Origin of the sequence: Frisingicoccus caecimuris (assembly GCF_004340975.1) — a bacterium.
GTDB classification, from domain to species: domain Bacteria; phylum Bacillota; class Clostridia; order Lachnospirales; family Lachnospiraceae; genus Frisingicoccus; species Frisingicoccus caecimuris.
On the sequence record NZ_SLXA01000006.1, the window covers coordinates 1 to 115,343 of the forward strand.

At 44.5% G+C, this 115,343-nt stretch carries 102 protein-coding genes and 2 riboswitches (1 of these 104 running past the window's edge); of the genes, 22 read left to right on the forward strand and 80 right to left on the reverse strand.

Features of this window, described 5'->3' with window-relative positions; translation table 11 throughout:
• Positions 1–126: 126 nt before the first annotated feature.
• The 25 genes from EV212_RS07325 to EV212_RS07445 form a co-directional block, all read right to left on the reverse strand.
• Positions 127–1,434 (reverse strand): GntP family permease, encoded by a 1,308-nt coding sequence (locus EV212_RS07325; RefSeq protein ID WP_132091111.1) that lies wholly within the window; start codon positions 1,432–1,434, stop codon positions 127–129.
• 29 nt (positions 1,435–1,463) lie between these two features.
• On the reverse strand, positions 1,464–3,038 hold the full coding sequence (locus EV212_RS07330; RefSeq protein WP_132091114.1) for an acyl CoA:acetate/3-ketoacid CoA transferase: 1,575 nt from the start codon (positions 3,036–3,038) through the stop codon (positions 1,464–1,466).
• Positions 3,039–3,182: 144 nt separating this feature from the next.
• Positions 3,183–4,175 carry an electron transfer flavoprotein subunit alpha/FixB family protein gene (locus tag EV212_RS07335; RefSeq protein WP_132091117.1) on the reverse strand — a complete coding sequence of 331 codons (993 nt, stop codon included), beginning with the start codon at positions 4,173–4,175 and terminating at the stop codon, positions 3,183–3,185.
• Between the two features lie 19 nt (positions 4,176–4,194).
• Positions 4,195–4,992 carry an electron transfer flavoprotein subunit beta/FixA family protein gene (locus EV212_RS07340; RefSeq protein ID WP_132091120.1) on the reverse strand — a complete coding sequence of 266 codons (798 nt, stop codon included), beginning with the start codon at positions 4,990–4,992 and terminating at the stop codon, positions 4,195–4,197.
• A 24-nt stretch (positions 4,993–5,016) separates the two neighbouring features.
• Positions 5,017–6,156 (reverse strand): acyl-CoA dehydrogenase, encoded by a 1,140-nt coding sequence (locus tag EV212_RS07345; protein WP_132091123.1) that lies wholly within the window; start codon positions 6,154–6,156, stop codon positions 5,017–5,019.
• Positions 6,157–6,587: 431 nt separating this feature from the next.
• On the reverse strand, positions 6,588–7,148 hold the full coding sequence (locus tag EV212_RS07350; protein ID WP_132091126.1) for a hypothetical protein: 561 nt from the start codon (positions 7,146–7,148) through the stop codon (positions 6,588–6,590).
• Between the two features lie 59 nt (positions 7,149–7,207).
• Complete coding sequence (locus EV212_RS07355) at positions 7,208–8,269, reverse strand: ABC transporter substrate-binding protein (RefSeq protein WP_243115501.1); 1,062 nt, start codon at positions 8,267–8,269, stop codon at positions 7,208–7,210.
• Positions 8,266–9,009, reverse strand: a complete 744-nt coding sequence (locus tag EV212_RS07360) for an ABC transporter permease (RefSeq protein WP_132091132.1) — start codon at positions 9,007–9,009, stop codon at positions 8,266–8,268. The genes EV212_RS07355 and EV212_RS07360 overlap by 4 nt, the downstream gene beginning before the upstream one ends.
• 1 nt (position 9,010) lies before the next feature.
• Positions 9,011–9,760 carry an ABC transporter ATP-binding protein gene (locus tag EV212_RS07365; RefSeq protein ID WP_132091135.1) on the reverse strand — a complete coding sequence of 250 codons (750 nt, stop codon included), beginning with the start codon at positions 9,758–9,760 and terminating at the stop codon, positions 9,011–9,013.
• 3 nt (positions 9,761–9,763) lie between these two features.
• Entirely contained in the window at positions 9,764–10,426 is a 663-nt protein-coding gene (tenA, locus tag EV212_RS07370; RefSeq protein WP_132091138.1) for a thiaminase II, read from the reverse strand.
• Between the two features lie 57 nt (positions 10,427–10,483).
• Positions 10,484–10,581, reverse strand: a riboswitch (TPP riboswitch).
• A gap of 9 nt (positions 10,582–10,590) precedes the next feature.
• Positions 10,591–11,565, reverse strand: coding sequence for a glycosyltransferase family 2 protein (locus tag EV212_RS07375; RefSeq protein ID WP_132091141.1), 975 nt, complete (start codon positions 11,563–11,565; stop codon positions 10,591–10,593).
• A gap of 16 nt (positions 11,566–11,581) precedes the next feature.
• A complete protein-coding gene (moaC, locus tag EV212_RS07380; protein WP_279221987.1) occupies positions 11,582–12,052 on the reverse strand; it encodes a cyclic pyranopterin monophosphate synthase MoaC in 471 nt (156 codons plus the stop codon).
• Between the two features lie 197 nt (positions 12,053–12,249).
• Positions 12,250–13,203 (reverse strand): electron transfer flavoprotein subunit alpha/FixB family protein, encoded by a 954-nt coding sequence (locus EV212_RS07385; protein WP_132091147.1) that lies wholly within the window; start codon positions 13,201–13,203, stop codon positions 12,250–12,252.
• Between the two features lie 12 nt (positions 13,204–13,215).
• Entirely contained in the window at positions 13,216–13,986 is a 771-nt protein-coding gene (locus EV212_RS07390) for an electron transfer flavoprotein subunit beta/FixA family protein (protein WP_132091150.1), read from the reverse strand.
• Positions 13,987–14,122: 136 nt separating this feature from the next.
• Entirely contained in the window at positions 14,123–15,265 is a 1,143-nt protein-coding gene (locus EV212_RS07395) for an acyl-CoA dehydrogenase (RefSeq protein ID WP_132091153.1), read from the reverse strand.
• Positions 15,266–15,335: 70 nt separating this feature from the next.
• On the reverse strand, positions 15,336–16,778 hold the full coding sequence (locus tag EV212_RS07400; RefSeq protein WP_132091156.1) for an FAD-binding oxidoreductase: 1,443 nt from the start codon (positions 16,776–16,778) through the stop codon (positions 15,336–15,338).
• Between the two features lie 289 nt (positions 16,779–17,067).
• Complete coding sequence (locus EV212_RS07405; RefSeq protein ID WP_165873327.1) at positions 17,068–17,751, reverse strand: FadR/GntR family transcriptional regulator; 684 nt, start codon at positions 17,749–17,751, stop codon at positions 17,068–17,070.
• Between the two features lie 8 nt (positions 17,752–17,759).
• Positions 17,760–19,193 (reverse strand): proline--tRNA ligase, encoded by a 1,434-nt coding sequence (proS, locus tag EV212_RS07410; protein WP_132091465.1) that lies wholly within the window; start codon positions 19,191–19,193, stop codon positions 17,760–17,762.
• A gap of 14 nt (positions 19,194–19,207) precedes the next feature.
• Positions 19,208–19,939 (reverse strand): RluA family pseudouridine synthase, encoded by a 732-nt coding sequence (locus tag EV212_RS07415; protein WP_243115503.1) that lies wholly within the window; start codon positions 19,937–19,939, stop codon positions 19,208–19,210.
• Entirely contained in the window at positions 19,936–20,625 is a 690-nt protein-coding gene (locus EV212_RS07420; RefSeq protein ID WP_132091162.1) for a response regulator transcription factor, read from the reverse strand. The genes EV212_RS07415 and EV212_RS07420 overlap by 4 nt, the downstream gene beginning before the upstream one ends.
• A complete protein-coding gene (locus EV212_RS07425; RefSeq protein WP_132091165.1) occupies positions 20,618–22,096 on the reverse strand; it encodes a sensor histidine kinase in 1,479 nt (492 codons plus the stop codon). The genes EV212_RS07420 and EV212_RS07425 overlap by 8 nt, the downstream gene beginning before the upstream one ends.
• Before the next feature lie 29 nt (positions 22,097–22,125).
• Complete coding sequence (gene metK, locus EV212_RS07430; protein ID WP_132091168.1) at positions 22,126–23,313, reverse strand: methionine adenosyltransferase; 1,188 nt, start codon at positions 23,311–23,313, stop codon at positions 22,126–22,128.
• Positions 23,314–23,410: 97 nt separating this feature from the next.
• Positions 23,411–23,509: riboswitch (SAM riboswitch) on the reverse strand.
• 29 nt (positions 23,510–23,538) lie between these two features.
• Positions 23,539–24,831 carry a UDP-N-acetylglucosamine 1-carboxyvinyltransferase gene (locus EV212_RS07435; RefSeq protein ID WP_132091171.1) on the reverse strand — a complete coding sequence of 431 codons (1,293 nt, stop codon included), beginning with the start codon at positions 24,829–24,831 and terminating at the stop codon, positions 23,539–23,541.
• 131 nt (positions 24,832–24,962) lie between these two features.
• Positions 24,963–27,557: a YfhO family protein gene (locus EV212_RS07440; RefSeq protein WP_132091174.1), complete on the reverse strand. Its 2,595-nt coding sequence runs from the start codon at positions 27,555–27,557 to the stop codon at positions 24,963–24,965.
• A 1-nt stretch (position 27,558) separates the two neighbouring features.
• Positions 27,559–28,071 carry a shikimate kinase gene (locus tag EV212_RS07445; protein WP_132091177.1) on the reverse strand — a complete coding sequence of 171 codons (513 nt, stop codon included), beginning with the start codon at positions 28,069–28,071 and terminating at the stop codon, positions 27,559–27,561.
• Between the two features lie 160 nt (positions 28,072–28,231).
• On the opposite strand from EV212_RS07445, the gene EV212_RS07450 reads away from it, so the two are divergent.
• Complete coding sequence (locus tag EV212_RS07450; protein WP_132091180.1) at positions 28,232–29,419, forward strand: DNA polymerase Y family protein; 1,188 nt, start codon at positions 28,232–28,234, stop codon at positions 29,417–29,419.
• Between the two features lie 63 nt (positions 29,420–29,482).
• Here EV212_RS07450 and EV212_RS07455 read toward each other — a convergent pair whose 3' ends face one another.
• The 6 genes from EV212_RS07455 to EV212_RS07480 form a co-directional block, all read right to left on the reverse strand.
• Positions 29,483–30,067: a flavin reductase family protein gene (locus EV212_RS07455; RefSeq protein WP_132091183.1), complete on the reverse strand. Its 585-nt coding sequence runs from the start codon at positions 30,065–30,067 to the stop codon at positions 29,483–29,485.
• A gap of 5 nt (positions 30,068–30,072) precedes the next feature.
• Positions 30,073–31,719: a putative manganese-dependent inorganic diphosphatase gene (locus EV212_RS07460; RefSeq protein WP_132091186.1), complete on the reverse strand. Its 1,647-nt coding sequence runs from the start codon at positions 31,717–31,719 to the stop codon at positions 30,073–30,075.
• Positions 31,720–31,734: 15 nt separating this feature from the next.
• A complete protein-coding gene (locus EV212_RS07465; protein ID WP_132091189.1) occupies positions 31,735–33,456 on the reverse strand; it encodes a putative manganese-dependent inorganic diphosphatase in 1,722 nt (573 codons plus the stop codon).
• 120 nt (positions 33,457–33,576) lie between these two features.
• Complete coding sequence (locus tag EV212_RS07470; RefSeq protein WP_132091193.1) at positions 33,577–34,926, reverse strand: glucose-6-phosphate isomerase; 1,350 nt, start codon at positions 34,924–34,926, stop codon at positions 33,577–33,579.
• An 84-nt stretch (positions 34,927–35,010) separates the two neighbouring features.
• Positions 35,011–35,733 (reverse strand): hypothetical protein, encoded by a 723-nt coding sequence (locus EV212_RS07475; RefSeq protein ID WP_132091196.1) that lies wholly within the window; start codon positions 35,731–35,733, stop codon positions 35,011–35,013.
• A gap of 86 nt (positions 35,734–35,819) precedes the next feature.
• Positions 35,820–36,518, reverse strand: a complete 699-nt coding sequence (locus tag EV212_RS07480) for a 5'-methylthioadenosine/adenosylhomocysteine nucleosidase (RefSeq protein ID WP_132091199.1) — start codon at positions 36,516–36,518, stop codon at positions 35,820–35,822.
• Positions 36,519–36,693: 175 nt separating this feature from the next.
• Here EV212_RS07480 and EV212_RS07485 point away from each other — a divergent pair, with 175 nt between their 5' ends.
• Positions 36,694–36,954 carry a TIGR03905 family TSCPD domain-containing protein gene (locus tag EV212_RS07485; protein WP_132091202.1) on the forward strand — a complete coding sequence of 87 codons (261 nt, stop codon included), beginning with the start codon at positions 36,694–36,696 and terminating at the stop codon, positions 36,952–36,954.
• 4 nt (positions 36,955–36,958) lie between these two features.
• Positions 36,959–38,044 (forward strand): undecaprenyldiphospho-muramoylpentapeptide beta-N-acetylglucosaminyltransferase, encoded by a 1,086-nt coding sequence (locus tag EV212_RS07490; protein ID WP_132091205.1) that lies wholly within the window; start codon positions 36,959–36,961, stop codon positions 38,042–38,044.
• 131 nt (positions 38,045–38,175) lie between these two features.
• On the opposite strand, the gene EV212_RS07495 is transcribed toward EV212_RS07490, so the two are convergent.
• Complete coding sequence (locus tag EV212_RS07495) at positions 38,176–38,850, reverse strand: sensor histidine kinase (protein ID WP_165873328.1); 675 nt, start codon at positions 38,848–38,850, stop codon at positions 38,176–38,178.
• Positions 38,851–39,050: 200 nt separating this feature from the next.
• On the opposite strand from EV212_RS07495, the gene EV212_RS07500 reads away from it, so the two are divergent.
• Both EV212_RS07500 and EV212_RS07505 read left to right on the forward strand, forming a co-directional pair.
• Positions 39,051–39,470: an HIT family protein gene (locus EV212_RS07500; RefSeq protein ID WP_132091211.1), complete on the forward strand. Its 420-nt coding sequence runs from the start codon at positions 39,051–39,053 to the stop codon at positions 39,468–39,470.
• Positions 39,471–39,489: 19 nt separating this feature from the next.
• Complete coding sequence (locus tag EV212_RS07505; RefSeq protein ID WP_132091214.1) at positions 39,490–40,746, forward strand: iron-containing alcohol dehydrogenase; 1,257 nt, start codon at positions 39,490–39,492, stop codon at positions 40,744–40,746.
• On the opposite strand, the gene EV212_RS07510 is transcribed toward EV212_RS07505, so the two are convergent.
• The 20 genes from EV212_RS07510 to EV212_RS07605 all read right to left on the reverse strand — a co-directional run bounded on the left by EV212_RS07510 (position 40,743) and on the right by EV212_RS07605 (position 65,258).
• Positions 40,743–41,834, reverse strand: coding sequence for a DUF6382 domain-containing protein (locus tag EV212_RS07510; protein WP_165873329.1), 1,092 nt, complete (start codon positions 41,832–41,834; stop codon positions 40,743–40,745). The two genes, EV212_RS07505 and EV212_RS07510, sit on opposite strands and share 4 nt — an antisense overlap.
• Positions 41,824–42,303, reverse strand: a complete 480-nt coding sequence (locus EV212_RS07515; protein WP_132091220.1) for a hypothetical protein — start codon at positions 42,301–42,303, stop codon at positions 41,824–41,826. The genes EV212_RS07510 and EV212_RS07515 overlap by 11 nt, the downstream gene beginning before the upstream one ends.
• Positions 42,300–42,719 carry an A24 family peptidase gene (locus tag EV212_RS07520; RefSeq protein ID WP_132091223.1) on the reverse strand — a complete coding sequence of 140 codons (420 nt, stop codon included), beginning with the start codon at positions 42,717–42,719 and terminating at the stop codon, positions 42,300–42,302. Before EV212_RS07520 ends, EV212_RS07515 begins: the two co-directional genes overlap by 4 nt.
• Before the next feature lie 2 nt (positions 42,720–42,721).
• Positions 42,722–43,537 (reverse strand): TadE/TadG family type IV pilus assembly protein, encoded by an 816-nt coding sequence (locus EV212_RS07525; protein WP_132091226.1) that lies wholly within the window; start codon positions 43,535–43,537, stop codon positions 42,722–42,724.
• Positions 43,538–43,620: 83 nt separating this feature from the next.
• Entirely contained in the window at positions 43,621–45,117 is a 1,497-nt protein-coding gene (locus tag EV212_RS07530; RefSeq protein ID WP_132091229.1) for a DUF5702 domain-containing protein, read from the reverse strand.
• The gene (locus EV212_RS07535) at positions 45,114–45,281 is read right to left on the reverse strand and encodes a Flp1 family type IVb pilin (protein WP_132091232.1); all 168 of its coding nucleotides are present in this window, start codon (positions 45,279–45,281) and stop codon (positions 45,114–45,116) included. Before EV212_RS07535 ends, EV212_RS07530 begins: the two co-directional genes overlap by 4 nt.
• 10 nt (positions 45,282–45,291) lie before the next feature.
• A complete protein-coding gene (locus EV212_RS07540) occupies positions 45,292–46,506 on the reverse strand; it encodes a hypothetical protein (protein ID WP_132091235.1) in 1,215 nt (404 codons plus the stop codon).
• Positions 46,507–46,511: 5 nt separating this feature from the next.
• Positions 46,512–47,261 (reverse strand): type II secretion system F family protein, encoded by a 750-nt coding sequence (locus EV212_RS07545; RefSeq protein ID WP_132091238.1) that lies wholly within the window; start codon positions 47,259–47,261, stop codon positions 46,512–46,514.
• Positions 47,258–48,547, reverse strand: a complete 1,290-nt coding sequence (locus EV212_RS07550; RefSeq protein WP_132091242.1) for a CpaF family protein — start codon at positions 48,545–48,547, stop codon at positions 47,258–47,260. The genes EV212_RS07545 and EV212_RS07550 overlap by 4 nt, the downstream gene beginning before the upstream one ends.
• A gap of 11 nt (positions 48,548–48,558) precedes the next feature.
• Positions 48,559–49,428, reverse strand: a complete 870-nt coding sequence (locus EV212_RS07555) for a hypothetical protein (RefSeq protein WP_132091245.1) — start codon at positions 49,426–49,428, stop codon at positions 48,559–48,561.
• A gap of 242 nt (positions 49,429–49,670) precedes the next feature.
• Entirely contained in the window at positions 49,671–49,964 is a 294-nt protein-coding gene (locus EV212_RS07560; RefSeq protein WP_132091248.1) for a pro-sigmaK processing inhibitor BofA family protein, read from the reverse strand.
• Positions 49,965–50,030: 66 nt separating this feature from the next.
• Positions 50,031–52,067 (reverse strand): 1,4-alpha-glucan branching protein GlgB, encoded by a 2,037-nt coding sequence (glgB, locus tag EV212_RS07565; RefSeq protein WP_132091252.1) that lies wholly within the window; start codon positions 52,065–52,067, stop codon positions 50,031–50,033.
• Between the two features lie 9 nt (positions 52,068–52,076).
• On the reverse strand, positions 52,077–53,423 hold the full coding sequence (locus EV212_RS07570) for an alpha-amylase family glycosyl hydrolase (protein ID WP_132091255.1): 1,347 nt from the start codon (positions 53,421–53,423) through the stop codon (positions 52,077–52,079).
• Positions 53,423–55,594, reverse strand: a complete 2,172-nt coding sequence (locus EV212_RS07575) for a tetratricopeptide repeat protein (RefSeq protein WP_132091257.1) — start codon at positions 55,592–55,594, stop codon at positions 53,423–53,425. The genes EV212_RS07570 and EV212_RS07575 overlap by 1 nt, the downstream gene beginning before the upstream one ends.
• Before the next feature lie 838 nt (positions 55,595–56,432).
• Complete coding sequence (locus EV212_RS07580) at positions 56,433–60,821, reverse strand: coiled-coil domain-containing protein (protein ID WP_132091260.1); 4,389 nt, start codon at positions 60,819–60,821, stop codon at positions 56,433–56,435.
• The gene (locus tag EV212_RS07585; RefSeq protein ID WP_132091263.1) at positions 60,808–61,527 is read right to left on the reverse strand and encodes a DUF6063 family protein; all 720 of its coding nucleotides are present in this window, start codon (positions 61,525–61,527) and stop codon (positions 60,808–60,810) included. Before EV212_RS07585 ends, EV212_RS07580 begins: the two co-directional genes overlap by 14 nt.
• Positions 61,527–63,050, reverse strand: a complete 1,524-nt coding sequence (locus tag EV212_RS07590) for a hypothetical protein (protein WP_132091266.1) — start codon at positions 63,048–63,050, stop codon at positions 61,527–61,529. Before EV212_RS07590 ends, EV212_RS07585 begins: the two co-directional genes overlap by 1 nt.
• A 15-nt stretch (positions 63,051–63,065) precedes the next feature.
• Positions 63,066–63,602 (reverse strand): hypothetical protein, encoded by a 537-nt coding sequence (locus EV212_RS07595; RefSeq protein ID WP_132091269.1) that lies wholly within the window; start codon positions 63,600–63,602, stop codon positions 63,066–63,068.
• A 21-nt stretch (positions 63,603–63,623) separates the two neighbouring features.
• The gene (locus EV212_RS07600; RefSeq protein ID WP_132091272.1) at positions 63,624–64,694 is read right to left on the reverse strand and encodes a PTS transporter subunit IIC; all 1,071 of its coding nucleotides are present in this window, start codon (positions 64,692–64,694) and stop codon (positions 63,624–63,626) included.
• Positions 64,695–64,709: 15 nt separating this feature from the next.
• Positions 64,710–65,258, reverse strand: coding sequence for a transcription repressor NadR (locus EV212_RS07605; RefSeq protein ID WP_243115504.1), 549 nt, complete (start codon positions 65,256–65,258; stop codon positions 64,710–64,712).
• Between the two features lie 126 nt (positions 65,259–65,384).
• Between EV212_RS07605 and EV212_RS07610 the strand changes: the two genes are divergently transcribed.
• The 3 genes from EV212_RS07610 (at position 65,385) to EV212_RS07620 (ending at position 67,385) form a co-directional block, all read left to right on the forward strand.
• Positions 65,385–65,654: a hypothetical protein gene (locus tag EV212_RS07610; protein WP_132091275.1), complete on the forward strand. Its 270-nt coding sequence runs from the start codon at positions 65,385–65,387 to the stop codon at positions 65,652–65,654.
• Between the two features lie 6 nt (positions 65,655–65,660).
• The gene (locus EV212_RS07615; RefSeq protein ID WP_132091278.1) at positions 65,661–66,581 is read left to right on the forward strand and encodes a calcium/sodium antiporter; all 921 of its coding nucleotides are present in this window, start codon (positions 65,661–65,663) and stop codon (positions 66,579–66,581) included.
• A gap of 96 nt (positions 66,582–66,677) precedes the next feature.
• On the forward strand, positions 66,678–67,385 hold the full coding sequence (locus tag EV212_RS07620; protein WP_132091281.1) for a polysaccharide deacetylase family protein: 708 nt from the start codon (positions 66,678–66,680) through the stop codon (positions 67,383–67,385).
• A 3-nt stretch (positions 67,386–67,388) separates the two neighbouring features.
• On the opposite strand, the gene EV212_RS07625 is transcribed toward EV212_RS07620, so the two are convergent.
• The 11 genes from EV212_RS07625 to EV212_RS07675 form a co-directional block, all read right to left on the reverse strand.
• Entirely contained in the window at positions 67,389–68,828 is a 1,440-nt protein-coding gene (locus EV212_RS07625; protein ID WP_132091284.1) for a TrkH family potassium uptake protein, read from the reverse strand.
• Positions 68,829–68,831: 3 nt separating this feature from the next.
• On the reverse strand, positions 68,832–70,211 hold the full coding sequence (gene trkA, locus EV212_RS07630; RefSeq protein WP_132091287.1) for a Trk system potassium transporter TrkA: 1,380 nt from the start codon (positions 70,209–70,211) through the stop codon (positions 68,832–68,834).
• Positions 70,212–70,241: 30 nt separating this feature from the next.
• Positions 70,242–71,072, reverse strand: coding sequence for a purine-nucleoside phosphorylase (locus EV212_RS07635; protein ID WP_132091290.1), 831 nt, complete (start codon positions 71,070–71,072; stop codon positions 70,242–70,244).
• Between the two features lie 78 nt (positions 71,073–71,150).
• Positions 71,151–72,443, reverse strand: a complete 1,293-nt coding sequence (locus tag EV212_RS07640; RefSeq protein WP_132091293.1) for a homoserine dehydrogenase — start codon at positions 72,441–72,443, stop codon at positions 71,151–71,153.
• A 106-nt stretch (positions 72,444–72,549) separates the two neighbouring features.
• The gene (locus EV212_RS07645) at positions 72,550–73,230 is read right to left on the reverse strand and encodes a DUF554 domain-containing protein (protein ID WP_132091296.1); all 681 of its coding nucleotides are present in this window, start codon (positions 73,228–73,230) and stop codon (positions 72,550–72,552) included.
• 182 nt (positions 73,231–73,412) lie between these two features.
• The gene (locus EV212_RS07650) at positions 73,413–74,582 is read right to left on the reverse strand and encodes a peptidylprolyl isomerase (RefSeq protein ID WP_132091299.1); all 1,170 of its coding nucleotides are present in this window, start codon (positions 74,580–74,582) and stop codon (positions 73,413–73,415) included.
• 50 nt (positions 74,583–74,632) lie between these two features.
• Complete coding sequence (gene mfd, locus EV212_RS07655; RefSeq protein WP_132091302.1) at positions 74,633–78,157, reverse strand: transcription-repair coupling factor; 3,525 nt, start codon at positions 78,155–78,157, stop codon at positions 74,633–74,635.
• Positions 78,154–78,732 (reverse strand): aminoacyl-tRNA hydrolase, encoded by a 579-nt coding sequence (gene pth / locus EV212_RS07660; protein ID WP_132091305.1) that lies wholly within the window; start codon positions 78,730–78,732, stop codon positions 78,154–78,156. Before pth ends, mfd begins: the two co-directional genes overlap by 4 nt.
• A 139-nt stretch (positions 78,733–78,871) precedes the next feature.
• Positions 78,872–79,150 (reverse strand): septation regulator SpoVG, encoded by a 279-nt coding sequence (gene spoVG / locus EV212_RS07665; RefSeq protein ID WP_132091308.1) that lies wholly within the window; start codon positions 79,148–79,150, stop codon positions 78,872–78,874.
• Between the two features lie 27 nt (positions 79,151–79,177).
• Positions 79,178–80,302, reverse strand: coding sequence for a glucose-1-phosphate adenylyltransferase subunit GlgD (gene glgD, locus EV212_RS07670; RefSeq protein ID WP_132091311.1), 1,125 nt, complete (start codon positions 80,300–80,302; stop codon positions 79,178–79,180).
• Positions 80,302–81,573: a glucose-1-phosphate adenylyltransferase gene (locus EV212_RS07675; RefSeq protein WP_132091314.1), complete on the reverse strand. Its 1,272-nt coding sequence runs from the start codon at positions 81,571–81,573 to the stop codon at positions 80,302–80,304. The genes glgD and EV212_RS07675 overlap by 1 nt, the downstream gene beginning before the upstream one ends.
• A gap of 279 nt (positions 81,574–81,852) precedes the next feature.
• Between EV212_RS07675 and murC the strand changes: the two genes are divergently transcribed.
• The 4 genes from murC (at position 81,853) to EV212_RS07695 (ending at position 87,065) form a co-directional block, all read left to right on the forward strand.
• Positions 81,853–83,229 carry a UDP-N-acetylmuramate--L-alanine ligase gene (gene murC / locus EV212_RS07680; RefSeq protein WP_132091317.1) on the forward strand — a complete coding sequence of 459 codons (1,377 nt, stop codon included), beginning with the start codon at positions 81,853–81,855 and terminating at the stop codon, positions 83,227–83,229.
• A 378-nt stretch (positions 83,230–83,607) separates the two neighbouring features.
• Positions 83,608–84,714 carry a DnaD domain protein gene (locus EV212_RS07685; protein WP_132091320.1) on the forward strand — a complete coding sequence of 369 codons (1,107 nt, stop codon included), beginning with the start codon at positions 83,608–83,610 and terminating at the stop codon, positions 84,712–84,714.
• A 23-nt stretch (positions 84,715–84,737) separates the two neighbouring features.
• A complete protein-coding gene (locus EV212_RS07690; protein WP_243115505.1) occupies positions 84,738–85,745 on the forward strand; it encodes an ATP-binding protein in 1,008 nt (335 codons plus the stop codon).
• Between the two features lie 138 nt (positions 85,746–85,883).
• Positions 85,884–87,065: a ribose-phosphate pyrophosphokinase gene (locus tag EV212_RS07695; protein ID WP_132091326.1), complete on the forward strand. Its 1,182-nt coding sequence runs from the start codon at positions 85,884–85,886 to the stop codon at positions 87,063–87,065.
• 269 nt (positions 87,066–87,334) lie between these two features.
• On the opposite strand, the gene EV212_RS07700 is transcribed toward EV212_RS07695, so the two are convergent.
• Complete coding sequence (locus tag EV212_RS07700; RefSeq protein WP_132091329.1) at positions 87,335–87,565, reverse strand: hypothetical protein; 231 nt, start codon at positions 87,563–87,565, stop codon at positions 87,335–87,337.
• Positions 87,566–87,569: 4 nt separating this feature from the next.
• Positions 87,570–88,205, reverse strand: coding sequence for a GntR family transcriptional regulator (locus EV212_RS07705; protein ID WP_165873330.1), 636 nt, complete (start codon positions 88,203–88,205; stop codon positions 87,570–87,572).
• A 310-nt stretch (positions 88,206–88,515) separates the two neighbouring features.
• Here EV212_RS07705 and EV212_RS07710 point away from each other — a divergent pair, with 310 nt between their 5' ends.
• Positions 88,516–89,334, forward strand: a complete 819-nt coding sequence (locus tag EV212_RS07710; RefSeq protein ID WP_132091335.1) for a creatininase family protein — start codon at positions 88,516–88,518, stop codon at positions 89,332–89,334.
• Positions 89,331–89,747: a hypothetical protein gene (locus tag EV212_RS07715; protein ID WP_132091338.1), complete on the forward strand. Its 417-nt coding sequence runs from the start codon at positions 89,331–89,333 to the stop codon at positions 89,745–89,747. The genes EV212_RS07710 and EV212_RS07715 overlap by 4 nt, the downstream gene beginning before the upstream one ends.
• A gap of 71 nt (positions 89,748–89,818) precedes the next feature.
• On the opposite strand, the gene EV212_RS07720 is transcribed toward EV212_RS07715, so the two are convergent.
• From EV212_RS07720 to asnS, 4 genes are all read right to left on the reverse strand, one after another.
• A complete protein-coding gene (locus EV212_RS07720; protein ID WP_132091341.1) occupies positions 89,819–91,747 on the reverse strand; it encodes an ATP-binding protein in 1,929 nt (642 codons plus the stop codon).
• A complete protein-coding gene (locus EV212_RS07725) occupies positions 91,744–92,808 on the reverse strand; it encodes a metallophosphoesterase family protein (RefSeq protein WP_165873331.1) in 1,065 nt (354 codons plus the stop codon). Before EV212_RS07725 ends, EV212_RS07720 begins: the two co-directional genes overlap by 4 nt.
• A 29-nt stretch (positions 92,809–92,837) precedes the next feature.
• On the reverse strand, positions 92,838–94,664 hold the full coding sequence (locus EV212_RS07730; protein ID WP_132091348.1) for an LTA synthase family protein: 1,827 nt from the start codon (positions 94,662–94,664) through the stop codon (positions 92,838–92,840).
• A 77-nt stretch (positions 94,665–94,741) separates the two neighbouring features.
• Positions 94,742–96,133 carry an asparagine--tRNA ligase gene (asnS, locus tag EV212_RS07735; protein WP_132091351.1) on the reverse strand — a complete coding sequence of 464 codons (1,392 nt, stop codon included), beginning with the start codon at positions 96,131–96,133 and terminating at the stop codon, positions 94,742–94,744.
• Between the two features lie 163 nt (positions 96,134–96,296).
• Here asnS and EV212_RS07740 point away from each other — a divergent pair, with 163 nt between their 5' ends.
• Positions 96,297–97,412, forward strand: a complete 1,116-nt coding sequence (locus EV212_RS07740; protein ID WP_132091354.1) for an aminopeptidase — start codon at positions 96,297–96,299, stop codon at positions 97,410–97,412.
• 269 nt (positions 97,413–97,681) lie between these two features.
• On the opposite strand, the gene EV212_RS07745 is transcribed toward EV212_RS07740, so the two are convergent.
• The 3 genes from EV212_RS07745 to EV212_RS07755 all read right to left on the reverse strand — a co-directional run bounded on the left by EV212_RS07745 (position 97,682) and on the right by EV212_RS07755 (position 101,867).
• Positions 97,682–100,243 (reverse strand): hypothetical protein, encoded by a 2,562-nt coding sequence (locus EV212_RS07745; RefSeq protein WP_132091357.1) that lies wholly within the window; start codon positions 100,241–100,243, stop codon positions 97,682–97,684.
• The gene (locus EV212_RS07750; RefSeq protein WP_132091360.1) at positions 100,240–101,427 is read right to left on the reverse strand and encodes a class I SAM-dependent methyltransferase; all 1,188 of its coding nucleotides are present in this window, start codon (positions 101,425–101,427) and stop codon (positions 100,240–100,242) included. The genes EV212_RS07745 and EV212_RS07750 overlap by 4 nt, the downstream gene beginning before the upstream one ends.
• 74 nt (positions 101,428–101,501) lie before the next feature.
• On the reverse strand, positions 101,502–101,867 hold the full coding sequence (locus EV212_RS07755; protein WP_132091363.1) for a hypothetical protein: 366 nt from the start codon (positions 101,865–101,867) through the stop codon (positions 101,502–101,504).
• A gap of 114 nt (positions 101,868–101,981) precedes the next feature.
• Here EV212_RS07755 and EV212_RS07760 point away from each other — a divergent pair, with 114 nt between their 5' ends.
• The 4 genes from EV212_RS07760 to EV212_RS07775 all read left to right on the forward strand — a co-directional run bounded on the left by EV212_RS07760 (position 101,982) and on the right by EV212_RS07775 (position 105,445).
• Positions 101,982–102,560, forward strand: coding sequence for a M15 family metallopeptidase (locus EV212_RS07760; RefSeq protein ID WP_165873332.1), 579 nt, complete (start codon positions 101,982–101,984; stop codon positions 102,558–102,560).
• A 51-nt stretch (positions 102,561–102,611) separates the two neighbouring features.
• Entirely contained in the window at positions 102,612–104,171 is a 1,560-nt protein-coding gene (gene malQ / locus EV212_RS07765) for a 4-alpha-glucanotransferase (RefSeq protein ID WP_132091369.1), read from the forward strand.
• Positions 104,168–104,887 (forward strand): lysophospholipid acyltransferase family protein, encoded by a 720-nt coding sequence (locus tag EV212_RS07770; protein WP_132091373.1) that lies wholly within the window; start codon positions 104,168–104,170, stop codon positions 104,885–104,887. The genes malQ and EV212_RS07770 overlap by 4 nt, the downstream gene beginning before the upstream one ends.
• 87 nt (positions 104,888–104,974) lie before the next feature.
• Positions 104,975–105,445, forward strand: a complete 471-nt coding sequence (locus tag EV212_RS07775; RefSeq protein ID WP_243115506.1) for a hypothetical protein — start codon at positions 104,975–104,977, stop codon at positions 105,443–105,445.
• A gap of 43 nt (positions 105,446–105,488) precedes the next feature.
• Here EV212_RS07775 and EV212_RS07780 read toward each other — a convergent pair whose 3' ends face one another.
• Complete coding sequence (locus EV212_RS07780; protein ID WP_132091378.1) at positions 105,489–106,859, reverse strand: CCA tRNA nucleotidyltransferase; 1,371 nt, start codon at positions 106,857–106,859, stop codon at positions 105,489–105,491.
• 172 nt (positions 106,860–107,031) lie between these two features.
• Between EV212_RS07780 and EV212_RS07785 the strand changes: the two genes are divergently transcribed.
• Positions 107,032–107,400 carry a hypothetical protein gene (locus EV212_RS07785; RefSeq protein WP_132091380.1) on the forward strand — a complete coding sequence of 123 codons (369 nt, stop codon included), beginning with the start codon at positions 107,032–107,034 and terminating at the stop codon, positions 107,398–107,400.
• A gap of 81 nt (positions 107,401–107,481) precedes the next feature.
• Here EV212_RS07785 and EV212_RS07790 read toward each other — a convergent pair whose 3' ends face one another.
• Positions 107,482–107,991 carry a metallophosphoesterase gene (locus tag EV212_RS07790; protein WP_132091383.1) on the reverse strand — a complete coding sequence of 170 codons (510 nt, stop codon included), beginning with the start codon at positions 107,989–107,991 and terminating at the stop codon, positions 107,482–107,484.
• A 148-nt stretch (positions 107,992–108,139) separates the two neighbouring features.
• Here EV212_RS07790 and EV212_RS07795 point away from each other — a divergent pair, with 148 nt between their 5' ends.
• A complete protein-coding gene (locus EV212_RS07795; protein ID WP_165873333.1) occupies positions 108,140–108,652 on the forward strand; it encodes a helix-turn-helix domain-containing protein in 513 nt (170 codons plus the stop codon).
• Positions 108,653–108,680: 28 nt separating this feature from the next.
• On the opposite strand, the gene EV212_RS07800 is transcribed toward EV212_RS07795, so the two are convergent.
• The gene (locus EV212_RS07800) at positions 108,681–110,435 is read right to left on the reverse strand and encodes a carbohydrate-binding domain-containing protein (RefSeq protein WP_132091389.1); all 1,755 of its coding nucleotides are present in this window, start codon (positions 110,433–110,435) and stop codon (positions 108,681–108,683) included.
• Between the two features lie 203 nt (positions 110,436–110,638).
• Between EV212_RS07800 and upp the strand changes: the two genes are divergently transcribed.
• Entirely contained in the window at positions 110,639–111,277 is a 639-nt protein-coding gene (gene upp / locus EV212_RS07805) for a uracil phosphoribosyltransferase (RefSeq protein ID WP_334295611.1), read from the forward strand.
• A gap of 156 nt (positions 111,278–111,433) precedes the next feature.
• On the opposite strand, the gene EV212_RS07810 is transcribed toward upp, so the two are convergent.
• From EV212_RS07810 to EV212_RS07830, 5 genes are all read right to left on the reverse strand, one after another.
• Positions 111,434–112,255 carry an alkaline phosphatase family protein gene (locus EV212_RS07810; RefSeq protein WP_132091395.1) on the reverse strand — a complete coding sequence of 274 codons (822 nt, stop codon included), beginning with the start codon at positions 112,253–112,255 and terminating at the stop codon, positions 111,434–111,436.
• A gap of 9 nt (positions 112,256–112,264) precedes the next feature.
• Positions 112,265–113,167, reverse strand: coding sequence for an NAD(P)-dependent oxidoreductase (locus EV212_RS07815; RefSeq protein ID WP_132091398.1), 903 nt, complete (start codon positions 113,165–113,167; stop codon positions 112,265–112,267).
• The gene (locus tag EV212_RS07820; protein WP_132091401.1) at positions 113,167–113,427 is read right to left on the reverse strand and encodes a hypothetical protein; all 261 of its coding nucleotides are present in this window, start codon (positions 113,425–113,427) and stop codon (positions 113,167–113,169) included. Before EV212_RS07820 ends, EV212_RS07815 begins: the two co-directional genes overlap by 1 nt.
• A 60-nt stretch (positions 113,428–113,487) precedes the next feature.
• Positions 113,488–114,291, reverse strand: coding sequence for a coenzyme F420-0:L-glutamate ligase (locus EV212_RS07825; RefSeq protein WP_132091404.1), 804 nt, complete (start codon positions 114,289–114,291; stop codon positions 113,488–113,490).
• Positions 114,292–114,614: 323 nt separating this feature from the next.
• Positions 114,615–115,343, reverse strand: the 3' portion of a protein-coding gene (locus EV212_RS07830; protein WP_132091407.1) for an L-lactate permease. Its footprint extends 954 nt past the window's final position; the window shows 729 of its 1,683 coding nt (coding positions 955–1,683); its start codon lies off the right edge, out of view; it ends in the stop codon at positions 114,615–114,617.

The following is a 115,343-nucleotide window of genomic DNA, read 5'->3' on the forward strand; positions in this document are numbered from 1 at the left end:
CAAATAACGTCTTATTATTCAAGGGATTTTCCTTAAAATGAGCACAAAGAGGCCGCCGCATCTATGATTTATTCAATCATTAATGCGACGGCCCCATAATCATAACTTATTTTAATCAACAACAAATTAGCAAATGCCAAACATAGCAAAAATAATACAAATGATTACTGCAATCGTTGGAATTACACAACAGTTCATACCGATATCGATATAAGAATCTTTATGTGTCAGACCACAAACACTCAACAGAGTGATAACAGCACCGTTGTGTGGCAGTGTATCAAGGCCACCGGATGCAACAGATGCAACTCTGTGCAGAGCCTCTGGGCTTAATTTTGGATCATTGGCTGCCAATTCCATATATTTCGGGCCTAATGCTTCAAGAGCAATACCCATACCACCGGAAGCGGAACCTGTAGCACCTGCAAGTACAGATACAGCAATTGCTTCAGAAATCAGAGGAGTTCCAGGAACACCAAGAAGCATTGTTGTCAATGTTGCGAAACCAGGAACGGCTTTAACAACACCGCCGAAACCGTTGGCAGCAGCTGTGTTACCGATAGACATAAGACCACCGGCCGCACCATCATTGATAGCCTTCGGGAAATCTTTTGCAGCTTTAAGGTTCAATACGATTGCAAGTACAACAGCCAGTAACAGAGAACCTACTAATGGGAATTTCAGTGCGTTCAACGTTACAGGAACAGAAACCAGAGGAATCAAAGAAACAATTGGATTTGGCAGAGAACCATCATCTGAAATAGTTTCAACGTTCGATGGTTCAACAAAGTGTAAACCTTCTTTTTTAAGTTTGTTTTCTCTGCTCTTCATCCACAGAACACCAAGCACTAACATAACTAATGCCGCAATAATACCCATGATCGGAGCAGCCATAGCCGTTGTACCATAGTATTTTGTTGGAATAATGTTCTGGATCTGAGGTGTACCAGGGATAGCTGTCATTGTAAATGTAAAAGCTCCCAGGGAAATAGCTCCAGGAATCAATTTGTTCGGAATATCCGCCTCTCTGTAAAGAGCAACTGCCAGCGGGTAGATAGCAAATACTACTACGAACAAAGAGATACCGCCGTATGTAAGAACGGCACAAGCGATAACTGTTGCTAACATAGCCTGTTTAGCGCCGATCAATTTTGTAAGCCAAAGACCTACAGATTTAGCAGCACCGGAAATCTCCATAACCTTACCGAAAATAGCACCAAGCATGAAAGCCGGGAACCAAGTCTGTAAGAAAGTAGCCATAGCTGCCATATAGTTATCTGTCCACATTGATAACACATTAATTGTAGGATCTTCGAACATACTGAGGAGCGCTACAACTGCTGCACAAACCGGTGCAACCCAAAGAATGGACTGGCCTTTAAATGCTAAGAAAATAAGCAGGGCCAAGCCTAATACAATACCAAATAAACTCATATTATTTTTCCTCCCTCGTTAAGTTACAACTATTTTGCCTTAGCCATAATCTCATCTTTGATACCCATAGGAGCATCAACAAAGATTCTAAGGTCCATAGTTTTCAGGTTCTCAGCAACCAGAGGTTTGAAATCCATCTGATCAAGAACCTGCGTCTGAAGATCGATACCTGGAGCAATTTCAGTAACAGTCAGACCATCCTCCAACAGTTCAATAACTGCACGTTCTGTAACGAACATTACATGCATTTTATTTCTGCGTGCATAATCACCAGAGAATGTAACCTGTTCAACAGAAGAAACGAATTTCTTCTTTTTACCTTCCTGAACAATTACCAGTTTACCATCTTCAACTGCTGTTTTCAGTCCGCCGGCTGTAAATGTTCCGCAGAAAATACAATTCTGTGTATTCTGGGAAATGTTAATGAAGCCGCCGCAGCCTGCAACATTTGTTCCAAATTTACTTACGTTAACGTTACCCTTAGGGTCACACTCTGCAAGACCAAGATATGTAACATCCAGTCCGCCGCCATCGTAGAAGTCAAACTGGCTGACTTCCGGCAGTTCACCCCAGCCGTTAACTCCTGCACCAAAGGAGCCGCCGCCGCTTGGAACACCACCGATCATACCGGACTCGGTCGTCAATGTCAACTGATCTGCAAATCCCTCTTCACCTGCTACTGTAGCAACTTTTTCAGGAATACCAACACCTAAGTTAACAACTGCATTTGGAACAAGTTCCATCGCACATCTTCTACCAATAAATTTCTTGGTACCAAATGGTTCTGGAGCAACAGCGTCCGTAGGAACTTTGTAAGCACCGGATAATGTCGGATTTACAAAGAAATCGGCACACTGTCTGTGAGTTTCTTCCGGATCATCCGGAACAACGATCGCGTCTACAAAAATACCAGGAACTGCTACCTGTCTCGATGGAATCGTATCTGCCTGAACAATGTGTTTTGCCTGAACGATAACTTTACCGCCACATCCTTTAGCAGCCATAGCCGCAGATAAAATATCCAAAGGAAGAATTTCATCTTCAATTGTACAGTTACCATTTGTATCCGCTGTAGTTACACGGATTAATGCAATATTTGCCTTTGGCAGCTTGTAATAAAGCTGGTCTTCGCCTTCAACCTGGATAACTTTGATGATATCTTCGGTTGTACGGCTGTTTAACTTGCCGCCTTCCAAACGAGGGTCTACGAAAGTTTCAAGACCTACATTAGTGATATAGCCTTTACGTCCCTGTCCCATTGCACGGTACATCTCAATAATAACACCCTGAGGCAGGTTGTATGCCTCTACTTTGTTATTAATGATCATATCGATTACCTTTGGAGAGAAACCAAAGTGTCCACCAATCCAACGTTTGATTAATCCTTCTTTTGCCCAGCGTTCCTGCTGGCCGCCTTTTTTGTTACCCTGACCGGCAGCATACATGATCGTCAGGTTGTTTGGAGATCCCGTCGCATCAAAAGAATCTGCAACAGCCTTCATAATGGCATCTGGAGTACCTGCTGTAAGGAAACCACTGGTAATAACCAGATCATTTGGCTGAATCATAGCAACGGCCTGATCCATCGTAACTACTTTACTCATATCAAAAACCTCCCATGCAACTATATATAAGCAATATAATTAGTGACCGGAAAACGCACCACTGAATTCCGGCTATTTATCTTCAACCCCGTTCGGGAGTCCCTAATCTCCCAAACGAGGTCTCAGCCGATATATAATACTATACTATTTCTCTAATTTTTTCAATGCTTCTGTTAATTTAGGAATAATTGCTGTGCAATCGCCAACAATACCTACATCAGCAACTTCAAAAATTGGAGCTGTGTTGTTCTTATTGATTGCAATAATAAGATCAGAATCTTCCATACCTGCTGCATGCTGGATAGCACCAGAGATACCTGCTGCAATGTAAAGATTTGGACGAACTGTTTTACCGGTCTGGCCAACCTGACGGTCTCTGTCAATCCATCCTGCATCAACACATGCTCTGGAAGAAGCGATTTCGCCGCCGAGTTCGTCAGCAAGCTCTTTCAGCATACCAAAGCCTTCCGGACCGCCGATACCACGTCCGCCGGAAACAAGTATCTTAGCTTCTGTAATATCCACAGTCTTCTTTGTATCTTTAACAACTTCACGAATCTTGATATTCATATCAGCTTCGCTGACACCAGCATCAAAGACTTCTACTGTACCGGTCTTAGAGGCATCTTCTTCCAGAGCCTTCATAACACCTGGTCTTACAGTAGCCATCTGAGGACGGAAGTTCGGGCAAACGATCGTTGCCATAATATTGCCGCCGAAAGCCGGACGAGTCATCCAAAGACCTTTTGTCTCTTCATCAATTTCAAGTTTCGTACAGTCAGCTGTCAGACCTGTATGTACTCTTGCAGATACACGAGGAGCAAGGTCACGGCCGATGGCTGTTGCACCATAGATAACAATTTCAGGTTCTTTTGCTTTAATGATTGCATTCATTGCTTTAGCATATGGTTCTGTAGAATATTCTCCAAGAACCGGAGCATCTACAGCGATAACCTGATCTGCACCAAATTTAAATAATTCAGCAGCGGCAGCCTGGATACCATCGCCTAAAACAACAGCAACAACTTCCTGGCCTAAAGCATCTGCCAGTTCTCTAGCTTTACCAATCAGTTCATAAGCAACCTTCTGGATAACTCCATCTCTCTGCTCTGCGAAAACATATACATTCTTACTCATTGTTTCACCTGCTCCCTAATTAAATGATGTATTTTTCTTTCAACTTGTTAACGATAATTTCAACAGCTTCGTCAGCGGAAACTTCCTGATAAAGTGTTCCGGCTGGTTTGACAGGTTTAGTGAAGGACTTCTTAACCTGTGTCGGAGAACCTTTTAAGCCTAAGTTAGAATCATCTACACAGCCCTGAAGGTCATCATAGCCCCATACTTTGACTTCTTTTTCTCTGTATGCGTCGAAAATACCGCCAACGCTCATATAACGAGGTTCGATCTCTTCGCCGAGAGTTGTGATTAACAATGGTGTTTTAGCTTCGATAATGTGATAGCGATCTTCAAAGTTTCTGCGAATAACTACAGTGTCATCGTCTTCAACTTCAACACTTGCTGCATAACTTACATGCGGGATTCCAAGATGTTCAGCAATCTGAGGACCAACCTGTGCGGTATCACCGTCGATAGCCTGACGTCCTGCTACGATCAGATCATAATCAAGTTTTTTGATTGCACCTGCGATCGTGGAAGATGTTGCCCACGTATCAGCGCCGCCGAATTTTCTGTCAGATACAAGTACTGCTTCATCAGCACCCATAGCTAATGCTTCTCTTAAAGCAACGTCTGCCTGTGGAGGTCCCATGGAAACAACTGTAACTGCTGCGCCTGTTTTTTCTTTAATCTGTAATGCAACTTCAAGAGCTGCTTTGTCATCAGGGTTGATAATACTTGGAACGCCATCTCTGATAAGTGTTCCAGTAACCGGATCAAGCTTAACTTCTGTTGTATCCGGAACCTGTTTGATACATACTACGATATTTTTCATGTCCTGATTCTCCTCTCCAAAATACTAGTGTAACATTGCCCCAGAGATAACCATTCTCTGAACTTCAGATGTTCCTTCATAAATTTCAGTGATCTTAGCATCTCTCATCATACGTTCAACCGGGTAGTCTCTCGTATAACCATAACCGCCGAATAACTGAACAGCTTTTGTTGTTACAGCCATAGCTGTTTCTGCTGCAAATAATTTTGCGGTAGCTGCATCAACAGTGTATGGAAGTTTAGCGCCTTTTCTCCAAGCTGCTTTATATACAAGATATTTAGCGGCTTCAGTTTTTGCAAACATGTCTGCCAACTGGAACTGAGTATTCTGGAACTGAGAAATCTTTCTTCCGAACTGTTTTCTTTCTTTCGTATACTTCACAGCTTCATCAATTGCACCTTCTGCAAGGCCTAAAGCCTGTGCTGCGATACCAATACGTCCACCGTCCAAAGTCTTCATAGCCAGAGCAAAGCCTTTTCCTTCTTTACCGAGCATATTTTCCTTCGGAACGATACAGTTTTCAAAAATCAGTTCACATGTGGATGAACCGCGGATACCCATCTTTTTCTCGTGAGGGCCTACGGAGAATCCAGGGAAATCTCTTTCCACGATAAATGCGGAAATACCTTTTGTTCCTTTAGATTTATCAGTCATAGCCATAACGATGAAGATATCTGCTGCTTCAGCGTTCGTGATGAAAATCTTGGAACCATTTAATACATAGTGGTCACCTTCCAGAACAGCTTTTGTCTGCTGCATGGAAGCATCTGTACCAGCACCTGGTTCTGTAAGACCGAATGCACCAATCTTTTCGCCCTTTGCCAGAGGTACCAGGTATTTCTGTTTCTGTTCTTCTGTTCCGTTCTCAAGAATCGGAGTTGCACATAAAGATGTGTGTGCGGACATAATAACGGATGTAGTACCGCAAACCTTAGCCATCTCTTCAACAGCCATGATATATGTAAGGACATCTGCACCCTGTCCGCCATACTCCTTCGGAATCGGAATACCCATCATGCCGTATTTAGCCATTTTTTTTACGGTCTCCCATGGAAATCTTTCTTCCTCGTCCAGCTCCTGAGCTAACGGTTTTACTTCTTTTTCGGCAAAACTTCTGTACAACTGCTGTGCCAGAAGATGCTCTTTCGATAAACCAAACTCCATAAAAATATCCTCCTTAAACTTATAATTTTTTTCAATAGATTAATCCGCAATTTTCGTGCCAACTTTTATTTTTGAAAAAGTCCCCTAAATCCAAGGTTTTTTGTTGTTTTTTTCACAAACGCATTATGCAATTCTGCATTTCAATGCATTTCCGCATAATGCATTTTTGAAATATTTCGCATGCAAATTAAACTTTTTTAAGCAAATACACCATATTTTCTCTGTTAATATAACATATTTAAGAGAATTTGACTACTATTTACGGCTGTTTTCCAAAAACTTCACACTCATTTTATTCAAATTTTGCTATTATCTTAACAAGAATCAATTGCGTTTTTTTGACAAAAAAAATAATTCAAAAAAAAGAAAAGTGGTTCGGGGAAAATTGTTCCCAGAACCACCCTGTGTACGCTCTGACTGATTTATATTTTTTATTTTTTATCATCATCGATTTTTGAAATTTTTACCGGGTACTTACGCATGTATTTACGCAGTGCCTGGGAATTGATCATATAACCCTGGATCTCAAAAAGTTTTTTACCTGAACGGTTATAAAATCGCATCTCTTCACATCTTGGAGATTGAACAATATCAATTCTGCCCACCGCCTTTGCCTGATAAATTTCTGCTTTGCCCTTTAACGGCTGATAGGTGAGGGTGTCTCCTTCCACCGTCAGGCTCCGCTTGAAATAAACATAACAGGTAATAACTGAAACGATCACACAGATGACTGCCAGTACATAAGCTGTAACGACCTGTCCTTCCGTCTTATTTGTAGATGCCAGCCACACAAAAACCGCAGCTGCTGCTACACCAAAAAGCGCAATGACCAGCCAGAAGCCGCTCTCCGTCACTTTAAAGCTGTCCTCTTTTACTGCTGTTGTTTTCCCGGTTCCTTTCATCATATTGATCACCACGATCGCCATAAGCACAGCCAATAACGGAATGGCTGCTGACTGCACGACGGTCAGAACCTGATTCATTACATCCATATTCCATCCTCCTTTGTTTATAAGCTCCAAATCGGAATATGGAATCTCCGGTTGAAACTTTAATTCAGTACATCCGCCATAAGTTCTTCCGGCGTAATGTCATTTTTAAGCAGTCCTTCTTCCTTCAGCCAGTCAATATTCTCCTGCCATACAGAAGCTTCCTGAGCCCCGAATCCGCCTTCTGAAGAAGTCAATACCGGCATAAGTACTTCCATGCTCCGCATTTCCACATCTTTATCCAATGGAAAATTCTCCGCGTTCTGGTTCGCCAGTAAAATGTCCAGAGCAGCTTCAGGATCTGCTTTCATATCTTCAAAGCCTCTGGCTGAAGCTCTCATGAAAGCAGCCAGAGTATCCGCGTCGTTGTTAATCATATCATCACTTGTGACAAAAATCAACTCATAGCTTTTCGGAACACCATATTCCTGTGGATAGAAATAACTGACTTCAAAGCCTTCTTTTTCCATCTGTGGAACTTCATGATTGACCATACATCCAATAGTTGCATCCACCTGTCCGGTTGTCATGGAAGACATCAGATCAAAGCCCACATCCACCAATGTCACCGAATCTGTCGGAACTCCTGCCGTCTCCATCATGGTACGGATCATCGCTTCACTCAACTCTGTACCCGAATATCCGATAGTCTTTCCGGCTAAATCCTCCGGTCCGTTAATATTCTTCTCTTTCAACGACAGAATAATATTCAGATCAGACTGGGTCAATGCACCAATGCATCGAATCGGCACATTCTGGTTCGCACGGGCCATAATGACATCCGGCAGATAATAAATACCCACCTCTGCTTTTCCAGCCGCTGTCAGAGACATGGCATCATTCGTATTTGAAGGAAATTGAACATTTACTTTAATGCCTTCTTCCGCATAATAGCCTTTTTCAATGGCATCATAGATAAATGCATGCACAGCGTTTGGATACCAGTCCAAAACAACATTTACTTCTTTTAATTCGCTGTTTCCTTCTTCAGCAGCCGCCCCGGCTGTCTCCATGCTTTCTGTTCCATCTGCCGTTTTTTTAGTCTCTTTTGTACCATTCTGTCCGCAGGCTGTCATGCTTAAAAGCATTGCTCCGCACAGAATAGTCACAAGTATTTTTTTCATAATTCCTTCCTCCATTTAATTAATATATTTTCAAGCAGGCTGATAATGCCTACCAAAATCATCGCCACAGCAGACAGTAATATAATTGGCGCAAAAACACCGGCACCGTCTAATTGGGTCATCATTCTTCGGCTGAAATATCCCAATCCGCTCTGGGCTCCGAGCCATTCACCAATGGCCGCACCGATAACGCTCAGCGGAATAGCCATCTTTATCGCCGAAAAGAAATGAGGCAGCGCTGTCGGCAATTTTAATTTTATAAATATGTCTTTTGGGGTTGCACCGTAACTGATGAGCAATTCTTCCATCTCTCTTTTTACCGATTTGAATCCATCAAAGACGGTAATTGTAATCGGAAAAAATGTCATGAGAATGGTCACCACAATCTTGCTCCAGATACCATATCCAAACCAGACGACAAATAACGGCGCAATCGCTGTTGTCGGAATCGTCTGGGAGGCAATAACAATTGGATAAAGGGCTTGTTCCACCACCGGGCTTGCATCCATCAATATTGCCAGACCAATGCCCAGGACAATTGAAATTATCAGTCCAATCCCTGTCACCTTCATCGTCGCCGGAAGATGGATGGCAAAAAGTGGTTCTCGCAGTTCCCACAATTTTCTCAAAATTCCTATAGGTGTCGGCAAAATGTATGCTGCATCCATGCGCCCCGCACCTAACTGCCAGAGCAGAAGAAGCGCCGCGAGAAAAAGTATTGAAGGCAAATATCGTTTCATATCACATCACCTGCTTTCGAAGCTGCATCGTCAGCTTAGCTTTCAGCGTTTCCATCTCGGGCCGCCGCAGAAAGTCCCGTTTTCTCGGATAGTTCTCCGGAACCTCAACAATTTCCAGATGAGTGATTGGTGTTTCTGTAATGATATATATTTTTTGGGATAAAAAAATCGCTTCTTCCACATCATGGGTGATAAACAAAATTGTTTTATGAAAATGTTCCCATTGATTCAAAAGCCACTCCTGCATATCCATACGAGTCAAAGCATCCAACGCACTGAAAGGCTCATCCAGAAGCATTAAATCCGCATCTGTTAAAAGTGTCCGCGCAAAGGATATGCGCTGCCGCATACCACCCGATAAATCTTTTGGATACTTATTCCGATAATCCTCCAGTCCGACTTCTTTCAGTACTTCGCCGCTGCGGCGCCGCTGCTCCTCTTTATCTATCTTTTGAATTTCCATAGGAAGGCAGAGATTCTTTTCAATGGTCCTCCACGGGAACAACAAGTCCTTTTGAGGCATATATCCGGCATAACTCCGAATTTTATGAATCTCTTGTCCACCCACAAAAATCTCTCCGCTGTCCGGTTCCAGCAAACGGTTGATCAGTCGAAAAATCGTACTTTTACCGCAGCCGCTGGCTCCGATCAAAGACACAAACTCTCCCTGCTCTACCTGAAAGGACAAATCCGTCATCATCGCTTCTTTATCTTCCGGATAACGAAAAGTTACATCTTTAAATGTCAACATTATTTACATCTCCATATTCCATGCCATATCCCAGAACATTCCCTCATAACGGCTGCAATTCACAAATACTTCTTTGAGTTCCTCTACACGCCGACGGCTGATGCCATCACCGAGTGTATTGACAAGATAAAGTATCTCATCATTCATATCGTTATATTCTTTGGATGTATAGCCTTTCACCCATTCCCCGTAAAATGGATGGTTCACTGCTTCCGGATATTTTTCCGCCAATTTATGACCAATTTCCGCATAACTCCATGCACAGGACAGAATGGCCACAAGGATATCCAGTTCGTCCCCCCGGAATCCCACTTCCAGCATATAACTTGTGTAGGAAGCGTTTGCAAGGCTTTTGGATGCCCGTGCCACTTCTTCATCCGTGATTCCCAGACGTTCCATATAGCCGGAATGAATGTCCATCTCTCCACCCAGCGTATCTTCTACAAAATATGAAAAACGACGAATCATGGAAGGCTCCGTGGATTTTACGACCCCAAGGGCAAACACTTTTGCGTAATCGTATAAATACAGATAATCCTGAAGCATATAAAACCGGAATTTTTCAATCGGCAGACTGCCGTCTCCGATACCTCTCACAAAGGGATGTTCATGATACCCTTTCCAAATATCCTTTACGCTTTCATATAACTCATCTGTTAATGTCATTTTTCCTTACCTCCGTTTTCTATAAACAAAAAAGAACCTTCCAACGGAAAGCTCTCTTAATTCTGTTCTCTGCTTCCCTACGTCGGTATTACCCGCATCAAGTTCAAAGGGTCAAGTCGGTGACTTTCTCAGCTTTCGCTCCCCTAGCATGATTATTTATTTCATTATTCGATTTCTTTTTCATTATAGCACGAATCTTCTGTTTGTAAAGTTCTATTTTTAATTCCCGCCGTTCTCGAAATAATGTAACGCGGACGGCCTTTGACCTCTTCATAAATCTTCGAAATATAATAGCCGATAATCCCGAGGCTCATCATGACAAGGCTTCCAATAATGAGAAGAAGCAAAATGACCGTTGTGAAGCCTTCCAATGCATGACCGCCAAAATATCTTACCAGCGATTCTACAGCCATGATCACGGCAAAAATAAACATGAACACGCCGGCCACTGTGACCATTTGCAATGGAACCGAAGAAAAGGCCGCAATATTCGTAACCGCATATTTTACAAGGGACCAGGTAGACCATTTGGATTCCCCGGCCTCTCTCGGTTGAACATCAAATTTTACCGTTGTCGTTTTAAAACCAATCCAGGATGACAATGCTCTGAAAAAAGCATTGCGCTCCGGCATATCCAACAAAGCAGCCACCGCCCGTTTATCCAACAGTTTGAAATCTGAGGCTCTGGACATATCGATTCCGGTTGCTTTTGTCATAATTTTATAAAAAAGTCCGGCACTTGCCTTATGTCCCAGGCTTTCCCTTCCTCTCGAATGTTTTATGCCTTCAACAACCTCATAGCCTTCTTCCCACCGGCGGTACATTTCAATGACTGTTTCCGGCGGATGCTGCAGATCGCAATCCATAACCACGGAACATTCTCCCCCGGCTTCAGCCAACCCCGCAAAGATTGCGGCTTCCTTTCCAAAATTTCTGGAAAAATGAATTCCCCGGATGAATTTATATCTTTTGGCCATTTCCTCAATTTTAGACCAGGTCCGATCTTTAGACCCATCATCTACAAAAATCAATTCGAACTTTATCTTTTCATCTTTCAACAATTGTCCCAATCGTTCTCCGGCCCGTTCCACCATCATTTCTTCATTGTATGCCGGTAAAACTACTGATAATAATGCCATGCCCACCCCTTCTTTCTCAAGTCTTTCTAACAAAATGTCCGGAACGGCCACCATCCTTTTCCAGTAAACATATATTTTCAATATACATTGCCCTGTCAATTCCTTTGCACATATCATAAATTGTCAATGCCGCAGCGCTGACCCCATTCAGAGCTTCCATCTCCACGCCGGTCTTTCCCGTCGTCTTCACCGTCATCCGGATTTCTATACCATCCTCGACGATTTTAAAATCCGCATCGGCTCCGGTCAACAAAATCGGATGGCACATCGGTATGGTTTCAAAGGTCCGTTTTGCCGCCATGATTGCCGACACCTGAGCCACCCCCAGTACGTCCCCTTTTTTTATCTCCTGATTTTGAATCTTCATCAGAGTCTCTTTTTTCATGCAAATCTTTCCAAACCCCACGGCAATCCTCTTGGTATCATCTTTTTCAGAGACATCCACCATCCGAGCCCGCCCCTGTTCATTTATATGTGTTAACTCCATAATCTACTCTCCAGACAATTTTTTAAATGTTGCATTTCCTGTAAAATCTATTATAATCTATTAGCCAGAACATGTAAAAGGAGTTTTTTATGAATTTATTTATAGATCCGGCTGTCAACGGTATTGGCATCATTTTAAAAAGGCCCTAACGGAAAATCCATCAGGGCCTTTTATTCATTCAATTATTTAATTTCTAATTAAGCCTGCATTTTCTTAACTTCTTCGATCATGATCTTCAAAGCATCAACACAGTTTCCAACGATACCAATGTTGGAAATTTCGAAAATCGGAGCATCCTCGTCTTTATTGATGGCTACGATATAATCGGAACCTGTGATACCGGAAATATGCTGTGCAGCACCGGAAATACCACATGCAATGTATAACTTAGGAGCAACAATCTTACCAGACTGTCCAACCTGATGCGCACGGGAAACCCATCCTTCTTCGATAACAGGACGTGTAGCACCTACAACACCGCCAAGAAGACTTGCAAGTTCTTTAACTAATTCATAGTTTTCAGCACTTCCAACACCTCGGCCACCGGCAACGATGATTTCAGCTTCTTCAAGGTTAACGCTTTCAGAAATTTCCTGAACGCTGTTTACGATCTTTGCTCTGAGATCAGCAATTTCTACTGTCTCAGCTGTGATCGTACCTTCTTTTGCTGTGTCTGGTTCTTCAGCTTTCTTGAATGCACCACCACGGATAATTGCTACAACCGTACCTTCTACAGTAACATCAGAGTAGATTGTTCCGCCGTAAAGAGGAGCTGTAAGGACGATCTTTCCGTCAGCTTCTTTCATTCCGATAACATCTGTTACACAACCAGCTTTTAATTTAGCAGCAACTCTTGCACCTAAATCTTTACCGTTTGGTGTAGCACCAACAAATAACATTTCCGGAGCGTATTTTTTAACTAATTCAACAACAATTGCAGCATATGCTTCTGTATTGTATTCAGCAGCATCTACTGTGATTGCGTCATCTGCACCATACGCAATTGCTGTAGCTGCAGCATCTGCAGCACCAATAACAACAGCAGTAACTTTTTCAGCAACTTCTTTAGCAGCTGTAAGCATTTCAAGGCCTACATTGACTGGCTTGCTTTCTGCTGTTTCAACATATACCATTACATTTTTGCAACCCATGACATTTCCTCCTTATAATACTTTAGCGTCTCTCATCATTCCAAGAGCCATAGCCATGGACTCTTCGAGTGTTTCTTCGTTAATCTTAACACCAGCAGCTTTCTTTGGAGGTTCTGCATTTGCAACAACCGTAACAGCAGGTGCAACAACGTCGCCAATTTCTAATTCACCAATCGGAATCTTTCTGGCAGCCATTTTGCTCTTAATAGTAGGATATCTTGGTTCGTATTCTGGTTTTGTTACTGTTACTACACAAGGCATAGCAACTTCAATAATATTATATCCTTCCTCTGTTTCCTGTTTTGCGCTAATGCCTGCATCGATTTTTTCAATATCAACCAGGTTTGTAACTACAGGTACATCTAAATCTTCTGCCAACATTGTACCAACCTGTCCGGATGCACAGTCAGTAGATTCTTTACCGCAGAAAATAATGTCAAATTTAACGCCTTCAGCTTCTTCAATCTTAGCTACAGCTTTAGCCAGAGCATCTGCTGTGCTGATTGTATCTGTAGCGTCAGCTTTAACAACATAACCTTTGCTTGCACCAACTGCAAGACATGTTTTGATTGCATCTTTAGCTTTATCTGGTCCAACAGAAACAACAGTGATCGTACTGTCACCAATAGCTTCTTTAAGACGTGTAGCCATTTCGAGAGCATATGTATCAAATGCGTTTACGATAGGCGTAGCAATGTCAAGATCAGGTGCGTTAGTTGCTGGATTCATTTTGATATTCACAGAATCGTCTGGCACCTGTTTAATACAAACTAATATTTCCATTTTGTTGTACGCTCCTTCTTTTCCTAATAACACAACTGGTGTGTAGATTTTCTGCACACCAGTCGTATGTAAACTTTTAATTATTCCGCAGCGAATTAAATCTCACAGGGAAATCCAGGATCAGATTATGTTAAACTTATTTGTTTCCCATCCATCCGGAGATTACCATACGCTGAACTTCACTTGTTCCTTCGTAGATTTCTGTGATCTTAGCATCACGCATATGACGTTCGAACGGATAATCACGAGAATATCCATATCCACCAGCAAGCTGTACGCAACGACGTGTTACATCAGATGCTGTTTCAGCACATACTAATTTAGCCATAGCTGCTAAGTGGCTGTATGGTTCGCCATCCTGTTTAGCCTGAGCTGCACGGTAGAGAAGCAGACGAGCTGCATCTACTTTAGCCTGCATATCAGCTAACTGGAACTGTGTATTCTGGAATTTCCAGATTGGTTTTCCAAACTGTACACGTTCTTTAACATATGCTAATGCATCATTGATAGCGCCCTGAGCAATACCTACAGCCTGAGCTGCAACGCCAACACGGCCGCCGTCAAGTGTTGTCATAGCGATCTTGAAGCCTTTTCCAAGTTCACCTAACAGGTTTTCCTTTGGAATCTTGCAATCGTTGAAGATTAATTCACTTGTGGAAGAACCGCGGATACCCATTTTCTTTTCATGTCCGCTAACTTCGAATCCAGGTGTTCCTTTTTCAACGATAAATGCGGAGATACCTTTTGTTCCTTTTTCTTTGTCTGTCATAGCAAAGAATACAAAGATATCTGCATACTGTGCATTTGTGATGAAAATCTTGGAACCATTGATTAACCAGTGGTCACCTTTATCAGCAGCTACAGTTTTCTGCATAGCAGCATCTGTTCCTGCACTTGGCTCTGTAAGAGCGAATGCACCTAATTTTTCACCGGAGCAAAGTGGTGCAAGGAATTTCTGTTTCTGCTCTTCTGTACCATACTGGAAAATCGGCCATGCACAGAGAGATTCGGAAGCCATCATCATAATAGATGTTGTTGCACAGTACTCAGCTAATTTTTCAGCTACACCAATGTATGTAAGGTAGCTCATGCCAGCACCGCCGTACTCTTCTGGGAAGTAAACACCCATCATACCCATTTCAGCTAATCCTTCGCGAGCCTCGATTGGGAATCTTTCCTCTTCATCGATTTCCTGTGCTCTAGGACCAACTTCTTTAATTGCATAATCCTCTACCATTGAGATGATTTCCTGTTCTTCTTCACTGAAATGAAATTTCATTTCTAAAGCCCTCCTTATAAAATATAAATAAAAAGTAATGTTGAATGATTTATAAATATTACTTTATAAATTACAGTTTGTAACAAACTTTACCTGGGTTAAGAATCATCTTAGGGTCAAATACTTTCTTAATTCCAAGCATAAGTTCCATATTTCTTTCGCCTTCGGCTTCTGCAAGATATTTCAATTTACCGGAACCGATTGCATGTTCACCGGATACAAGGCCACCAACACGTGTAGCTTCCGGATAAATATCATCAAAGAATGCGTCTGCTTTAGCTTTGAAATCTTCAACGCTGATCTGGTCATCACCGATAACATAGATATGAAGGTTACCATCACCAGCATGTCCGAAGCTTTCTACCTGAAGACCCATCTTTTTGCCAACAGCGTATACATATTCAACATATGGTGCAATCTTATCCAACGGAACAACAACGTCACATTCATCAAGAAGTTCCAGACCGTCTTTCCAGTTTGTTTCAGCTTTGATAGCTTCCAGGAAGGAGCTTCTTGCTGCCCAAACGTCTTTGATCTTAGGCGGTGTATCTGCAACGATAACGTCGATAGCGCCGTTTTCAAGAGCGATCTCAGAAGCCTGTTCCATGATCTCTTCCAGCTCATCCATGTCACGTCCATCAAATGTTACAAGCAGGTAAGCACCAGCTTCTACGCCATCAATGTTCTTTGGATATACAGCTTTACCAACATATTTTTCAGATTTTTCAACGATTGCTCTTTCCATGAATTCCAGTGCCTGTGGATCAAGATTGTTTTTCTTGAATAACGGAACTGTGGAAATACAGGAATCCAGATCTTCGAAAGGCATTACCAGGCTGATAACTTCCTTCGGAGCCGGGATAACTTTTAATGTTAACTCTGTGATGATGCCAAGAGTACCTTCGGAACCGATCATCAGGTTTACAAGAGAATAACCGGAAGATGTTTTAGAAACTGTGCTTCCGAAATGAGCAATATCACCATTTGAAAGAACAACGGTCATAGCGCGTACATAATCTCTTGTGGCGCCATACTTACAAGCTCTCATACCACCGGCATTTGTAGCAACGTTACCACCAACAGCGGCAAATTTTTCACCTGGATCCGGTGGATACATAAGTCCACGGCTTACACAGTCTTCTGCAAGGTCATTTAATAAAACACCTGGCTGGATTTTAACAACAAAGTTGTTTAAATCATATTCAAGGATTTTGTTCATCTTTGTTGTACCGATCACAACGCCTCCGGCAATCGGAACAGCAGCTCCAACAAGGCCAGTACCAGCACCTCTGGCTGTTACTGGAATAGTGTTTTCGTAACAAATCTTAACAACGGCTGCAACTTCTTCTGTTGTCATAGCATCAACAACAGCTTCCGGCATAGCTTTACCGTAGATAGACATCTCGTCATGTGTGAAATCATCATTGATCTCTTCACCTACGTAAACCCGTCCTGGTGCAATCTCTTTAAATTTCTCCACGATTTCTGGAGTCACTTTGCCATATGCACTCACTTTATCATTCCTCCTTAAACCTTTAATAAAGAACCCTTTGCTCTATATATTTTGTATTGCACACTATGTACACAATAACCATTAAAAATACACATAAAGGGGCCATACTGGTCCTACCATTTATATGACCATCATAAAATACACAGACGTATTTGTCAAGTCATTTTTACCGTTTTCCTTTGTATTTTCCATGTATTTTTTATAAGCATTGCACAGTTTTGATTTCGCCCTGCTTAAATTTTGTAGTTTTTTCGCACAAAGAGTTTGTCTTTTTTTTATCAATATTTGCTCAACTATCCAGATAATTATAAATGTAAACAAAATGTCGGTTCAACGCCTCCTGTCCAAGCTGGACATTCTTATCCTTTACAGCTTTAATCAGGTCTCTGTGAGTCTGCATTAAACCTTCCCTGTTCTTCTCATCTTTCAAAATACGCACTCGCATATCTTTGACATATCGGTCCATAACCTGTGTTAATGCTAAAAAATTAACAATAAGATAGTTGTTATGTGAAGCTTCCACCACCAGATAATGAATACGTTTATCATGTTTTGAACGGACATTTTCCTCCTGAGCCGTCTCCAGCATGCTCATATGGTATTCCATTTCTTCAATCTGTTCTTCCGTGGCATGATGAACGGACAGAGATAATGCCTGATATTCCAATGCAAATCGGAATTCGCTGATTTCACGATATGACGTCCCTTCCACAGCAAACATCAATGTCATAACTCGTATTAACGTGTTTTCAAAATTACCGGTGATATAATTCCCCGAACCCTGCTGACAGGACAGTGCACCCATCTGCTCCAGTATACGGATGCCCTCCCGAACAGAAGTCCGGCTCACATTCAATTGCAGCGCCATCTCTCTCTCTGACGGCAGTTTGTCCCCTGTACCGTAGACTCCGTCCAGAATCTGTTTCTGAACGAAGTCCACGACTTTTTCATAGGATTTTTCCAAACAAATCATCCTGTTCTTTAATATGCTTTTCCCCAATATACCATAGATTTTGCAGGTTTTCCGCAGCATACGCACGTATCTGATAAATGTTCCTGTGCGAACGGCATACACCGGGAGGTTGCCCCTGTGACTTCTTTGATCATATTTTCACAGGCTTCATCACCACACCACATAGCTTTGACAAAGCCCGGTTTATGTTCGATCGTATCCTTAAAGGCTTCAAAATCTGTCACCTCATAGGTATGGGCATCTCTGTGCGCTCTGGCTCTCTCCAGCATGTCGGACTGCATTTTATCCAGAGTGGCGCTTACTTTTTCAACCAGTTCACTCAATGCAACGACCTGTTTTTCCCGGGTATCGCGGCGCACAATAACAGCCTGTCCCGCCTCGATATCCTTCGGACCGATTTCGATACGTACAGGAATTCCCCGCATTTCCGCTTCAGAGAATTTCCATCCCGGACTCTTATCCGAATCATCAACTTTTGTCCGGAAGTTGCTCAGAACATCCCGGATTTCATAGGCTTTGTCAAGAACGCCTTCTTTTTTCTGCTGAATCGGAATGATCATAACCTGGGTCGGTGCGATTCTCGGAGGCAATACCAGACCGGAATCATCGCCGTGAACCATGATAATGGCTCCGATCAGACGAGTGGTCATCCCCCAGGATGTCTGATGAACATATTCCAGTTTATTATCTTTATTGGCATACTGAATGCCAAAGGCCTTTGCAAAACCATCACCAAAATTGTGGCTTGTGCCGGACTGGAGGGCCTTTCCGTCATGCATCAGAGCTTCTATCGTATACGTAGCTTCTGCACCGGCAAACTTTTCTTTGTCTGTTTTACGGCCGCGGATGACTGGCATAGCCAGTACTTCCTCACAGAAATCCGCATAGAGATTCAGCATCTGAATGGTTCTCTCTTCTGCTTCTTCTGCCGTTGCGTGTGCTGTGTGGCCTTCCTGCCATAAAAATTCTCTGGAACGCAGGAACGGACGGGTGGTTTTTTCCCACCGTACAACCGAACACCACTGATTATACAGTTTCGGTAAATCTCTGTGAGACTGGATATCCCTTGCATAAAAATCGCAAAACAACGTCTCAGAGGTCGGACGGACGCACAACCGCTCCTGCAGCGGTTCAAGTCCTCCATGGGTCACCCATGCCACCTCCGGTGCGAAACCTTCGACATGGTCTTTTTCTTTTTCCAGAAGGCTCTCCGGAATGAACAACGGCATGTATACATTTTCCACACCGGTTTCTTTAAAACGTCGATCCAATTCCTTCTGAATATTTTCCCAGATCGCATAACCGGCCGGTTTAATGACCATACATCCCTTCACGCTGGCATAATCGACCAGTTCTGCTTTTTTCACCACATCTGTATACCATTGGGCAAAATCTTCTTCCATCGAAGTGATTGCCTCAACTAACTTCTTTTCCTTCGCCATCATTCAATCTCCTTTTATTTTCTTTTTTTATAGTAAGATAAACTTGGCCATTCGTCAATAGTCATCCTGCCCCGTTCCGGCAAGGCTTCAAAGCACATTGTTGCACGACTGACCGGATGTTTAAAACTCAGCCGACAGGAAAAAAGACATAACTCCGTCCTTCCGGAAACTATGCCTTCCTTTTCATTCCATTTTTTCGTCCCCTCACTATTATACTTCATATCACCATAGATACCCGCTCCGGCGTGAGCTGTCTGAACCCGGATCTGATGGTGCCGTCCTGTCTGAAGCTGAACCTCCACAAGGGTCAGGCCCCTGCTCTCCTCCAGTCTTCGATAAAAAAGACTGGCTTTTTTACCGCCTTTCGACACTACTTTGGACATATTGGTCCGTCCGTCTCGCTCCAGATAATCCGTCAATACACCGGACGCTTGCGGAAGTCGGCCTGTCAAGAGGGCCAGATAGTTTTTTTCTGTCTGATGTTCAGAAAACTGACGGCTTAAATCAGCCGCCGCCTTTGGATTTTTTGCATAGACCATCACTCCGCCTACCGGCCGGTCCAGCCGGTGGACCACACCAATGTAGGGGCCCCCTTTACCGCCGCCGGACTGCTTTCCCACCAGATAATTTTTGAGCCAGCTGACTAAATCCATGGAGGAAGATCGTTCTGCCTGAGCAGCCATCCCTGGTGGTTTAATGCAGACGAGTACCTCCGTATCTTCATACAAAATTTTTACTTCTATCATACCTTAAATCTGTACCCAACGCCCCAGATTGTTTCAATATACTGAGGTTTGGATGTGTTAAATTCTATCTTTTCGCGAATCTTTTTAATATGGACCGTCACCGTAGCAATGTCTCCCAATGACTCCATATCCCATATTTTATTGAATAATTCTTCTTTTTTGAAGACATGATTCGGATTTTCCGCAAGGAAAGTGAGAAGGTCAAATTCTTTTGTTGTAAAGGCCTTCTCTTCGCCGTTCACATAAACCCGACGGGCTGTTTTATCAATTTTCAGTCCCCGGATCTCGATGATATCGTTGGTCTTGACCGCACTGCCGATCAGTCGTTCATAACGGGCCAGGTGAGCCTTTACCCGGGCTACCAGCTCACTCGGGCTGAAAGGCTTGGTAATATAATCATCAGCGCCCATGCCAAGGCCCCGGATTTTATCTATATCCTCTTTTTTTGCCGAAACCATCAGCACAGGGATATTCTTCTGTTCCCGGATTCTGCGGCAGATTTCGAAGCCGTCCATCCCCGGCAACATCAAATCCAGAATGATCAGGTCAAACTCGTTTTTTAAGGCTTTATCCAGTCCTGTATCTCCGCTGTGTTCCATATCCACCTCAAAGCCGCTCAGCTCCAGATAATCCTTTTCCAATTCGGCAATACTCACTTCGTCTTCAATAATCAGTATTTTACTCATAGGTTACACACTCCTTGTACTTTCTCAAAACGAAGCTCATTGTTGTCCCTTCGCCTTCCACGCTGTTCGCCCAGATTTTTCCGCCATGCTCTTCAATGATCTTTTTCGCGATCGACAATCCCAGACCACTGCCTCCCTTCGACGAATTTCGTGAAGCATCCGTCCGATAGCAGCGTTCAAAAATATGAGGCAGCTCTTTTTTAGCAATACCTTTTCCATTATCCTGAATTTCAATCTGAACAAACTCCGGCTCGTCCTTAATAAAAATCCCGATATGCCCGCGCCGTCCAGATTCCATATATTTGACCGAATTACCGACAATATTATTAATGACTCGTTTTAACTGTTCCGGATCTGCAATAATAATCGTATCCTCCGGCACATGATTATAATAAGCCAGAGAAATGCCCCGCGATTCCAAATCCAGAGAAATATCATCCACACAGTCTTCAAAATAATCCTTCAGATTCAATTTTGCGAAGCTGTAGTTCATCGAATTACTGTCCAACTTGGAAAAGAGAAAGAGTTCGTCTATCAGTTTATCCATGTCTGTGGCTTTATTATAAATCGTTCGGATGTATTTGTCCATTTTTTCCGGTGTATCAGCAACGCCGTCCCGGATGCCTTCCACATACCCCTTAATCGCTGTAATCGGGGTTTTTAAGTCGTGAGAAATATTACTGAGCAGCTCTTTGTTATCTTTTTCATACTGCATACTCACTTCAATCTGGTCCTTTAATTTAATACGCATTTCTTCGAAAGCAATACACACTTCACCAATTTCATCTTCCGTATCCGTAATGACATTAAAGTCCAGATTTCCGTCTTTAATATTTACCGCCGCCCGTTTCAATTTTTCCAGAGGCTGGACAATGCTCTGATACAGCCATGTAAACGCAATGGCACTGACGAGAAGCAGGATGATCAGCGAGCAGACAGAAACTTTCAAAACGACGCGTTCAACCTGCTTAACAACCATTTCCACCGGAGTGAAAATCTGGATGATTCCCTCACTTCCATCCGGGAACTGAAAGGAAAGCTGCTTTAAATGATAAGGTTCATCTCCCGTAATATAGTTGTCCTTAGCCGCCTCGACAATTATATTTTCAACATCTTCATTGATTTCCTCATCCTGACCGGAATAATAAATCTTCCCATCTTTACGCAAGACCAGAAATGATGAATATTTCTCCAGACGTTTATCCACAGTTTCCAGATATTTGATATCGCTTAGACGCTCCGGCGTGCTTTCTGCCGTTTCAGCCAGTTCTTCCACAACACTGACGGATATATTTCCGAGCATTTCAAATGGATTAAAGAGCATTTCCACGCTCCCTTCTTCCATGTCATATTTTTGCTGCAACGCCCGCAGTTCAATCCGTCCAATGCCCCAGAAGGACACGACAATCAACACAATAGGAATGAGAAAAAACATTCCGTATGTTATTTTCATTCGAGTGGCCAGCCGCATAGAGCATCCCTCCTCTGTCAGTCATTCGTCTATAAGTATTTTTTCAAAATATCTGTTTTGTCTGTTTTCTCCCAAGGAAGGTCCAGATCATTTCGTCCAAAGTGGCCGTAAGCCGCTGTCTGCTTATAGATTGGTCGACGAAGATCCAGCATTTTAATAATTCCTGCCGGACGCAGATCAAAATTCTCACGGATAATATCCACAAGCTTTGTCTCAGAAATCTTACCGGTTCCGTAAGTGTCCACCATGATGGATGTCGGCTGTGCTACACCGATGGCATAGGACAACTGAATTTCACACTTTTCTGCCAAGCCGGCCGCCACGATATTTTTTGCAACGTAACGGGCAGCATAGGCGGCGGAACGGTCTACTTTTGTACAGTCTTTACCAGAAAATGCGCCGCCGCCGTGACGTGCGTATCCGCCATAGGTATCCACAATAATCTTACGGCCGGTCAGGCCACTGTCGCCGTGAGGACCTCCGATCACGAAACGTCCTGTCGGATTAATAAAGAATCGAGTCCGCTCATCGACCATGTCTGGCGGAAGAACAGTATCAAATACGTATTTACGAATATCCGCATGGATCTGTTCCTGGGTCACATCCGGATCATGCTGAGTTGAAAGAACGATCGTATCCAACCGGGCTGGTTTTCCATTTTCATCATATTCCACAGTCACCTGAGTCTTTCCATCCGGTCGAAGGTAAGGCAATGTGCCATCTTTACGCACCTCTGTTAGCCGTCTGGCCAATTTATGAGCCATAGCTATGGCATATGGCATATACTCTTCTGTCTCATTTGTTGCAAATCCAAACATCATGCCCTGATCGCCTGCGCCGATGGCTTCGATTTCATCATCAGACATCAGTTTTTCCTTTGCTTCCAGAGCTTTATCAACACCCATGGCAATATCCGGAGACTGTTTATCCAGGGTCACCATAACCGCACAGGTTTCCGCGTCAAAACCATATTTACCCCTGTTATATCCGATTTCATTCACCGTATCCCGTACAATCTGGGCAATATCCACATTCGCTTTGGAAGTAATTTCTCCCATGACCATTACAAGCCCTGTTGTTGCGCACGTCTCACAAGCCACCCGGCTCATCGGGTCCTGTGCGACCATTGCATCTAAAATAGCATCCGAAACCGCATCACATATCTTATCCGGATGTCCTTCTGTAACAGATTCTGAAGTAAATAAAAGTCTTTCCATGTCTATGTTCTCCTTTCATAAAAACCGTAAAATAAACGAAATCCTTTTGCAAAAAGAAAAGTCCGCAAAAAGCGGACTTGATTCTCAGTATCAAATCCTCTTATTGTTCGAGTGTACTCGCTCCGGCAGGCACCTTCCGTTCATCGGGGTTGCCACAATATCATCGCTCCTTAAGCTCCATTGTTCTGAATAAGAGAGATTGTTTCATTGTTCAGTTTTAGCATTTTAGCCAACTTTTAATTTAAATTTCCGAAGGTCTTTTTCATTATCCACCTTCTCAATGCATGCTCCAAGACTGCGGAGTTTTCCCTCAAAGTCTTCATAACCACGCTGAATATATCCAATAGAATCCACCGTAGAAACGCCATCTGCGGCCAGAGCGGCAATTACCAGAGCGGCGCCTGCACGCAGATCCGGTGCGCTCATATGGGCTCCTTTATACTGTGGAACACCGATGATAATTGCAGTGTTTCCTTCCACCTTAATCTGTGCTCCCATACGGGCCAGCTCATCTACATAACGGAATCGATTTTCGAAAATACTTTCTGTAATAACGCTGGTTCCGTCAGCCAGTGCCAGCGCAATAGCAGCCTGAGGCTGCATATCGGTCGGAAAGCCCGGATAAGGCAGGGTTTTTATATTTGTCGGCTGCAGACGTTTTGACGCAACAACACGCACCGCATCATCCAATTCTTCAATTTCGGCTCCCATCTCCATCAGTTTCGCCGAGATGGATTCCAAATGCTTTGGAATAACGTGTTTTACGGTGATATCTCCCTGAGTTGCCACCGCGGCACACATAAAAGTTCCGGCTTCAATCTGATCCGGTATGATCGTATATTCCGTTCCATGCAGCTTCTGAACGCCCTGAATACGGATAACATCCGTTCCGGCTCCCTTAATATCTGCACCCATAGAATTCAGGAAGTTTGCCACATCCACAATATGCGGCTCCTTTGCTGAATTTTCAAGAATTGTACGACCTTCAGCCATTGCGGCTGCCATCATAATATTAATTGTTGCTCCCACGCTTACCACATCCAGATAGATATGACGCGCCTTCAATTGTTCAGCCTTTGCAATGATCATACTATTATTAATATCTACTCTGGCACCAAGCGCCCGAAATCCCTTAATATGCTGATCGATCGGACGGCTTCCGATATTACATCCGCCCGGCAGCGCCACTTCTGCCTCGTTGTACTTTCCGAGAAGAGCTCCAAGCAAATAGTAAGACGCTCTGATCTTACGTATGAATCCATCATCAATACAATAACTGTGAATATTTTTACCGTTTATCTTCACGGTGTTTCTATTAATACGCACGACATCTGCGCCGATGGATGCTATCGCCTGTAATAAAACATTAATATCACTTACATCCGGCAGATTATCAATAATCACATCTTCGTCACTCATGATCGCAGCTGCAAGAATACCTAAAGCGGCATTCTTCGCTCCTCCGATCGTTACTTCGCCGACCAATGGATTTCCGCCTTTTATAACATATTGTTCCATGGTACACCTCAACAAACTTTCTGCTATAGTCCTAATTATTATAGCATACTCCGGGAATTTGTAAATTGGATTTTATAATTTCGTAAAATTTCCATCCATTTTTTACAAGTTCATTAATGTTTTTATAGCAATTATGCCAGAATATTTTCCATATTCTCACAATGGTTCATATCACTTTTCTCTTTCATATACATCAATATGAACAGAATTCCGGCAACACAGGTTAAGACCAGTCCCGGAATAAAGCCTTCCGGACAGTACTTCATCTCTATTCTATGTTCCCCTTCGGACAGGGAAATGCCGATAAAAGCATCTGCAATTTTTTCCGGTTCAACCCTCTCACCATCCACCGTTATGGTCCATCCTCTGTCGTAAGGAATTGATGTGAACATAACTCCATCCTGCACCGCGGTGATATTTCCGGAAAGTGAAGTCGACGTCACCTTATCCGTCACCCACCGCTGTTCCTTTAATTTATCATAAATCTGATAAAACACATCCATATCATGTTCCGCGGCAATGAGCTTGATGTTCCCCTTATCATAGGTATCGTCCAAATGGAAAATAAGGGTAACCGTTTCACCGGCTTCCACCTGACCCACATAGAAAATATGTCCATCTTCATCAGAATAGGATTTACTTTCCTGAGCCCGCATGACCTCCACCTTCGTGCAATGAGCCGCCTTAAAATACATATATAAATCCTGGCTCTTTTCCGAAGTATAAACATAAGTCACGGTGCCATCCACGCCATCCTCCGCCGTATAGGACCAGTCAGCCCAACTGTCCGTCGTCAGCTCACAACCTTCCGCCGTCCACTCCGGCAATCCGAAGTAACGGTAAGGCCGAAGTTCCTCACCAGTGGACGACATCGTCAGCTGATTCATCACCTCGAAAGGATTGGTCTTTTCATAATCCCACTGAAGGATATTTTCTGAAACCATGAATCCCAGCCCCAGAGCGCAATGATTCTGGTATAGATATCGATTCTCCGCAGTATCAATCCGGTCAAAGGTCCTTATCCTGTCTTTTTCATGGCTGCTGATCAGGTAATCAATATTCAAAAAAGCATCTGTCTCCGGCGTTGCTCCCTGATAACTGTATTTATTCGTCACTGCATAAAAGCCCAGACGTTTTGCCAAATGGTCCACACCCGCATTCGCTGTGGATGAAAACAAAGACATTCCCGGCAAATGATGCCAGGTGACATCATTCCGTCCCCGGCGTTCTTCCAGTTCTGCCCGGTAGAAGTTTTCGCCTTCTCTTTCTTCAATGATCTTTCTCAACTGATTTACAGCCTTCTGATCACTGTAATAATCTTTCCGGTTAACCGTTCCATTCATGCATAGGCCAAATGCACCATAGGCGCAGGCTTCGATCATCATCACTGCCAATAATCCGATTTCCAAAAACAGTTTCTTTTTCACCGGACCACAGATCAGGGTAAACCATACGCCATACAGGACCAACAGGACAATGTTTATGATCCACGTATACATTTCCAGTTCCACACGGCCGCTCCACCAGGAATATCCAAGGAATGCCAACCATCCGGCTGCCGGAAGTATCGCCGCCCACTTTGAACAGTCTTTCCGGTGCCTGTATCCTTCATAGCCCATCATCAAAAGCATAAAAATGTAGATAAATGAAAATCTTCCCGGCAATCCATTCGGAAAATGGAATCCGTGCCAGATGTAGGCCAGGTAATTTGTATTCAGGCTGACGAGCAAAAAGACAGTAACCAGCATCCGGACAATCTTTTCTCTCGTTTCTGTCTTTTTATTAAACAGATACATCGGCACAAGCAGAAGCATGGAAACACCACAGTACAGATTAAAATTACCCTCCAGACAAGTCGGTTCCACCGCTGTAAACTGCTGACAAAGCAGTTCAAAAATATTATGATAAAACTTCAATGTACTCGGAAAACTGCTGGATGCCGATTGACTGGCCATCAGGGCATACACCGTCGGCAGGAGCATGACCGCACCGAAAGCACCGCCAAGCAGTGAATAGCCGGCAAATCCAAGCATCCGGCGAAACTTCTTACCAGCGCCCACTTTCCGCGCACAACTTACCTCCATCAGTACATCCAGGCAGGCAAATATACAAATCATGATAGAAATGTAATAATTCGTAAAAATGCACAATGCTAATGAAGCGCCATACAGCCATCCACGGCCTTCATGAATCAAACGATGAATTCCAAGCATCACCATCGGAAACAAAACAATACAGTCCAGCCACATAATATTCCAGGCATATCCGATCACAAAGCTGCTCAGTGCATAACCGCATCCGAATACGGTGACTGCAAAACCATAGTGATGGAACCGTTTCCGAAGAAAATAAGCAAAACTCACTCCTGTGAGACCGATTTTTATGAAATAGATAAAGGAAAAGCATTCCATCACCATGCTTTTCGGAAAAATCAATAACAAAAGATTCAGTGGGCTCGCCAGATAATAGGCCACAACCGCCCAGAAATTCATACCGAGTCCGCCATTCCAACTGTAAAGCAGGCTGTCCAAATGCCGCCATTTGTACTGAAGCTCGGAAAAAAACGGCACATATTGATGATAGGAATCAATAATTGAAATCCCCCGATCCCCAAAAGGCCACATTCCCTGACAGATAAATGTCGTCACAGCAACTACAAATGGAATGATAAAGGCTAATATATACCAGATGTTTTTATGAAACCAAAATTTTGTCTTACCTCTCATGCTATCGTCTTACGCTGCCCTCCAACATATGTTCAATCGTCTTAACAACTTCCCGGATGCCCTTATCCCGCTCATCCACTGTAATATCCGCATACTTTTCATATAATGGCACCCTCTCATCATATAAATCCTTCAGGGTACTGCCGTTACGTATAGCGACACCCCGTTTCAGAAGATTTCCGAGCCGTTTCTCAAGATCGGCGTAAGGCACCTGAATATACACCACCGTTCCGATGGATTTTAAATGGGCCATTGCTTCTTCCCCATAAATCACACTGCCGCCGGTGGCGATCACTGTGTGATTCGTCTCAATCCGGGAGTTTACCTCATTTTCAACTTTCAGGAAACCATCGATCCCCGATGCATTAATAATTTCAAACAATCGCTTGCCCGTTTCTGCCTGAATCAATAAATCCGAATCTATAAAATCATAGCCAAGAACCTTTGCCAGCACAACGCCAACCGTACTTTTTCCCGCTCCGGGCATTCCAATCAAAATAATATTTTCTGCCATTGCATGTTCTCCTCTTTAATCTGCATTTACCCATTGTACCATTATCTTTGAAGATTCTCAACCATTTTACCATATGCTGCCCCGGGACTTTGTTTTGCCCGCATTGACCTGTGTAACGCCTTCGGCTATAATAGTTTTACGAAAGTAAAGGTGAATTTTCATGAAAACTATATTCTTTCATATTGACGTAAATTCAGCATTTTTAAGCTGGACGGCGATCCGCCTGCTGGCCGAAGGCGAAACTGTGGATATACGGACCATTCCGGCCGCTATCGGCGGTGATATGTCCAAACGCCGCGGTGTCATTCTTGCAAAATCCATTCCGGCAAAAGCATTTGGGATCACTACCGGGGAACCCATCACCGATGCCCTGAAAAAATGTCCGACACTCCGCATTATCCAGCCGGATCATACCTATTATCATGAATGCAGCCATCAAATGCTGAATCTTCTTGAAACCTATTCGCCGGATATCCGTCCTTATAGTATTGATGAATGTTTTATGTCCTATGTGCCTTTTAAAAACGGCGGTGAAACACCGGAGACCGCTGCCAACCACATCCGGGAACACATTCATAATGCGCTTGGTTTTACTGTTAATATCGGCATATCCACCAATAAACTGCTGGCAAAGATGGCCTCGGATTTTAAAAAGCCGGACCTTGTACATACTTTATTTCCGGAAGAAATTCCTCAGAAGATGTGGCCGCTGCCTGTCCGTGACCTTTTCATGGTCGGCCGCTCCTCCGCCCGGACACTGGAGCTTCTCGGTATTAAAACCATCGGCGACCTGGCTCATACCGATCCGTCCATTCTGACTTCCCACCTGAAGACCCACGGTCAGACCATCTGGGAATACGCCAACGGACTCGAATACACGCCCATCGACACACGACGCCATATCGCCAAAGGTATCGGGAATTCCACCACTCTGTCTTCCGACGTCATTGAGACCGCCGCTGCCAGAAAAGTACTCCTGTCCCTTTCCGAATCCGTTTCCCGACGTCTCCGGGATGCCCGACAGTGTGCCGGTATGATCAATGTGGAAATCAAATACAGTGATTTTTCGACGATTTCTCATCAGATGCAGCTTTTGTCTCCAAGTCAGAATGCAAATACACTTTATCAATACACCTGTCGGCTGTTTGATGAAGCCTGGAGCGGACAGCCAATCCGGCTGTTGGGTATACGAACCTCCAAGCTTTCCGACGCCGACGCTGTTCAGATGAATCTTTTTGACACGTCAGAAAACGCCAAACTCCAAAAGCTCGACAAAGCCCTGGATGATATTCGTAAAAAATACGGTAGGGATGCAATTGTCCGCGGAAGTTTTCTGAAAAATAAATAATAACGCAAAAAAAGGAGATGGCACCGAATAGACAAGCATCTACTCTGCATCATCTCCTTTAATTTATTTTTTCCCCTTTTTCGCCGGCTTTTTACGAACAGCATATCCAAATCCGCCCAGATGCCGTCCCAGCCCATAATACTGCCCATGAGAATACACCATCGGAGCCGCTTTCTCCAGATGAAACGTCCCCTTTTCATCCATATACTGTTCATCTACATAAACCGCCGTCACTTCCGCCATGAACATGTCATGACTGCCCAATTCCATCACATTGGTGACCCGGCATTCAATGGATACGGGGCTTTCTTCGATCATTGGCGCATATTGAAGTTCTCCCTGTACCGGCGTCAGTTTCATTTCCTTGAATTTATCCAAATCCCGACCGGAACGCACACCGCAGAAGTCGGCGGCCCACGCCAGCTTTTCCGTCGTCAGATTAATTACATATTCTCTTGTTTCCTGAATCATATGGTGGGAATGACGCTCCTTGCGAACAGATACATAGACCATGGGCGGATCGGAACAGACTGTTCCTGTCCACGCCGCTGTCATCACATTGATATTCCCTTTTTTGTCCCCACAACTGACGAGCACCGCCGGCAGAGGATAAACCATATTCCCCGGTTTCCACTTCTGTTTTGCCATAGTACCTACTCCTGTAATGTTCCAACCATTTTTGGAATAAACTGTTTCTTTCTCGAAACCATATTGTCAACAAACACACTGTCTCCATCCTTTGTCACTGAAACGCCAAAGCATCTGGAAGCCACCGAGAGTGCCGCTTCATCCGAACAGAGTACTAGCGTAGACTCGTCAAGAATATTGGTGAGCATAAAGAAAATCATATCCAGTCCGTGTTCTGCCTTCGCCTTTGGAAGCATGTTAGACAGACGGGCATGAATTTTCTTTAATTCCCGGGCGTCGAGAGATGTTATCTGTCCCACGCCAAACTGGGTATCACCTGCTGAAAATTTCTTGAAATCCTGATAGAAGATATCCGCATCGGATTTGCTCTTTAAGTCGCTTCCGGCCTCAAACATCTGCATGCCGTATTCTTCCACATCAATACCGGCAATTTTGGCCAGAGTTTCCGCAGCCATACGATCCAGAGGTGTGCAGGTCGGAGAACGGTATAACAGCGTATCGGAAATTATGGCAGAACACATGAGCCCTGCGATATTCGCCGGAATGTCTACTTTATTCTCCCGATACATCAAATAAATGATCGTCGATGTGCATCCCACCGGCTGACACCGGAAAAATACCGGTTTCATACTCTGAACATATCCAAGCTTATGATGATCTACAATTTCCATAATCTCGCAGTCAAATATACCGTCCACAGCCTGCCCGGCTTCATTGTGATCGACCAGTGCTACTTTCTTTTTGTCCAGATCAATGAGATTGTGACGAGTAAACATGCCAACAACCTTTCCCTGATTTGTCACGATCGGAAATGCACGATGACGGTTCTTAGCCATAACTTCCTTTACATCGTCAATAAAATCATCCTTTTTGAAGGTCTTCATATCCTTCACCATAAAATGGCTGATAGCCATACTCTGGTTGATCAAACGGGCCGCGATAAAGGTATCATAAGGTGTTCGAATGATCGTGCAATGACGTTCCTCCGCCAGTTTCAAAATCGTATCGTTTGGCTGGGTATTCATGCTGATGATGAGGCATCCCGCATTCATCTCAATGGCACAGAGCTGTGACTCATAACGGTCTCCCAGCATGACCATGTCTCCGTCCTCAATATATTCTTCCATCAAATCCGGATTGGCCGCCGCGATCAATATCTTGCCCTTTTCCACGATGCCTTCCGGGTCTCCGACAAGCATCTCCCCATCCAGCGTTTCCAGAATGTTCTTATAAGGTGTCCGGTTTTCTGAGAGCACCCGGCTATCATAAACACCCATATAGGTTTTTGCAATATCACCTTTAGTAATCAAACCCAGAAGTTTTTTATCATCATCCACAATCGTCAATGTGGATACCTTTTCTTCCTGAAGCCGCTGCCAGGCTTCACGGATGGACATATCCGGCCGTCCACTGTAAGACGGCGAAATCTGCACATCCTTCACCTGGGTGCGCACATCCTGCATATAAATCGGAACCTCTGCCTGAAATCTTTCCAACACAAAAGCAGTCTCCGAATTAATCTCTCCGGCCCGGGCCGGTACATAATTCATTCCGGTCACATTTTTCCGCAGATAAGCATAGGCAATAGCGGAGCAAATAGAATCTGTGTCCGGATGTTTATGTCCAATGACGTAAATTTTTTCCTTTTTCATTTCTGCACCCTCCTGCTACTGCTGCAATACCGCGGTCAACTTTGGTATTAACTGTTTCTTTCTGGATACCATGCCTTCCAGATCAATATAGTTCGCCTCTGCCTCCTTGTGGAAACTGTTTTCAACAAGCATTTTGGCATCATTTCCCACAAAAAGAAGCCGTGTCGACTCTTTCAATATATCTGTCAGCATAAAGAAAATCATCGGAATTCCGGTTTCATTCATGGCTGACTCCATGTAAGCCAGCAGTCGATCCTGAACACTTAAGAGTTCCTCATGATTCATAGACGTAATCTGCCCGACACCATAAGGTGTGTCACTGGCAACAAATTTCTTGTAATCCTGATAGAAAATCTCCGAATCTGCCTTCTTTCTGAGCTGGCTGCCTTCCTCGAACATCTTCATGGCAAACTTTTCGATATCAATTTCTGCAATTTCCGCCAGATGTTCAGCCACCATTTTGTCCATCTCCGTACAAGTCGGCGAACGGAACATTAGTGTATCCGAAAGAATTGCCGCACACAAAATTCCGGCAATTTCTTTTGAAACCGGGATCTGATTTTCCATGTACATTTCATAGACGATCGTGGCCGTACATCCTACCGGTTCATTACGCACCTTGACTGGACGGATGGTTTCTACCGTACCGAGTTTATGATGGTCGATAATCTCCATAACTTCTGCCTCATCCACACCATCGGCCGCCTGATCCACCTCGTTATGGTCCACAAGAATAACTTTTTTTGTGTTCATATCGATCAGTGTACGCCGTGAGATCATTCCTGTATAACGTCCCTCGTCATCTACGATAAGGAAATCCCGATGCCGCTTATTCAGCATAATTGGTTTAATATCCGCAACATAATCACTTTCTTTGAAAGAAATAATCCCCTCTTTAATCATGAAATAGCTGACAGGAATACTCTGATTGATAGAACGGGTCACGGTATATGTATCCGCCGGCGTACAGATAACTGCACAGCCGTTTTCCTCCGCCAGCTTACAGATCGTCCGTGAAGCCTTGGCCCCATCGCAGATAATGATACAGGACGCTCGATTTTCAATGGCGCTCAGTTGAGCTTCATACCGGTTTCCAAGAATGACCAGGTCATCTTCTTTTATAAATTCATCGATCACACTCAATGTGGCTGTCGAAACCACCAGCTTGCCCTTCATCAGACGTTTTTCGGCATCCCCCACAACCAGTTCTCCCTTTAATGTCTCAAGGATATTTGCAATCGGTGTACATGCTTCCGATAAAATCTGATTATCCAACACAGACATATAGGCACCCGCAATATCAGATATCGTGATCAGTCCCTGAAGTTTTCTGTCATCATCGACCACCGCCAGTGTAGAGGTCTCTGACTGACGCATGATTTCCCAGGCTTTCTTCAACGAATAGTCCGCAGCAATTCCCGGAATACGCCGGATATTGATATCCGCCACCTGAGTCCGGATAGCACTCATATACACCGGTACTTTCTGCTGAAACTTTCTCAGGACATAATTCGTTTCCGTGTTGATCTGTCCGGCTCTGGCCGGTACATAGACCGCATTTGCCCTCTCCTCACCTTCAACGAGAAAATCCTGATACTGCTCCACAGACTCTCCCTGATGCATTCTGACGAGAATTTCATTTTTGAGTGAGGCATAGGCAATCGCCGAACACACCGAATCTGTGTCCGGATTCTTATGTCCGATGACATAGACTTCCTTTTGTCTCTTTTCTTCCATAGTCATACTTCTCCTTTTAATCAACCTAAGCGTATTTTAGCATATATACACCGAATCCATCGTATTTTTTTCAAAACAAAAGCTCTGCCCGGATTTCCGGACAGAGCTTGTCGATCATACTTACAGACGTTTCAACAACGCTTCTGTCAAATCCTCATATCCTGGTTTTCCAAGAAGCGCAAACATATTTTTCTTATAGCTTTCAACGCCCGGCTGATTAAACGGATTCACACCGAGAACATATCCGCTGATACCGCAGGCGAATTCATAAAAATAGAACAATTCGCCGAGATAGAATTCATTCTGTTCCGGAATATGCACCATCAGGTTCGGGACATTGCCGTCCGTATGTGCAAGTGCCGTACCGTTCATTGCACTCTTATTGATGAAATCCACATTCTTTCCGGCCAGATAGTTCAGGCCGTCCAGGTCTACCGGCTCTTCTTCAATCAAAATCTCATGTTTCGGAGTTTCCACTTCCAGAACAGTTTCAAACATAATACGGGAACCATCCTGAATAAACTGTCCCATGGAATGCAAATCTGCTGTCAGTGTAACAGAAGCCGGGAAAATACCCCTTTGATCTTTACCTTCGCTTTCTCCGTAAAGCTGTTTCCACCACTCGCCGATATATAAAAGCGATGGTTCGTAACTACAGGTAATCTCTATAGATTTTCCTTTACGAAGGAGGATATTACGAATAGCCGCATACTGTAAAGAATCATTTTCTTCAAATTCATTTTCAAGACAACGCTTTCTCGCGCTGGCCGCACCGGCCATCAACTGGTCAATGTCCGCGCCGCTGACTGCGATTGGCAGAAGTCCTACAGCTGTCAGCACGGAAAAACGTCCGCCCACATCATCCGGCACAACAAAGGTCTCATAGCCTTCCTCTGTGGCCAGATTCTTTAAAGCTCCCCTGGCCTTGTCCGTCGTACAGTAAATACGTTTGGCAGCTTCTTCCTTGCCGTATTTCCTTTCGATCAGTTTCTTGAAAACCCGAAAAGCTACTGCTGGTTCAGTCGTTGTTCCAGATTTTGAAATCATATTGATCGAGAAATCTCTGTCTCCGATCACATCAATCAGATTACTGATATATGAACTGCTCAGGTTGTTCCCAACAAAATAAATCTCCGGAGTCTTACGCTGTTCTTTTGGCAATATATTGTAAAAATTATGCTGTAAAAATTCAATCGCTGCTCTTGCTCCCAGGTAGGATCCCCCAATGCCAATCACAAGCAATACTTCCGAATCACTCTGAATCCTGGCTGCAGCTTTTTTAATCCTTGCAAATTCTTCCTTGTCATAATCTACAGGGAGGTCAATCCAGCCCAGGAAATCATTGCCTGCTCCCGTTTTGCTAACGAGAACTTCCTTGGCATCCCCAACCAGTTTTTTCATCAATTCAACTTCATCCGCACGAATAAATGGTGATGTTTTCGAATAATCAAATGTAACCCCTTTTGCCATTTCGTTTACCTCCATTAGTATTTAAATATTCTTATCTATTATAATACCAAAATGACCACATTTTATCAATAATTTAACAATTTTTCAACACAAAAATTCTTTCAGGACATCTTCCACGATCTTCGCATCTACCGCATCATTTTTCCGGTTTAAATCACTTTCTTCGTTAAATCCGTCATAATAATACTGGCTGTTTCTCTCTTTGCGCCGGCCAGTCCCCGTAGCTGCGATCTCCTGCAGCGCCCGCTTATACTGCTCTGGCGCCACCTGCCCGGCCTGATCTTTATAATCCTGAGCCAGCTTATTGCTGAGATAGTTGTCCACATAATCAGAAATGCTGTTTGTCAGCAGGGTCTCTTTCGCCCTGAAATCCATAAATATGAAAAGTCCGCCCAGAATGACCGTTCCCATAACGGATACTCCGAAAATGATGGATATTCGATAGAGTTCTTCTCCCCGTGTCCACCGATACATCAGATTACCGCCGCCGACAGCAAGCATCGCCGTCATTATCAGATAAGGCAGCCGGCTCCAGCTCTGAAGTGAAAAAGGGCCTATGCGGAATTTTTTTATGTAGCGCCCGATCAGTGCCTGTGTATCCTCCGGACGCATACCGATTTTGTAATAGCTCGTCACTTTCAGTTTAATGTATTTAATCAATCGCTGATTGGAGGTTCCCATCAAATCAGCTTCGCGTATCAGTCTTTTGTAAATTCTTCCTGTCATCCATAAGGTAAATAATCCGGCCGCCAGCAGTATGGCTTCCGCATACATTGGAATACCCTGTCCCAAAAACCAGTTTCTCATTTTTGTGAACTCCTTTCATTGATTAAGATAGTTCCATTATAATATCAATGAAAAGACAAAATCTATTCAAATTGGTCGGGCATATTTTACATATTTCTCAATATTCCTGTCACCAGATGCACCGTATGCTCAATTGCTCTCATCTCAAATTCACTGTAATCCATTTCCGCACTGCCATCGGCCTTATCAGAAATTGCCCGGATAATAATAAAAGGAACCTGATTCAACCATGCTGCCTGAGCAATCGCCGCCCCCTCCATCTCTGTACAGTAACCTCCAAACATCTGAATCAGCCGTTCCTTTACATCATGGTCCGAAATAAATTGATCGCCGCTGACAACCCGTCCCCGGAAAACCTGAATATCCGGATTGACCTCCCGGCAGATTTTTTCCGCCAGATCCACCAACGCCTCGTCCGCTTTAAATACCGATGTCTCCATCCGTGGAATCACTCCGGGTTCATAGCCAAATCCCGTTGCGTCCATATCATGCTGGAGCGTGTCCACCGAAAGCACAATGTCACCAATATTAATGGCATTTTTCAGGCTTCCGGCCACGCCAGTATTAATAATCATTTCCGACTGGAAAATATCACAGAGAATCTGGGTACAGATGGCCGCGTTAACCTTTCCAATACCGCTGCGGACAACGATCACGGACTGGTTCTCGCAGATGCCACGGCAAAATTCCATCCCCGCAATGGTCCGTACTTCCTGAATCTCCATCATTTCTTTTAAAACGGCCACTTCCTCTTCCATGGCCCCGATAATTCCTATTTTTTTCATATTTGATCATCTCCTGATTCTAACTTGCTTTTACTATAATAACACAAACCCATTCCTGCGAGAAGTTCTAAATTTTATCGTTCCACCTCAAAAGAACTTCAAAATTTCACTGGCCTATATATATCGCTTCTGCTATAATAGGGTGGAAATAAATTTAAGAATAGGAGTGATTTACATGCGGCACTTAAATAAACATACATGTTCCAGAGCTGTGGACTTTGAAGTAGAAAACGGCATTATTACTAATTGTCAGTTCATCGGTGGGTGTGATGGAAATACGAAAGGCGTTGCAGCTCTCGTTGTCGGACGTCCGGTAGATGATGTTATCCAGCTTCTTTCCGGTATTGACTGCAACGGCCGTGGCACATCCTGTCCGGACCAGTTGGCCAAAGCATTGCAGGAGTATAAAAACTCCGCTTCTGCTCAGGAGGTCTGAAAAGATGAAGAAAATCGTCCTGACCGGCGGAGGTACAGCCGGACACGTTACACCGAATATTGCTCTGATGCCCGCACTGAAAAAAGACGGTTATCAGATTTCCTACATTGGTTCCTACGACGGAATCGAACGACGGCTGATCGAGGAATTAAACGTTCCGTATTATGGAATTTCCTCCGGAAAACTCCGTCGATACTTTGATGTCAAAAATTTTACGGACCCATTTAAAGTTGTCAAAGGCTATTTTGAAGCCCGGAAGATTTTAAAAAAGCTGAAACCGGATGTGATCTTCTCAAAGGGTGGCTTTGTGAGCGTTCCTGTAGTTTTGGCCGCAAAAAGCTGCAAAATCCCAGCCATTATCCATGAATCGGATATGACCCCCGGACTGGCAAACAAACTGGCCATTCCTTCCGCATATAAAATCTGCCACAATTTTCCGGAGACTGCAGACAATCTGCCCGAGGGCAAAGCCGTTCTTTCCGGCTCACCGATCCGTCAGGAGCTCCTGACCGGAAATCGTTTCAAAGGCCTTCAGCTCTGCGGATTTAATGATGAAAAACCAGTAATTCTGGTCATCGGCGGAAGTCTTGGCGCCGCTGCTATCAACGAAGCTGTTCGCAAAGCCCTTCCCGTTCTTCTGCCTTCTTACCAGATTATCCATGTCTGTGGAAAAGGAAAGGTGGATGCAGCCATCAAAAACTGTCCGGGATATATTCAATTCGACTATGTCAAGGATGAGTTGAGCGATTTACTTGCAGCTGCTGACCTGGTCATTTCCCGTGCCGGTTCCAATGCCATCTGCGAATTTCTGGCTCTGAATAAGCCAAATATTTTAATTCCTCTGCCAGCAGGTGCCAGCCGCGGTGACCAGATTCTAAACGCCGCCTCTTTTGAAAAACAAGGCTTCAGCTATCTGCTTCCGGAAGAAATGGTAACGGATGAATCTCTGTCCAAGGCGGTCAACGAAGTTTTTGAAAACCGTGAGACATATATCCAGGCTATGAGATCAAATACGGCATCCAACGCGATTGACATTATTGTAAATTTGTGTGACGAAGCCGTCAAAAGTCGAAAAAAACGAAAAAAATAAAAACATTCATTAATCCTTATCGCACCCAGCCTGACGGAGCGTACATCCCGAATGGGTAAAAAATTCGGCGTCCTTTTTCCATACACTTTTATGTAAGAGAAAGGGCGCCCTTTAATTTTTCCGGCGGCCAATTACATATCTGCTGCTTTTTCCGCTGGTGTCAATGGGAAAATCAGAATAAATTTGGTTCCGATTCCCGGTTTTGAGTATACCTGTACGGCACCTCCGTGAGCGTTCATAATATTTTTAACAATTGTCAGTCCAAGGCCGGTGCCATCTGATTTATATGTTACAAAAGGTTCAAAAATTGTTGATAAACGACAGCCATCCATACCACTTCCCGAATCACTGACCGTGACTACCAGCCGATTCCAGCGCGATTTCACATCAATAACAATCTGATCCCCACTCTGAGTTGCTTCCAGTGCATTTTTTATCAGATTGATAAAAACCTCCCGGATTTTCAGAGAATCTCCCATAATAAATTTTTCATCTGTTTCAAAATTCAATGATAATTCTTTTGTCTGCGACTGGGTTGTGGAATAAAATGATGACACAATATTTGTCAGAAATTGTCGAATATCGATTTGAGAATAGTGAAGAGTTTGGCTTGAATTTAATGAAGACAATTCAGAAAGTAACTGGGACATATAATTAATATCCAAAAGTAATTGGGGCCACAGAGGATCATTGGTTACCTCCGGGTAATGATTTCCAATGAGTTGAAGTGTGCTGTGAATTAAAGTCAGCGGATTCCTGAGCTCATGAGAAATCGTCGACAGGGAAAGCACCGGCTGTTCGTGCATAAAGGTCTTCCTTTCTGATTTTTTTTCCAATTTACCATAATTTATGCGTGGAATCAAATATAATTGGCTGACATTTCCCGACATGATGCGGCACAGGCATTTAAATTTATTTTCAATTCGGAATAGACATTTTTGATAAGGTGAACTATTATTAAAGTATCCCGATAGTTTATACTGTTAAGATTGGAGGATTCTGAATAATGAATAATGATTGCATTTTTTGTAAAATAGCCAACGGGGAAATTCCTTCCTCAACCGTTTATGAAGATGAGATGTTCCGGGTCATACTGGATTTATCACCGGCTACAAAGGGACACGCCCTCATTCTTCCAAAAAAGCATATGGCCAACATTTTTGAAATGGACGAAGTAACCGCTGAAAAAGTCTTTGTTCTTGCTTCACGTATTGCCAAAGCTATGAAGGAAGCGTTGAACTGTGACGGACTTAACATCGTTCAGAATAATGGTGAAATTGCCGGTCAGACCGTTTTTCATTTCCATATGCACATTATTCCGCGCTATAATGATGACGGCCAGCATATTAACTGGGTTCCAGGCACATCGGAAGCAGCTGAAAGAGATGCTATTGCTCAACAGATTAAAATCTTTTTAAACAAATAGGCAGGGAGAGACTTCACTCATGAAAATTAATCTTGGAGAAATCAGCAGCCTGTGCGGCAAGGATTCTGAGAATCACCCCTTTATCCGGGGCATGTGGATTGAACCCGGTGCTATTTCCAAAATAAAGGGCATTATGCAAAAAGAAGGCTGGCAGGAGCCTGTTATCATTTGCGACCAAAATACCTATTTTGCCGGAGATCTGCTTCTGGAAAATATGGACAACTATGACTTGATCTGTCTGGACCCGGAGGATCTGGCTGCTGATGAACGCAGTGTTTCTCTCGCTCAAAATAAGATTCCGGCAACAGCGGACTGTATGATTGCTCTTGGCAGCGTGACCATTCATGATATTACACGTTACCTCAGCTGGCAGTACCATCTGCCATTTATCTCCGTACCGACAGCGGCCAGCGGAGAAGGATATACTACATGTATATCTGCGGTTGTCCGCAAAGGAGTCAAAGGTAATGTCATTGCCTCTGCCCCAACCTATCTGTTTGCAGACACAGATATTTTTGCGGCAGTGCCGCAGCGATTGACCGCCGCTGGTTTCAGTGATCTGATGGGTAATTACATCGCCCTGGCAGATGCACAGATTTCTGCCGTCGTAACTGGCTCCGGCTTTAATCATGAACTCTATCATACCGAAGTTATGCTTATGCAACAGGTGATTGAACAGATTGACAATCTGGCTGCCGGCGATCCTTCCAGCTGCGAACAATTACTGTATGCTCTGATTTTGCCTGATATGGAAATTGGTTTTTATGAGGCTGCAAGACCGCTGATGGGAGCTGAACACCATCTGTCCCGCTATCTGGACATCTCTGTAAAACAGCCAAAGTTGAACGCCGTCCACGGAGAAAAAGTCGGTGTGGGTACATTGCTCTGTCTTAAAGCCTATGAATCTTTCCGGACAGCTCTGGAAAAACGGCAGCTTATTCCGGTCAAACATTTTCCCTCAGCTGCAAGAGAAATTCAAAAAGGCTTCCAGGACGAAGAAGTCTGTGCATCTGTCGCCTCGCTGAACACTCCCGATCCTATGGCAAACATCACCAGCGAACAAGTCCTTCAGCACCGCAAAGAGATTCTCGATATTCTTGGAGAACTTCCATCAGCAGTTTACCTTGAAACCTGCTTTCAGAAAATGGGCTGTAAAATCCATATCGAGGAACTTGGTATCCAGGACAATATCATCCGGGAGGCCATGACATATGCACCTTATGTGTCCCGAGATATCACGCTGCTTCGTTTAATGAAATTATTCGAAAACTTTTAACACCACTGGCAGATGAATTCCAAGTCTGCCAGTTTTAATATATCTCCTGTATTTAATGTGTAGGCCTTTCCCGGCGTCAGGCGTTCATCGTTTCGGTAGGTTCCATTTGCCGAACTCATATCAACGACTCTTACTTCCCGGATGTGGCCTTCGAGCCGGGCATGAATCCGGCTGATTTTCGTGCAATCCAGACAAGCATCTGTCTCATCTGCATTCCTCCCCAATAAAAATGGGAAGTTATCCACTCGGATCACTGGCATTTCTGTTTCTGCCGTCGGAATTAGTACAAATGTTTTTTTTATTTCTGATACCGGGTTCAATGCCTCCGAAACACCTTCAAGCATGGGGCAGGTATCCGCTCCGACGCCTGTATGATCATAAAATCCATCGCATATATCCGAATTTCTTTCCTTGTTTCCAAACATCATCATTTTTATCTTTTCTACCAGATGATATATCCATTTCCATCTGACATTTTCTCCGACCGGCTCCGCCGCCCATGTTCCGATTTCTTCCTGAACCACCGCAGCATCTGGTTCCGACGGCGTACAATCCATATCCAGGATATCCATAAGCTCCTCCGCCGAACAATTCTCGCCATGGACTTTCTGATAAAATGTATACGCCCATAAAACAGCTTTTTCATTAGAATAATCCACATAGTTAAGCCACTCCTCCGATAATTTTTCCATTTGTCGCCAAAAATTCTCTCCATATCCCGGTATATAAACATAGGCCCACTCACTGCCGGCGCCAAAAATATAGTCCATCTCCACAACCAGATTCGACGGGTCCAGAAGATACTCGTCCACGATTCCCATCAGCCGTACAAGTGATTGTATAAAACAGGCAATATGTTCGCAGTCCATCCGACCACCAGCCAGTGATTCCAGATAGGATGACTGATGATTCAATATATACATAAGTCCCTTCTCGTCATTTTCCTCAATTTCGTAAAAGCAGAGCAATCCGGGAATGGACTGCCTGCGCAGCAATATTTCCTCATATCTTTCTCCATAATGCCCCTCACGATTTACCCATAGATATGTATTTTTTAAATCTCTACTCCGACAATGTTCACGATTCATCGGTTTCATCCTCCTGATTTTTTTCATTTATTCGAGGTAAATCTCTGCTCCGAAAGACCACAGATGAGGCTTTCACTTTGCATGGGATGTCATATTTTCCAATCTGAAAGTCGGTCTGTATTTCCACTTGCACCTCCCTTCCCGAAAGACTCTGTGATGCCCGAATGTTGCGCAGCTCTCCGCAAAAAAGCCGTCCCTGAAGCATACGGCATCCCATATCTTCAATAACGCCAAAATCGACTGTTCCTCCCTGCTTCATCAACTCATAATCCACCTCCCGAATTTCCGGATGAAGATATCGTCCGGCCCAAAGGCTTCCATATCTGGACAGTTTATCTGCCGTACTCTGTATAACAGCCCGATCGTGCCCATAAAATCCAAACAATATGACCAATCCTGTGACCAGACATATAATACTGATAATTAATGTTCCTTCCACGGTATATCTTCCACGTCCTTTCCATTTCATAACAACCACGCTCCCACATAACCAATAGCTAAAAACGGCACGCAAGCCACTTTGGACTTTTTGTGGAGCTTCCCGAATATCATCATTCCGACCGAAAAAATAAAAATCAGAGTTGCGGTAACGGCCAGCATCCGGCCGCAAAAATTTATGCCCTCCAACAGCCCAATACCGCCGATCAAAAAACTATCACCTGCGCCTATACAATCACCAAACAACTTTCCTGCCAGGAAACAGACTACTCCTGGAAGTCCCCCGATCAACCAGGCAGCATCCAACATATCCCCCGATACCACTCTGGCAATCATACCGACGAGAATCAGACACACTCCCGGAAAAAGCTGGATTTGTTGTGTTTTTATGTCTCTGTAAATGGGATAAGACACCAATAACATACTGCATATATGCTTTGCGTCCATTTCTATTCACCTCCCCCACTGCAACGACTGCACGGCGTGCATCCGCCCATAACAGCCTCTTCCATTGTCATCCTCTGAACATTGCGTTTCAGTCCGCTGCAGCCCAGACGGCAATGATAACACTCTCCCGACTCTGTCACATAATATGTAGTACCTGTGTCCGATCCGCTCCGGACACACCTTTCACATGGCGGATACTTTTTTGCCTCATCCGCTCCAACCATATAGATTTTCAACTGGATATGACTGCACATCCGGTCTTCATGATACACACGCCCATATTCGGTCACATAGACATTTTCATGAATCTCTTCCATCCCCGAAAAATCTGTATCCTGAGAATAACCGGTCCAGGCCCGGATAAAAACAGAATTTTTCATAGGGATTCCCGGAATCGGAATAATCCCTTCCAGAATCTCCACGCGATACTTTACATGAAACTCCAGCCATTCATTGCCTTCCAGTATTCTGGAATTTGAAAAATCATACCCTGACACGGAACAAACACCTCCGGTTTCCAAAAAGTCCAGTGATTTAATATCCAGCCAGGCTCTCAATATTCCACTGTCGCGGACAATCTCTTCATTTTCTCCTGCTTCCACAGCCAGTTCGAAAGCAGTCTCTGTCAGACACTGCTGAAGGACTTCATGAACCTTTACGGCCGATGTCAGCGACACAAAGGCCATCCACACAAAAAACACGATTGGAAATACCAATGCCGCTTCCACTGTCATACTTCCCGGAAGAGGGTGACGACAGAATGCCTTTTGAACACGGAGTGTGTATGTGTTTTTTATATGGTTTTTATTGACATCCATTTTTTGCAAAGCAGGTATCGCCTTTTCGTTTATAGTTTTTTGTAAACGTGTCCAAAAAGACATTCCACCCTCACCCCCTTCTTTCAGTAAGACAACGCAGCCTGTGCCTTATATCCCATCCCATGACCAATTTCACAATAAAATGTGGCCTGTACTCCATAAATACATTGAGCCATTCGGAACTGCGGATATTGGGGCAACAGACGGATGTTTTTCTCCATGAGATGGGTCATTCTCCGATACTTTACATCCCGATTCATAAGCATCAAAAACATCTGTAGATATCCCTGATAGTCTATACCCTCCCCACCATTGTTTCCATCCAGTGCGTGCCCGTTGAGCCGGAGCATCTGTTCCCAGGACAGATACCATGTCGTCTCGTCTTTCATCAGTGGAATCTTTCCGCCTTTTAAAAGAGTTCGGCAATCTGCCAGAGATTCTGCAAAGGCCCAGACAGCTTTCAGAAGAAATGCAACAACCTCTGTAAACTGTGGGAGCAACAATGCTGTCGATAGTGCCATTGCTGTCTGTTGGACCGCCAGCCCTTTCTCCCCGGACAAAAGGATATGAGAGAGATTCATTACACTTCGAAATGCTAATAGCTTCCACAATACAGTCTTTAAATTCTCACTGTCACTGTCATTACCTGCCAGAATATATTCCACCTCATAGGCCAGTACCCGCCCATGTTTTATCCGGCTCTCTGCAGTCGCTGCATGATCAAAAACCTCCATGATATACAACTGAACCGCTCCGTCTTCCACTATTCCACGAAGCCCTGTCTCCGGTGCCAGGATACCATCCCACTTTTCTAACAATCTCTGAATATTGGCATCGTCCTTAAAATCAATGTGCTCATGAATTTTTTGCCCTGCTTCTGGAAAAGAGACATCTGTCATTGGGCACCTCTTCCCGGACAGGGCAAAATTCTCCGGACAGGCGGCGGCCAGAATGCCCTGATTCCAGATTTCAGCAACAAAATCTCTTGGATCCGTTACCGGCTCTCTGTCACTGTTTTCCACGTTCTGCTGTCCGGATTCCGTCGGTTCTTTTGGGGCCTGAGCCGCATTCTCCCGTTTTTGGTTCAGGCTCGCAGAAGCCTCGTCATTTTTTATCTTCCACTGCTCCATAATGTATTCGATGCCGGACGAAACCGCCGTTTCCGCGCGATTCAAAGTAATTTCTCTCAAAAAGAAATCCCAGTCCCCGTCGATTAAAAACGTGAAAATCGGTTCTTCCAGGATCGCCGCACCTGTCCCGGTTCCTCCATAAGAACTTTTCATGTTTTCTTCAAAAACACTGCAAAGCTGTTCTTCCAGCCATTCCTCCTGAAATGCACTTTGTCCGAAACCACCATCCACAGCCAGTATCTGATAATAATCTCTGAGTGGCCGATGATATCCGGCCAGAAAACTTTCCACACTTAAACAGGCTGCCCGTTCCGCATCTGCCTGACATGTATAAAATAGCGCCGAACGGTACTGGGCCATCAGTAAACTTACAACAACCAAAAACAACAGTGTCATAAATACCGTGACCTGTCCCTCCGCTTTTCTGACAATACGCTTACAACCTGTCATATTCCGGCGCTCTGACTTGTTATCCGGCTGAAAATATCATTGACCAGCGCTGTCAACTGGGATTTGAAAATCAATACGAGACCAATCAATACGACCAATATTAAAATCATTTCCACAACACCGATACCGGCTTCATCATTCAAAAAATCCTTCCATAATTTCATATTGTACCTCCTATAAGTTCATTGATAAAAATGCAGGAATCATCAATATAGCAAAAACCACTGTCATAAGTAAAACCATCGGCAAAATCAGCCGCGTTCCTGCTTCCTCCGCTGATTTCCGGGCATTTTCCCGACGGAGCACCTCTGCCTCACCGACTTCCTGGACAAGGAGTTGATTCATTCCTCTGGCTCCCCGTCTTACCTGCTGGACCAACAGGGAAGCTAGTCGGATATACCCCTGTGTCCCGCAACGCTTTCCAAAGTTTTCATAGGCTTTCAGTTCCGGAATACCATAATTCATCTCCCGTACAGCTGTTTCCATCTCCTCATATCCCCATCGGTTTTTGCCGGTGCGTTCCCGCCAGTTCTGATAATCCGAGCTGATTTTTTCCCAGGCTGCCCGCACTGTCATTCCTGAGCCGATCAGAAGCACAAGACGATATACAATTTCGGGATAATCCTGACGCAGCCCGTCTTCTCTGTTTTTAAAATACTGCATCCGTCTTTCCTCCTGACAAAAATACAGCAGAATCAGACAAAGATTTCCAAAAACAAAAACCTTTGGCCATATGGGAATATCTTTGCCATACCATGTGAGCGCTGTCTCACCAATATTTTCCGGCAGTACGAACTCGGCTTCCGTCTTTTGATCGGACTGAAGCCTTTCCAGCGCTTTCGCCACGGATTCTTTTAAAACCGTTTCTTCATCTTTTTCCGGAGGAATGATTCGAATAGGGTAATCTACGATTTGTTCTTTATCGCCGTAACTTAAAACAGCGCGGACTGTCGTGTCCAGAGGCGCCATCTCCCTGGCTTCGTCTGTAATCGTCCCATCGTTCTGAACCCACCGATAGCTTTCCGTTTCCCACCGCACAGCCAGACCAAGTGTCTCCACTTCCGTCGGAAAATACAGATTATAGATAACCGTCTGGGATGAGGTGTTTTCACCCAGCCAGACACTATCCAGCCATACGCATCCCTGATCAAAAATCGTTTCCATTTCATCTTCCCGGTAGCTTCGCTCGGCCAGTTTCAGATTCACAGGGAAGCTCCCCTGATCCGTCTGAAACTCCATTTGGATTTCTTTATCACCCATACCCGGCGGATTTCTTTCAAGCACACGAATCGGTTCTTTGACTTCAAAATATCCCTTCAGCCAGAGTACCGCTGTCACACCAGTAACAACAATACAACCAGCCAGCAGCCATTTTTTCCGCTTATCCATTCTCCTCACTCCTTATTCAACTGTAATATTTTCAGTCCCATGCAAAATGCACCGATGTATACAAAAAGACATAGGGTCATCAATGCGGCTCCAACCGGATTGCCATACAGTACGGACATAAATTCCGGCGAAAACAAACGCATGTATACAATAATACCGGCAGGAATCATACACATAAAAAGGAATTCATTGCGCTTCGCCCCGATCAGCCCCTCGATTTCATAAGTTGTTTCAATACGCTGCTGGATTTTTTCCACGCTGTCACGCACAAGCATGGCCAGCTTGCCGCCCTGCCTTTTTCCAAGAACCAATATTTGCGTAAAATTTTCAATCTCCGTATCCCGGCAGCGTTCCGCCATCTCTTCAAGACATTGGGCTGTGGGAATGTTGTGTTCCATTTTTCGACACACAAATTCCAGCTCTAAAAGCATTCTGGATTCCGGTTTAAGAATTCGTTCCATATCCTCCCATGCCCTTCTCAAACTTTGTTCTACCGTTGCTCCCGCCGAGAGTGAACTATAGATGGATATCATCACATCCTTAAATTCAAGACGCATCTGTTTTTGATACTTATTCACTTTCAATGCAGAAACCTTTGGAAAAAACAACAGATATCCCGGCCACCCGGCCACAGAATAAAGAATTGTATCGTAGAACAACCACCCCACCGCTGTGCAGAGCGCTATCCATAGAAGTCCCATTTGAAGGTGCTCCCGACACGTCAGACAATATCCCCCTTCATTTGTAAGCTTCACAGTCCGCCCTCCAGTTGGAGCGCTGCCGCTTCAAGCTTTTTCCTGTGTATCAGCCTGTTTCCTGAATATATAAGCCGTCCGGAAACTTCATCTTCAATTTTCTCATAACAGCCCTCTTCCCGAATCACATTTTCAACCTTGTCTTCCGCCACCTCTTTAAAAATGAATAATGGATTTAAACGTATCTCCCCGTCTTCGTATCCGACAACCTCTGTAATCTCTGTTACCCGACGGCTTTTATCCCGAAGTCTTTCTAATTGGACAATAATATCGATTGCCGATGCAATCTGCTTTCGTATGGCCATCAGAGGAATATCCGTTCCCATAAGCACCATTGTTTCAAGCCGGCTCAGCATCTCTTCCGGCGACCCGGAATGACCTGTGGAAATTGAACCATCATGACCGCTGGACATGGCCTGAATCATATCCACACTCTCAACGCCCCTCACCTCTCCTACAATAATCCGGTCCGGCCGCATCCTCATGGCACTCTTGATCAGATCCCGGATGCTCACCTGATGCTCTCCGTCCGCATTGGCATTCCGGGCCTCAAGCTTTACCAGATTGGTAATATTATGTATTTGGAGCTCGGCCGAATCCTCAATCGTAATTACCCGTTCATCCTCCGGTACATATCCCATCAATGCATTAAGCATCGTCGTTTTCCCCGTGCCCGTACCGCCGGAAATAAATATATTATATTTTGCCTGCACGATTTTTTTCAAAAATGCCGCTGCCTCTTCAGTCAATGCTCCCTGGCATATCAAACGTGTCATACTCATCGGCTCCTCTGGAAATTTCCTTATCGTGAGTATCGGCCCGTTTAAGGCCACAGGTTTTAAAACGACATTTACCCTGGAACCATCCGCCAGACGGGCATCCACAATGGGTGAAGCTTCATTAACCTGCCGATTGACTCCGGCCACAATTTGCTGAATGACATCTTCCAGTTTTTCATTGGATTCAAATGCCTTGTCCCATCGACGCATATGACCATTTTTTTCGTAAAAAATATCGCCAGCTCCATTCACCATAATTTCCGTAATATCTTTATCGTCCACAAGCTCCTGCAGCAAGTCCAAACGCCGGACCGAGTTAAACAGTTCCTGTTTCATCATCAGTTTCTTATAACCACTCAAATAAACATTTCTGCTTGCCGAAACAATCAGTTCATCAATCTGTCCCATAATTTCTTCATCTGACCATTCACCACCGGTTTCCAAAGTCTCCAACAATTCACTTTGAAGCTTCTTCTTCAGCAATTGATAGTTTTCTTTACACTCCATACCTTTCTCCCTTATTCTTCCATCATTTTCTCCATCAACCCGTTCATTCCCATATAAGCTGTCATCTTTTCAAATTCCCGTTTCCTAAAATCTCCAAAACCATCCTGACCCCACTGTACGTAAATCCGGTCACACCACATAAAAAGCTCCATATATTCAGGCATCCGCTCAAACACAAGAATGACCGTTCCGTACCTGCTTTTTCTCAAGGTATCCATATAAAAATAATGCCACGCTTCCAATTTCACCTCCATGCGGTCATACACTGTCCGAAATCCCCTGAGATAGTCCATGTCGCCCTCTGAATACACCCAATCACTGATTCGCTTTCTTTCCTCCTGTTTCTGCATATGATAATAAAACCATTCACCCAAGCCATTTTGATCCGAATTTTCCACCGGGAATGTGGAAAATTCCGCCAATGATATAAGCAGCACCTCCCCGTTTTTCAATCTTTCTCTCGCCTTTTCCACCGCCAGACGCTCCGCCTCCGGCCCACTGGCCGGGCCATAAATGCCAATGACCTCCGTATCTTCGACTGCTTCCTCGCCGAATATTTCCAACAGATCTTCATAAAGCTTTTTCGCCGACTGATATTTATCAATCACCGGCCAGGCCCCGTCATACCCACTGTCGTCTTTCAGCAAAATAATCTGACACCCGACAATTTCTAAAAGGCATTCATCTCCTTCTCTACTTCCGTATTCCGTCAAAGCCTGTCCTGAAACCAGCAATACCTCCGGCATTTCTTTAAGACATGCTCCCAAATCCGTATAGGTTTTAATCCGCCACAAAAACCCGGGATGCCGCCTCAAATATGCTGCCAGCCGTCTTAAATATAACAGCTCAACATCACATATACACATGTGTCCGTAAACCATACGTTCCTCCCTGTTCAGAGATGACATCTATATACTATTTTGATACAATAATTGGAATTTTTATTCAGAATTGAATGGATAAGTCAATTATATACATGAATATCTGCTTTGTAAAGCCTTCGAAGCTACCAATCCTTCGAAGGCTTTCAGCTTTTTTCGACTTGAAAATACGATATATTTGTCCATGCAACATAAGGTTTTATCGAAGTTAATCACCTCTCGTTCTTTGCCGCAGATATTTGTCAATGAAATATCTGCCAAAATCCAATGCCATACAGGGCAACGATTCCCGGAATTCCAAGAAGTGCGGCGACAGCAAAATTGACCAGGTTCATTCCCACCGGTACAAAAATGCCAAAACTGCCAAAAATAATATTTGCCAGTCCTATCACCACCATTCCTGCAATTCCCCGAAAAAGCCCCGTCAGTACACAGCGCCCCTGCTGGAATATAAGACTTCCAATAAAAAAACAAGAGCTTAGAATAATAATCGTCATTAACAGTTGATTCTGTGTCATCGTCTCACCCAAAATCATTGATTATTAAATCATACGCTCTTGTCTTATTTTTTATGCCTGCCCCCATGGGATACAGGTCCTTTATTACTTTTTCACTTTTTTTCGCCCAGTCTTTTTGGCTGTTCCTTTTTTACTTTCGGTTCTTGTTCTCTTTGCGGCCGACTTACGCAGGTAAGATTTTCTTGCCCTGCTTCCTTTGGTCTGTGATTTTTTTGGAGGAACATAGTCAAAACAGAATGCGACCATTCCGAAGGCCGGCAAATCGTATTGTATGGAATTGTCCTGATAATCCCATTCGATTGGCTCCGAATGAATCGGAGCTTCATTCAGCATCTCCTCCCCGCCATAGACTTTTCGGCTGTTATTGAAAATCTCCGTATAGATTCCCGGACATGGCACGCCGGAGCGGAACCCTTTATAAACCACCGGCGAAAAATTAAAATGGAACAACAGACAATTTTTGCCGCTCTTTGTCATCCGACAGAAGGTGATCATATTGCGCTCTGTATCACCGCCGTTAATCCACATAAATCCGGCTTTTTCATCATCCAGTTCATACAACGCCGACTGGCTTCTGTAAAAATGAAGTAAATCTCTGTAATAATTGTTCAGTTCCCGATGGGCCGGCTCATTGTCCAAAAGGAACCAGTCAATACTTCTTTCTTCACTCCATTCCCGAATCTGGGCAAAATCCTGTCCCATAAACAATAGTTTCTTTCCCGGATGAGCTGTCATAAATCCGTAGGCCACACGAAGATTTCCAAATTTATCCTTCATCTCTCCCGGCATTTTACCAATCATGGACCCCTTCATATGTACAACCTCATCATGAGACAGCACAAGAATATATTTTTCACTGTAGGCATAGGCAAAGCTGAACGTCAGCTTGTGGTGGTCATATTTACGGAAAAATGGGTCGACCTTCATGTATTCCAAAAAGTCATTCATCCAGCCCATATTCCATTTATAAGTAAATCCAAGCCCTCCGTTTTCCGGTATTTCCGTCACCATCGGCCAGGCCGTGGATTCCTCCGCGATCATCATCGCCCCCGGACATCTCTGGTGAATGATTGAATTTAAATGTTTTAAAAATTCCACCGCCTCTTTATTCTCACGGCCGCCTTCATCATTCGGCACCCACTGACCATCCTGACGGCCGTAATCCAGATAAAGCATTGAAGCCACCGCATCCACTCTGAGACCATCCACATGGAACTTTTCCAGCCAGAACAGTGCATTGGCCACAAGGAAATTGCTGACCTCCGGCCGATGGTAATTAAAGATATAGGTTCCCCAATCCGGATGTTCGCCCCGGCGTGGATCCGGATGTTCATATAAGGCCATTCCGTCAAAACGGGCCAGACCATGCTCATCCTTTGGGAAGTGGGCAGGAACCCAATCCAAAATAACTCCGATGCCCTGGCTGTGCATATAATCAATAAAATACATAAAATCCTCTGGGGTCCCATAACGGGAAGTCGGCGCATAATAACCTGTCACCTGGTACCCCCAGGATGCATCCAACGGATGCTCGGCAATACCGATTAATTCCACATGGGTATACCCCATATAATTTACATATTCGGCCAATTCCTTTGCCAACTGACGGTAGCCGACAAAACCATGGTTTGCCCCATCAAAACTCTTTTTCCATGAACCGAGATGGACTTCATAAACAGCCATCGGCCGATTTGTCTCATGGGGCTTTTTCTTGGCTGCCTCCCACGAATCATCCGTCCAATGATAATCCCGGATATCTGTGACGACCGATGCATTTTCCGGTCTCACCTGACACAGATTTCCATAGGGATCCGCTTTATAAAGAATATCCCCGGACTGGGTCCGGATCACATATTTGTAAAGTTCGCCTTTACCTACCCCTGGAACAAAGGTGTCATAAATTCCAAGTCCCTCCACCGAATCCATTGGATTTTTATCAATATTCCAGCCATTAAAGTCACCGACAACCGAAACCCCGGCCGCATTCGGTGCCCATACAGCAAAATACGTCCCGGCTTCCCCGTCCTCTTCCGCCAGATGGGCTCCCAACTTTTCATAAATTTCATAATGTCGTCCGGCTTTGAACAGATAATTGTCAAATCCCGTAATTCTATGTTCCATATAAACCCCTCATTTCACTTGGTAAATTCGGCCTTCATGTCCTTGAAGGACCATATGCACCCGTCCACTTTCCGCCGGAAGTACCTGTCCCGACATTAAATCGCAGATGCTGCTGCCCGATATCGGAAGATTGATATCCACACTGGCTTCCGAATCGTCATTATTTAAAGCCACGATACAAGCATCACCCTCAAAGCGGCGGCCGTATACATATTGGCGATTTGTCAGCAGTAATTCGACATACTCTCCATAAATCAGTTCCTTTCTGGAAGAACGTATCTGAGCCAGTGTTCGAATCCATCGGGTCAAATCCGTTTCTTCCATCTCGGAAAGCACCAGTTTCGGTCTCAACGGCGCATCGCTGCCGTTCACCTTCTGTCCGTGGATTCCGAACTCCGAACCATAATAAATCGACGGAATTCCCTGAATCGTAAACAAAAACATATATACTGGAAATAAGTCCTCCGGAACCGCCAGCTTATCGATAATCCGGTCTACGTCATGATTATCTACAAAATTATATAAGACCGCATCCCTGCACAGTCCATATTCTCCAAAGAGACGGCGCAGCGTGTGGGCCATCTCAAAATAATTATGGCTGTTATGAGCCGAATAAATACCCTTATGCAGCTCATAATTTGTCACAGAGTGAAGCATTCCCGGAGCCACCCATCGGCTGTAATCCCCGTGAATGACCTCCCCCATCAGCCAGAAATCCGGCTTCAATCGCTCCGTCTCTTTACGGAGACGGCGCATAAATTCAAAATCCAGTACGTCGGCACAATCCAGACGTATACCATCAATATCAAAATTCTCAATCCAAAAACATACCACCGACATCAATTCGTCTGTGACCTGGGGGTTCCAGACATTTAATCGGGGCAGTTCCGGATATCCTCGCCAGGATTCATACCAGAATGGGTCTCCCAGGGGGCTGGTGCCGTCAAAATTCACCTGGCAATACCAGTCCTTTCCCCATGAATCCCATTTCTGTTCCTGAAGATTTTTAAATGCCGGAAATTCTCTGCCAGTATGATTAAATACGCCGTCCACAACGACTTTTATTTCCCGCTCATGACAGGCATCCACCCACTGTCGAAATCCGGCGTTATTTCCAAGGCGGCGGTCCACCTGACGATAGTCCCTTGTGTCATATCCGTGACTGGTCGATTCAAACAACGGTCCGATATAAACCGCATTGCATCCCAGTTCCTTTATATGCTCCACCCATTCCTCTCCAACGGCAAAAAATGGATCCGCCCCCTCCTGAAAAGGCATCGCCGAGTCATTGCGTTCCGGTGCACCGCATAATCCCAGGGGATAAATATGATAAAATATTCTGTCTTCGAATAGCATCAGTCAAAATCCTCCGGAAGTAATGTAAACATACTTGCCTCTTTATATGCATTATCCAGCACTGTCATAAATAAGTTTTTCATATTACGTTTTTCCAGATTGACAACAGCCTCATCAATGACAGCCATAACATCTTCATAGTTCACGTCTTCCCCGGTTATCGTTCGTTTTTCAAAAATTTCCCGAAGAGTTACCATTCGGACTTCCTCCGAAATTTCATAACCACGCCGTTTTGCATAGGATTCGGCCAGCTTCACCAGCTCACTTTCATCATATTTTGAAATATTGATGACATTCAGGAATCGGGAACGCAGCTTCGGATACTTTTTCCACAATCCGTGAAGATCCGATTCCGAATCTTCAAGTACGATCGCAACCTTCTGTTCGTCCTGATTTACATAATCCGAAATAATATTAACCGACTTTTCATCCAATCTTCCCGCGCCGCTGATAATCAGACAGCCTCCGGATATTTTTTCAAATACCGGCGAAAAATCCATATTATTCAGTTCTTCAGATGTAGCCCGAACGATCTTTCCTTTATCGCACATACCATAAGTATTCAGTGCTTTGGCAATACCGATGGAAATCTGTGACTTCATGCTTTCATCCGTGCCGGATACAACAAAATTAATATCATATGGTGCCAGAATATCTTCTTTTTCAAGAAGTGAAGATTCCAGCTTTGTAAATGTTTCCGCCAGCTGTTTTTTAACATTCTTAATATCAACCGCCGTAGAGAAAATATCCAGAACCGTATCCGGCACCGGTATATCCTCCATGACAATTTCATCTTCGTCCTCAGCCGATGCTGCCTCCTTCTTTTCCACTTCTGCAACGGTTTCCTCCGGCGCTTCCGGATGTGTCTCGGCTGCCGTATCCGCTTCTGGCTCAACTTTTATCTCTTTTGGACTTTCCGACACGTTTTTCGCTACCGTTTCTCCTCCAAAGAATAAATCCAGAGCCGTCTGATCCAGCTTATTTTCAATAACTTCATCCTCTTCTGCTTCTCCGGTAATATCCTCCGGCGTTACCATACGCATGCGGCTGCTAAAATCCTCCTTCTCCACCGGATGACCAGCAGGTCTGCTGTTCTCAACATTTCTCTGGATTCTTGCAATAAAATCCTGTTGGTTCACATCCGAATCGGCTTCTGAAATTATTTCGTCCTCTTCCTCATCTTCATCTTTTCCAGCCAGAATTGCTGCTGCCTTTGCTGCAATTACCGCTGAGTCAAGAACCATGGTCGCTCCCATATCTGTTCTTTTTTCCTCCGGCTTCTGAACTGGTACCTCCGGCTCCTGGATTGCCACTTTTGGCTCCTCAGTTATTACTTTTTCGTCTGACCCGGAAGACTCCGCTACTGCCGCAGCCAGAAGATTCTCTTCCGTTTTCGTCTTTGCCTCCACTGCCATCGCTTCCGTACGTCCGCCTTCTTCCAGATCATAGACATCTGAATACTCGTCATCATCCTTCATATATTCATCCACATTCAACGGAACATTCAGGCCGCTGCGCTCCAAAAGTCCTTCTGAATCAAACATATAAGTCGCACCTACTGTCTGATGCATATCCGGTCCCGGGTCACCGGTACCTCTGCCACCGTTGACTTCTGCTTTAAGTGCATTGGCCATGTCCACATATTCACCATGACCAAACCACAAGATAATTTCATCACACTCTCGAATACATTTTTTATCTTCACCGGCTTCATGATAAAGCTTCGCCAACTCATACGCCCATTCCTCAATATATTCATAATCTTTTAGCTGTTCCAGAGTATGGATGAGCACGGACGTCCGCTCACCCTTTCCCTTGTCCAGCCGATATCGGAGAATATACCGGTGCAGATCTCTTGACGCCACAGAAATAAACTCTTTATAGTAATATTCCGCTTCTGAATAGCTTCCCTTTTCAATATACAGGCTGGTAAGCAGATCCAACGCCCGGCGTCCCTTCGGCATTTTTTCATAAGCTTTTAACAAAACTTTTTCTGCCAGATCATTTTCGCCTTCATGTAAAAATATCTCACCCAGCAAACACAGGGAAGATACGTTTTTCATTTTATTTAAATCCAGCTTTTCAGCAAGCTTTACCGCTGTCACATAGTCCTGATCATATGTACAACTCTTGATTTCTTTCATTAAATCAGCTTCATTAAATTTTTCCACGGTTTCATCTCCTTACAACTATATGCAATAATTACCCAAAATAATTTTAACATACTTGAAATTTCTTGACAATAGTTGATAAGACCGTGGCCATTTGCCCTGGCACGAAAAAGCAGCCGCCCTATCGTCTTCCTGATAAGAACGGCTGCTTAACAATGAACTGGTTCAATCATACTTGAATTCCTTTCCTACTATAACTTGATATATACTTCATATCAATTATAATATATTCATCTCACTATTTAATTTTTTTGGTATATCTTAATTTATAATAATAATACCTAAATCATTTAACTTTTTTATTTTATATTCATCGGAGTATTTTTACAATCAACTTCTTTGCTACTTATGCAACTTATCTTGTTCTTACAATAATTAGATGATTACTTATAATTGATGAACTTCTTCCAGGCTATCTCCGAATTTTCTATCATATACTGACTTGTATCTGGACTCTTTAATAATTACGATCAATTTTTATTTTTTCTTAAGTTCTTCAACAACCTGTAAATATTCTTCTGCTATTTACAAATCATCGGCTTCTTAAATTTTTACCTTCTCGCAAAGAATATAATCATCTGAATTATTGAGCATTTACTATTTCATTGGACTCACCCCTTATTTTTATTACTTCTTTGTTTGTTTATGTCTATATTATAATCATGACGCTTTCATTTGTCAATACATTTTTTAAAAATATTTTAATTTATTTTTCATTTTATTATATATAGCTTTATTTATCTGTTTTTACTGTTTTAATTTTCATATTTTTCAGTTAATTTCCACATCACATAAAAATGCCGAGGCCCTTATATCTCCACAAGGCCCCGGCATTGTTTCAAATAAAATCAAAAACTTCCTGTTCAAATTCCAGCTTCTCGTATTCCATCGAAGCTACATCCACATTCGAACTGTAATCCACAACAACGGTCTGCTGCATCTTATCAATCATCTTCTGTCCCAAAATATAATTGATGTCGAATTTACCCGTAATGGCCGGTGTGGCTCCCCGGGTCGGTACGATCAGTTGAACATGGTTTTTCCGAAGCAGTTCAAAGATTGGCTGCCAGATATAAATATCCTTGGCCGCACCAAAAGGATTATCAATAAAGATAACTTTCTTCAGATCCGAGCCGTCTCCGCCACCGGAATATACCATGGAAATGTAATTGATCACACCGATCAAAAACTGGATGTAGATTCCCTGGGACTGTCCCGTACTTCCCACAGCCTCTTCATATTTCAGATAGCGGCTCTGTTCTTTCACCCGTTCCCGTTTATAAAGCTTTAAACGAATACTGTTCATATCGGTAACAATGACCGAGAACAACCGCTTCCAGGAAAGCTGCTGACGGATGTAAGCCACCCGCTCCTCCTGGGTGCTATAGGCGTCCGTCCTGGCTACAATATCGTCAATGTATTCCGACATGCGTTGTGCATACATTTCTTCTTTAACATACGGAATCTGCAGCATGACCGTCGGAATCTGCTTACCGTCCAGCACAATACGGGAATAGACCGGAAATCGCTCCAGTTCGGCCTTAATGCTGACACACCGCTGCAGACACTGCCTTTCAAATTTTTCCTTGATCTGGACCATATCCCGGATGGTTTTCTCGATGCGTTCCTTTTCAAGACGGACAATCTGTGCCGTCTCCGCCAATTGGCCCATCAACTCTCCGGCCTCCGAGGCTGTCGTCGGGATACCGGTCTCCGTCCGAATGGCCTCCGATAATTCAGAGGCAGAAAGCAGGTTCAGGCTCTCAACGGTCTTTTCCTTGTCCCGCTCGAAGCCTTCCCGCTTCCTTTGAATTTCAGTACGCAGCCGTTGGTATTTTTCATTGATTTCCCGATGTTTTCTGCGAATATCCACATCCATTCCATAAGTTTCTTTCGTCCGGTTAAAACGAAGGTTTTCATTGCGGATGGTCCGCTCCAAATCCCGCTTTATATCATCGTATGCCCTCAGATCTCTATAGGCATTCTGGATACTGTCTTCCGTTTTCTGATATTTTTCTTTCATCTCAGTCAACGCCTGACGCTGCTGTTCCATAAATGCGGCATAATCCACATATGGCATCTCCACACGCTGAAATGCTCCATATTTTTCCTCAATGGTACTGACACCATGAGCCACACTTCCGAAAAGCTTATTCTTATCCTCCCGGAATTGAAAAAGGGTATCGGCCTGACGCTCTATTTCTGCTTTCAGCGAAGACAGCTCCTGCTCCATTGTTTCAAAAGCTGCCGCATCCAACGGTATCAGGCGTCGTTCCTTTGCCATTGTTTCCAGCAATGTTGTTTCCACACCCCGCTTCTGGATCATGCGCATTGTTGTATCCATCATCTGCTGATAACTCTCCAAAAGCTGTTTCTTATCTTCCAGATCCGAATGTTCTTTTTCATAGGATTCTTTCAATGCTTTAAAACGCACATCAAGAGCCTCTCCCGTCAGATTATTTTCTCCTGTCTCCCCCGGCACATAATAGGTCTCATACAGAGAATGCCACTGGTTCTCCATCTGTTCCAGCGCTTCACGAAGCGTTCTTTTCTGTGCTGCCAGCGCTTCACCGGTTTCCCTGGCCCACTGCAGCTTATCCCCGGCCTGTTTCTGCTGATTTTCATTCTCCTGAATCGCCGTCTCCAACTGCCGTTTCTTCTCCTGCAGGGTTGTCAGCCGCTCATCAATGGCCTTCATCTGTTCCAGCACATCAATATCTTCATCTAACGCCTGATTTTCCTCATTCACCTTCTTTAAAGACTCTACGGCCTCATCCCTGCTTGTCTCACACGCCTTTAAGGCCGCCTCGTTCTGCCCTGTTTTTTCTTCGAGAACTGCCAGTTCTTCTTCAATCTTTCTCTGGCGTTCCGCCCGTTTTGCATAATGCTGCCGGTAATTCAGTTCAAAACCGGCCATATATTTCCTGTCGGCATCCATCGTCCGTTCCCGGTCTTTCAGTCGTTCAAGAGTGTTCCTGTTCTCTTCCAAAATCTTCTCCAGCCGTTCACCGGCCTCCTGGCGCAGCGCAGCATCTTTATACCATTCCGGATTTTGTGACAAGAAGAGAATTTCTTCCCCGGTCACCACCTCCTCCTGGCGCATGACCTGTGCCAGAGAAATTACAGGTACAAGCCCGTCTCCCAAGTCCATTTCAAGCAGAACCCGATCTTCTTTTATTTTAGACAGACCACTTTCCAGAATAACGGCCTCCGGCAGGAATGGAATTCGCTCTAACAGTATTTTCCGATCATAATCATCGATATTTTTCAGGTAATCTCCGCCGAATATACATTTTAATCCATGGCATCGTCGTATGTATTCAATTACAGTCTCCACCGCCGCACTCGGTACAGCCGGACTTCCCTGCCGGAAATTATCCAGCTGTTTTTTCAGCCGTTCGATCTCTCTGCGCTTCAACTCACCGTCCAGAATAACCTTTCGAATCTGACGATCGATCAGTTCCATCAACGACTCCCCGTCATCGGCACGATAAATCCGAACCAGTTTATCCCGTTTTTCTTTTTCCCGGGCATAGCTGTCCATAAATACTTTGACATCTGCTTTTTCTGCTTCCAGATATTTTCTTCTCCGCAAATGGTCTTCCTGCTCGAGCGTCAGCCGCTGAATCTCAGTCTCCTGCATCGTCTGAAGATTCATCAATTCCCGATATTTCAATTCATTCGCCCCGCGCTGCTGTTTCTTTTCCCTCAGCGTTCGGCCAATGTTCTCCATAAATAATACGGGTACCTTTTTGCAGAGAAGACGATACTGCCTATTGCCTTCATTTTCAAAACCCGATATTTCCTTCATCTGGCTTTGTAAGACCGCACCTTCACTAAACATCTGGCGCTCCTTTTCCTGAGCTTCCGCCAGTAATCCCGCCGTCTCCCCGGCCGCTTTTTCCACTGACCACACTTTTTTATTTAAGAGCTGTCGTTCTTCCTGATTCAGTGCAAACCGTATTCGTGCCAGTCGCTGCAGCTCTTCCAGAAGCCCTTCACTATCATTTTTATCCTGAGATAAAAATATCTTCAAAGTTTCCCATTTTTTCTTCACCTGAAGATAATCGGCATAGTCCTTCACACTTTCTGCCAGAGCCAATGCCTGTTCCTTCTTGCTCAGGGTCTGCTTCATCTGTTCCAGACCGGCCGCATATTTTTCCGTATCCGCTTCCAGCCATTTTAAATGCTCCTGACTTTCCTGAATCTTTAATGTATCCAGTTTTCTGGAAATCTCCCGGATATGTTTCTCCGCATGCTCTTTTTCCTTCTGACAAACTGCCAGTTCTTTCTCCTTCTTCCGGTTTATCCCGGTCACTGTATGATAAGCGCGTATCATATCCGTATCCAGTGCTTCTTTTTCAGCATAAACCTTTTTCAACAATTCCACGCGACTGGAAAAACCTTCTAAGATCTCTGCCTGGCGGTCATAATAGCCCATCTCTTCCTTACGGCTGGCCAGTTCCGCCAGCTTATCTTTAATCTGAATCAGGGTATCCGCCATATCCCCATCTGTTTTGCCATTCTGTTGAAAAGCCCGCTGGATGACCTCTTCAATCAGCAGGTCCTCCACCACTCTTCGGGTTGTTTTGTATCGATTTTCAAAATAGGTCCGTACATGGCCTTCGGTCTTATTAATTCCCCGCAGAATCTCCCAATGACTTTCATAAAGGCCATAACTGCTGATGAAGCGCTGATATTCGCCCTTCCGCTCAAAAATATGAACCTCAATTCCCATATCCCGTCGGCCAAGTTCCTTTAAATAGGACTTTAATCCGGTATAGGTCACCCGCTCTTTTCCGTCGCTTAACGGCAGATTGACCAGATCATTGTCATTGTACCCCCGATAAAATAAAACGTAATTGAAATATTCAATGGACGCTGTCTCCCGAAGCTCTTCCCGGGCCTTCCGGGCACAGAAGCCCGTCAACATATATTTATATCCGTCATGAATGAACCGGTCGTCCAGTTTCCACTCAATCAATGAGTGAATTGTCTTACTTCCCTGTTCTGTACGGAACAACTTTTCAATGGGCTGCTTATCATCCAATGTACAATTGGGTATCAGATTCTGAAACAACAGCAGCATTAAAACACTTTTGCCTCCGCCGTTGGCCAGATCATAAAGGGCATTCCTGCCGTCGAACCGAAGAATAAAATCATCATAAAACTGGGTTCCGAAATTATATTTCACATTATTCACACGAATCCGATTAATATGAGGCATCTCTATCCCCTCCTGTTACAATGCTGTACAAACGCCCCCGGTTCTCCTCGTAATAATTCTCTGCCAGGGCACGAAACCGCGGTTTCACATAGTACCGTCCCTGGGATTCGAAAAATAAATCCTGGGAAACGAGAAAGTTAAAAACAAGCTTTACAAATCCGGTCTTAGAGCCTCTGGCTGCTTTCAATGACGCCATATCTTCATTTGACGGAACAAGCGGCATGTCCTCCCACAGCGATGCCAGCGTCTGGAAACTGTTTTCTTCCACCGCATTTAATGCCTGTCCATGCAGCGCCTTCAACGCCTTCTGCATCGAACTGTCCGTCTGGGTAATAACTTCTTCACACCGTACATAATCCGTGTAGGAAAAGGTTCCCGAATCCTGATAAAATAAAAGAATAATATTATAGATAATAAAATAGGCCAGATATAATTCCCGGTTCAGACGCAGACCGATGACCCGCTTTAATTCATCATTGGTAAAACCAAAAACCCGGTTACCGTCTCCGGCCGTCACATACAGGCTGCTGCCAAATTCATAAAGGCTCAGATTGGATTTCTTTAAAATAGACATGAGAATATCATAGACCTCACTGTTATTCTGATAAGCCTCATATAAATCCACATGTTGGGCACTGCTGACTTCTTCCCCTACAATGAGCAGCGTAAATATTTCCATTGCTTTATCCAGATTTCCATGGTCCATCACATTCCCTGCCTTTCAAATCGTATATTTGTCAAATAGCCCCGTTCCCCAAGATCGATTCTCTCCTCCGGCAAAAATTCCAGTATAAATTTCAAATCCTCATATTCTTTATCCCGATTCCCGCGCACCAGTTCGGCCATGACTTCTTCCAAAAATGTATCCGGATCATCACGAATATGGGCCAGGTCATAATAATCCTTCTGGCTCAGATGCACCAGAAAGGCATAATAATCCCCATTCCTGAGAATCGTATCCGTAAATTTCATGACATAAAAATAGTGAAGTTCGGACAGAGTCAGGCTCTTTCTCTGCAAAAGCAGATCAAACAAAATCTTCAAAAGCAACCGATGATTATGACGGATTCGCACTTCTTCTGTCTCATCCTCAAAAACATAAGTTTCTTCATCACCGGCCGGAATCGCCTCCCCTGTCTCTTCATCCTCCGAGCGACAGGTCATTAAATCTTCCAGCCGTCCGAACTGAAAAGTTTTTCGAATTTTCAATCCAAATAGTGGTGATGTCATGGCCTCCAGCAGCCGGATATCATCCTTTTCCATAGCTTTTCGGAGCAAATCCGAAAAATCCATCGTACGCCGAAAACGACTCCGTTTCGCCTTCAGCATCATCTCGTCCGCCTGAACCTGAAGATTTGTGCAGGTTTTCAGCAAGGCCTCATGACGGTCCATCGCCTTTTTCAATTCCTGATTCAGATAGTAAATCTCCTCCATAGTCTGGGGCTGATAATGTTCCTCCCTGGCTCTTAGAAGCGCCTTTTTTACCAGTTCCAGATTGGTATCAAAGAGCTTCTGTTCCTCGTCAAACCATTGAAGTCCTTTTTTAGAAAATGTTTCCAACGCCTCCATGCCCTCAAAAATATTATGGCTGAGCAATGTGACGATCTCGCCTTGTTGCAGCATCAGCCGGGTAACTTCACTGTTGATCCGGCGAATCACATCCACGCCGCCGCGGAAATTTTTCGAACAAATCATTTTTTCCAGCAGAATCTGCTGAATACTGATCCTGCTCTTCTCCTTCGTCTCCTTTGTTTCCAGATAGAACTCAATACCGTCCGACGAAATGGAGTAACATATTTCTCCCTCCTGATAGCTGCTCTCAAGCAATCGGGTCCTTCCCTGCTTCATGCACCGTTTCTTTGGATCATAATATTCAAAATAAAAAGGACGGCCCTCATTAGTCAGCTTATCAAATATGTACTGGATCAGAGCCGCAGAGGCATCTTCATCCTCCTCAAAATCAAAATCTCTAACAAGAAGCTCCCGAAGAAAGTTCTCATAATCTCTGTATATTACTTTTCGGTCGTTAAAACTGTTTTCCTCAATAAAAAAACGGAGGACCGCCATGGTGACATACCCCATATCAATCCTTTCATAACGGCCTTCCCTGAACTGATTCAGAGAATGATCGCAAAGTCTGAAAAACGGATAAAACTTTTTCAGATTCACCATCCGTTCTTCATGCTCATCAATGATATCATGGATTAAGATATGGGATTCTGTCCTCATAGGAGCCTCCTTGCATTAACAAATATATTTTTGAATAACACCAATTAATTGTTCTTCCTGGGAAGAATCATAGCGAATCAAAAAGGTATTGCCCTTAAACTGCCGCGGTTTGATCAGATATGCCTTAAATCCGCCCTTCGGCAGTCTGTCTACCGACCGAATGTCGCTCCACGGCACGTAGCCATAATCATGTACGAGAATACCATTCGTAAAAATCTTTGTCGGGCTGATGGTTCGAACCGCCAGGAAAAACAACAGGCCGGCGATGAGAATCACCGCTCCCGTAAGCACCGAGTAGTAACTCTCCGGCATATTCGCAGTCGGCGTATTTTTCTCCGTAAAAAGCCGAATAATAACAACAATGCCGACAGCCAGAATAAATATCAGTGTCAGCCATTCATTTCTTGGCTGCTTCACAGTGATCAGTTTTTCTCCATAGGATTTATCCACATGAACAGCTTTCCAGATCTGAGTCAGAAAAAAAATCAGGAAGCCGATAGCAGCCAGAATAAACGCACCTCCATGAGCCAGTTGATTAATGATTTCATTCATTGTGTGTTTCCCCTTTCGCTTCTATACGTTTAACTTCATATCCCCATTTCGGATATAGCCCATTTTCCGCATACCCTGGGCAACCCCCATTGTAACGACCGCCGGTAAAAGAAAATGAAAAACCATAATTTTTATCAATACAAGCACCGGTGATTCCATAGCCACCATCGTCTGATAAGTCATGATCGACCCCACCAGACCTGAAGTTCCCATGCCCGAACCCGTGGCATTGTTCACCATATGGAACAACGGTGATATGGCGATCGGTCCAAGGAGCGCCGACGACAAAATGGACGGAACCCATATCAAAGGTCTCCGAACAATATTCGGCACCTGGAGCATGCTCGTCCCAAGTCCCTGGGATAAAAGTCCTCCCAAACCATTATCCCGATAACTGATCACCGCAAAGCCGATCATCTGGCAGCAGCACCCAATCGTTGCCGCTCCGGCAGCCACACCGTTTAACCCGAGAATAATTCCCAGAGCCGCCGAACTGATCGGTAATGTCAACACCATCCCCATCACTACAGAAACGACAATTCCCATAACGATCGGCTGCTGTTCCGTTCCCCAGTTAATAATCCCGCCCAGCCACGACATAAAGCCGGAAATCGGCGGTCCTACAATAATCCCTACCACACCACCGGTTAAAATCGTCACCGCTGGTGTCACAAGCAAATCGATCTTTGTCCGTCCGGCAACAAGATGCCCCAGTTCAATGCCTATATAAGCCGCAATAAAGGCGCCTAAAGGCTCTCCCGGCCCCGAAAGCACCATTGCTCCATTTTCCGCAAATAAAGTTCCCGCTGAAATGGCACTGGCATAGGCTCCGATCATTCCCGCCGCTGCCGCAGACAAAGTCACATACACCGACTCTTTAAATTTATAAGCTACGCCCACGCCGATACCAGCTCCGGTCAGCCGCTGAGCCACCAGAGCAAAAGCAGATATATAGGCCCCGATATCGCCACCGATCATATCCCCAACCTGCTTCATGATCGTTCCTATGATCAACGTTGAAAAAAGTCCGAGTCCCATGCCGCTCAATCCGTCGATAAATATATGGGACAAAAATCTCTGTATTCCTTTCATATTGCTGTCTCTCCTCTACTGTATCACTAAATAGCCCCGCGCCTTCAGGTCTCTCTCGATATTGTCCAGAATACGTTCCGACGATGCCTCTACCGTATGAATATGCATGCCGTTGGAAATCTGGAGCAGAGGCCCGGCTTTGCTGGAACCCATACGCTCATAAAACTCCATGACATCCTCCTTGTTTTCCAGGATCAAATCTGCCTGAATCTGTCCATAAACATCGTGGGCAACGATGACATTTAATACTTTTCCTCCATTATCCACGATCAGAGAGAGTTCATCCACAATCTGCTCCTTCGTATGGTTCACCATGAAAGAACGACGGTATTTTTTTGCAGGCCCCTGCGTATATAAAATATATCCCTTTGGCGTAGCAAAAATTTCCGCATTGCCGGCCCTGAGAAGGGCGATATCCTGTACGATAACCTGACGGCTGACACCAAGCTGTCTGGAAAGGGAACTTCCGGAAACCGGCCCCGAACTGTTTTTTAAAATATCCAGCAGCTTTTCTCTGCGGACATCACCTTCAACCATACCATTCACCCACTCTAAAACTGTCATGTCATATAGTTTCTTAATGATTATAGCACAGGAATTGACATATGTAACATACTTTTTCACGAAATAATCCTTGCTTCCACGGAAACTCTCCGCTATAATTCTGTAATGTAGAAGGAGTTGTAAGTCATGTTTCGCATATGGATGAAAATTTTTAAAGAAAACCGCCTGGTTCAGGATACAGTCATCGCCCTGGATGACCCTGATATGAGCCGGACCGCCAAAGTCTTTCAGGCTGTGGCAGATGCCAGCCTCATTTTTGATCTGTCCCAGCCAATCTGGTTGGACGCCAATATCCGTGAATTTAAAAGGCATAATAAGACCCGTTTTACCCAGGATAATTTTGTCGAAGAAATTCCCTTTGATTTTCTGGAAATTCATGTCATTGAAGAGGATTAGAAGCTTATGATGTATATATTATTAATTATCGGTTTTTTTCTGTTAGTAAAAGGTGCTGATTATTTCGTTGAAGGAAGTTCGGCTATTGCCAGACTTTTAAAAGTGCCTTCTGTAGTCATCGGGCTGACAATCGTAGCCATGGGAACCAGTGCACCGGAAGCCGCTGTCAGCATCACCGCCGGCCTGGCCGGAAGTAATGAACTGGCCCTGAGCAACGTCATTGGTTCCAACCTTTTTAACCTGGTACTTATCGTTGGCATATGCGCCCTCATAAAGCCTTTTATCGTGGACCAGAGCATTATGAAACGGGATTTCCCAATCGCTATCCTCAGCTCGGTCTTACTTCTGTTTTTTATACGGGACGACTACCTCTCCCGGACAGAGGGATTGATATTGCTTTTCCTGATGGCTGCCTATCTTGTTATGACGGTCATCTCGGCCATCCGAAATCCCATCACCGTCAATGATATGGACCGGCCTCTGCCGATGCACACCAGTCTGATCTATATTGGTCTCGGCCTGGCCGCCATTATTGTCGGTGGCGATCTGGTCGTGGATAATGCCTGTCGGATCGCCGCCGCCTTCGGTCTCAGTGAAACCCTTATCGGTCTGACCATTGTTGCCATCGGCACTTCACTGCCTGAATTGGTGACATCGATCACCGCTTCCAGAAAAGGCGAAAGCGGCCTGGCCCTTGGAAATGTCGTCGGTTCCAACATCTTCAATATTATGTTTATTCTCGGCATGTCCTCCACCGTCCATCCGATTGCTTCCGATGCGGCTGCCTTTACCGACATTCTTATTTTGATTGGTTTGACTTTGATTATCTATATTTTCTGCAAACTCCGCAGACAAATGGGACGGTTCATGGGCGCAGCCTGTGCCGCCGCTTATCTGATCTATTCTGTTTATATTGTCCTGCGCTAGTCTGAGACGGCATGAGCCCTGTTCGTTCATGCCGCTTTTTCTCTGAATATTCCCCAAGCTCGTTTCATAAGTTGATAAAAAAAGGATTTTCTCATTATGAAAACATTTCTAAAGACCGGCTGTATCGTCTGCACACTATTTCTCCTTGGTACTCTTTTTTATGAATGGATTTATCCGGATATCTTTATCACCGCTTCGGCCAGAGCCGATGAGGGACTAATCGAATTTCTCCCCACCGACGCACCTGTCGTTGCCCTGACCTTCGACACAGTTTCAGAAAGTGACACGACATCCCAGATTCTCGATATTCTTGAAACCAACCAGGTCCCGGCTGCCTTTTTTATCACCGGCGCCTGGGCGGATGCTCATCCGGAAGATGTAAAACAAATTGCCAAAGCCGGCCATATTCTTGGCAGCAGCGGAGAAAACCACAAAAATATGGTCCAGCTATCCGATGCCGAATGCGAACACGAACTGGCGGCCCTCCACCAGAAGATCAAAGACCGGACCGGACTGGATATGACCTTTTTTCGGCCGCCCTACGGTGCTTCCACGCCTCAGCTCATTCAGCTGGCCAAAAACTGCGGCTACACTACGATCGGCTGGAGCTGTGATTCCATGGACTGGAAGGACTATGATTCGGAAGCCATCATCAATGCAGTATGCCGCAATTCTCAGCTAAAAAGCGGCGCCATTATACGCATGCATCTGGGAACCGAAAACACGCCGGAAGCTCTGAAAGCCATCATCCTCAATCTAAAAGAAAGAGGCTACGATTTCGTGCCTCTTTCTGAAGTTCTTTAAGTTTTATTTTTTCCATGTCGATGGTGCAAACAAAAGTAAAATCGGGAAAATTTCCAGACGTCCAATCAGCATATCCAGGGATAATACAAGTTTGGACAGTACCGAATAGGCGCTGAAATTGGACACAGGGCCGACTGCACCCAGGCCAGGCCCAATATTGTTAAAGGTTGCCGCCACTGCTGAAAAATTTGTTTCAAGATCAAAGCCATCCAGGCTCACCACAAGCAGGGAAACCACAAAAATCACAAGGTAGGCCGAAAGGAATGCAAATACAGACCGAAGCATGGTATCATCCACAACCTTTCCCTCCAACTTTGTAACCTTCACACTTCGCGGATGAATAAGCGCTGCCATCTCCTTTTTTACAGATTTCATATATATGATAACCCTTGAAACTTTGATGCCGCCGCCCGTACTTCCCGCACAGGCCCCAATAAACATAAGTGTGAGCAAAATAGCTTTTGAAAAAGAGGGCCACAAATTAAAGTCGGTGGTGGAATATCCCGTCGTTGTCATAACAGACGCCGCCTGAAATGCCGCATGATGGAAATTATGCAGTATGCCTCCTCCCTGGACCGTTAAACTTGCCGTCATTAAAAAGACAGCGCTAAAATAAATGGCAAAATACCACCGGACCTCTTCCATAGAAAAGGCATCCTTTGCTTTCCGATAAAGAATCAAGAAATAAAATGAAAAATTTACACCAAAAAGCATCATAAAGACGGTCGTTACGACCTGAAGGTAAGGGCTGTAACTGCCCATACTGCTGTTTAATACGCCAAAACCGCCGGTCCCTGCCGTACCAAAAGTAATACAGAGAGCATCAAACACCGGCATTCTTCCGATGATCAAAAGAATGAGCATTATAATCGTCATACCCAGATATATTTTGTACAGCGTGATTGCTGTGGCTCTCAACTTCGGCACCAGCTTGGAAACAGAAGGCCCCGGTGATTCCGCCTTCATAAGCTGCAGATTGTGTTCGCCTCCGGCCAACGGTAAAATGGCCAGAATAAATACGAGAACCCCCATACCGCCGACCCAGTGGGAAAAGCTGCGCCAGAGCAGCATACACCTGGACATGGCCTCCACATCCGGCAGGATACTGGCTCCCGTTGTCGTAAATCCAGAAATGATTTCAAACACAGCATCGACAAACGAAGGAATCTCACCGCTGAAAACAAAAGGAAGACATCCCATAATACTCATTACGATCCAACCAAGGGCCACAGATATATAACCTTCCTTGGCGTAATATGTCGTCTTTTTCGGTTTTTTTAAAGAAAGCAGTGTTCCGACACCCAGACAGAGTAAAGCGCAGACAACAAAGGCCAGACCGCTGCGTTCCCTATAAATCACGGCCGCTGCCATCGGCAACAGCATTAAAAGGGCTTCGACCTTTAAAATACAGCCGATTATGTATCGTATACTTCCATAATTCATAGCTTACTTCACCGCTCCGTCCAAAATATCTTCTATCCGGCTCAAATGGGTACCTGTCGCCGCAACGACCACCTTATCCCCGGGCAATATACAATCCTGACCGGAAGGTATGATGACCTTATTGGCACGCATAATACTGCAGATCAATAAATTCGGTTTTAATTTAAGATTCATCAACGGCACATTGATCACCCTGGAATGGTCTTCCACTGAAAATTCCAACGCCTCTGCTTTGCCGTCGGCAATCCGGTAGACCATCTCCACTTTGCTGTCCCGCTCATCAATCATGCTGTTCCCCAGATCCCGGACATACTGGATGATATGTTCCGCAGTCAAGTATTTCGGACTGATGATACTTCCTACCGGAATACTTTTAACGATACCTTCGAAGGCAATTTTATTGATCTTTGTAATCAGTTTTGCCTTCGATACCTGATGAGCATACAGTGACAGCATGATATTCTCTTCATCAAAATTGGTCAGCGCCACAAAGGCATCCATCTGCTCCAATCCCTCTTCCAGAAGAAGTTTGCTGTCCGCCGCATCCCCGTAAATAATCGTTGCCCTGTCCAATCTCTCACTCAGCTGATTACACCGCTGTAAATTACTCTCAACAATGGTCGTATTCACTTTCGACCTCAGCAGTCTCTGAGCCAGATAATAGGCAATCGTTCCACCCCCGGCAATCATAACATTGCGAATCGGCCGGGTCGGTATTCCGATCACATTAAACAGGCGGTTCATATCCTCTGTCGGTGCGATCATGGAAATGGTATCCCCTTCCATCATCATCGTATGACCGCTTGGAATGACCACATCATCTCCCCGCTCTAAAATACAAACAAGAAAATGATTGCCATATTTAACGGCAGCATCCATCACCCGAAGCTCATGCCATGGCGAGCCCTTTGGAATTTCAAAACGCACCATATAGGCCCGTTCCTTTGCAAAAGTATCCACATCCAGAGCCGATGGCACCTGAATCAGTCGTTCAATGTCTCTGGCCGTCGCCAGTTCCGGGTTTATAGCTACCGATAGTCCCAGTTCTTCTTTGATAAATCCAATTTCATCCACATATTCCGGATTCCGCACACGGGCAATAGTCCGACAGTTACCGGCCTTCTTGGCAATGAGACAACTGAGAAGGTTGACCTCATCATGTCCGGTCACGGCGATCAGCAGATCCGCTTCCTCAACGCCGGCTTCCTTTTGTATTTTATAACTGTTCCCGTTGCCGATATATCCGATGATGTCCAGCGCATCAACCGCCGCCTCAACTCTTTCCGCCCGCGGTTCAATCACTGTAATTTCATGACCTTCTTCACTGAGCTGTTCAGCAAGTGTGTAACCGACTTTGCCGCATCCTGCAATAATAATTTTCATAACTCTACCTCAAAATAACCTTTAATGAATTTAAAGCTTTCCCATGCGATAGATACTTTCCGTAACAAACTTTTTAAACAGAGGCGCTACCCGATCCGCTGCCTGCTGTACTTCCTGGTGATTCAAAGGTTTTTCGGAAATTCCCGCTGCCATATTGGATATACAGGAAATACCGCAGATTTTCATTCCCATATGGTTGGCAGCAATGGCCTCACAGGCCGTACTCATCCCCACAGCATCTGCTCCGAGTATCCGGCTCATCCGAATCTCTGCCGGAGATTCATAATTCGGCCCCGTAAACTGGAGATAGACCCCCTCTTTCAAAGGGATCCCCAGTTTTGCCGCCCCATCCCGCAAAACACCCTGAAGTCCCTCGTCATAAATATGGCTCATATCCGGAAAACGCGGACCGAATTCTTCAATATTCTCACCAATCAAAGGCGATGGTACAAAATCAGAAATCTGATCCCGAATCAACATTAAATCTCCCGGTGCAAAAGTCTCATTGACTCCTCCGGAGGCATTGGTCAGGAATAAGATCTCCGCTCCCATCAACCGCATCAGACGGACCGGAAGTACCACATCTGCCATCGGATAACCTTCATAATAATGCACCCGACCCTGCATGGCCACCACCGGGACCCCTTTTATGAAGCCAAACAAAAAGCGACCTTTATGCCCGGGCACGGTAGATACCGGAAATCCTTCAATTTCCGAATAATCCATCGTACATTCCAGTTGTATACTCTCACCATAGTCGCCCAATCCGGAACCAAGGATCAATGCCGTCTTCGGACGAAAATCGGTCTTTGCCCGTACACAGTCCAGACATTTCAAAAGTCGTTCGTACTCTTTTGCCATGACACCCTCTCCCTTCAAGAATAATTTCATCTGATAGAAGTATAAAGTGAAAAAGGGGCGCCCTGCGGCGCCCCGAAATTAAGCGTATACGCGAATCATAGAAGATATCTCCTGAACAAAGGACATATCATTCAATGTCTGCATGGCCGCTTTAAAATTCTTTTCCTGAACAACATCTGTGATAGCCACAATCTCTGCCGTATCACAGCCTGCTGGTTTTTGAATGATTTTCTCAATGCTGACATGGTTGTTCCCAAGAATACTTGCCACATTACCAAGCACTCCGGCACAATCTCTGACAACCATACGCATAAAATATTTGCTTTCAATATCACCAATCTGTTTGATCGGCAACTCTCTGTAGCAAGTGCATCCGAACATGCCAAGGCACTTGCCCTTAATATTCCGGGCCACCTCAAGCACATCACCCACGACCGCACTGGCCGTAGGCATCTCCCCGGCGCCTCTTCCATAAAACATCGTATCATCCACCGCATCGCCATGAACAAATACAGCATTAAACACATCATTGACCGATGCAAGGGGATGTTCTTTACTGATCAACGTCGGATGTACACGAACCTCCACGCCGTTGTCCGTATTCCGGGCAATACCGAGCAGTTTGATCACACAGTCCATATCCTTGGCATATTTAATGTCCTTCGAAGTAATATGAGTAATTCCCTCAGTATACACATCATCAAAGGTAATTCTGGAATGAAAACCGATGGAACCCATGATCGCCATCTTACGTCCCGCGTCCAGACCTTCCACATCAGCCGTCGGATCGGCTTCTGCATAACCAAGCTCGGTAGCCTTCGCAAGGGCCTCTTCAAACTCCATACCTTCCTGTGCCATCTTAGTCAGGATATAGTTCGTCGTGCCATTGACAATACCCATGATCTCCGTAATCTCATTCGCGATCAGACACTGTTTCAACGGCCGGATGATCGGAATACCGCCGGCACAGGAAGCTTCAAACATAAAATCCACCTTATTGGCTTCCGCAGCATCTAAAAGTTCTCTGCCGTGGACAGCGATCAGATCCTTATTGGCAGATACGACGCTCTTCCCTGAATTCAGGCAACGCAGAATAAAGGTCCTGGCCGGTTCAATGCCCCCCATGACCTCAACAACCAGCTGAATACTGTCGTCATTCATAATATCATCAAAATTCTCAGTCAATAAAGATGCATCCACATCCTTACGGGTTTCCGGAATGCTCTTGACCAGAATCTTTGCAATCTCAATATCCGCACCCACTCTCTGGTACATATCGCTTTTACGCATCTGGAGCAGCTTATAAACGCCGCCGCCGACAGTTCCGGCTCCCATGATGGCAATTCTAATCGATTTTGTCTCTTTTTCCATGGTAAATCTCCTCTGTTTTTACATTTCCATGTGTACTATTCTATCATGATTTTTTTATTTGTACACAGAAAAATTGATAAAAGTCACCTGTTTCCATTGTTTTCACCTACATAAACAGACATAATACGGGCGGTATCAAAATTACCGGCAGGTAATTCGCCACCTTGATCTTCGTCACTCCGATCAGATTCAGTCCCAGGGCAATGATGAGAACCGAACCGGCACAAGTCATCTCCCCAATCGCATAGTCCGTCAAAAAGGGGGCGATCAACCCGGCCAGAAGCACCAGCCCTCCCTGAAAAATGAAAACAAAAATATCTGCCAGAAGAACCCCAATGCCCAGACTGGCCGCTAAGACACAGGATGAAATCAAATCCAGCGTGGCCTTGGTATACAGCATCTCACAATCTCCGGTAAGCCCGGCCTGCAGAGAACCGACGATCGTCATTGCTCCCACACAAAATAAAAGACTGGCCGTTACAAACCCTTCCGCTACCGTAATCTGCCCATCCTTTTGCCTGAACCGCGCTTCCACACAGGCCGCTAACCGATTCAGCTGCTTATCAATATCCAATAACGTCCCGATCACTGTACCGATAGCCATTGATAAAATAAGTACCAACGTATTCTCTCCCTGAAGCGCGCCGGAAATTCCGATAAACACAGTACATAGTCCGATTCCGATCATCAATGCCTCTGTGAGTTTTTCCGGAATTCCCCGTTTTAAAAACAGTCCGACCAGACTTCCGACCAATACTGTCCCCACATTAATCAAAACGCCTAACATCTCTACCCCCCGATTCTTTGAATATCTCCAGTATTAATAATATACATAACGTTAAATTGCTTGTCAACAGTATTATTTATTCAGATAACGTGCTCACGCGCAAAAGTGCCGTTAAAAAAAGAAAGTATCGTGCTGCCGCTCCGTAAAAAGCCACAAAACGATACTTTCACTTTTACTTGTTATCAGGATTCTGATTCCGCCGCGGATTCGGAGGAATTCTCTGTTTCTGCAGAAGTTTCTCCCGATTCACCAGCCACCGATTCACTCGTTCCTGTTTCGCCGGCCGTTTCATCCTCAGCAGTTTCGGATACCAGCTTATATGCTTTCCATGCTTCCGATTCAGTATAACTTGCCTCATTAATCTGCTGGCTCATCTTTTCATCCACACTTGTGGATTTCTTATTATTCTCAGCCGATGTGATGGATGCCTGAGTAGCTTCCTCATCATTTAAGGAAACACATTTGATAATATGATAACCATACTGGCTTTCCACAAGATCACTGATCTCTCCCTCACCCAGTTTCCATGCTGCGGTATAGAATGGCTCTACCATGGAGGACATGTTCACAGGATCATAACCATTTTTATCAAAAGAAAATTCGAATCCGGCATTCTCGGAACTGTATTCGTCGGCCAGAGCCTGGAAATCTTCACCGTTCTTTGCTCTTGTCAAAGCTTCCTCGGCTTTTTCTTTCTGTTCAGCCAGATAGGCTTCCTTCTCTTCATCCGTCATATCTACGTTGTTGCCTTCATCATCCTTCTTGGTTGTATCTGTCGTAGAGATCAGTACATGCTGAACCTTAATACAGGTTGCATCTGCCTTTTCTTCATCCGTCAGTTCAACCTCTTCCGCATCAAACATCGCCTGATAAACATTACCCGCCAGGGTGCTCTTCTGTACGACTGAACGAATATTATCTTCTGTAAAACCTTCTTTTTCCATTACATCTTCACCAATATTGGTCTTGAAGTTTTTTACATATTCCTCAACCGCCTGATTATCTTCATCACTTAAAGATACACCGTAAGCCTCTGCCTGACTGTTGAGAATGATCGTCTGAACAAGCTGGTCTGTGATCACATTTTTCATGGAGTCGCCTAAAGTCACGCCATCCTCGACTTCCATATCCCAAATCGAAGGGCCATAATAGGCTTCATATTGGTTTTTCATTACATAAGCATACAATCTGGCTTCGCCCATACTGATACTTCCCTGTTCCATCGTCACCGCCGCATCTTCGGACGCTGCACTTGCACCTGCTTTTCCCTGATTTCCACAGCCTGCCAGAAGTGCCGCCGTTATTGCTCCAATGCTCACCACGGATAATATCCGCTTCATAAATGCTTTCATATAATCTAATTCCTCCCGATTATGTTATTCGTCACTTTGTCCATTATAGATTATTTCACATTTTCAAGCAATCCTTTTACATCTTTTATCACATTTTTTTCACATTTTAAAATATCCTGCTGCTCCTCTTTGCGCATCTTCAATACAAAATATGGGGTCTCCCCCGGTTTGAACCGAAGTCTCCGTCCATATCTCTCAATCAGTGCCGGAATCCGTTCAACGCATACTGCCGCCTGATTGTACATAAATATCTTTGTCTCATCACCCCGGCAGGAAAGCTGAGTAATACACGCCTCATGGGCCTGGGCCTTTAACAGTGCAATATCAAGAAGATTCTGAGCCGATTTCGGCAGATCGCCAAACCGGTCACTCAGTTCATCGACCATTTCTTCATACTCCTCTTCATTAGAGATACCGGCAATTCGTTTATAAATTTCCAGCTTCTGAATCTCATTTTTAGTATAAGATGCCGGAATATAAGCATCCAGATTTAAATCCATCACTGTCTCAAAATCATTCTCTGTTACCGTCTCACCCTTAAGCTTTAAGACCGCCTCATTGAGCATTTTACAATAAAGATCATAGCCCACCGACTCCATATGGCCGCTCTGCTGCTGCCCCAGAAGATTTCCCGCTCCCCGGATTTCCAAATCCCGCATGGCGATCTTAAATCCTGAGCCAAACTCTGTAAATTCCCGAATTGCTGCCAGACGTTTTTCAGCCACCTCCCGAAGGACCGTATTCCGGCGATAAAGCAGAAAAGCATAAGCTGTCCGATTTGAACGCCCAACCCGTCCCCGAAGCTGATAAAGCTGTGACAGGCCAAGACGGTCCGCATCATGAATGATCATCGTATTGACATTGGAAATATCCAGTCCGGTCTCGATGATTGTCGTGGAAACCAGCACATCAACCTCTCCATTGATAAAACGGTACATGACCTTTTCCAGTTCCCGCTCACTCATCTGACCGTGGGCAAAAGCCACCTCCGCTTCCGGCACCAGCTTCTGAATGGCCGCCGTCATTTCCACAATGCCATTTACCCGATTAAATACATAATAAACCTGGCCGCCCCGGCCAATCTCCCGGGAAATCGCTTCCCGGACCATTTCTTCGTTATATTCCATGACATAGGTCTGCACTGGCATCCGGTCCATAGGAGGTTCACTCAGTGTACTCATATCCCGGATACCAATCAGGCTCATATGAAGGGTTCTTGGAATCGGTGTGGCCGACAACGTCAACACATCCACATTTTCCCGCAGCTTTTTGATCTTTTCTTTATGGGCCACGCCAAAACGCTGTTCCTCATCTACAATGAGTAATCCCAGATTCTTAAATTCAATATCTTTTGACAAAATCCGATGGGTTCCGATCAGAATATCCACCATACCTTTTTTCAGTTCTCTGACCGTCTCTGCCTGCTCCGTCTTTGTCCGGAACCGGGACATGCTCCGGATGACTACCGGATAATCTTTCATCCGCTGAACAAATGTATTGTAATGCTGCTGAGCCAAAATCGTTGTCGGCACCAGGAGGGCAACCTGCTTACCGTCCTGAACCGCTTTAAACGCCGCCCGGATGGCCACCTCTGTTTTTCCGTAGCCGACATCACCACAGATGAGCCGGTCCATGATCCGCTTACTTTCCATATCCCTTTTCGTCGCCTCAATAGCCGAAAGCTGATCATCCGTTTCTTCATATGGGAAAGCCTCTTCAAATTCCCGCTGCCAGATGGTATCCGGTCCGTAGGAAAAACCCTCCTGAGACTGGCGCGCCGCATAAAGCTTCAATAAATCCTCAGCCAGATCTTTGACCGCACCGCGCACCCGGCTTTTTGTCCGATGCCATTCCTGTCCGCCCAGTTTGTTCAGTTTCGGCCGTTTCGCATCAGCCCCGGCATATTTTTGAATCATATCCAGCTGAGTTGCCAGAATGTAGAGATTATCTCCGCCGGAATATTCGATTTTGATGTAATCCTTTTCAACCTTATCGACTTCTATCTTTTCTATGCCTTTATACACACCGAGCCCATGGTTCTCATGCACCACATAGTCGCCGATATTCAAATCCATAAAGCTGTTCAGCTTCTGTCCGCTGTATTCGGTTTTCTTTTTGCGCCGTTTCTTCGCCTCTCCGAAAATATCGCTTTCAGACAAAATCACAAATTTAATGAGCGGATACTCCACACCGCTGTGTAGATTTCCATAGCAAATGACGATCTGCCCCGGTTCGGCAATCCGGTTCATCGTTTCTGTTACCACAGCCGGCAATTCATACTCCTGAAGATCTCTGGCCAAATGCTCAGCCCGTGTTCTGGAATTTGCCACCAGCACCATACAATACTTACTTCGTTTCCATCGTTTCAGATCTTTAACAAGCAGTTCAAAATTCCGATGATAGGACTGAATCGACTGAACCTCCAGATGATATTTATGCATTGGAGAAAGATAGGTTATTTTCTGGTCCAACGTACTTAACATCAGACTCCGCCATTTTCCGAGCCGTTGAAACAATTCTTTTTCCGAATATAAAATTTCCATCTGGCCGGGAATAATATAACCTTTCTCCAGTCGTCCCTTCATACTTTCTTCAAATTCTCTGGTAACGCCTTCCGCCTTTTCCTGAAGTCTTGCCGATTCATCCAGAAAAATAAGCGTTTCATTTTTCGGAAAATAATCCAGAAAGGACACTGTCTCCTCATAAAAATAACGAATCAGGCTGTCCATGTTCGTACTGCCAAAGGAAAATTCAAAAGCTTCTTTTGCCTCATCATAAAGATGTTTTAAATGGCTCGCTGCCTCAGGTCTTCCTTCTTTCTGAAAAAGCCGGACACCCTTATCCACATCTTTCTTGATCTTTGCCATTCCCTTTTGTATCCTTACCTCTGTAAAGACCATTTCGGCCGCCGGATATATGGAAATTTCCTCATGCCGTTCAATCGAGCGCTGGCTTTCAGCATCAAAACTGCGGATCGTATCAATCTCATCGTCCCAGAATTCTATCCTGTAGGGACAGTCGTCCGCCAGATTATAGATATCCAGTATTCCACCCCGGACAGAAAACTGCCCCGGACCTTCCACCTGAACAGCTCGCTCAAACCCCATATGAATGAGCCTCCGGATCAAATCCTCCTGGTCACAAATACCGCCTTCCCTCAAACGCATAATCTGCTGACTCAATTTTTCCGGCGGCAAAAGACTGTCCATCAATCCGTCAATTGTCGTGACTACCGTCACCGGCTCCTGTTCCAAAAGTTTCTGAATGACTGAAAGACGCTGACGCACCAAGGCCTGCCCGTGAACATCTGCACTGTAAAAAATAATATCTCTGGCTGGATAATCCTGAACATTTTTATCAAAAAAACGGTAATTCTCATATATTTCTTTCACCCTTTTTTCGCTGTGGGTAACGATCAATTTAAAAGGATACGCCTCAGAAAAACTGGCCATCCAGTGTGTTTTCTGAGCATCCACACACCCCTCCACGTAAACCGGGCATTCATTATCCTCCAGATTCTTACAGATATTTTTGTATTCACTTAGCTGAAGTAACGGCTCTCTGAATAACTTCATCGTGCATCCCTCTTCTTTGCATTATACTTATTCATTGCTGCTTCAATATCGTCCATGAGCATCAACTTCACTGCGCCGATGACACCCTCCGAGGCCTCTTCCAGAGCCTCCTGTTCCGCTTTTGTGTATTTCGACAAAACATAATCAGCCAGATCCCATCCTTCCGGTTTATTTCCAATGCCTACCTTAATTCTCGGAAATTCCTGAGTTCCAAGGTGGGCAATAATATTCTTGACGCCATTATGTCCACCGGCGCTCCCCTTTTTCCGTATTCGAAGCTGTCCCACATCAAGACTGATATCATCATATATAATAATGATATTTTCCGGTTCAATTTTGTAGAAGTCTGTAATCTCCCGAATACTCTCCCCACTCAGATTCATATACGTCTGAGGCTTTGCAAGAATGACCCGCATGCCATCGATCATCCCCCGGCCAACCAGTGCTTTGTGTTTTTTTGTTGTCACATCGATGCCAAACTTATTTCCAATCGCATCAATCATTGTAAATCCAATATTATGCCGGGTCCCTTCATAAGTCCTGGAAGGATTGCCCAGACCTGCAATTAAATACATAATTCTCCCTCCTCAGTATTTAAAAGCATATACAGAAAGGCCGGGATTTGTCAAGCTGTTGCCGACTTATCACACAAAAAACAGGAAGAAAAACGCATCTATTTTTCTTCCTGTTTCAATCAACCCCATATATTAACTCTTAGAACGCCGCTTCTTCGCTCTCCAACGCAGCTATTTCATATTTCTCCAAAATAATGCTCTGAATTCGCTCCCTTGTTTCTGAATTAATCGGATGGGCGATATCCCGGTATTCTCCGTCAGCCGCCTTCCGGCTCGGCATAGCAATAAATAATCCCTTTTCGCCTTCAATCACCTTGATATCATGTACGACAAATTCATTATCCAATGTGATTGAAACAACCGCCTTCATTTTTCCTTCTTTTGTTACTTTGCGTACTCTTACGTCTGTAATTTGCATGTTTTAAGTCCTCCCCAGGTTCTTTGATTATAAGATATATCGGTCGCTTTTCTCCACTACAATGTTAATCTTTCCTTCTTCAGCGACATAGTGAGAATCCGCACGGATCGTATCCCTGCTTTCTACAATGCAATTCTCAATGACTGTATTGTCCCCGATATAAACATCATTTAATATAATAGAATTCCGAATGACACAGTTATTACCAACATAAACTTTCTTAAACAAAATAGAATTCTGAACTTCACCGTTCACAATACATCCGCTGGAAATCAAGGCATTCTTTATGTTCGAACCCGGATTGAATTTTGCCGGCGGCAAATCTTCAACCTTTGATAAAACATTTGGATAATCTCTGAAAAAATATTCCCGTATATCCCGCTTCAGGAAATCCATATTCGTCTGATAATAGGACGAAATCGTGGAGATATTCTGCCAGTATCCTTCATGTTTGTATGCAAAAATTTTCTTTACATCTTTATATCTTACCAGAATATCCTGTACAAAATCATATCTGTTCTCTTCATGAGCCTTCTGGACCAGCTCAATGAGCAAACGACGGCGAATCACATACACACCGATGGATACCGTATTCGTCTGAGCGATCAACGGTTTTTCTTCAAAATCCGTAATACGTCCTTCGGCATCGGTCCGTACAATGCCAAAACGGTGAATATCTTCCGAAGCATCACTCATATCCTTCACTGCCACGGTAATATCTGCCTTCGTCTGAACATGATAGTCCAGGATCTTATCATAATCCATCTTATAAACACAGTCTCCAGAGGTGATGATCACATACGGTTCGTGACATCTCCTCAGAAAATCCAGATTCTGATAGATAGAATCCGCCGTACCCATATACCAGGAACTGTTCTCTTCCGTAATAAACGGCGTCAATACAAATAAACCGCCCTGTTTACGTCCAAAATCCCACCATTTGGATGAATTTAAATGTTCATTCAGGGAGCGTGAATTATACTGTGTCAATACGGCAACCTTCTGAATGTGAGAATTGCTCATATTACTTAAAACAAAATCGATACACCGATAACTTCCGGCCACCGGCATCGCAGCAACTGCTCTCTTTTTTGACAGCTGACCCATCCGGTTATTGCTGCCTCCTGCTAATACGATTCCAACTGCTTTCATCACATCTCACCTGCCTTAACTATAGCTTGTCCGCTCGCAAGAAGTCCATTCGGATAGTCTGCTGCTTCTGTCTTGCCCACGATCGCCGTATTCTTTCCGATCTGAACGCCGGATGGAATAACAGAATTCTCTGCAACTGTCACCAGATCAAAGGCATAAACCTTTGGATTCAAAGCACTCTCAGCATATTCCCCAACGCTGAATACAACATTATCACCAACCGCAACATTCTCTGCAACGATTGCTTTATCAATGGTACAATTTCTTCCGATACGTGTGCCGCTCATAATAATAGAATCCCGCACGACCGTACCTTCTTCAATGACAACGCCGGAGCCTATGACACTGTTGTAAACTTCTCCGTAAATCTCAGATCCTTCTCCAACGATACAACGGTCCACCTTTGAACCATCCGCAAAATACAGAGGTGTTATCATATCATTATTCGTATAAATTTTCCAGAACTCCTCATATAAATTAAATTCAGGAATAATATCGATCAATTCCATGTTGGATTCCCAATAGGAACCCAGCGTTCCTACATCCTTCCAGTAGCCATTAAACTCATACGCATAGCAACTCTGAGTTTTCTCATGAACATACGGAATCACATGCATGCCAAAATCGCATCCCGGCTGGTCTTTTAACGTTAAAAGTGCTTCTTTTAATATCGGCCAATTGAAAATGTATATACCCATCGACGCCAGATTACTGCTCGGCTTCTCCGGTTTTTCCTCAAACTCTTTAATATGTCCTGTCTCGTCCGCAACAACGACACCAAAACGACTGGCTTCTTCCCACGGAACCGGCATACATGCAATGGTGATCGCTGCATTTCTCGACTTGTGGAAATCCAGCATCACCTCATAATCCATCTTATAAATATGATCACCACCCAGAATAAGAACATATTCCGGATTATAACTTTCAATATATTCCAGATTCTGAAAAATCGCATTTGCCGTACCGGAATACCAGTCCGCATTCTCGCTGCCCTCATATGGAGGCAACAGCGTTACGCCGCCATAATTCCGGTCCAGATCCCACGGAATACCAATCCCAATATGTGTGTTTAATCTTAAATGCCGATATTGTGTCAGTACACCCACTGTGTCAATACCTGAATTAATACAGTTACTCAACGGAAAATCTATAATACGATACTTACCGCCAAATGCAACTGCAGGCTTGGCCACATGAGCCGTCAATACGCCTAACCTGCTGCCTTGCCCCCCTGCTAGAAGCATGGCTATCATTTCCTTCTTAACCACGTAATCACCTCTTGTTGTTCTGTATGATTATTTAATTATAGCACTTCAGGCTTGAATTGTGAACACTTTTTACTATTTTTTTCCTGCTCAACCCAAAAAAATGTTCAATATTCCGATTTTTTTCGACAAACCGTCTAAAACCAACGTTATTTTTGCACAATTTTTGATAATCTATTTTGTGCATATTTATTTTCTGTTTTAGAACCTTTCTTTTTTCCCAAAAGCAAGTTATAATGTATAATCATGAAATATGAATAAAATAAGGAAGTGTTATTTAATATGTATAAAATTAACTTTAACCGTCCGATAAAAATCCATTTTATAGGTATTGGCGGCATCAGCATGAGCGGTCTGGCAGAGGTTCTTCTTGAACGCGGTTTTTCCATCACCGGTTCGGATATGAAATCCTCGCCTATTACTGAAAAACTTGAACATCATGGCGCGTCTATCGTCTATGGACAGAAAGCTGAAAACATCACCGACGATATTGATCTGGTCGTCTATACTGCTGCAATCCATCCGGACAATCCGGAATTCCAGGCTGTTATCCGTAAAGGCATCCCTCACATGGACAGAGCCGAACTGCTCGGTCAGATCATGAGCAACTACAAAAATTCCATCGCTGTATCCGGAACCCACGGAAAGACCACAACCACCTCCATGCTCTCCCTGATCATGCTGGCCGGTGCCTGTGATCCTACGATTTCCGTCGGCGGAATTTTAAAAGATATTGACGGTAACATCCGCGTCGGCCGCTCTCAGAATTTCATCACCGAAGCCTGCGAATATACCAACAGCTTTCTGAAATTCAATCCGCGCATTGAATTGATCCTGAATGTGGATGCGGATCATCTGGACTTTTTTAAAGACCTGGACGATATCCGTCATTCCTTCCGTCTTTTCTCCGAAAAGCTGAATAAAGACGGCATCCTGATCATCAATGGTGAGATTCCGGATTTATCCTACTTCACCCAGGGACTTCCATGCAAGATCATCACTTACGGACTGGAAGCCGATGACGACTACACAGCCAAAAATATATCCTTTAATGAATATGCCTGCGGCAGCTATGATCTATATGTTAATGGAGAAAAACTGGACCACATCACACTGAATGTCACCGGCCTGCATAACGTCTCCAACTCTCTGGCTGCCATTGCTGCCGCCAGAGAACTCGGTATACCAATGGAACATATCAAAGCAGGTCTGATGAAATTTAGAGGCACAGACCGCCGATTTGAATATAAGGGTGAAGTGAACGGCATCACAATTCTTGACGACTATGCACACCATCCGACAGAAATCGAAGCGACATTGACAGCTGCAAAAAATTATCCGCACCGGAAAATATGGTGTGCATTCCAGCCACATACTTATACCCGTACCAAAGCGCTTTTACACGAATTCGGAAAGGCCCTCTCTCTGGCCGACCATGTGGTACTTGCAGATATCTATGCAGCCAGAGAAGCGGATACGGGAGAGATCCACTCCAAAGATCTGCAGGCAGAAATCCGGAAACAGGGAACGGAAGTGGACTATTTCTCCACCTTTGAAGAAATTGAAAACTTCTTACTAAAGAACTGTCATCCAGGCGATCTGGTCATCACTATGGGAGCCGGAGATATTGTCAATGTCGGTGAAGATCTTCTGAAATAACCGATTTATAAGAGATTTTTAAACAAGGGCAAAAAAAGGGTACACAATTTTATCCACTTTTTTTACCCTTGTTTTTATTATACTTTTCACCACTTATCCACATTATCCACAGATTTATTAACATTTTTCCGTTTTAAACCTGTGGATAATTCTATTTACATAACTTTTTCCACAATCCATCCCCAAAACCTTCCAAACCTCTTAATTATTCAAGATATTTCGACATTTCTTCTGTTGCCGAAAAATGTATCCACAAAAGTTATCCACATTTTCCACATTTTCCACAGCCTCCCACCCTGAAATCGCGGCCTATTTCCAACCATTTCAAAACATGGTATACTAAAAACACGTTATATTATTTTTTAGGGTGAATGACTTATGAAATCGATTCAATTACATACAGACATGCCCCGGAATATTACGATGATTCCAAATGAATTTCTCGATCACTATATGTCCGGAGCAAATGGAGAATTTTTAAAAATTTATCTTTATCTGATTCGTTGGGCCGGCTGCCTGGAAGCATCCATCACGACAACTTCCATCGCCGACTTTTTTAACATGACTGAAAATGATGTAAAGCGTGCGCTTCGCTTCTGGGAACAGGAAGGACTTCTGCGCGTTGCCTGGGACGAAGAAGGAAATATTACAGCCATCTGTCTTCGTCCGGTAACGGCACCTTACCACCATGAAACGACCGCCGCACCTGCCCGTCCGGCAGCACCGTCTCCATCTCCGTCGATGATTCAGGAAACAAACGGGTACCGGATACCGGCTTATTCTGTCGATGATCTACAGATTTTTATGGAAGAACAAAACGGTGACCAGCTCTTTTTTATCATCCAGCAGTACACAGGCAAGCCTTTGAATCAATCCGACATGAATACCATACTGTTTTTCCACAATGAACTTGGTATGTCTCAGGATTTGATCGAGCATCTTTTTGAATATTGCATTTCCAACGGCCACCGGAAAATGAACTATATCCAGGCCGTGGCCATCGGCTGGACGGAAGCCGGCATCACAACCGTTGAAGAAGCCAAGACTTACTGTGCTTCATTTAATCAATTAAACACTTCCGTGATGAATGCTTTTGGCATTAAAGGCCGATTTCTTACGGAAGATGAACTTATTTTTATCCGCCGATGGAATCAGGAATATCACTTTTCTCAGGAACTGATCAGCGAAGCCTGCCGCCGGACCATATTGACTGCCCATTCAGCCAGCTTTCAGTACGCCGAAAAGATTCTGAAGGGCTGGCGTGATCATCAGGTCACAACTCTGGAGGATGTCCGACGTCTGGATGACGCCTTTGACAAAGCAAAAGCAGCAAGAGACCACCAGTCTCAGGAAAGAAAAATACCAAAAACATCAGCTTCTAAAAAACCGGCTTCCCGGTTCCATAATTTCAATCAGCGTTCCTATGACTACAGCAACATGGAAGTCGAATTTGTAAAAAAACTTCATTCAGACAATCAGCAGTAACTGCCCCAGGAGGATAAATTATCATGCTGAATAATTCACTATATCAGACAATCATGAGAGATTACGACCGGCGCCAGGCCGAGCAAAAACATCTTCAGGATCTGCGTATTCAGGAAATTTATGAGAAAATCCCTGAATACCGAACCCTGGAGCAGACCATTGTCTCTCTCTGTGCCGACGAAGCCCGGGACCGTATTTTGAACCCGGCTCTCAGCCATTCGGAAGCCGCCAAACGGCTGCACCACCAGATTACCGAATTAAAGGAACGGCAGCGTACACTCCTTATTTCCAGTGGATTTCCGGAAGACTATCCGGAACTTCACTACATCTGTCCGATATGCAAAGATACCGGTTTTTCAGGCAATGACCTGTGTACCTGTTTTCGTCAGGCCGCAGCCCAGAAAATTTATGATCAGTCACGTATTGCACCGATTCTTGAAACAGAAAACTTTGACACCTTTAACATCGGCTATTATTCCGAAGCAACAGATCCCCGTTTCGGTATCAGTCCGGCAGAAAATATGCGTACCATTGTTTCCAGATGTAAGGCCTTTATCCGTGATTTTGACCAGCGCTTTGCCAACATCTTTATTACGGGAAACACCGGCGTCGGAAAAAGCTTTTTAACCCATTGTATTGCCAACGAACTTCTGAAAGATTCTCGTTCCGTGCTTTACATGACGGCTTTTGATTTGATCGAAGCCTTTGAAAAACATACATTTGGTCATACGGATGAACTTGAAGACACATTTTATGAGGATACGCTGTTCGATTCCATTATGAACTGCGATACACTCATTATTGATGATCTTGGAACAGAAACCGTCAATAATTTCACCGTATCCCAACTTTTCCTCTGCCTGAATCATCGCCAGGAATACCGAAAATCCACGATCATCTCCACGAATCTCCCGGTGGAAGCAATTCAGGACATTTACAGTGAACGTATCTCTTCCCGAATCATCAGCTATTATCATATTTTCCTTATTTTCGGAGAAGATATTCGTATTAAGATTGCCCGTTCCAGATAATGTTCTTCAATAAATGCAACTTTATCCAACGACTTTCGACAAAATTCTTGACAATAAAGATATAAATAGTCCATAATGATTTATTGGTTATAAAACACAAATCTATCAATAAAAACCCTAAAAGTACGGAGGTAAATCATGAGTCAGCTCAACATCGATTTCAAAGAAACCATCCCTGTTGGTCAATTGGGAATCATCCCTCTGCAGAGCAGCTGGGAGCTTGGCAAAAAAGTCAATGAGTACATCGTTTCCTGGCGTAAGGAACGCGAAAGCGCACATAGCGGAAACATCCTTTTCGAAAACTACAAACAGGACACTTACATTATTGATGCAAAATGTTCCCGTTTTGGTTCCGGGGAAGCAAAAGGAACGATCAACGAATCTATCCGCGGAAAAGATTTGTACCTAATCGTTGACGTTACCAACTACAATATTGAATACAAATTATGTGGCCATATGAACCGCATGTCACCGGATGACCACTATTCCGATTTAAAACGTCTGATTGCCGCTGCTTCCGGTAAAGCACGCCGCATCAACGTTATCATGCCTTTCCTGTATGAAAGCCGCCAGCATAAACGTACAGCCCGTGAATCCCTCGACTGTGCACTTGCTCTTCAGGAATTAATGAGCATGGGTGTGGAAAATATTATTACCTTTGACGCTCACGATCCTCGTGTCCAGAACGCAATTCCGATGAGTGGTTTTGAAAGTATTCAGCCGAACTACCAGTTTATCAAGGCTCTTTTCCACTCCGTAAAAGACCTGACCGTAGACAGCGACCATATGATGATCATCAGCCCGGACGAGGGAGCTATGACCCGCGCCGTATATTACGCAAACGTCCTCGGTATTGATATGGGTATGTTCTACAAACGCCGCGACTATTCACGTGTTGTAGACGGACGTAATCCGATCGTTGCCCACGAATTCCTGGGCGCATCCGTTGAAGGTAAAGACGTTGTTATCATCGACGATATGATTTCTTCCGGAGAAAGTATGCTCGATACGGCCAGAGAATTGAAAAAGCGAAAAGCGAATCGTGTTTTTGTCGCCTCAACTTTTGGCCTCTTTACAAATGGTCTGGCTGCCTTCGATAAAGCTTATGAAGAGGGTACGATCAGCAAAATTCTGACAACAAACTGTATCTACCAGTCGCCGGAATTGCTTTCCAGACCATACTACGTGAATGTCGATCTGAGCAAATATATCGCTCTTCTGATCGACTCTCTGAATCATGACCATTCCATCAGTGAATTACTCGATCCGAATGAAAAGATTCATAAATTATTAAACAAGTATAACAATCACGAAATCTAATTTTTAACTTCAAAAAGAGGGAGTCTCGCTTGTATAACTGATTAGACAGTTATACAAGCGAGACTTCCTGGCTTTTTACCAAAAAAGAGAAGAACTTCCAAATTTATGGATATTTTCTCTTTTATTCTCTCTTCACTTATGATGTTTTCATACGATTTCTGTCTCCTGGCAATAAAGTTCTTTGATACATAGAGTCGCTTGTTTCCTTGTGCTTTTCTTTTGTAAATTTCTCTTTGGTTTTTAAGAATGGAGCCAGTGTCCAGATATCGTTACAATTCGAGAATATTTCCCGGTTTTAGCTGTACATTCCGCATATGGTCATCTTTCATGTGCATGAATATTGCATCCATGTCTGTTTTGGAATAACTGTTCCGGTCTCCAAATCTGGAGTGATGCATATCATACAGCATCTGCCGGTCAAGAAAGCGGCGGAATAATTCATGGTAGTAAAAAAACTCTTCATATATTCCTGATTTACCAGCCCCTTTTTTATTCTCCATTTTTTCACAAAGACTCCATCATCAAAGCAGCATGCTGCATCATTGCCTCATAGGCTCCATCACAGTCTCCGGCGCAAATAGCTCCCAGAATCTTTTTATGACAATCATATATTGCCTTTCTTGTAATCTTTCTCTCTCTTAATTGCAACTCCGAGCGATTAAAAAATCCCATTGGAGAAGATTTTAATTCAGAAAAATAGGAATCTTCCAGTGAATCAAAAATTTCTGCATGGAATTGCTGATCCAACTCAAAATAATCTCCAAAAGGCACCTCTTCTGACAAAGACTCTTCCATATCGAGCAGTAAATGTTTCATTCTCCGGACATATTTATTCCTTTTATCTGTTTGGTATTTCTTGGCCAAGCATCGAACGCAATAGCCCTCAACAGCATTGCTGAAATGATAGTGATGAAGCATCTCATCTGGAGTTATATTATGAATGCAAAAACCCCTGCTTGGCATCATATCCAGTCTTTTTTCATCACAAAGTTTCTGTACAGCTTCTCTGACCGGTGTCCTGGACATTCCCATCTGTGAAGCCAATATATTTAACGAATATGTCTGTCCATAGACTAATTCGCCATCATTAATCATACGAATAAGTTTATCGTATGCTTCGTCTTTCAACAGCATTGACATATGCGTTTCCTCCAAATACATATACTCTGACTTTAGATATGCTCTATTGTACTATATCATTCTTTGAAAGGCAAGCATTTAAAATCTCCTCTTTGATTTTTGAATACCGGTATATCTGTTTGTGTTTCCATGATATTTCACACCATCTTTTTATAAATCAACATATTTTTATGTATTTTTCACAAATATATGCTGTAAATTTTATTATTTTATCCAATTGACTCATTTTACGTGAACATGATATATTCTAATTGATATACTGGTACTTCCGGTATTCAAAAACACTATTAAATAAACGGAGGGAACACATATGTTAAACAAAATGCACGCCATGAACAGAGACCAGTTTAAAGAATTATCCACCAAAACAGATTTAGCTTTTCTTCCAGTAAGTCCAATGGAAGCCCATGGTCCACATCTTCCACTTAGTGCCGATGTACTGACCGCCTGCCAAATGGCAGAAGATACTGCAAGAAAACTCCAGGACAATGGCATTGAATCTTTGATTGCAACTCCAATCACTTACTGCCTTGCTGACGCAGCCAGCTGTTTTCCGGGAACCACAACCATTCGAGCTGAAACACTCACAGCAATTGTAGAAGATGTCTGCACAGGTCTGGCCAGACAGGGATTTAAAAAAATGATGCTCATAAGCGGCCACGCTGAAGGCCCGAGCATCGATGCCATTAAGCAGGGCGCAGAAAATGTAAAACAAAAATATTCAGATTTTGAATTTCATTTTTCTGATTTTTTTGCTGAAGGTCTTCCGAAAGCTTTTCATGTATGCAAAGGAGAACATCCTGAATGGGATATCCATGCAGGAGAAATCGAAACGGCTCAAATCATGTATCTTCATCCAGAATGGGTAGATATGAAAATTTTAAATACTTTGAAACCAAATCATGCTGCCGAACACTTCTTTGAAAAATGGGAAGCCGGTGTGGATAATTTCATAGACCTTGGCGCCCCAGATACTTATTTTGGCGACCCACGTGTTGCCACCGCCGAAACAGGAAGAAAAATCTTTGATATTATCAGCGATTTCATTGTAGAAGAAGTAGAAAAGAATTTATTAAAATCCGAAAATGACACTTTAAAAGAAGCAATCGGATGGAGGTATTCATTATGAATGAAGTGAAATTTGGAAGAATTCTTGAAACAGGTATGGGCGCCATCATGTCCCTTGTTCTAAGTTTTTCAGCCCAGGTACTTTTAGGCGCACCAATTACCATACGGGGGGTTCTCTTTGGTTGGGCAGGAGCCTTTGCCATTGCCGTCGCCATCAATTATCTATTTCCTGTCATGAACTGGTGCATTGTCATCACCAAAAATATCAAAAACAAGTGGGCTGAATACATCATTCGAGTTGCCATATTTTCTTTAATAGAAATTTTATTTAACAGTGTATGGTGTATGGTCAATTCCAATGTCATTGAATTCTGGCCTCAAAAGTTTCTGCCTTTATTATGTCTTGGAACAGCTGCTATTTTTATTGCCCTGCCTATTATGAGCAGAATAGCTGCCATTTTAGCTAAAGAATAATCAACTTTTGAATCCGCCTCTTTAAACAAGAAAGGGGGAGTATCAGCCAATTCGGCTGTTCTCCCCCTTTCTTAATCCATATAAATCGGCGTATATTCTACCCCCATGCGTTCCAGAGCGTCCATTTCCCTATGCTGACATGTAAATAAAATCACCTGGGCAAACCCCTGACTGCCAATCCATGATAATGTCCGGGCCAGTCGACGGTCATCATAAAATACAAAACTGTCATCAAAAATTACCGGCACGTCTTTTTTCGGGAAAAGGAGCTTTACCATCGCCAGCCGCAGCGCCAGATAGAGCTGTTCCCGTGTCCCTGTGCTGAGTTGGTCACAGTCCACAAAACGTTCACCTGTATCCACTCTCAGATTCAATTCATTATCCACGACAACCCGTTCGTATTTACCACCGGTCAGCTCCCATATCATTTTGGACACCTCCGTATTCAGCGCCGGTCCAAAGTCGGAATGAATCTCTTCCGATAAATCCCGGATGATCGTCATACATTCGTCAATGATCCCCGCTTGTTCCTGCTCCTCCCGGACTTCTTCAGAAAGGCGCTGAATATCCATTTCTAAAGATTCTCTCTCTTCTTCTTTCTGCTCAAAGGTTTCTTTCCGGACAAACAACCGTTCCAGAGATTTGGTCAGACTTTCTTCCTTTTGCCTCAAAACCTCTAACATTTCATCGTCCTCTTCCGCCTCCATATCAAGCGAAATGTCATCACCATATTTTTCAAGATAGGGCTGCAATGGAATCTGGAGCTGCTCATACTGTTCCCGCAGAGCCTGAAGCTCTTCTTTCATCTGGCGCAGCATTTCACGGCCGCCCCGGCCGAACATATGCTGTTCCATCTCATCATGAAGTTCGTCCAGATTTTCTTTACTCTCACTGACCCGAAGCCCCATACGCTTTCTTCCCATTTGGAGAAGCAGAGCTGTCACCGCCAGCAGAGCTATAAACACAAGCAATATACCAACCCGGACCAACGGATTGTTTTTCAGAAAAAAAACAGCCACGACCGGAATCAGTCCAAACATCATCACAGAAAACAAAATAGCCAGGTTGCGTCCCATAAGCTGCCCATAACGGTCGGACAAATCATCATACTCTTCATTTGCCGCATCCCACTGTTCTTTCATCACATCAAAATCTTCCTCCGCAGCCTGGTGTTTGAGCCGGTCATATGCCGCTTTCTTCTGCTGATACTGGGCCGCCACATAATTGTTTTCTTCAATCAGACGAATAGCTTCCATCCGCTCCTGACGTTCCCGCTTCCGGCTTTCTCTGCCTGTCTGGCGTTCCGCCTGTCTCTGGCTGCGGACATGTTCCAGCATCGTCTTTTGCTGTTGGATTTCTTCAAGAAGCTTTTGGTATTGATCCGTCTCCGCCTCCATGGTCTCCGCCTGTACTTTCAAATTCTGAAGCTGTCTCTCCGGGCTTCGGTCAAACCGGGCCTTCTTTTCCTTCCGCAGATAGTCCAATGTCCGCTGTAAATCTATATCCTGATTCTTGGTCCGCTGTACATTTGCCATATAAGCCTGCAAAGTCAGCCCAAACCGGGCATCAATCGAACTTTCAAGCTGACCGATACTCAATGTATTCCTGAAATTCGTCCGATTTAAACCATCTACAAGATGGTCCATCTGACCGCCGGGAAGTAATATTTCCTTCCCCGTGCGAAGCTGCTCCACCCTGAAATATTCATCTTCCTTATAGAAATTTCGCGTCAGACGATACATTTCTCCCTCATGCTCGATCACCATCGAACCTTCATAGTTTTTCCCCTGCTCCCACGGTTGAAAACGGGCGTATTCGTCTTTTCTTGACGCCTTTCCCCGAAGACGCTCTACGCCAAAGAGCATCGCCTGGATAAATTGATGGAGAGTGGATTTCCCGGCCTCATTTTCGCCGTAAACCACGTTAATTCCCGGTGAGAGACGCAGACTTGCCTGATGAAAACGTCCAAAATGCGTTATATTTAACGTATCAATGATCATCTCTCATTTCCACCCCTTCCGTGATACATGGCCTGCAGACCATAGCTCAAAATTTGCTCTCTGCGATGTTCATCCATCGGCATCTGATACACCTTTTTAATAAACATCCCGATGAGATTTTCTGAATTTTCATTATACAGCCGCTCAAAGTCAAACCAGGGCAGCGTTTCATCCTTCACGGACACCACATTTCCCACGTGAGCCAGTCTGTCCAGATCATAAACAATATCCATATCTCTGTACCCCTTTAACACCACATTATAGAGATGCTCTGCACCCTCGATATGAATCTGCTGCTCCAACCACTGTTCCATCTCTCCGCTGGTCATATCTGTATCTGACTCCAAAACCAGCTCCCGATATTCTCTTCGGGAAGCCGGGCAAAACTGAAGCCGCGTACCCCGATCGGTAATTTCTCCGTAAATATATCCTCTCGATCCCATATCCAGCCGATCGATTGGTTCCAGGGCCCCGGCATAAGCCATCGCTTCAGAAATGATCTCCGGTTTATGGATATGCCCCAGAGCCACATAATCGAATCCCGCCGACAAGAGCTCCTTTTTCTGAATCGGAATATGCTTTTCGTCCCCTCCATGGGCAAGAAGGATGTGATATCCCGGTTTATCCAACGGCCGTACCTTGTCATAGAGCGGCTGTTTAATCTCTCTGTGTTCATAACTCAGTCCATAAACCCAGGTATCCAATGCTTCTATGTATATGACATCCACCTTCTCCTGACGGAAAAAGTGCACATTATCCGCCCACGAAAAATCCCTGTAATTAGAACCTTCTCCGATGTAGTCATGATTTCCGGCCATCGCTGCCACCTGGACTGGCGCTATGGATTCCAGACGGTAATTCAGCTCCTTCAACTCCCGTTTCGTCGGCGGCCGGTGGAAAATATCCCCCGCGATCAATATCAGGTCAATCCCCTGCCGTCCGGCTTCTTTCAAAAGTCCGTAAAAGGTCGCTTCAATCTCTTCCGAACGCTTCTGGGACCAGGATTTTCCTCTGTCGGGAACCGCTCCCATATGAATATCCGCCACATGGATAAATCGCATCTTACTCACCTCGTTTCTGACGGCATACCTTATCGGGTATACCATTCGTTCTTTCTGTGTTTTGCATCAAACAAAAGATTATAATTTAAGATAGCATAATCTTTTAGTTCTTCCGGCAGCGACTGGGTCATATTTACTCCAAAATAAACACCTTCACTGTCAAGAAACATATTCGCCGTCAACACCGGATAATCTTTCATGATATCTTTCATATATTTCTGGAACGGACTCATCGGAAGTCCTGCCGCCTCAAAAAGCATGGTACTTAAGTAGTTGACACTGAAAATATCATATTCGGAAAAATCATAGCTGATTTCCTCTCTGACAGCTTCCTCATCAATATCATAATTTGCCCAGAGCACAAAAGGCACTTCATACCGCTCCATCGATTCGGACCAGGAATTGGTATCCTCCACACCGTTCATCCGGTAAATAGGGCTTACGACCCAGTCTGCCGGCTGATGATCGCCAAACATGAGAATCACCGTCGGTTCATCCACCTGGGAAAAATAGCCCACCAGTTGGCCGAATGCCTCATCCGACACCTTGATCAATGATAAATACCGCTCTAAAAGTCTGGCGCTGCCGTTGGCGCCTGACACTTTTACATCCGGTGTGAAATTATCATATTCCTTACTGTAGCTGCTGTGATTCTGCATAGTTACATCAAAAACAAACATTGGCTGTCCCGGCATTTTTGCCGTATAAATATCGACAATCTTCTGATAGGTCGCCAGATCTGTCGTATATTCCCGCAGTATCGGAGCATTCACAAAGCTTTCTTTGAAATAACTCGTATCGAATCCAAAATACTTGTAAACCTTATCCCGGTTCCAGCCATTGGCCCGGTAAGGATGTATAGAAAATGTATCATACCCCAGATTCTTCAACTGGCTGGCCACCGACGGCATGTCTCCGCGAATGTACTGCTGGTAAGGAACAGACCCCGACGGTAGAAAAGCCATCGAATTTCCAGTCAAAAATTCATATTCGGAATTCGCCGTATTACCGCCTTTAACAGAGACCATGAGTTGTCCTTTGACCGTATTCTCACTTAATGAGCGTATAAAAGGCATATAATCGATATTTGTCTCAAAATCGCCGAGAACGGCCGGGTCCGAAAATGCCTCATTCATAATGACGATAATGTTTGGATATACCGAATCAACTTCCTCGGCTTCTATGTACGGCTCCAGAATCTGCTGAACTTTTTCTACGCTGTAATTTGCCGGCTTTGAAACATCCAGATACTGCATATTTGAAACAAAGCTGACAATAAAACCGTTCATTTGATAAAAGGCATTTGGTGTAAAATGATATTCATAAAAACCCACCGCCTTATGTACCGCCGGCATCTGCACCGAAGTTCCATAAAGAACAAACGCCCCGGCAACACTCAGTACCGACAATAAATGATACTGGTGATTTTTAAACGGCAGTTTCCAGCTTGTAAAAATTCCTATCATAATAAGGAGTACAAATCCCAAAACACATATCCGTGCATCGTTATCCAGACTGTAACTGTAATTATCGGATACACTCATCGCTGTTTTCACAGATAAAATATCCCACGGATATAATGGCACCGAACGAAATTGAATCACATAATAATCTACAAGGCCTATGATCATCACCAAAAGACTTCCCAGGCCCAGACTGACAAAACTCCTTTTGGATATGACCAGGATCAGCCCGTAAAGCAAATAATAAAATACCAGGTTCAATGCAATTAATGGGAACTCCATATCCTTTGCCACTGAATGCGTCAGCGTCTCCAACAGCCAAAAGCTGATGGCCGGCGTTACAGACCACAGCAATATACTCGGAATTTTGGGAATTCTACACTTCTTAAACATAATTTTCTGCCACCTCTAATATGTACTCATTGAAGAAAAAAGAGGCTGCCTGCCGCAGCCTCCCCTCACAAATCATCTTAAATATCACAGTTTTTAACCGTTCTTGGGAACGGAATAACGTCGCGGATATTGCCCATACCGGTCAGATACATCACACAGCGCTCAAATCCAAGTCCAAAACCGGCATGACGAGTGGAACCGTAACGGCGCAGGTCCAGATAGAAAGCATAGTCCTCTTCTCTTAATCCAAGCTCATTCATTCTCTGGATCAGTTTGTCATAGTTGTCCTCACGCTGACTGCCTCCGATAATCTCTCCAATGCCCGGCACGAGCAGGTCCATCGCCGCAACCGTCTTGTTATCCGGATTCATCTTCATATAAAACGCCTTGATTTCCTTTGGATAATCCGTCACAAATACCGGACGTTTAAAGACTTTTTCTGTCAGGTAACGCTCATGTTCCGTCTGCAGATCTGTTCCCCAGTGAACCTTATATTCGAACTTATCGTTGTGTTTTTCCAAAAGCTCTACAGCCTCGGTGTAAGTCACATGGGCAAAATCCGAATCTGCCACATGTTTCAGACGTTCGATCAGTCCCTTATCGACAAACTGGTTAAAGAAATTCATCTCTTCCGGCGCATTCTCCAGAACATAATTGATAACATACTTTAACATGGCTTCGGCCAGAGCCATATTATCATCCAGGTCTGCAAAAGCCATCTCCGGCTCGATCATCCAGAACTCTGCCGCATGGCGGGTCGTATTCGAATTTTCCGCCCGGAAAGTCGGACCAAAGGTGTAAATATTCCGGAAAGCCATCGCAAAGGTCTCTCCGTTCAACTGCCCACTGACGGTCAGGTTCGTTTCCTTACCAAAGAAATCCTTAGAATAATCCACATGGCCTTCCTCATCCTTCGGTATATTTTCCAGTTCCAGTGTCGTCACACGGAACATCTCACCGGCTCCTTCGCAGTCACTGCCTGTGATCAGTGGTGTATGCACATAAACAAAATCCCGTTCCTGGAAAAATTTGTGGATGGCATAAGCAATCAGAGAACGTACGCGGAACACAGCCTGGAAGGTATTTGTCCGTGCCCGGAGATGGGTCATCGTCCGCAGATATTCAAAGCTATGCCGTTTCGGCTGAATCGGATAATCCGGCGTGGAAGCGCCTTCTACATAGACACTGTCCGCCTGAATCTCAAACGGTTGTTTTGCCTTCGGTGTCGCTACCAAAGTCCCCTCTACAATAACAGCTGCCCCCACATTCAACTTACAAATCTCCTGAAAATTATCCAGCTGCTCGCCAAAAACCACCTGAAGCGTCTGGAAATAAGTTCCGTCATTAATAACTAAAAATCCAAAAGTCTTGGAATCTCTCAGATTTCGTACCCATCCTCCGATACGAACTTTCTGATCTACATATTTTGAAGAATTTCTGTATAATTCTCTTACAGTTACTAAATCCATTTCGAATACCCCCGTATTATTATCAATCTTCTATATTTTACATTATATTTTCTCTTTCGTAAAGGGGCAACTATCGGTGTAAATTATCGTATGTAAAGGTGGACTTTCCGTAAATTCAGATGTATAATATGCTGGCAATGATTAACGAAAGGAAGGTTTTAATATGGATGAACGTATTAAAGTGTTCGCTCATAATCTCATTCACAAGTCAATTCAGGTAAAATCCGGCGATAAAGTATATATCGACTATACCGGAGAAAGTACGGAAGCATTGGCACGTCAGCTGATCAAGGAGACCTATGCCGCCGGCGCTATGCCTTTCCCACACTATACAAACCCGAGAGTTCATCGAGAAATGCTGCTCCACTGCAATGAAGAACAGCTTCGCCTGATGGCCCAGGTCGCTGCTTCAGAAATGGCTCAGATGGACTGTTATCTTGCTGTTCGCGGCGCCGATAATATTTCCGAAAATTCAGATGTTCCGGCCGAAAATCTGGCCCTCTATGAACGTCTCTACAGCACACCGGTCCATCATGAAATCCGTGTGCCGAAGCTGCGCTGGTGCGTTATGCGCTATCCAAATAACTCGATGGCTCAGCTCAATAACCAGAGTCTGGAAGCTTTTGAGGATTTCTATTTTGACGTTTGCTGTCTGGATTATGAGAAAATGGGCGAAGCCATGACGCCGCTCATCGAACTTATGAATAAAACTGATAAAGTCCGCATCGAGGGTCCGGGGACCGATCTGACTTTCTCCATCAAAGGCATTCCGGCCATCAAATGCTCCGGCAACATGAATATTCCTGACGGTGAAGTCTACACGGCTCCGGTCAAAGATTCCATCAACGGCACTCTGACCTACAATACACCGGCTGTTTTCCAGGGCTTTACATTTGAAAATATTTGCTTCACCTTCGAAAATGGAAAAATTGTCAAGGCCACCGCCAACGACACTGCCCGAATCAATCAGGTACTTGATACCGACGACGGCGCCCGTTATGTGGGCGAATTTGCCCTCGGCGTCAACCCATATATTCTGAACCCGATGAAAGATACCCTCTTTGATGAAAAGATCATGGGATCTTTCCATTTTACACCGGGCAACTGCTACGACGACGCGCCAAATGGCAACCATTCGGCAATTCACTGGGATCTGGTATGTATTCAGAGACCAGAATACGGCGGCGGTCGTATCTGGTTTGACGACGTACTCATCCGTGAGGATGGACGCTTCGTCCTGCCCGAATTGGATGGTCTCAACCCGGAAAATTTAAAATAAGATTGTCAAAAACATCCTCCCCGTAAAGCTTGCGAGAACGCTTTCCGGGGAGGATGTTTTTGACTATTGGCAATGAACTCTATACAAACCTGCTACTGCACCGGCCAAATATTTCTATCAAAAATATCTGTATGTTTTCCCGCCAATCGCCATTACCATTTTATGAATATATTCACCTGTCCTCTGATATGAGCTCAATATTAAAATATGCCCATGCCCTCCATAAAGCGTTCTCGCAAGCTTTCAGGAGGGCATGGGCATGTTTTTAACTATTTGTAATAACTATAGATCACATTACCGGAGGATGCGATGCCGTCCACCGCCGAAGCCTGTTCATAGCTGACGACCGTACCATCTTTTGGATCCGCAATCGAAATATAACCGCTGGCATAACCCTCGGCGACACACCATGTACCCTCGCTGTTTTTAACAATCAATGGAACGCCTTCTGAAATCATCGTCAGAGCGTCATCGAGTCCAATTCCGGTCATATCGACCATATGGAAATCCGGGAAATTGGCCCGAAGGTTTTCAAACATATCATCACTGGCCAGTGTCGGCTCTCCACCCGTTTTTTCATATTTGAAAAGCCATTCAAGTACCGCCTGCTGCTGAGCCATCTGATCTTCCCCGGCCAGGGTGATCGCCTGTCCGCCCAGTTCCTTCTCTTCATAACGTACCGACGGCCGGCTGATCAGTCGCCCCTGATTATCCAGGACTTTACCATCATTAGATAAAGCTTCCTGATAAGCCTCCTTAAAGGTCGGATATTTCATCATATAATCATTTGTATATACAAAATATCCCGTGTATTCTTCTCCCTGAGTCTGGAATTCCATCCCCGTATTCCGATAAGATTCGATACCTCTGGCAAATAACACCACCGGCATGGTATTACCGTATTCGTTGGTGACAAGCCATGTCTCACGTTTGCGCACATCGTCACGTACACTGTAGGCACTGATATTCTGACTATTATTTTCATTATAGACGATATAATCTACCGGCAGGTCGGTCCCGCTATTATCACGCCGGTATATCTCAAGGAGGTTTCCTTCAATCTGCGCTCCGCTGATGTATCCGCCATCCACCTTATATTCTTTCAGTACATTCAATCCGCTATCAACAATATATAAAACATCCAGTCGTTCTTCATCAGCCGAATTTGCTTCACCGTAGACCAGATTTTCTCCAACCATGCCAATCAGCGCCATCCGCTGCCCTTTTAGCAAAATATTCTGAGTCTCACCGGTCTCCAGATCCCGCCACTCGATCTCCGTCACGGCGCCGGCCCCATTTCTGTGAGAAATGACAATACTCCGGCCATCTCCTGAAATGGCACAGTCTTCAGATTCTGCCTGTTCCAGCACCACATCTACTTTCTTCATGATGATGTCAAACCGGTAAATTGTATCTTCCAGGCAAAGATAGAACATATCGTTTCCATCAATAAACGCCATCTTCTGGATTCCCCGGCTTAACATACTGAAACTCTTATCATACGGAATGAACAGAACTTCGGAGTAGGTACCATCCACCCGGTTATAGCGATTCACCGCAATACCGAAACGACCTTCGTTATCCCCGTTATACATATAACCATACACGGCAAAATATAAATCGCCGTTTTCTTCGGTCCGCAGCACTTTGACACCGTGATTCATATAGCTGGAATCCCTGCTGCCGGCCTGACTTCTCCGTTCAAAGTCAAAGGCCTGAGTTAAAATATTATCCCGGGTATTATATACCCACAGGCCGCCATCCGCCACAAAACTGATATACGTATTATATTCCGTCGTATCCGCCGCCTGGGTCTCCTGACCGGTTTCTCCGGCCTGCGTCTCTTCCTCTTCCGGCTCTTCTTTGCCATAAACCTGGATATCCATCTTACTTTCGTCAATAATTCCAAGACGCATCCGGTTATTGTTAAAAGCAAAGGACTGCTCATCCAGCTTTTCTTCCATTGTTCTGGAATATCCGATCAGGCTCGCCGTACTTCCCGTACAAGATACCTCATAAAATTCTTTGACCATATAGTTATAATCATTACCACTGTCATCCCGGGCCTCGATCTCATAGGTGAGCTGGATTTCTCCGGTCTGACTGTCCAGATTGACGATCGTCATATCCACATCTCCAACGACGGATGGATTTAAATCCCCCCAGGTGACCGTCTCGCTGTCTGACGAAATTGACACCTTCCGAAAATCATCACTGACCGCATCTGAGGAATACTGCAAATATTCGCCAATCCGTGACGACGACGTTTTCTCAAAAATTGCCGCATGGAAATCCGAAACAAACTGCAGTTTGTCAAAAGCCTGAAGATTATTTCCATAAACAACACGGGTATAATAATAGTAGGTGTTCCGACCGTCATCCTCTACTGTCAGATTCAGACAGTATTCTCTGCCCTCCTGCAAGTCTGCCGTAAAGGCAATCTCCGTCTGCCGCTGGCCTTCCACTCGCTGGATTTCCGGACATTCTCCCGTTTCAATCTCCTGACTGTTATTTTCATCCATCAGGGCATAGGAAATTTTCCGGGCATTCGTCACCGGCTCACTCATCTGAAGTGTAATGGTTTTGTTCGCAGAAACCGGCGTCACACTCAGACGCAGATAGGAAGCATTCATCTCCTGGACATAGGCATCCATTTCATTAATCCGCATGCCACTGTTTTTTACATACAGCTTGATCAGCGACGTATCCCCCTGATTTCTTGACGGATGAATACGCTCATAATTGAGGACATGACTCGTCAGAAGCAGTGCCACAATAAAGGACACCAGATAAAACCCCGCTATAAATGCTATTTTTTTCTTATTCTTCATATCCTATTTCTTCCTTCTTCTAAATCCGAAAAGAGCAGACGGTACAAGGTCAGATTCCCATGGATGGCTTCCGCACAGGCTTCATAAGCCGCCAGTTCCTTCGAATCCCTTCCCCGGACTGGACCCGATTTTACCGCCCGGATCAAAATGTTCTTCGGCGTATGTTCCATATCAATAAATTCCAGCAGCTGAGTCCTGTAGCCCATCACTTCCAGCAGCTGCCCCCTTAGTCCATCTGTCATGAGTGCCGCCATCCGTTCCTTTAAAAGGCCATAATGCAGCACCGGAGCAAGTACATCATTTTTTATCTGTCCGTTCAGTTCATGCTGACAGCATGGCACGGACAAAATCACCTTAGCGTTCCACCGGATTGCTTTGTACAATGCATGATCCGTCGCCGTATCGCAGGCATGAAGCGTCACTACCATATCCACCGATTCAGCTCCCTCAAAATCCGCAATATCCCCATGGATAAATTCCAGCTTATCATAACCATACTTGTCCTTTAAATCATTACAATGCCGAATCACATCGGACTTTAAATCCAGACCAATCATCTTGACCGAATAGCCCATTAAAATATTCAAATAATAATATATGGCAAAGGTGAGATAGGACTTGCCGCAGCCAAAGTCAATCATAGTCAGCGTCCGGTCCTTCGGCAACTCTGGCAATATATCCTGAATAAATTCCAGAAACCGGTTAATCTGTCGATATTTGTCATACTTCGAACGGACGATCTTCCCCTCTGCCGTCATAACGCCCAAATCCACAAGAAAGGGCACCGGCGTTCCCTCAGGCAGAATATACATCTTTTTCCGATTATGCGCCAGGTCAGTCCTGTCTGTCTTCCGGCACTCCGTCACCTTTCTCTCCTTCACCGTGATATTTCCCTTCTTGCCGGACAATATGGTATATTCCCGGTCTCCGGTGCGAATTTGAGTCTGTTTAAACTCATTTTGGATCAGTTCCTGAGCCCATGCTTTTACCCGTCCCTCTTCAATATTTTTATGAAAAACCTGTGTTTTTGTATACTGGGCCGCCTGAAATACCAGTTGATCTTTGATGACGACCGGACGGACTTTGATTTTCTGAATCTCTCCGTTATTTTTCCGGTTACTGAGCGTCATATCCGATAATTCCCATGTCAAAGCGGTATTTAAAATTTCATCTAATTGTTTCATCGTTCAATCCTTTCCAAAGTATTGTACCATACCCATTCCGACTTCACAAGGGGCGGCAATTGCCGCCCCGCGCCCTATCTTGGATAAAGTCTCTGTTTAAATTCTCTCCGTCGATTTCTTCGATAGCAAATTTCATCATAAAGCAAACTCATCAGCAGCGCCCGGCTCCAGTCCTCCGGCTCCGGCCGTCCGGCCCGGTCATAGGCCTTGTCAGCCATTCGTTCCATGGCAGTTGCATCCGGGTATTCATCATACATACAACTGCCGTCATATTCTTCTTCATCACATACATCCTCCACCCAACGAAGCATCTCTCTGTTTTGTTTCGGGCATATTTTCTTCATATAGGCTCTGTCCTTCAGAAACAAATCTTCCTGCGTCCAGGGACTGTCGCCGAAAACATCATACAGATTCATTTGATGCAGATTTCGATAATCCATACGCGCCTCCCATCACTATTCATCCTTATGATATGCTTATTTTTCCGGTATGGTTCCGCACCATCTCATTTTTTTTACATAAACTAATTTAAAATGCCTCTGGTGACTTATTTCATGAATAATGATTATCTCGGTATTCTCGTCAACAAGACCCATTCTCTACCGGAAGATTATGTGCCTGCGGACCTGATTCCTGTAAATATCCCCTTTGCCCATGTCGGTGATGACTCCAGAAATTATATGCGGCGCCCGGCCGCCAGAGCACTGGAGACCATGTTTCGGGATGCGGAGGCTGCCGGACTACACCCCATCGGCGTTTCCGGTTTCCGTTCCTATGAACGTCAGAAAAACATTTACACCAGCAATCTGGCCGTTAAAGGTGAAATGCACACCTCCCTGTATTCTGCCAGACCCGGTCAGAGTGAACACCAAACCGGGCTTGCCATGGATATTTCCTCCCCATCCGTCCAATCCGCCCTGACCGCCAATGTTGAAAATACGCCTGAGGGCAGGTGGCTGCGCCAAAATGCGGCCGCCTATGGCTTCACTCTCCGCTACCCGGCCGGGAAAGAGCATATCACCGGTTATGCTTATGAGCCCTGGCATTTCCGCTATGTAGGTAAAAATCTGGCTGCCTTTTTAAAAAAAGAGGGGCTGACTCTGGAAGAATACTATCAGCTTCTTGCATTATAATATGGAAATCGTGTATGATAGAAGGTAAGATTTTTACGTTGGAGGTAACTTATGCAACAAAAGAAAATAACAAAACTCCGGCAGAGCGGAATTCTTGTACATCCCACATCTTTTCCAGGTCCCTATGGTATTGGCGACCTTGGAAAGGGTGCTTATGATTTTATCGACTTTTTAAAAGAAGCCGGCCAGACGCTCTGGCAATGTCTTCCTCTCGGACCTACTGGTTTCGGAGATTCCCCTTATCAGGCATTTTCCGCCTTTGCCGGCCAGCCCCTCATTATCAGTCCGGAAAAATTAATGGACTGGGAACTGTTGACAAAAGATGATCTGGCTGAAATTCCGGAATGGGATATGAGCCATGTGGACTATGGGACACTCATTCCATATAAGACCAGACTTTTAAAAAAGGCCTATACCCATTTTCAGCACACTCCGATCATTCTGTTGCTGGATGAATTTCGGACCTTTTGTAAGAAAAACGAAGACTGGCTGACCGACTACGCTCTATTTATGGCCTTGAAGGATACTCACGACGGCAAAGCCTGGACTGAATGGGAACCGGAATATAAATCCCTCACAGCATCATCCAGAGCCGCTGCTCTGAAAGACCTGAAGGACACTATTGATTATTATCGTTTTGTCCAGTATATCTTTTTCAAACAGTGGGAAGAATTCAAAGCCTACGCCCACGCCAACGGCATCCAGATCATCGGCGATATACCGATTTTTGTCTCTCCTGACAGTGCAGACGTCTGGGCCAATCAGGAATTATTCCTGTTGGACGACGAAGGCTATCCGACAGTCGTTGCCGGCGTACCTCCAGACTATTTCAGCACCACTGGTCAGCTCTGGGGCAATCCTCTCTATAACTGGGATGCGCACAAAAAAAGCCATTACCAATGGTGGATTCGCCGGATCCGTCACCAACTGAACCTGACAGACCTTCTCCGTATCGACCATTTCCGTGGCTTTGAAGCTTATTGGGCCATTCCTTACGGCGAGGAAACAGCGATTAACGGTCAGTGGAAAAAGGGACCGGGAACTGACTTTTTTGACCATGTTCTTAAAGCCTTTAATGGTCCTCTGCCAATCATCGCCGAGGACCTTGGCGTTATCACTCCGGCTGTAGAGGCGCTCCGCGACAACTATGGGCTTCCGGGAATGCGGATTCTCCAATTTGCCTTTGCTGATATCCGGGACAATGATTATCTGCCTTATAACTATATCGAAAACTGTGTCTGCTACACAGGAACCCATGACAATGACACAACTCAGGGGTGGTATCGGCAGGCCTCTCCCGAATCTCAGGACAAGGTCAGACGCTATTTAAGCTGCGACGGCAGCAATGTTCACTGGGATTTTATCCGACTGGCCATGGGTTCGGTGGCCCGCTATGTCCTTTTCCCTATTCAGGATGTTTTAGGTCTCGACAGTTCCTGCCGCATGAATATGCCTGGGACATGCCAGGGAAACTGGTCATGGCGTTATTGTCAGGAACAGTTAAATCCGGGTACGGCTGCCTACCTTAAAGAACTGTCGGAGCTTTTCGGCCGTAACCAGTCTCCAGCGGAAACTGCTGACGATGAATCAGAGGAGGTTGATCTGTCATGATTCGTTTTTTGTGCATTATTTTATTTTTACTGTTGTTTTCCATCATCAGTCTGCCTATGTACCTGATCGTCAATATCATTGGCCATTTCAGTCCAATGAAAAAGGCAAAGATTTCCCAGAGCTTCGTTGTCTGGGGCTTTAAAATGGTTCTTTTTGCCAGCGGCACCACTTTAAAGGCTGAGGGACAGGAAAATGTGCCAAAGGACACACCGGTTCTCTATGTGGCCAACCACCGGAGCTACTATGATATTCCTACCTGCTATACGCTGGTAAAAAACAATACAGGCTTTGTTTCCAAAAAAGAAATGGAAAAGGTGCCTTGTATCAGCCGATGGATGCGTTATATCAACTGTCAGTTTCTGGACAGAGAAAATGTCCGTGAAGGTCTTAAAACCATCCTTAACTGCATCGAGCTGATCAAATCCGGTACTTCCATATTCTTATTCCCGGAAGGTACCCGAAGCCTCAACGGTGAGATGATTCCTTTCAAAGAGGGCGGATTTAAAATCGCCACAAAAACCGGATGTCCCATCGTTCCGGTGGCAATCGAGAACACGGAAAATATTTTTGAAACGCATATTCCTAAGGTCAAACGACAGACCGTGTCTGTCCGTTTCGGCGCTCCGATTTTTGTGTCTGAATTGACTCCGGCAGAGAAAAAACGTCTCGGAACGACGGTTCAGGAACAAATTCGCACCATGCTTAATGAAAAATAATCCAAATTCTTTCATTTTTACTATTCATTTTTAAACCAAAGCATGGTACAATTGACAAGGACTGAATTTTTAAGGAGGAAGCAGACGATGATACCTGTTGCACTTTTGTCTACACCGGCCATAGTTCTGATTGTCGTCCTCGTGGTCTTAGTGGCTGCCCTGGCCTTTCTTACATTCTGGGGAAACAAGCAGCAGAAAAAAGCCGAAACTGCACAGCAGCAGATTGAGGCTGCCGCACAGCCGATGACCATGCTGGTCATTGACAAGAAGAAAATGAAACTGACTGAATCTGGCCTGCCAAAAATTGTCATAGATTCCACACCAAAGCTTTATCGACGCTCCAAAGTGCCGATTGTCAAAGCCAAGATTGGACCTAGAATTATGACCCTTATTGCCGACGAAAAAGTTTATGACTTAATTCCTGTAAGACAGGAAGTAAAAGCGATGGTCAGCGGCATGTACATTTTAAGTGTCAAGAGCTTACGCGGCCCGGCATTGACAGCCCCGCCGAAAGTTGGATTTTTCCAGAGAATGAAAAATAAAATTTCTGGTAAATAAAAAATAAGATGGTATTGATTTTTTCGATACCATCTTATTTTTATTAATGTTCAAAGAAATATTCCTTTTCATCAAAAATCGTCGGGTCTGACTTCACACTGTCCGCAAGTTCGAGAAGCTTTTCCCTCTCATTCAGTTCCGGTTCATCAATCACCCGCTCCACCAGCCGTTCCAGAACGGCTCCGAGTATCGGTCCCTGAGGAATCCCGGCCTGAATCAGATCTCTTCCATTCACCGCCAGCATCTTCACGTGAAAGCAATCACCCCTTCGGATAATCTTCCGGTAAATAGCCTCTTTCTCAGCCAGCTGCCTCATCTTTTTCGGCACCACCACCGGATTTTTGGCGGATATATCCGCCCGCTGGACTTTAATAAAATCTTCAAAAATATCACTTCCCACACGATTTAGCGCCCGCCGTACACTGACGTCATTCGGAAGATATTTTAATCCATGCCATTTGACCAATCGATATACCTTTTCCAATGTATGATTGTCAAATTTAAGCCGCTTTAAAATCCTTCGGCACATCTCGGCACTGACCTCCGGATGTTTATAAAAAATATCTCTGCCACCATCTGTTTTCTTCACAACAGGTTTGCCAAAATCGTGAAAAAGCATAGTCAGCCGAAGTGACGTGTCCGGCTCAATATTTTTTAACGCAAGCAGCGTATGCTCTTCCACATCATATATATGATTTGGCGTATGCTGTGCGACACCTACAATACGGTCGTACTCCGGTAAAATCACCCGGGTGATACCAAGTCGGCAGGCCTCCCGAATATACTCCGGGTGCTTTGATATAAGCAGTTTGACCAACTCAACCCGAACGCGTTCCGCACTGACTTCCTTCAGGTCCTCTGCCTTTCCGGACATGGCCCGCCGGGTCGCTTCATCAATACAGAATCCAAGCTGAGCTGAAAAACGGATTGCCCGAAGAATTCTGAGGGCATCCTCATTAAAACGCGCCTCCGGGTTGCCCACGCAACGAATGATCCCTTGTTTCAAATCTTCTATACCGTGAAATATATCCACCAACCCGGTCTCCGGATTATAGGCCATGGCATTGATCGTAAAGTCCCGCCGCTTCAAATCTTCTTCGAGACTGGCCGTAAATGTAACTTCCTTCGGATGCCGGTGATCTTCATAATCTCCATCGACCCGGTACGTCGTCACCTCAAAGGATTCCCTGTCCATCAACACTGTTACCGTGCCGTGTTCTATCCCCGTATCTATCGTCCTTGGAAAAATGTGTTTGACCTGTTCCGGCCTCGCAGACGTAGTAATGTCCCAGTCCTCCGGCCGACGTCCCAAAATACTGTCTCGTACGCAGCCACCGACAGCATAAGCTTCAAACCCATGATCCATCAGTTCCTTAATGACCATAGCCGCCTTTTCCGGAATATCCATTTTCATCCGCTTCACCCCGCTCTAAAACAATCCTTTCCAGTATAAAACTATTTTAACACTTCCTGACCATTCATGGAATACCCGATACGGACATTTGTCAAATATTTATCTATTGAAGATTTCGCCTTTATCATATATAATATTACATATTGTAACAAGAAAGTGGGTTTGATATATTATGGATTCAGAAACTAAATTAAAAAAATACGAACAGTGGCTGGTAATTTTGAAAATATTGACTGTCGTATGTCTCATTCTTACTGTTGTTTTAGGCTATTTTGCTTTCAAAGGGAAAACATCGCCCCTTACTATGATTCTGGCCCTCATGGCAACCATCATGTTTTTCATGGCCTACCGTGAAAAATCAAACGCCCCGCGTCCAGGCAGCCCGGAATATGAGGCGATTGAACGTGCCCAGGCAGCCAAAATTGAAGCGCAAAAAAAACGCCTCTATCGGAAACAGCATCCATTCGATGTTGCCCGCGAATTAGTTGAAAACAATAAAGCTTCCGGAAGCAAATCCTCTGAAACCAGAAAAGAGGACTAAAACATTGGGGCACCTTCCTTATGGATGGTGCCCCAAATGGCTTTTTTATACCTTTCTTTTCATGAATACAAATCTGTCGGTTCAACAGCCAAGAACTCTTCTGCGTATATCCTCAAAAGAAATCGGCCGGTATCCCGTCCGTTCCACACAAACGCAGATTGATTGGCGGCAGAAATCTTTATAGGTCGGATTTCCATGAACATGTCCAAAAATATTGGCATATGGCATATTTTCATTAATATACAATGGTTCATGAGACAATATCCAAAAACCTTCAATAATAATTGGCCATGCACTGGCCTCATCAAAACCACACTCCCTATACCATCCCGGCGACTGGGTATCATGATTCCCCAGGACCAACGTTTTTTTACCATTCAGGCTCCGGCACAAACGTGTCACTTCCGCTTTATCTCCAAAAGCAAAATCCCCAAGAACGAACACCCTGTCCTCCTGGGCTACAGTTTCATTCCAGTTCTTAATGATCTTCTGCTCCATATCTCTTATATCCTTAAAAGGACGATTTTCAAAACGAATCATCGCCTCATGCCCGAAATGCGTGTCCGCAACAAAAAAAATCTTTCCTGCCATTTTCTATTCCCCCCTATATTCAGATTCATAGTAGCATACTTACTTTGTGAGGTCAAAAAAAATTTTAACAAAGAAATGCCGATTCTCGTTTTGTGTCATGTACTTTTCTGCCTTGAATGGGTATACTGATGATGAAAGGAGCTTACATATGATGGATCAGAAGAAGATCGGACAGTTTTTAAGAGAACTCCGAACAGAAAAGAAACTCACTCAGGAGCAATTTGCCGAGATTATTGGTATGACGAATCGAAGCATTTCCCGATGGGAAAATGGGGTAAATATGCCGGATTTTGATGTACTCATACAGATTGCCGAGTATTTTGATGTCAGTATTGAAGAAATATTGGATGGAGAAAGGAGAACTTCAAGTATGGATAACGAAACCGAAGAAACCTTATTGAAGGTTGCCGATTATAACAACAGTGAAAATATGATTTTTTCGAAAAGGCTCAGCTATATTTTTTTAATGGGACTGGCCGCCTTTATCGTATATATGTTCATTGATATCCAGGGTCTGACAACAATTTCGTTTTACGATAACATTGCCAGTTTTGCTCTGGGGCTTGTCCTCGGTGTGCTGATATTGGGTGTTCTTTATACCAGCAGATACATGTCCAAGATCAGAGCTTTTAAAATGCGTCTACTGAATCGTACAAAATAACTATTATAAAAATCCCCTGCTGCATAAACTATCCGCTGTCTGCAGCAGGGAATTTGTTTGCCCCACTCCATACCGATACACCGTCCAACCGAATTTCTCTGGAATCACCATCGCCATATGTCACCGTATATGTCTCACCGTAAACGAGCAGTGAAGAACTGATCTGAATACAATTAAATGATTTTGTCGGAGAAACACTGAGAATATCCTTGCCCGAACTGTCTGTCACTGTCACCATTGTTCCGGATGGAAGCATCGTATCGACAACAACATTTACAGAACACTGAGTAGATGAATTGCTGAAATCCATCGCCATACCGGAGCTGCCCGTGCCGATAAAGGTTCCGCCGGTAATCTCGGCCTTTCCTTCATAATCCAATGTACCATTCGCCGAATCTTCCGGCCCTTCGACAACGAGCATTCCGCCATCCATATAAAGATTTCTATTGGAATCAATACCATCACCGGATGCCTTCACGTATATATCACCTCCGCTGATTCGTATCCAGCAATCATCTTCCGATGCAAAACTGTTCTGTCCCGGGCGTCCGTTCTTCAATGTATCGCTGCCCCCGGCAGAATTAATTCCGTCGTCTATTGAAGTCACGTTGATCTCTCCATCCCGAATATCCACCGTCATCCCTTCCAGGCCCTCATAAGATTTATTAATCTGCAGGATACCGCCGTTGATAATCAGCGCTTGATCAGCATGGATGCCATCATCACCCGAATCCATGATATAGGTTCCGTCATTCACCGTGACGCTCCCATTACAGTGAATACTGTCGTCCGACGAATCAATGGTAAAATCACCGCCATTAAGATAAATTCCAACGCCGCCTTTCAGACCTTTGGCGCTGTCTGAACTTCCACTGTCCTCTGTACTGATTCCGCTTTCTTCGACCGGTGTCCGGCCGGCTCCCGGCACCTCGCTGTCCGCCGGCTCCTGTTCACCCATTTGGCCGCCCCATTGGCCCCATTTCTCCTGTATCTGGCCGTTTTCATCATAACTTGCATTGGAACTTCCGCCGCCGCTTGTGATAGAACCGGAACCACCATTGATCTGCAGCACCGTTTCCGCCTGTAAGCCGTTCTGAGCCGCCGTGATCCGATAAGTTCCGTTAATGATTTTTAAATCGCCCTTGCTGCAGACGCCATCCCCATAATTCCCGTAAATATCCAAACTGCCTTCACCATTGATACTCACATCATCTTTACTGAAAATACAGGCATTCGGTTCGTTTTCAGAAACACTTTTGTAAACATAGGATGATGCATCATTCAATACATTTTCCTGCCCTTTTGCAAGGGTAATAACGATTTTTTTACTCTGTATGCCGTATATGACCGAACTGCTTCCTGAGCTGGCCGTCAGTCCTCCCAAGACAATATGCACCACATCGTTCTTATCTGCGTTCACCTGAATCTGTCCATCCGACATCTTCCCGCTAAACACATAGGTTCCGGCCTGGGTAATTTTCAATATGTTTCCATCCGCCTGTATGCCATTGCCGGAAATCTCAGAGGATTCCCCGTTACACTTAATGATCGTCGCCTTCCCTTCAGACCAGCTCTCATCCAGATCATCTGCATCGTAATTTCCCGCCAGCAAACCGGTTCCCACTGTTTCGCTTTTATTGTTCTGTTCCGCATCTTCGGTACTTTCCGACATAACAACTGTCGTCTCGGTTAAAACACTGCTGCTCTGAGAGGCACATCCGCTAAACAGTGACAAAGACAAACCGACTGCCAGCAGACCAGCCAAATATTTCAAACCTTTCATTTAGAACACTCCCCGCCTGTTATAATTTTATATGATAATGAAGCTCATATAGACCTCACTCAAGTATTCGTATTATCCCATATAAATGTGGAGCAAAAATGGAAAATTTGTGAAAAGGATGTGTAAATTCTATGTTGATATTTCCATTGACCTCACCCAAAATATCTTTTACAATAGAAGAAGCGAAACATGCAAGGAGGAAAATGATTATGAAAGAAAATGTCTTTATTATGGAACATCCATTAATTCAGCATAAAATATCGATGCTCCGGGATGAGCGTACCGGAACCAACGAATTTCGCCGTCTCATTGAAGAAATTACCGTTCTGATGGGCTATGAAGCTCTTCGGGATCTGCCCCTTGAAGATATAAAAATTAAAACACCGATTGAAACCTGCTATTCGCCAATGGTTTCCGGCAAAAAGCTGGCCATTGTTCCGATTCTTCGTGCCGGACTTGGCATGACGGGAGGCATCCTGACCCTTGTTCCCTCCGCAAAGGTTGGACATATCGGTCTCTATCGCGATGAAGAAACTCACGAACCTCATGAATACTTCTGCAAACTTCCGGCTCCGATCGACCAGAGAACCATTCTCGTTCTGGACCCGATGCTGGCCACAGGCGGTTCCGCTGTCGCTGCCGTGAATTTTATTAAACAACACGGCGGAAAAAACATCAAATTCATGTGCATTATCGCAGCTCCGGAAGGTATCAAACATTTCCATGAATGTCATCCGGATGTTCCGATCTACTGTGGACATCTGGACCGCTGTCTGAATGAAAACGCCTATATCTGCCCGGGTCTCGGCGATGCCGGCGACCGAATCTTCGGCACAAAGTAAATGCAAAAACCTTTCTCTTGGAAAGCTAATAAACGCTTTCTGCGAGAAAGGTTTCTTTTTTATGGCTCCCCTTATGGTGCCAGATTTTTTACTTCTCCCCATTCGGGTATCCCGTATGACATGCCCTCCGGACGGGGCGCGCTTCTTCAAAATATGCTATTTAAAGCGAATTTCGTCCGGTGAAACCATGGCATCAGATGCCTTTAATCCAAGCAGACGGCACAGCATCGGCGCAATATTTCTCTGTCCGATATAGTGATCTTCAAATCTTCCATTCTCCACCAGTGGGCTGAAAATATATAAAGGAACGTCTCTCTGAAGGTCTGTTATCCCACAATGAATCCCATTTTCGTCCATTCCATGGTCTGCTGTCACCACCACCTGATATCCATCCTCAAGCCAGAATGGCAGAATATCTGCGATCAATACCCCCATATCCGCAACTTTTCCGGCATATTCCCGGCTGTCCGCCCCACAGGTATGTCCTGCCAGATCAATGCTCATCGGATGATATAACATAAAATCCGGGTGATAAATTTTCCGGATCATTTCGCCATCCATAAACAAATGGGAATCCGGATAGGTATCCTCCCAATAGTACATGCCGTAATCAATAAGACCATCTCCTGTTCCAAACTGAATCCGGTCACGATGTTTATCAAAGGGCGCCCGATTATACAATTCACTCATCCAGAAATAGGCTGCCGCCCCGCTGACCAGACCGGCTTGCCTGCACAGACTGAAGATACTCGTCTGATTCGAACGTCGTACAATCTCATTACAGGTAATGCCATGAACATGGCTTGGAGTTCCTGTCATCAATGTTTCATACATCGGCCGTGACATGGACGGTAACTCCCCCCGGACTTTATATTTAGCTGCCAGCCCATAATCTACCATATGTTCCAGATAACCCAAATATTTCGTTCCTATTTCATAACCACACGCATCTAAAAGTACAAATATTGTTTTACTCATTTTTCTTTCCTACCTTTGTGTATTCAGACGTTTCAACACGCCCTGTACGACTGCCATGCTGACCCGTTTCAGCGCCTCTTCCGTATTGGCTCCCAAGTGTGGCGTGGCAATAAAATTATCTAATGTCAGCAAGGGATGACTGGCATCCACGGGCTCGTCCACAAACACATCGCAGGCCGCCCCGGCAATGATTCCTCCATCCAGGCTTTCATATAAAGCCTGCTCGTCTAAAACTGCACCTCTGGTCGTATTGATCAAAATAGCATTTGATTTCATCTGCTCAAACTGCTCTTTTCCCATCAACTGCCGCGTTTCCGGCGTCAAAGCCACACCTATGACGACCACATCTGCTTTTTTGAGTACCTCTGCTATGGAATGTGCATACGCCATCGTCATCGCTCTGGCCTTTTCCTCTGTCAAATGTCTCGACCAGCCAATCACCTGCATACCCAAACCTTTTCGACAGATATCCGCTGTCTGCCGGCTGATATCGCCCACACCGATCAGGCCCAACACTTTACCGCACATCTCCATTCCCCGGAGTTCGGCCATGCGGACAGGGGCCCCTTCTGTCAATCTCCTGTCCGCCTGTACGATTTTTCGCCCAAGGGCAAGCATCAGAGCCACATTCATCTCGGCAACAGACCGGCTGTTTAGATGAGGCACAGAGAAGACTTGAATACCATGCTTTTTAGCAGACTCCATGTCCACATCATCAACGCCTGTCCCATGAATACCTATCACGCGTAAGGATGTGGCACGTTCTATGACCTCATCCGAGATATTTAGGTTTCGGTTAATCACAGCCTCTGCCTCAGGAAGCCTGTCCCACTCACGAATGACTTCCGCATGGGCTTTCAAAAAGGCATACGCATCCGGATGTATATACTCGCACAAAAATACCTTTTTCATTATCTTTCTCCTGCCGGCTCTCCATTGATTGTCACCGTTACAGTGAAGACACTTTCCTCTTCTACAACAGATTTCACTGTTCCCTCCAGATGATGCAGCCGCTTTGGCGTATTATTTGACATGGCCACCGCATCATTGATTGTGTAATAGTACATTGTTCCCGATAATGTTTTCAGTACAGACTCTGTCATAGTCACATGCTGACCTACTTCTACCAGCCCCGGCCGTTCCATACGAAAATCCATATCCCGTTCTGCCATTTCCATCACCTCTTAGCTCCTTATCATATCATAAAAGGCTGAAAAGAAAAAGACTAATCCTCAGGATTCCACATGAATGGCCTTTTTCGGAACATATTTCTCAGGTTGGGCACTGCCAATATCTCTGATAAGTATAAATGGTGTGCATTCATCATCCTGGCCTGCCGGGTTGTCCCCGATATAGGCTCTTAGAAGCTTGTCCGGAATACCTTTTAATGAAGGGGCTTTTCCCAAAATCACAACATCAATGTCGTTGGCATCTACGATCATCGCCGGAATGCCTGTTTTTTCTTCAATCCGCCGACATACCCTGTCCGGATTTTTTGGCGTTAACGTTGCCATTTGATGATAGGGTTCAAAAGCCGAATGGTCATAGAATCCGTCGATTCCGGCAATCTCAACGCCTAATATTTCATAGAATAATCCTCGCTTGCCGACAAGCTTGCCTAAAACACCCATGATGGCCGCAAAAAGGACCCGGACAGAGCCCCTCATATTAATAGCTAACTGAAGCTTATGAGGTTCCGTTACACCGATACCACTCTTTGTTCTATGGCCAAACCGACTTAAAAATCGGGCCAGCCATCCAACTTTTACGTCCTCCATATGCACCGTATTTTCCTGGCACATAGAAATGACTTTCTCACTGATGGATAAAATATCACCCGGCTGGTACAACGGAAGTACATAATCCTGTATCAGACGTATATAAGACTCCCCTTCTTCCACAAAATGGGTCTGGACACCATACCGCTCCATACGCTGTCCATTGACCTTTCGAACACCTCTTATATAATAAACACTGCCATTCTTTTCCCGTCGATTTGCACTTTCGTTCAAATTGCCTTCGTACCAATAGTCCATAAACACTACCTCCTGCTGATAGTTTATTTGTCACACGACTTATTTATGAACTTTTTGTGTGTTTATGCAGCAAAAAAAACGAAATCCCCCGCAGGGGATTCCGCTTTTAGGATATTCTAGTATTATGAATGACTTTTGAACTCCGCTGAAAGTTGGCAAGCTCTCAGACAAACAGGCAAAGATTTTTAGGGTTGCGACTATTTTATTATATACAGCAAAGCAGTTTTTTGTTCTTGTGTACACTACTTTACCTGTTCGTCCCGGGAGTTCTTATTTATTTAATCCAGCGAGAAGGGATCAGATCCCGCTGAAATTAAACCATATTATGCAATCGGATTAAATCCTGCAAGGATCAAACCACCAAGAATCAGAATCGTCAATGCTGCGTAGATCAGACAAGGAATAGCATCTGAACGCATCAGACGACCTTCTGCTCCAATTGTACCACAGGTTGCACATGCGGAAACGATATTGTTTACACATACCATATTACCCATAGCACCACCCATAACCTGCATAGCCAGGATCAGCATTGTCGGCAGGCCAAGACGGGCTGCTGCTGCATACTGAAGTGTGGAGAACAGTGTACAGGATACTGTTGCGGAACCGGAAATGAAGGCTCCGATAACACCGATCACAGGCGCTACAATGATGTAGGCTTTACCAAAGAGGTCAGCCAGACCGTTTGCCATAACGATCAGCATACTGTCCATACCGCTGTTATTGAACTGTGCACCGGACATTTTGAACAACTGAACCATGGCAATACCAAAAAGTAATGCGATGGCAGCGCCGCCAACCATGGAAAATGTCTGTTTCCAGGCTGCTTTCACACGATCACCCTTCATCTTGTGCAACGGAATAATAAGCAATGCAACAAGGATGAAAGGAAGCACGCCCGGGTTCCAAGCCCATTTCCATGCAAAACCAACTTCAACGCCAAAGATTGACTTGATAGCGATTGCAAATGGACCGCTTGTAACATTCAGGATGCCCTTAATGCCAAGCTGAGGAATACGTGTGACTACAAGGATGATAGCAATAATACCATA

Bases quoted from the DNA above. Each gene is read 5' to 3' on its own strand.
- EV212_RS07485 (WP_132091202.1), top strand. From the start codon at position 36,694: ATGCGGCACTTAAATAAACATACATGTTCCAGAGCTGTGGACTTTGAA.
- EV212_RS07550 (WP_132091242.1), bottom strand. From the start codon at position 48,547: ATGGAGTGTAAAGAAAACTATCAATTGCTGAAGAAGAAGCTTCAAAGT.
- EV212_RS07340 (WP_132091120.1), bottom strand. From the start codon at position 4,992: ATGAAAAATATCGTAGTATGTATCAAACAGGTTCCGGATACAACAGAA.
- EV212_RS07460 (WP_132091186.1), bottom strand. From the start codon at position 31,719: ATGAAAAAGGAAAAAATTTACGTCATTGGACATAAACATCCGGACACA.
- upp (WP_334295611.1), top strand. From the start codon at position 110,639: ATGATTATGAAAGAAAATGTCTTTATTATGGAACATCCATTAATTCAG.
- EV212_RS07635 (WP_132091290.1), bottom strand. From the start codon at position 71,072: ATGGCAAAAGAGTACGAACGACTTTTGAAATGTCTGGACTGTGTACGG.
- EV212_RS07385 (WP_132091147.1), bottom strand. From the start codon at position 13,203: ATGGGTTGCAAAAATGTAATGGTATATGTTGAAACAGCAGAAAGCAAG.
- EV212_RS07615 (WP_132091278.1), top strand. From the start codon at position 65,661: ATGATGTATATATTATTAATTATCGGTTTTTTTCTGTTAGTAAAAGGT.
- EV212_RS07595 (WP_132091269.1), bottom strand. From the start codon at position 63,602: ATGAATGAAATCATTAATCAACTGGCTCATGGAGGTGCGTTTATTCTG.
- EV212_RS07585 (WP_132091263.1), bottom strand. From the start codon at position 61,527: ATGGACCATGGAAATCTGGATAAAGCAATGGAAATATTTACGCTGCTC.
- glgB (WP_132091252.1), bottom strand. From the start codon at position 52,067: ATGGAACATAGAATTACGGGATTTGACAATTATCTGTTCAAAGCCGGA.
- EV212_RS07425 (WP_132091165.1), bottom strand. From the start codon at position 22,096: ATGCGGCTGGCCACTCGAATGAAAATAACATACGGAATGTTTTTTCTC.
- EV212_RS07695 (WP_132091326.1), top strand. From the start codon at position 85,884: ATGAGTCAGCTCAACATCGATTTCAAAGAAACCATCCCTGTTGGTCAA.
- EV212_RS07445 (WP_132091177.1), bottom strand. From the start codon at position 28,071: ATGGCAGAAAATATTATTTTGATTGGAATGCCCGGAGCGGGAAAAAGT.
- EV212_RS07775 (WP_243115506.1), top strand. From the start codon at position 104,975: ATGATACCTGTTGCACTTTTGTCTACACCGGCCATAGTTCTGATTGTC.
- EV212_RS07515 (WP_132091220.1), bottom strand. From the start codon at position 42,303: ATGAAATGGAAAGGACGTGGAAGATATACCGTGGAAGGAACATTAATT.
- EV212_RS07650 (WP_132091299.1), bottom strand. From the start codon at position 74,582: ATGAAAGCATTTATGAAGCGGATATTATCCGTGGTGAGCATTGGAGCA.
- EV212_RS07450 (WP_132091180.1), top strand. From the start codon at position 28,232: ATGAAAACTATATTCTTTCATATTGACGTAAATTCAGCATTTTTAAGC.
- EV212_RS07780 (WP_132091378.1), bottom strand. From the start codon at position 106,859: ATGAAAATGGATATTCCGGAAAAGGCGGCTATGGTCATTAAGGAACTG.
- EV212_RS07465 (WP_132091189.1), bottom strand. From the start codon at position 33,456: ATGGAAGAAAAGAGACAAAAGGAAGTCTATGTCATCGGACATAAGAAT.
- proS (WP_132091465.1), bottom strand. From the start codon at position 19,193: ATGGCGAAGGAAAAGAAGTTAGTTGAGGCAATCACTTCGATGGAAGAA.
- EV212_RS07690 (WP_243115505.1), top strand. From the start codon at position 84,738: ATGCTGAATAATTCACTATATCAGACAATCATGAGAGATTACGACCGG.
- EV212_RS07540 (WP_132091235.1), bottom strand. From the start codon at position 46,506: ATGGATAAGCGGAAAAAATGGCTGCTGGCTGGTTGTATTGTTGTTACT.
- EV212_RS07605 (WP_243115504.1), bottom strand. From the start codon at position 65,258: ATGACAGTTTTAGAGTGGGTGAATGGTATGGTTGAAGGTGATGTCCGC.
- EV212_RS07365 (WP_132091135.1), bottom strand. From the start codon at position 9,760: ATGTTGACATTTAAAGATGTAACTTTTCGTTATCCGGAAGATAAAGAA.
- pth (WP_132091305.1), bottom strand. From the start codon at position 78,732: ATGTATTTAATTGCAGGTCTGGGCAATCCTTCCAGGACTTATGAAGGG.
- EV212_RS07420 (WP_132091162.1), bottom strand. From the start codon at position 20,625: ATGAGTAAAATACTGATTATTGAAGACGAAGTGAGTATTGCCGAATTG.
- EV212_RS07570 (WP_132091255.1), bottom strand. From the start codon at position 53,423: ATGCTATTCGAAGACAGAATATTTTATCATATTTATCCCCTGGGATTA.
- EV212_RS07640 (WP_132091293.1), bottom strand. From the start codon at position 72,443: ATGGAAAAAGAGACAAAATCGATTAGAATTGCCATCATGGGAGCCGGA.
- EV212_RS07760 (WP_165873332.1), top strand. From the start codon at position 101,982: ATGAATAATGATTATCTCGGTATTCTCGTCAACAAGACCCATTCTCTA.
- EV212_RS07715 (WP_132091338.1), top strand. From the start codon at position 89,331: ATGAATGAAGTGAAATTTGGAAGAATTCTTGAAACAGGTATGGGCGCC.
- EV212_RS07535 (WP_132091232.1), bottom strand. From the start codon at position 45,281: ATGAAATTATGGAAGGATTTTTTGAATGATGAAGCCGGTATCGGTGTT.
- metK (WP_132091168.1), bottom strand. From the start codon at position 23,313: ATGGAAAGACTTTTATTTACTTCAGAATCTGTTACAGAAGGACATCCG.
- EV212_RS07530 (WP_132091229.1), bottom strand. From the start codon at position 45,117: ATGACAGGTTGTAAGCGTATTGTCAGAAAAGCGGAGGGACAGGTCACG.
- EV212_RS07820 (WP_132091401.1), bottom strand. From the start codon at position 113,427: ATGGCAGAACGGGATATGGATTTTCGTATGGAACGGCCGGGGCTGGTA.
- spoVG (WP_132091308.1), bottom strand. From the start codon at position 79,150: ATGCAAATTACAGACGTAAGAGTACGCAAAGTAACAAAAGAAGGAAAA.
- malQ (WP_132091369.1), top strand. From the start codon at position 102,612: ATGCAACAAAAGAAAATAACAAAACTCCGGCAGAGCGGAATTCTTGTA.
- EV212_RS07705 (WP_165873330.1), bottom strand. From the start codon at position 88,205: ATGTCAATGCTGTTGAAAGACGAAGCATACGATAAACTTATTCGTATG.
- EV212_RS07815 (WP_132091398.1), bottom strand. From the start codon at position 113,167: ATGAAAAAGGTATTTTTGTGCGAGTATATACATCCGGATGCGTATGCC.
- EV212_RS07500 (WP_132091211.1), top strand. From the start codon at position 39,051: ATGAATAATGATTGCATTTTTTGTAAAATAGCCAACGGGGAAATTCCT.
- EV212_RS07685 (WP_132091320.1), top strand. From the start codon at position 83,608: ATGAAATCGATTCAATTACATACAGACATGCCCCGGAATATTACGATG.
- EV212_RS07475 (WP_132091196.1), bottom strand. From the start codon at position 35,733: ATGAGAAACTGGTTTTTGGGACAGGGTATTCCAATGTATGCGGAAGCC.
- EV212_RS07490 (WP_132091205.1), top strand. From the start codon at position 36,959: ATGAAGAAAATCGTCCTGACCGGCGGAGGTACAGCCGGACACGTTACA.
- EV212_RS07620 (WP_132091281.1), top strand. From the start codon at position 66,678: ATGAAAACATTTCTAAAGACCGGCTGTATCGTCTGCACACTATTTCTC.
- EV212_RS07560 (WP_132091248.1), bottom strand. From the start codon at position 49,964: ATGATTTTGGGTGAGACGATGACACAGAATCAACTGTTAATGACGATT.
- EV212_RS07555 (WP_132091245.1), bottom strand. From the start codon at position 49,428: ATGGTTTACGGACACATGTGTATATGTGATGTTGAGCTGTTATATTTA.
- EV212_RS07355 (WP_243115501.1), bottom strand. From the start codon at position 8,269: ATGAAAAAAATACTTGTGACTATTCTGTGCGGAGCAATGCTTTTAAGC.
- EV212_RS07335 (WP_132091117.1), bottom strand. From the start codon at position 4,175: ATGAGTAAGAATGTATATGTTTTCGCAGAGCAGAGAGATGGAGTTATC.
- EV212_RS07440 (WP_132091174.1), bottom strand. From the start codon at position 27,557: ATGAGAGGTAAGACAAAATTTTGGTTTCATAAAAACATCTGGTATATA.
- EV212_RS07510 (WP_165873329.1), bottom strand. From the start codon at position 41,834: ATGAATCGTGAACATTGTCGGAGTAGAGATTTAAAAAATACATATCTA.
- EV212_RS07750 (WP_132091360.1), bottom strand. From the start codon at position 101,427: ATGAAACAATTAGATGAAATTTTAAATACCGCTTTGACATGGGAATTA.
- EV212_RS07360 (WP_132091132.1), bottom strand. From the start codon at position 9,009: ATGAAACGATATTTGCCTTCAATACTTTTTCTCGCGGCGCTTCTTCTG.
- mfd (WP_132091302.1), bottom strand. From the start codon at position 78,157: ATGAAGTTATTCAGAGAGCCGTTACTTCAGCTAAGTGAATACAAAAAT.
- EV212_RS07405 (WP_165873327.1), bottom strand. From the start codon at position 17,751: ATGATTTGTTTGGAAAAATCCTATGAAAAAGTCGTGGACTTCGTTCAG.
- EV212_RS07520 (WP_132091223.1), bottom strand. From the start codon at position 42,719: ATGGACGCAAAGCATATATGCAGTATGTTATTGGTGTCTTATCCCATT.
- EV212_RS07350 (WP_132091126.1), bottom strand. From the start codon at position 7,148: ATGGATGTAATGAATCAGGTTCTGACCGTCGTGCAGTCAGCAGCCATT.
- EV212_RS07600 (WP_132091272.1), bottom strand. From the start codon at position 64,694: ATGAAAGGAATACAGAGATTTTTGTCCCATATATTTATCGACGGATTG.
- EV212_RS07525 (WP_132091226.1), bottom strand. From the start codon at position 43,537: ATGGATGTCAATAAAAACCATATAAAAAACACATACACACTCCGTGTT.
- EV212_RS07395 (WP_132091153.1), bottom strand. From the start codon at position 15,265: ATGAAATTTCATTTCAGTGAAGAAGAACAGGAAATCATCTCAATGGTA.
- tenA (WP_132091138.1), bottom strand. From the start codon at position 10,426: ATGACATTAACAGATGAGTTATATGAAAGCGTAAAGGATATTTGGAAA.
- EV212_RS07375 (WP_132091141.1), bottom strand. From the start codon at position 11,565: ATGGCATTATTATCAGTAGTTTTACCGGCATACAATGAAGAAATGATG.
- EV212_RS07730 (WP_132091348.1), bottom strand. From the start codon at position 94,664: ATGTTTAAGAAGTGTAGAATTCCCAAAATTCCGAGTATATTGCTGTGG.
- EV212_RS07455 (WP_132091183.1), bottom strand. From the start codon at position 30,067: ATGGCAAAACAGAAGTGGAAACCGGGGAATATGGTTTATCCTCTGCCG.
- EV212_RS07785 (WP_132091380.1), top strand. From the start codon at position 107,032: ATGGATTCAGAAACTAAATTAAAAAAATACGAACAGTGGCTGGTAATT.
- EV212_RS07810 (WP_132091395.1), bottom strand. From the start codon at position 112,255: ATGAGTAAAACAATATTTGTACTTTTAGATGCGTGTGGTTATGAAATA.
- EV212_RS07590 (WP_132091266.1), bottom strand. From the start codon at position 63,050: ATGAGGACAGAATCCCATATCTTAATCCATGATATCATTGATGAGCAT.
- EV212_RS07325 (WP_132091111.1), bottom strand. From the start codon at position 1,434: ATGAGTTTATTTGGTATTGTATTAGGCTTGGCCCTGCTTATTTTCTTA.
- EV212_RS07800 (WP_132091389.1), bottom strand. From the start codon at position 110,435: ATGAAAGGTTTGAAATATTTGGCTGGTCTGCTGGCAGTCGGTTTGTCT.
- EV212_RS07625 (WP_132091284.1), bottom strand. From the start codon at position 68,828: ATGAATTATGGAAGTATACGATACATAATCGGCTGTATTTTAAAGGTC.
- EV212_RS07710 (WP_132091335.1), top strand. From the start codon at position 88,516: ATGTTAAACAAAATGCACGCCATGAACAGAGACCAGTTTAAAGAATTA.
- EV212_RS07795 (WP_165873333.1), top strand. From the start codon at position 108,140: ATGATGGATCAGAAGAAGATCGGACAGTTTTTAAGAGAACTCCGAACA.
- EV212_RS07415 (WP_243115503.1), bottom strand. From the start codon at position 19,939: ATGATAGAAGTAAAAATTTTGTATGAAGATACGGAGGTACTCGTCTGC.
- EV212_RS07770 (WP_132091373.1), top strand. From the start codon at position 104,168: ATGATTCGTTTTTTGTGCATTATTTTATTTTTACTGTTGTTTTCCATC.
- glgD (WP_132091311.1), bottom strand. From the start codon at position 80,302: ATGAAAGCAGTTGGAATCGTATTAGCAGGAGGCAGCAATAACCGGATG.
- EV212_RS07435 (WP_132091171.1), bottom strand. From the start codon at position 24,831: ATGGAACAATATGTTATAAAAGGCGGAAATCCATTGGTCGGCGAAGTA.
- EV212_RS07740 (WP_132091354.1), top strand. From the start codon at position 96,297: ATGGATGAACGTATTAAAGTGTTCGCTCATAATCTCATTCACAAGTCA.
- EV212_RS07645 (WP_132091296.1), bottom strand. From the start codon at position 73,230: ATGTTAGGCGTTTTGATTAATGTGGGGACAGTATTGGTCGGAAGTCTG.
- murC (WP_132091317.1), top strand. From the start codon at position 81,853: ATGTATAAAATTAACTTTAACCGTCCGATAAAAATCCATTTTATAGGT.
- EV212_RS07495 (WP_165873328.1), bottom strand. From the start codon at position 38,850: ATGCACGAACAGCCGGTGCTTTCCCTGTCGACGATTTCTCATGAGCTC.
- EV212_RS07505 (WP_132091214.1), top strand. From the start codon at position 39,490: ATGAAAATTAATCTTGGAGAAATCAGCAGCCTGTGCGGCAAGGATTCT.
- EV212_RS07390 (WP_132091150.1), bottom strand. From the start codon at position 13,986: ATGGAAATATTAGTTTGTATTAAACAGGTGCCAGACGATTCTGTGAAT.
- EV212_RS07720 (WP_132091341.1), bottom strand. From the start codon at position 91,747: ATGATCATTGATACGTTAAATATAACGCATTTTGGACGTTTTCATCAG.
- EV212_RS07755 (WP_132091363.1), bottom strand. From the start codon at position 101,867: ATGGATTATCGAAATCTGCATCAAATGAATCTGTATGATGTTTTCGGC.
- EV212_RS07825 (WP_132091404.1), bottom strand. From the start codon at position 114,291: ATGGACTATTGGTACGAAGGCAATTTGAACGAAAGTGCAAATCGACGG.
- EV212_RS07580 (WP_132091260.1), bottom strand. From the start codon at position 60,821: ATGCCTCATATTAATCGGATTCGTGTGAATAATGTGAAATATAATTTC.
- EV212_RS07725 (WP_165873331.1), bottom strand. From the start codon at position 92,808: ATGCGATTTATCCATGTGGCGGATATTCATATGGGAGCGGTTCCCGAC.
- EV212_RS07480 (WP_132091199.1), bottom strand. From the start codon at position 36,518: ATGAAAAAAATAGGAATTATCGGGGCCATGGAAGAGGAAGTGGCCGTT.
- EV212_RS07790 (WP_132091383.1), bottom strand. From the start codon at position 107,991: ATGGCAGGAAAGATTTTTTTTGTTGCGGACACGCATTTCGGGCATGAG.
- EV212_RS07470 (WP_132091193.1), bottom strand. From the start codon at position 34,926: ATGGCAAAAGGGGTTACATTTGATTATTCGAAAACATCACCATTTATT.
- asnS (WP_132091351.1), bottom strand. From the start codon at position 96,133: ATGGATTTAGTAACTGTAAGAGAATTATACAGAAATTCTTCAAAATAT.
- EV212_RS07330 (WP_132091114.1), bottom strand. From the start codon at position 3,038: ATGAGTAAAGTAGTTACGATGGATCAGGCCGTTGCTATGATTCAGCCA.
- moaC (WP_279221987.1), bottom strand. From the start codon at position 12,052: ATGGAGTTAACACATATAAATGAACAGGGGCGGGCTCGGATGGTGGAT.
- EV212_RS07610 (WP_132091275.1), top strand. From the start codon at position 65,385: ATGTTTCGCATATGGATGAAAATTTTTAAAGAAAACCGCCTGGTTCAG.
- trkA (WP_132091287.1), bottom strand. From the start codon at position 70,211: ATGAAAATTATTATTGCAGGATGCGGCAAAGTCGGTTACACACTTGCT.
- EV212_RS07700 (WP_132091329.1), bottom strand. From the start codon at position 87,565: ATGGAGAATAAAAAAGGGGCTGGTAAATCAGGAATATATGAAGAGTTT.
- EV212_RS07345 (WP_132091123.1), bottom strand. From the start codon at position 6,156: ATGGAGTTTGGTTTATCGAAAGAGCATCTTCTGGCACAGCAGTTGTAC.
- EV212_RS07745 (WP_132091357.1), bottom strand. From the start codon at position 100,243: ATGAAGAATAAGAAAAAAATAGCATTTATAGCGGGGTTTTATCTGGTG.